The organism is Salinimicrobium gaetbulicola (assembly GCF_042676025.1).
Classification (GTDB): domain Bacteria; phylum Bacteroidota; class Bacteroidia; order Flavobacteriales; family Flavobacteriaceae; genus Salinimicrobium; species Salinimicrobium gaetbulicola.
The window spans coordinates 1,072,262-1,187,604 of record NZ_JBHTJP010000032.1; the positions used below are offsets into that span (position 1 = coordinate 1,072,262).

The 115,343-nt window shown below is 41.3% G+C and carries 87 protein-coding genes and 1 tRNA gene (1 of these 88 cut by a window edge); 31 read left to right on the forward strand and 57 right to left on the reverse strand.

Annotation, left to right across the window (positions count from 1 at the left end):
* The first annotated feature begins 25 nt into the window (after positions 1 to 25).
* Both ACFQ1G_RS06400 and ACFQ1G_RS06405 read left to right on the forward strand, forming a co-directional pair.
* On the forward strand, positions 26 to 5,752 hold the full coding sequence (locus ACFQ1G_RS06400) for a LamG-like jellyroll fold domain-containing protein (protein WP_380737717.1): 5,727 nt from the start codon (positions 26 to 28) through the stop codon (positions 5,750 to 5,752).
* 247 nt (positions 5,753 to 5,999) lie between these two features.
* A complete protein-coding gene (locus ACFQ1G_RS06405) occupies positions 6,000 to 13,019 on the forward strand; it encodes a LamG-like jellyroll fold domain-containing protein (protein WP_380737719.1) in 7,020 nt (2,339 codons plus the stop codon).
* 46 nt (positions 13,020 to 13,065) lie between these two features.
* Here ACFQ1G_RS06405 and rsmG read toward each other — a convergent pair whose 3' ends face one another.
* A complete protein-coding gene (rsmG, locus tag ACFQ1G_RS06410; RefSeq protein ID WP_380737721.1) occupies positions 13,066 to 13,695 on the reverse strand; it encodes a 16S rRNA (guanine(527)-N(7))-methyltransferase RsmG in 630 nt (209 codons plus the stop codon).
* Between the two features lie 112 nt (positions 13,696 to 13,807).
* Between rsmG and ACFQ1G_RS06415 the strand changes: the two genes are divergently transcribed.
* Both ACFQ1G_RS06415 and ACFQ1G_RS06420 read left to right on the forward strand, forming a co-directional pair.
* The gene (locus ACFQ1G_RS06415; RefSeq protein ID WP_380737723.1) at positions 13,808 to 14,908 is read left to right on the forward strand and encodes a fatty acid desaturase family protein; all 1,101 of its coding nucleotides are present in this window, start codon (positions 13,808 to 13,810) and stop codon (positions 14,906 to 14,908) included.
* A 25-nt stretch (positions 14,909 to 14,933) separates the two neighbouring features.
* Positions 14,934 to 16,124 (forward strand): pyridoxal phosphate-dependent aminotransferase, encoded by a 1,191-nt coding sequence (locus ACFQ1G_RS06420; RefSeq protein WP_380737725.1) that lies wholly within the window; start codon positions 14,934 to 14,936, stop codon positions 16,122 to 16,124.
* A gap of 67 nt (positions 16,125 to 16,191) precedes the next feature.
* Here the strand turns inward: ACFQ1G_RS06420 and ACFQ1G_RS06425 are convergent, their stop codons facing one another.
* The gene (locus ACFQ1G_RS06425) at positions 16,192 to 17,688 is read right to left on the reverse strand and encodes a TrkH family potassium uptake protein (RefSeq protein WP_380737727.1); all 1,497 of its coding nucleotides are present in this window, start codon (positions 17,686 to 17,688) and stop codon (positions 16,192 to 16,194) included.
* Positions 17,688 to 19,037: a Trk system potassium transporter TrkA gene (gene trkA / locus ACFQ1G_RS06430; RefSeq protein WP_380737729.1), complete on the reverse strand. Its 1,350-nt coding sequence runs from the start codon at positions 19,035 to 19,037 to the stop codon at positions 17,688 to 17,690. The genes ACFQ1G_RS06425 and trkA overlap by 1 nt, the downstream gene beginning before the upstream one ends.
* Before the next feature lie 130 nt (positions 19,038 to 19,167).
* Between trkA and ubiE the strand changes: the two genes are divergently transcribed.
* Together ubiE and porT are read left to right on the forward strand one after the other, a co-directional pair.
* On the forward strand, positions 19,168 to 19,896 hold the full coding sequence (ubiE, locus tag ACFQ1G_RS06435; RefSeq protein ID WP_380737731.1) for a bifunctional demethylmenaquinone methyltransferase/2-methoxy-6-polyprenyl-1,4-benzoquinol methylase UbiE: 729 nt from the start codon (positions 19,168 to 19,170) through the stop codon (positions 19,894 to 19,896).
* Between the two features lie 4 nt (positions 19,897 to 19,900).
* A complete protein-coding gene (porT, locus tag ACFQ1G_RS06440) occupies positions 19,901 to 20,611 on the forward strand; it encodes a type IX secretion/gliding motility protein PorT/SprT (RefSeq protein WP_380737733.1) in 711 nt (236 codons plus the stop codon).
* Here porT and ACFQ1G_RS06445 read toward each other — a convergent pair.
* Positions 20,598 to 21,338 (reverse strand): TrmH family RNA methyltransferase, encoded by a 741-nt coding sequence (locus ACFQ1G_RS06445; RefSeq protein ID WP_380737735.1) that lies wholly within the window; start codon positions 21,336 to 21,338, stop codon positions 20,598 to 20,600. The two genes, porT and ACFQ1G_RS06445, sit on opposite strands and share 14 nt — an antisense overlap.
* 37 nt (positions 21,339 to 21,375) lie before the next feature.
* Here ACFQ1G_RS06445 and tamL point away from each other — a divergent pair, with 37 nt between their 5' ends.
* The 8 genes from tamL (at position 21,376) to ACFQ1G_RS06485 (ending at position 31,825) form a co-directional block, all read left to right on the forward strand.
* Entirely contained in the window at positions 21,376 to 23,940 is a 2,565-nt protein-coding gene (gene tamL, locus ACFQ1G_RS06450) for a translocation and assembly module lipoprotein TamL (RefSeq protein ID WP_380737737.1), read from the forward strand.
* A 42-nt stretch (positions 23,941 to 23,982) separates the two neighbouring features.
* The gene (gene fbaA / locus ACFQ1G_RS06455) at positions 23,983 to 25,050 is read left to right on the forward strand and encodes a class II fructose-bisphosphate aldolase (RefSeq protein ID WP_380737739.1); all 1,068 of its coding nucleotides are present in this window, start codon (positions 23,983 to 23,985) and stop codon (positions 25,048 to 25,050) included.
* 50 nt (positions 25,051 to 25,100) lie between these two features.
* Positions 25,101 to 25,958, forward strand: a complete 858-nt coding sequence (gene accD / locus ACFQ1G_RS06460) for an acetyl-CoA carboxylase, carboxyltransferase subunit beta (RefSeq protein ID WP_380737741.1) — start codon at positions 25,101 to 25,103, stop codon at positions 25,956 to 25,958.
* 138 nt (positions 25,959 to 26,096) lie between these two features.
* On the forward strand, positions 26,097 to 26,366 hold the full coding sequence (rpsO, locus tag ACFQ1G_RS06465; protein WP_380737743.1) for a 30S ribosomal protein S15: 270 nt from the start codon (positions 26,097 to 26,099) through the stop codon (positions 26,364 to 26,366).
* Positions 26,367 to 26,676: 310 nt separating this feature from the next.
* The gene (locus ACFQ1G_RS06470; RefSeq protein ID WP_380737745.1) at positions 26,677 to 28,911 is read left to right on the forward strand and encodes a polyribonucleotide nucleotidyltransferase; all 2,235 of its coding nucleotides are present in this window, start codon (positions 26,677 to 26,679) and stop codon (positions 28,909 to 28,911) included.
* Between the two features lie 227 nt (positions 28,912 to 29,138).
* Entirely contained in the window at positions 29,139 to 30,002 is an 864-nt protein-coding gene (locus tag ACFQ1G_RS06475) for a sigma-70 family RNA polymerase sigma factor (RefSeq protein WP_029035204.1), read from the forward strand.
* A gap of 187 nt (positions 30,003 to 30,189) precedes the next feature.
* Positions 30,190 to 30,852, forward strand: a complete 663-nt coding sequence (rpe, locus tag ACFQ1G_RS06480; RefSeq protein ID WP_380737747.1) for a ribulose-phosphate 3-epimerase — start codon at positions 30,190 to 30,192, stop codon at positions 30,850 to 30,852.
* Positions 30,845 to 31,825, forward strand: coding sequence for a YpdA family putative bacillithiol disulfide reductase (locus tag ACFQ1G_RS06485; RefSeq protein ID WP_380738474.1), 981 nt, complete (start codon positions 30,845 to 30,847; stop codon positions 31,823 to 31,825). Before rpe ends, ACFQ1G_RS06485 begins: the two co-directional genes overlap by 8 nt.
* A gap of 34 nt (positions 31,826 to 31,859) precedes the next feature.
* Here ACFQ1G_RS06485 and ACFQ1G_RS06490 read toward each other — a convergent pair whose 3' ends face one another.
* Both ACFQ1G_RS06490 and ACFQ1G_RS06495 read right to left on the reverse strand, forming a co-directional pair.
* Complete coding sequence (locus tag ACFQ1G_RS06490; protein ID WP_380737750.1) at positions 31,860 to 33,986, reverse strand: Tex family protein; 2,127 nt, start codon at positions 33,984 to 33,986, stop codon at positions 31,860 to 31,862.
* 147 nt (positions 33,987 to 34,133) lie between these two features.
* Positions 34,134 to 34,496: a hypothetical protein gene (locus ACFQ1G_RS06495; protein WP_380737752.1), complete on the reverse strand. Its 363-nt coding sequence runs from the start codon at positions 34,494 to 34,496 to the stop codon at positions 34,134 to 34,136.
* A gap of 306 nt (positions 34,497 to 34,802) precedes the next feature.
* Between ACFQ1G_RS06495 and ACFQ1G_RS06500 the strand changes: the two genes are divergently transcribed.
* Complete coding sequence (locus ACFQ1G_RS06500; RefSeq protein ID WP_380737754.1) at positions 34,803 to 36,353, forward strand: protein adenylyltransferase SelO; 1,551 nt, start codon at positions 34,803 to 34,805, stop codon at positions 36,351 to 36,353.
* On the opposite strand, the gene ACFQ1G_RS06505 is transcribed toward ACFQ1G_RS06500, so the two are convergent.
* Positions 36,350 to 37,417 carry a helix-turn-helix transcriptional regulator gene (locus ACFQ1G_RS06505; RefSeq protein ID WP_380737756.1) on the reverse strand — a complete coding sequence of 356 codons (1,068 nt, stop codon included), beginning with the start codon at positions 37,415 to 37,417 and terminating at the stop codon, positions 36,350 to 36,352. The two genes, ACFQ1G_RS06500 and ACFQ1G_RS06505, sit on opposite strands and share 4 nt — an antisense overlap.
* Positions 37,418 to 38,099: 682 nt before the next feature.
* Between ACFQ1G_RS06505 and ACFQ1G_RS06510 the strand changes: the two genes are divergently transcribed.
* From ACFQ1G_RS06510 to ACFQ1G_RS06525, 4 genes are all read left to right on the forward strand, one after another.
* Positions 38,100 to 38,462, forward strand: a complete 363-nt coding sequence (locus ACFQ1G_RS06510; RefSeq protein ID WP_380737758.1) for a response regulator — start codon at positions 38,100 to 38,102, stop codon at positions 38,460 to 38,462.
* 10 nt (positions 38,463 to 38,472) lie between these two features.
* Entirely contained in the window at positions 38,473 to 39,690 is a 1,218-nt protein-coding gene (locus tag ACFQ1G_RS06515) for a YaiO family outer membrane beta-barrel protein (protein ID WP_380737760.1), read from the forward strand.
* Positions 39,690 to 40,511 carry a hypothetical protein gene (locus ACFQ1G_RS06520; protein WP_380737762.1) on the forward strand — a complete coding sequence of 274 codons (822 nt, stop codon included), beginning with the start codon at positions 39,690 to 39,692 and terminating at the stop codon, positions 40,509 to 40,511. Before ACFQ1G_RS06515 ends, ACFQ1G_RS06520 begins: the two co-directional genes overlap by 1 nt.
* Before the next feature lie 143 nt (positions 40,512 to 40,654).
* Positions 40,655 to 42,133 (forward strand): glycosyltransferase family 2 protein, encoded by a 1,479-nt coding sequence (locus tag ACFQ1G_RS06525; protein WP_380737764.1) that lies wholly within the window; start codon positions 40,655 to 40,657, stop codon positions 42,131 to 42,133.
* A gap of 117 nt (positions 42,134 to 42,250) precedes the next feature.
* Here the strand turns inward: ACFQ1G_RS06525 and ACFQ1G_RS06530 are convergent, their stop codons facing one another.
* The 3 genes from ACFQ1G_RS06530 to ACFQ1G_RS06540 form a co-directional block, all read right to left on the reverse strand.
* Positions 42,251 to 44,935: a phosphoenolpyruvate carboxylase gene (locus tag ACFQ1G_RS06530; protein WP_380737766.1), complete on the reverse strand. Its 2,685-nt coding sequence runs from the start codon at positions 44,933 to 44,935 to the stop codon at positions 42,251 to 42,253.
* Between the two features lie 551 nt (positions 44,936 to 45,486).
* Complete coding sequence (locus tag ACFQ1G_RS06535; protein ID WP_380737768.1) at positions 45,487 to 45,654, reverse strand: hypothetical protein; 168 nt, start codon at positions 45,652 to 45,654, stop codon at positions 45,487 to 45,489.
* Positions 45,655 to 45,911: 257 nt separating this feature from the next.
* Positions 45,912 to 51,848 carry a HAMP domain-containing protein gene (locus ACFQ1G_RS06540; protein WP_380737770.1) on the reverse strand — a complete coding sequence of 1,979 codons (5,937 nt, stop codon included), beginning with the start codon at positions 51,846 to 51,848 and terminating at the stop codon, positions 45,912 to 45,914.
* A gap of 447 nt (positions 51,849 to 52,295) precedes the next feature.
* Here ACFQ1G_RS06540 and ACFQ1G_RS06545 point away from each other — a divergent pair, with 447 nt between their 5' ends.
* Positions 52,296 to 52,676 (forward strand): response regulator, encoded by a 381-nt coding sequence (locus tag ACFQ1G_RS06545; protein WP_380737772.1) that lies wholly within the window; start codon positions 52,296 to 52,298, stop codon positions 52,674 to 52,676.
* A gap of 539 nt (positions 52,677 to 53,215) precedes the next feature.
* Here ACFQ1G_RS06545 and ACFQ1G_RS06550 read toward each other — a convergent pair.
* The 15 genes from ACFQ1G_RS06550 to mraZ all read right to left on the reverse strand — a co-directional run bounded on the left by ACFQ1G_RS06550 (position 53,216) and on the right by mraZ (position 69,476).
* Positions 53,216 to 53,289: transfer RNA gene (locus ACFQ1G_RS06550), tRNA-Arg, on the reverse strand.
* Positions 53,290 to 53,356: 67 nt separating this feature from the next.
* The gene (locus tag ACFQ1G_RS06555; RefSeq protein ID WP_380737774.1) at positions 53,357 to 53,806 is read right to left on the reverse strand and encodes a GatB/YqeY domain-containing protein; all 450 of its coding nucleotides are present in this window, start codon (positions 53,804 to 53,806) and stop codon (positions 53,357 to 53,359) included.
* A gap of 89 nt (positions 53,807 to 53,895) precedes the next feature.
* Positions 53,896 to 55,869: a cell division protein FtsZ gene (ftsZ, locus tag ACFQ1G_RS06560; protein ID WP_380737776.1), complete on the reverse strand. Its 1,974-nt coding sequence runs from the start codon at positions 55,867 to 55,869 to the stop codon at positions 53,896 to 53,898.
* A gap of 69 nt (positions 55,870 to 55,938) precedes the next feature.
* Complete coding sequence (gene ftsA / locus ACFQ1G_RS06565; protein WP_380737778.1) at positions 55,939 to 57,285, reverse strand: cell division protein FtsA; 1,347 nt, start codon at positions 57,283 to 57,285, stop codon at positions 55,939 to 55,941.
* A gap of 3 nt (positions 57,286 to 57,288) precedes the next feature.
* Positions 57,289 to 58,005, reverse strand: a complete 717-nt coding sequence (locus ACFQ1G_RS06570; protein WP_380737780.1) for a cell division protein FtsQ/DivIB — start codon at positions 58,003 to 58,005, stop codon at positions 57,289 to 57,291.
* Positions 57,995 to 59,350: a UDP-N-acetylmuramate--L-alanine ligase gene (gene murC, locus ACFQ1G_RS06575; RefSeq protein WP_380737782.1), complete on the reverse strand. Its 1,356-nt coding sequence runs from the start codon at positions 59,348 to 59,350 to the stop codon at positions 57,995 to 57,997. Before murC ends, ACFQ1G_RS06570 begins: the two co-directional genes overlap by 11 nt.
* Positions 59,350 to 60,453, reverse strand: a complete 1,104-nt coding sequence (gene murG / locus ACFQ1G_RS06580; RefSeq protein WP_380737784.1) for an undecaprenyldiphospho-muramoylpentapeptide beta-N-acetylglucosaminyltransferase — start codon at positions 60,451 to 60,453, stop codon at positions 59,350 to 59,352. Before murG ends, murC begins: the two co-directional genes overlap by 1 nt.
* Positions 60,450 to 61,658: an FtsW/RodA/SpoVE family cell cycle protein gene (locus ACFQ1G_RS06585; protein ID WP_380737786.1), complete on the reverse strand. Its 1,209-nt coding sequence runs from the start codon at positions 61,656 to 61,658 to the stop codon at positions 60,450 to 60,452. The genes murG and ACFQ1G_RS06585 overlap by 4 nt, the downstream gene beginning before the upstream one ends.
* 29 nt (positions 61,659 to 61,687) lie before the next feature.
* A complete protein-coding gene (murD, locus tag ACFQ1G_RS06590) occupies positions 61,688 to 63,052 on the reverse strand; it encodes a UDP-N-acetylmuramoyl-L-alanine--D-glutamate ligase (protein WP_380737788.1) in 1,365 nt (454 codons plus the stop codon).
* A 2-nt stretch (positions 63,053 to 63,054) separates the two neighbouring features.
* Complete coding sequence (mraY, locus tag ACFQ1G_RS06595) at positions 63,055 to 64,299, reverse strand: phospho-N-acetylmuramoyl-pentapeptide-transferase (protein WP_380737790.1); 1,245 nt, start codon at positions 64,297 to 64,299, stop codon at positions 63,055 to 63,057.
* A 27-nt stretch (positions 64,300 to 64,326) separates the two neighbouring features.
* On the reverse strand, positions 64,327 to 65,790 hold the full coding sequence (locus ACFQ1G_RS06600) for a UDP-N-acetylmuramoyl-L-alanyl-D-glutamate--2,6-diaminopimelate ligase (protein ID WP_380737791.1): 1,464 nt from the start codon (positions 65,788 to 65,790) through the stop codon (positions 64,327 to 64,329).
* Positions 65,787 to 67,793 carry a penicillin-binding protein gene (locus tag ACFQ1G_RS06605; RefSeq protein ID WP_380737793.1) on the reverse strand — a complete coding sequence of 669 codons (2,007 nt, stop codon included), beginning with the start codon at positions 67,791 to 67,793 and terminating at the stop codon, positions 65,787 to 65,789. The genes ACFQ1G_RS06600 and ACFQ1G_RS06605 overlap by 4 nt, the downstream gene beginning before the upstream one ends.
* A 7-nt stretch (positions 67,794 to 67,800) precedes the next feature.
* On the reverse strand, positions 67,801 to 68,118 hold the full coding sequence (locus tag ACFQ1G_RS06610; protein WP_380737795.1) for an FtsL-like putative cell division protein: 318 nt from the start codon (positions 68,116 to 68,118) through the stop codon (positions 67,801 to 67,803).
* Positions 68,119 to 68,128: 10 nt separating this feature from the next.
* Positions 68,129 to 69,025 carry a 16S rRNA (cytosine(1402)-N(4))-methyltransferase RsmH gene (rsmH, locus tag ACFQ1G_RS06615; protein WP_380737796.1) on the reverse strand — a complete coding sequence of 299 codons (897 nt, stop codon included), beginning with the start codon at positions 69,023 to 69,025 and terminating at the stop codon, positions 68,129 to 68,131.
* Positions 69,012 to 69,476 (reverse strand): division/cell wall cluster transcriptional repressor MraZ, encoded by a 465-nt coding sequence (gene mraZ / locus ACFQ1G_RS06620; protein WP_380737797.1) that lies wholly within the window; start codon positions 69,474 to 69,476, stop codon positions 69,012 to 69,014. The genes rsmH and mraZ overlap by 14 nt, the downstream gene beginning before the upstream one ends.
* A 286-nt stretch (positions 69,477 to 69,762) precedes the next feature.
* On the opposite strand from mraZ, the gene ACFQ1G_RS06625 reads away from it, so the two are divergent.
* Both ACFQ1G_RS06625 and yihA read left to right on the forward strand, forming a co-directional pair.
* The gene (locus tag ACFQ1G_RS06625) at positions 69,763 to 70,527 is read left to right on the forward strand and encodes an alpha/beta fold hydrolase (protein ID WP_380737798.1); all 765 of its coding nucleotides are present in this window, start codon (positions 69,763 to 69,765) and stop codon (positions 70,525 to 70,527) included.
* A 9-nt stretch (positions 70,528 to 70,536) separates the two neighbouring features.
* Entirely contained in the window at positions 70,537 to 71,139 is a 603-nt protein-coding gene (gene yihA, locus ACFQ1G_RS06630) for a ribosome biogenesis GTP-binding protein YihA/YsxC (RefSeq protein ID WP_380737800.1), read from the forward strand.
* Positions 71,140 to 71,174: 35 nt separating this feature from the next.
* On the opposite strand, the gene gldC is transcribed toward yihA, so the two are convergent.
* Both gldC and gldB read right to left on the reverse strand, forming a co-directional pair.
* Positions 71,175 to 71,507: a gliding motility protein GldC gene (gldC, locus tag ACFQ1G_RS06635; RefSeq protein ID WP_380737802.1), complete on the reverse strand. Its 333-nt coding sequence runs from the start codon at positions 71,505 to 71,507 to the stop codon at positions 71,175 to 71,177.
* Entirely contained in the window at positions 71,507 to 72,466 is a 960-nt protein-coding gene (gene gldB, locus ACFQ1G_RS06640) for a gliding motility lipoprotein GldB (protein ID WP_380737804.1), read from the reverse strand. Before gldB ends, gldC begins: the two co-directional genes overlap by 1 nt.
* 104 nt (positions 72,467 to 72,570) lie before the next feature.
* On the opposite strand from gldB, the gene nadE reads away from it, so the two are divergent.
* Complete coding sequence (nadE, locus tag ACFQ1G_RS06645; protein WP_380737806.1) at positions 72,571 to 73,362, forward strand: NAD(+) synthase; 792 nt, start codon at positions 72,571 to 72,573, stop codon at positions 73,360 to 73,362.
* Positions 73,363 to 73,499: 137 nt separating this feature from the next.
* The gene (locus tag ACFQ1G_RS06650) at positions 73,500 to 74,138 is read left to right on the forward strand and encodes a response regulator transcription factor (RefSeq protein WP_380737808.1); all 639 of its coding nucleotides are present in this window, start codon (positions 73,500 to 73,502) and stop codon (positions 74,136 to 74,138) included.
* On the opposite strand, the gene dnaG is transcribed toward ACFQ1G_RS06650, so the two are convergent.
* The 18 genes from dnaG to ACFQ1G_RS06740 all read right to left on the reverse strand — a co-directional run bounded on the left by dnaG (position 74,131) and on the right by ACFQ1G_RS06740 (position 93,300).
* On the reverse strand, positions 74,131 to 76,086 hold the full coding sequence (gene dnaG, locus ACFQ1G_RS06655) for a DNA primase (protein WP_380737809.1): 1,956 nt from the start codon (positions 76,084 to 76,086) through the stop codon (positions 74,131 to 74,133). The genes ACFQ1G_RS06650 and dnaG overlap by 8 nt on opposite strands.
* A gap of 101 nt (positions 76,087 to 76,187) precedes the next feature.
* Positions 76,188 to 77,204, reverse strand: coding sequence for a hypothetical protein (locus ACFQ1G_RS06660; protein ID WP_380737811.1), 1,017 nt, complete (start codon positions 77,202 to 77,204; stop codon positions 76,188 to 76,190).
* 73 nt (positions 77,205 to 77,277) lie between these two features.
* Positions 77,278 to 77,976, reverse strand: a complete 699-nt coding sequence (locus tag ACFQ1G_RS06665; RefSeq protein WP_380737813.1) for a hypothetical protein — start codon at positions 77,974 to 77,976, stop codon at positions 77,278 to 77,280.
* Positions 77,957 to 78,520 (reverse strand): RNA polymerase sigma factor, encoded by a 564-nt coding sequence (locus ACFQ1G_RS06670; RefSeq protein ID WP_380737815.1) that lies wholly within the window; start codon positions 78,518 to 78,520, stop codon positions 77,957 to 77,959. The genes ACFQ1G_RS06665 and ACFQ1G_RS06670 overlap by 20 nt, the downstream gene beginning before the upstream one ends.
* Positions 78,521 to 78,686: 166 nt before the next feature.
* Entirely contained in the window at positions 78,687 to 79,664 is a 978-nt protein-coding gene (locus ACFQ1G_RS06675) for a polyprenyl synthetase family protein (RefSeq protein ID WP_380737817.1), read from the reverse strand.
* A 63-nt stretch (positions 79,665 to 79,727) separates the two neighbouring features.
* Positions 79,728 to 80,768 (reverse strand): 23S rRNA (adenine(2503)-C(2))-methyltransferase RlmN, encoded by a 1,041-nt coding sequence (rlmN, locus tag ACFQ1G_RS06680; RefSeq protein WP_380737819.1) that lies wholly within the window; start codon positions 80,766 to 80,768, stop codon positions 79,728 to 79,730.
* A gap of 154 nt (positions 80,769 to 80,922) precedes the next feature.
* Positions 80,923 to 81,972, reverse strand: a complete 1,050-nt coding sequence (gene queA, locus ACFQ1G_RS06685) for a tRNA preQ1(34) S-adenosylmethionine ribosyltransferase-isomerase QueA (protein WP_380738476.1) — start codon at positions 81,970 to 81,972, stop codon at positions 80,923 to 80,925.
* 131 nt (positions 81,973 to 82,103) lie between these two features.
* Positions 82,104 to 83,336 (reverse strand): 3-phosphoshikimate 1-carboxyvinyltransferase, encoded by a 1,233-nt coding sequence (locus ACFQ1G_RS06690; protein WP_380737821.1) that lies wholly within the window; start codon positions 83,334 to 83,336, stop codon positions 82,104 to 82,106.
* A 5-nt stretch (positions 83,337 to 83,341) separates the two neighbouring features.
* On the reverse strand, positions 83,342 to 83,602 hold the full coding sequence (locus tag ACFQ1G_RS06695) for a hypothetical protein (protein ID WP_380737823.1): 261 nt from the start codon (positions 83,600 to 83,602) through the stop codon (positions 83,342 to 83,344).
* Between the two features lie 2 nt (positions 83,603 to 83,604).
* Positions 83,605 to 83,931, reverse strand: a complete 327-nt coding sequence (locus ACFQ1G_RS06700) for a nucleotide pyrophosphohydrolase (RefSeq protein WP_380737825.1) — start codon at positions 83,929 to 83,931, stop codon at positions 83,605 to 83,607.
* Between the two features lie 3 nt (positions 83,932 to 83,934).
* Positions 83,935 to 85,956 (reverse strand): DUF3857 domain-containing protein, encoded by a 2,022-nt coding sequence (locus tag ACFQ1G_RS06705; protein WP_380737827.1) that lies wholly within the window; start codon positions 85,954 to 85,956, stop codon positions 83,935 to 83,937.
* Between the two features lie 11 nt (positions 85,957 to 85,967).
* A complete protein-coding gene (locus tag ACFQ1G_RS06710; protein WP_380737829.1) occupies positions 85,968 to 87,734 on the reverse strand; it encodes a DUF3857 domain-containing protein in 1,767 nt (588 codons plus the stop codon).
* Positions 87,735 to 87,966: 232 nt separating this feature from the next.
* Positions 87,967 to 88,419 carry a D-aminoacyl-tRNA deacylase gene (dtd, locus tag ACFQ1G_RS06715; RefSeq protein WP_380737831.1) on the reverse strand — a complete coding sequence of 151 codons (453 nt, stop codon included), beginning with the start codon at positions 88,417 to 88,419 and terminating at the stop codon, positions 87,967 to 87,969.
* Positions 88,416 to 89,372 carry a ribosome small subunit-dependent GTPase A gene (rsgA, locus tag ACFQ1G_RS06720; protein WP_380737833.1) on the reverse strand — a complete coding sequence of 319 codons (957 nt, stop codon included), beginning with the start codon at positions 89,370 to 89,372 and terminating at the stop codon, positions 88,416 to 88,418. Before rsgA ends, dtd begins: the two co-directional genes overlap by 4 nt.
* Positions 89,373 to 89,389: 17 nt before the next feature.
* Positions 89,390 to 90,472: a chorismate mutase gene (locus ACFQ1G_RS06725; RefSeq protein ID WP_380737835.1), complete on the reverse strand. Its 1,083-nt coding sequence runs from the start codon at positions 90,470 to 90,472 to the stop codon at positions 89,390 to 89,392.
* A gap of 10 nt (positions 90,473 to 90,482) precedes the next feature.
* Positions 90,483 to 91,331: a prephenate dehydrogenase gene (locus tag ACFQ1G_RS06730; protein WP_380737837.1), complete on the reverse strand. Its 849-nt coding sequence runs from the start codon at positions 91,329 to 91,331 to the stop codon at positions 90,483 to 90,485.
* Positions 91,328 to 92,476 (reverse strand): pyridoxal phosphate-dependent aminotransferase, encoded by a 1,149-nt coding sequence (locus ACFQ1G_RS06735; RefSeq protein ID WP_380737839.1) that lies wholly within the window; start codon positions 92,474 to 92,476, stop codon positions 91,328 to 91,330. The genes ACFQ1G_RS06730 and ACFQ1G_RS06735 overlap by 4 nt, the downstream gene beginning before the upstream one ends.
* Positions 92,473 to 93,300 carry a prephenate dehydratase gene (locus ACFQ1G_RS06740; RefSeq protein ID WP_380737841.1) on the reverse strand — a complete coding sequence of 276 codons (828 nt, stop codon included), beginning with the start codon at positions 93,298 to 93,300 and terminating at the stop codon, positions 92,473 to 92,475. The genes ACFQ1G_RS06735 and ACFQ1G_RS06740 overlap by 4 nt, the downstream gene beginning before the upstream one ends.
* A gap of 264 nt (positions 93,301 to 93,564) precedes the next feature.
* On the opposite strand from ACFQ1G_RS06740, the gene gldA reads away from it, so the two are divergent.
* Positions 93,565 to 94,467: a gliding motility-associated ABC transporter ATP-binding subunit GldA gene (gene gldA, locus ACFQ1G_RS06745; RefSeq protein ID WP_380737843.1), complete on the forward strand. Its 903-nt coding sequence runs from the start codon at positions 93,565 to 93,567 to the stop codon at positions 94,465 to 94,467.
* 3 nt (positions 94,468 to 94,470) lie between these two features.
* Here gldA and ACFQ1G_RS06750 read toward each other — a convergent pair whose 3' ends face one another.
* From ACFQ1G_RS06750 to ACFQ1G_RS06775, 6 genes are read right to left on the reverse strand one after another with little or no spacing between them, the layout of a single operon-like run.
* On the reverse strand, positions 94,471 to 95,232 hold the full coding sequence (locus tag ACFQ1G_RS06750; RefSeq protein WP_380737845.1) for a head GIN domain-containing protein: 762 nt from the start codon (positions 95,230 to 95,232) through the stop codon (positions 94,471 to 94,473).
* On the reverse strand, positions 95,229 to 96,323 hold the full coding sequence (locus ACFQ1G_RS06755; RefSeq protein ID WP_380737847.1) for an acyloxyacyl hydrolase: 1,095 nt from the start codon (positions 96,321 to 96,323) through the stop codon (positions 95,229 to 95,231). The genes ACFQ1G_RS06750 and ACFQ1G_RS06755 overlap by 4 nt, the downstream gene beginning before the upstream one ends.
* Before the next feature lie 19 nt (positions 96,324 to 96,342).
* Positions 96,343 to 96,768, reverse strand: a complete 426-nt coding sequence (locus tag ACFQ1G_RS06760; protein WP_380737849.1) for an OsmC family protein — start codon at positions 96,766 to 96,768, stop codon at positions 96,343 to 96,345.
* 1 nt (position 96,769) lies between these two features.
* Positions 96,770 to 97,843 (reverse strand): aspartate kinase, encoded by a 1,074-nt coding sequence (locus ACFQ1G_RS06765; protein ID WP_380737851.1) that lies wholly within the window; start codon positions 97,841 to 97,843, stop codon positions 96,770 to 96,772.
* Positions 97,806 to 98,819, reverse strand: a complete 1,014-nt coding sequence (locus ACFQ1G_RS06770; protein ID WP_380737853.1) for an alpha/beta fold hydrolase — start codon at positions 98,817 to 98,819, stop codon at positions 97,806 to 97,808. Before ACFQ1G_RS06770 ends, ACFQ1G_RS06765 begins: the two co-directional genes overlap by 38 nt.
* Positions 98,820 to 98,842: 23 nt before the next feature.
* Positions 98,843 to 100,147 (reverse strand): O-acetylhomoserine aminocarboxypropyltransferase/cysteine synthase family protein, encoded by a 1,305-nt coding sequence (locus ACFQ1G_RS06775; RefSeq protein WP_380737855.1) that lies wholly within the window; start codon positions 100,145 to 100,147, stop codon positions 98,843 to 98,845.
* Positions 100,148 to 100,960: 813 nt separating this feature from the next.
* Here ACFQ1G_RS06775 and metK point away from each other — a divergent pair.
* The 5 genes from metK to ACFQ1G_RS06800 all read left to right on the forward strand — a co-directional run bounded on the left by metK (position 100,961) and on the right by ACFQ1G_RS06800 (position 107,980).
* On the forward strand, positions 100,961 to 102,217 hold the full coding sequence (gene metK, locus ACFQ1G_RS06780; protein WP_380737857.1) for a methionine adenosyltransferase: 1,257 nt from the start codon (positions 100,961 to 100,963) through the stop codon (positions 102,215 to 102,217).
* A gap of 157 nt (positions 102,218 to 102,374) precedes the next feature.
* The gene (locus ACFQ1G_RS06785) at positions 102,375 to 104,975 is read left to right on the forward strand and encodes a DUF3857 domain-containing protein (protein ID WP_380737859.1); all 2,601 of its coding nucleotides are present in this window, start codon (positions 102,375 to 102,377) and stop codon (positions 104,973 to 104,975) included.
* 77 nt (positions 104,976 to 105,052) lie between these two features.
* Positions 105,053 to 106,417, forward strand: coding sequence for an acyl-CoA dehydrogenase family protein (locus tag ACFQ1G_RS06790; RefSeq protein WP_380737861.1), 1,365 nt, complete (start codon positions 105,053 to 105,055; stop codon positions 106,415 to 106,417).
* A 178-nt stretch (positions 106,418 to 106,595) separates the two neighbouring features.
* Positions 106,596 to 107,516 (forward strand): 2-hydroxyacid dehydrogenase, encoded by a 921-nt coding sequence (locus tag ACFQ1G_RS06795; RefSeq protein WP_380737862.1) that lies wholly within the window; start codon positions 106,596 to 106,598, stop codon positions 107,514 to 107,516.
* A gap of 17 nt (positions 107,517 to 107,533) precedes the next feature.
* The gene (locus ACFQ1G_RS06800; RefSeq protein ID WP_380737864.1) at positions 107,534 to 107,980 is read left to right on the forward strand and encodes a universal stress protein; all 447 of its coding nucleotides are present in this window, start codon (positions 107,534 to 107,536) and stop codon (positions 107,978 to 107,980) included.
* Position 107,981: 1 nt separating this feature from the next.
* Here ACFQ1G_RS06800 and ACFQ1G_RS06805 read toward each other — a convergent pair whose 3' ends face one another.
* Complete coding sequence (locus tag ACFQ1G_RS06805; RefSeq protein WP_380737865.1) at positions 107,982 to 108,506, reverse strand: hypothetical protein; 525 nt, start codon at positions 108,504 to 108,506, stop codon at positions 107,982 to 107,984.
* Between the two features lie 204 nt (positions 108,507 to 108,710).
* Here ACFQ1G_RS06805 and ACFQ1G_RS06810 point away from each other — a divergent pair, with 204 nt between their 5' ends.
* Complete coding sequence (locus tag ACFQ1G_RS06810) at positions 108,711 to 109,586, forward strand: DUF808 domain-containing protein (RefSeq protein ID WP_380737867.1); 876 nt, start codon at positions 108,711 to 108,713, stop codon at positions 109,584 to 109,586.
* A 47-nt stretch (positions 109,587 to 109,633) separates the two neighbouring features.
* On the opposite strand, the gene ACFQ1G_RS06815 is transcribed toward ACFQ1G_RS06810, so the two are convergent.
* The 5 genes from ACFQ1G_RS06815 to ACFQ1G_RS06835 form a co-directional block, all read right to left on the reverse strand.
* Entirely contained in the window at positions 109,634 to 110,053 is a 420-nt protein-coding gene (locus tag ACFQ1G_RS06815; RefSeq protein ID WP_380737868.1) for a hypothetical protein, read from the reverse strand.
* A gap of 96 nt (positions 110,054 to 110,149) precedes the next feature.
* The gene (locus ACFQ1G_RS06820) at positions 110,150 to 112,069 is read right to left on the reverse strand and encodes a two-component system sensor histidine kinase NtrB (RefSeq protein ID WP_380737870.1); all 1,920 of its coding nucleotides are present in this window, start codon (positions 112,067 to 112,069) and stop codon (positions 110,150 to 110,152) included.
* A gap of 255 nt (positions 112,070 to 112,324) precedes the next feature.
* Positions 112,325 to 113,032, reverse strand: coding sequence for a hypothetical protein (locus tag ACFQ1G_RS06825; protein ID WP_380737872.1), 708 nt, complete (start codon positions 113,030 to 113,032; stop codon positions 112,325 to 112,327).
* 144 nt (positions 113,033 to 113,176) lie between these two features.
* Positions 113,177 to 114,406, reverse strand: coding sequence for a radical SAM/SPASM domain-containing protein (locus tag ACFQ1G_RS06830; RefSeq protein ID WP_380737874.1), 1,230 nt, complete (start codon positions 114,404 to 114,406; stop codon positions 113,177 to 113,179).
* Positions 114,396 to 115,343 carry the 3' portion of a hypothetical protein gene (locus ACFQ1G_RS06835; protein ID WP_380737876.1) on the reverse strand. The gene runs 732 nt beyond the window's last position, so 948 of the gene's 1,680 nt are visible here — the last part of the coding sequence; its start codon lies off the right edge, out of view — the gene reads right to left on this strand; it ends in the stop codon at positions 114,396 to 114,398. Before ACFQ1G_RS06835 ends, ACFQ1G_RS06830 begins: the two co-directional genes overlap by 11 nt.

Consider the following 115,343-nt stretch of genomic DNA (forward strand, 5'->3'; position numbering starts at 1 on the left):
AGCCGATAATTGTTCTGTAGCAATTGTGAGCAATAATGCACCTTCCACATTTCCTACCGGTACTACGACCGTTACATGGACGGTTACTGATGATGCAGGAAATACAGCTTCAGGCACCCAAATTGTGACTGTCACAGATAACGAAGATCCAGGCATTACAGCACCTTCACAGGTTTCAGTAAACACAGATTCCGGGGAATGTTTTGCCTCCAGTGTAAACCTGGGAACCCCTGACACCGCCGATAATTGCTCTGTAGCAAGTGTGAGCAATAATGCACCTTCCACATTTCCTACCGGTACCACGACCGTTACGTGGACGGTTACTGATGATGCAGGAAATACAGCTTCAGGCACCCAAATTGTGACTGTCACAGATAACGAAGATCCAGGCATTACAGCACCTTCTGATGTTTCAATAAACACAGATCCCGGGAAATGTTTTGCTTCCAGTGTAAACCTTGGAACCCCTGACACCGCCGATAATTGTTCTGTAGCAAGTGTGACCAATGACGCTCCCTCCACATTTCCTACCGGTACCTCGACCGTCACCTGGACGGTTACCGATAATGCTGGAAATACAGCTTTCGACACCCAAAGCGTGACTGTCACAGATAACGAAGATCCAAGTATTACAGCACCTTCTGATGTTTCAATAAACACAGATCCCGGGAAATGTTTTGCTTCCAGTGTAAACCTTGGAAACCCTGACACCGCCGATAATTGTTCTGTAGCAAGTGTGACCAATAACGCACCTTCCACATTTTCTACCGGTACCACGACCGTTACCTGGACGGTTACCGATAATGCAGGAAATACAGAAACAGCTACTCAGGATGTAATTGTAATGGATAATGAAAATCCTACCATTACAGCTCCTGCAGATGTTACCGCTAAAACTTCAGATGACGGACAAGGGAATTGCTCCTCAACGGCAATTCTGGGAACTCCGTTGGTAGGAGATAATTGTGGTATTGCTTCGATAAAAGCATATGTTGGAGGTTCAGAAATAACTCCAGCGAATTACATTTTTTCCTTAGGCTCTACGAAGGTTCTATGGGAGGTCACAGATCATTCAGGGAACACAAACAGTGCAGAGCAGAATGTCACCATTGAGGATGATGAAGCTCCAATCCCTCCAAACCTCAACAATATAATTTGGGGTTGTACCTATACGGTCAATCCTCCCACCTCAACAGACAATTGTGATCCAAATGTCACCGTTACTGCCAACAGGTCAACAACTTTTTCAACCTCTGGTACAGTCGTATGGACTTTTGAGGATGATGCCGGGAATACATCCAATGTTTCCCAAACTATTACAATTAATCCTTTAACAGCTTCGACATCCAATACCCGAACTTCTGTGTATGAAATAAATGATGGTACTGCGACTGCGAATCCTTCCGGCGGAATCTCGCCTTACAATTATGAATGGAGGGCAGCAGGATCTAATGCTGTTATATCCACTTCGCGCCAGGCGACCGGTTTGGCGGCAGGGGATTATGAAGTTAAAATTAGTGATGCCAATGGGTGCTTCATTAATAAATCGGTAACTGTTATACCTGCCGTCAGACCTGATATTCTGGCCACCTCTGAATGTGAAAGTGTTCATGACTATATCCGCACCTCTACTTTTCAAGTTGACCTCAATAATATCACCGGAGGAATAGGAGATCCACAAAACTTTGTTTATCAATGGAATTTTGGCCCGGGAGCGACGCCAAGCTCCGGAACCGGAATGCAGGAGTTTACTGTTAACTGGGATTCAGATGGGGATAAAATTATACAATTGACCATTAAAGACGAAAGTAATTATACCCAGACCTTTGAGATCCCCCATTATGTTGGAGGCTGTTTCGAGGGTTGCGGAACTTCTGTGAACTTTGATCTGAACACAGATAATTTTTTCATCGGGGACAAGGATGGAAACAGGTTAACAGGGGCAAATTGCGAACAGACCACAGAAAAATACATGTGGATAGAAATAACTAAGAATGCCAATGGCTATGGATTAAGTTCTGAATTATATTATGCCACAAATAATGGCACTGAAACGGTGTCCCGAAAAGCTATTGGTTGTTTTGAAGAAATTGAAGATCCTTCCGTTCCAACATATAAACCCATACCCTTAGGTTTATTCCGTCTATTCCAGGTACAGGACACCAATACTTCAGGAGACAAGATAACCTGGAAATGTGGGGAAACCTTTAAAGTTTTACAATTGAATATTCGTTGGACCAACGAAAGAACCTGGGGATGTAATAAAGGAACTAAACCCATGTGTTATGGTCCTTCCGAAGAAGTGATCGTTCACACTCCTCTCATGGCCGAAGCAACACCAACAAATATCCTGTGTAAAGGAGAGTCTTCCGGCTCAATCAGCATAAGGGCCTCCGGGGGGCAATCTCCCTATATGTATAGCATTTCAGGGCCCGAAAACCGAACGTATCAAACCTCCAACAAATTTTTCAACCTGCCTGTTGGCACATATACTTATAATGTAAAAGATTCCGAGAATTTTGTTACCACCGGAAGTGTAACGATAACCGAGCCCGGCTCAAGTTTAAATGCTGACATAAGCATTACCCAACTGGTTGAATGCTACGGAGGAACAGGCGCTGCAAAAGTGACAGCGACCGGAGGAACATCTCCATATTCTTATCTATGGAGTTCGGGTGCAACTACAGAGAATGCTATAAGCTTATTAGCCGAAATAAATTATACGGTAACTATTACTGATGCTAACGGTTGTACCATCACCAAACCAATTACCCTGACTGCACCGGCTCAACTGACTACCGCCAACGCCGGAATCACGCAAAACTTAGGATGCGGAATTACCTCCACTACACTTAATGCCAATAATCCTGCCGCGGGAGAAATGGGAGAATGGAGAATTGTTTCAGGTTCCGGAGGTTTGCTTTCAGATCCAGATAAAAATAACCCTCAGGCTTCATTTTCAGGATCTCCTGGTGAAACCTACATTTTAGAGTGGACGATCTCTAATGCAGATGATGGCTCCTGTCCTAACAGTGACCAGGTATCCATTACCTTTGCTGAAGAATGCAGCACTCTTGATTTTGATGGTATCGACGACCATGTCGTAGTTGGCGACCATTATGATTTTCCAGGTTCCAATTTCTCACTGGAAGCCTGGATCAGACCAAAATCCATAAGTGGCACCAAAACTATTATTTCCAAAAGGAACACCGCAGATTTTACATCGGGAGGCTATGATTTAAGTATCATTAATGGAGCTCTTAGTTTTCGGTGGAATGGAAATCAGGTTCTCACAAATGATAAAATCAGTACAGACCGTTGGTATCATGTTGCCGTGGTTTTCAATGGCACCTTGCCTCAATTGTTTGTTGACGGAATAAATCTACCGGTTCAAACCAGTATACCTAACAATTCCAATCCTAAGGATATCACCTATCCTTTTCTTATAGGAGCAGCTTATTACGCCAATACCCCTCAAAAACCTAAGAATTATTTTTATGGCTGGATCGAAGAAGTAAGGATATGGCAGACTGCCATTTCGCAAGAACAGCTGCAATTTATGATGAATCAGCGTCTTGAACAGGGAATTAGTTCCTCCGGGAATACAGTCGTAAAAGGCGAAATCCTTCCTATGAATGTTCCGAATGACCTACCCTGGTCCAGTCTAAATGGTTATTACCGTTTAATAGTTTCAGAAATAGACGCTGCCCTTGGAACAACTCCAGATATAGCAACAATACAGGCTCCCGGTTACTTAAAGAATATCCAAAATTCCCAGGAAAACTCAGCCCCCTTACCATACATTTCATTAAATGGAGGAAGTTGGTGGAACAAAAATTCCTGGGTTGAACCAACTTATTGGGATCCACCCAACAGTACGGGAATTGATGGTACAAAGATCGACTGGAACATTGCATACGTTTCTGACGATCTGAATTCCGCAAACCAAAATATAACCTTATTAGGGTTACTTCTAAAAGGCGGAAAACTGGACATGTTAGGAACTAATCCAACTTCGGTCAATCAACCGGGTACCGGAAATGCGCTGACCATAACAGATTACCTCGAACTGGACGGATTCATTGATCTCAATGGAGAATCACAATTAGTCCAGACAGAGGGTAGTATTTTGGCCGGTTCCGGAAGGCTTGACCGAGATCAACAGGGAACAGCCAGCAGTTTTAATTATAATTATTTCTCCTCGCCGGTGAGCACTTTAGGAAATTCTCAAAATTCGGGATATACCATCGCAGGGGTCTTAAGGTCGGGCACCGATCCTGCTACCCCAAAAACGATCAATTTCAATTATCAATATCATTATGCCGATGGCGCCTTGAGCGATCCTGTAAAGCTTAGTACTTACTGGATGTATAAATTTCATGGGGACGCAGGTCTATACAACGAATGGCATTGGATTGGGCAAAACGGATATATAAATGCTGCGGAAGGCTTCACTATGAAAGGAAGTTCTGGGCATAGAAGTATTCTCGATCTTCAAAACTATGTTTTCACAGGAATGCCAAATAACGGTGCTGTTTCGGTAAATATAAGTGCGGGTCAAAATCGCCTTATAGGAAATCCATATCCTTCAGCCATAGATGCCGATGAATTTATAAAGGATAACCTTGAAGACCGAAGAGGTCAAAATGTGTTTAACGGGACTCTTTATTTCTGGTCACATTTTTCAGGTCAAACCCATTACCTCCAAAGATACGTGGGAGGTTATGCCACGTATAATCTAGCCGGGGGAGTAAAAGCAGTTTCCAATGACGCCAGGATTAATGCTACCGGGGAGATTGGAGGAATGGAACCGAAACAATATATACCTCCGGGACAGGCATTTTTCATTAATACAGTAGTCGATGACAATGTGAAAAACTGGGCCTCAAAACTACCTCAGCCGGTAGGTATTACCGGTGGGGAGGTAAAGTTTAATAACAGTCAGCGGGTATTCCAAAAAGAGGATCCGTCAAAAGCCGTTTTTCACACCACAGAAAAACCGAGAGTCACCGGCTCCTCCAAAATATCAGCTACTACTCAGCCCGAGGAAAAACATGATACCAGAAAACGGATATGGATCAAGGCTAAAACGCCATTAGGCTACCACAGGCAATTGCTGGTAACAGAGGACGAATCCTGTACTTTGGATTTTGACCTGGGATACGATGCTCCGTTATATGATGAATTTGAGGAGGATATGTTTTGGCAAATGGACAGAATTGAACTTGTCATCCAGGGAGTTCCGGGTTTCAATAAAGAAACAGAGCTTCCGCTGACCTTAAAAATTGCAGAAAAAGGAGAATTCACTATTTCAATCGATCAATTAGAGAATATTCCCGAAAATTTTGCGATCCATCTGAAAGATAGTTTATTGGAAGAAACTTTTGACCTCAGGAAAGAGAACTTTAGATTCGAAGCCGAGAAAGGACTGATCAAGAATCGATTTTCTATCGTCTTTCTGAATGACAAAATGAGCCTGGATGAAGAGAATCTGGAAGAATTGGATTCTATCGAAGTGGAACTTTTCTACTCAAATCAAAAGAACCTGATCACGATTCTAAATCCTGAACTTATTCCGGTTAACAAGGCTTATATCTATACTTTAAGCGGCCAGTTCGTAAGAATGTACGATTATATACCGCTCGAAACTAAAACCGACCTGATAGTTCCATTAAAAACGAACGGGGTTTACATCCTTCAGCTGGAAACGGCGCATGGCAAAAAGTCCATGAAATTTGTGATTAAAAAATAAAGTAATACCACTTGAATCATGAAAAACCACTCAATTTCTGGGTGGTTTTTTAATGTTAGCGCACAAGTAAAATTTAAGAATTTTCTTACATTTATTAAATATTTAACATTCTCCGGCATCAGTTAGAGTACATACCCTTAGAAGATTTTGCAACCTGAATTTTAACGTTTTAGACTAATAATTTATAGTTAAAAACGATAAAATCTCGTTAAAATGTTTAATTTTGACGTTTAAATGCACGGTGCCTATGAAAAAAATTACTCTCCCTGTTAAAATCTGGAGTTTAATCACAGGTTTTTTCCTCTTTACGATAATTTTTTCAACCGCTTCTACCTCCGGGATATCCGGCCATGTCATAACAGTAGAGGATCAGGTGAATGTTCTTTGCCCGGCACACAACGATGGTTCGATCACCGTTAGTGTTACCGGAGGAACCATTTATACTTACCAATGGACAAAAAATGGTTCAATTTATCCCACAGTTGAAACCACGACTCTTAATAATTTAACGACCGGAATATACCAGGTTACAGTTACAGATGTTGGAGATAACTCTACTACTACATCCGTACCTATTGAAATAATAGCTACAGATTCAGAAGCCCCGGTAATTTCAGTTTCAGATATTATAGCATCTGCAGATTCTGGTGTATGTTCTGCTAACTTCTCCTCACCTCCAGCCGCTACCGCCAGTGATAATTGTTCTGTAGTGGTTCCAACAGGAAGCCGAAGTGATAATCTTCCTCTAACCGACCCTTATCCTGTCGGAATCACAACCATAACGTGGGAAGCAATAGATGCTAACGGAAACATTGGTACTGCTGAACAGGCGATCACTATCACAGACGATGAATTGCCGGTAATTACCACCCAGGATATTAACCTGGAATGTGCGGCTGCAATTGATTTTTCGGATGCTGCCTATGCTCCTGCCGCAACCGATAACTGTTCAGTTGGTCAACCGGTTGGTACCCGTGACGATGGTTTAGATCTTACTGAACCTTTCCCTTATGGAAGCACCACTATCACTTGGGAAGTTACAGACGTGAACGGTAACGCTGCAGTTCCGGTAGATCAGGTAGTAACTATTACTGACGATCAGGCTCCGAATGTGGCAACTCAGAATATCACTGTCGAATTAGATGCTTCAGGTGTTGCCAGCATTACTCCTTCCGAAGTAGATAACGGAACCACCGATAACTGCTCATTCACCTTGACTCTTGACAAAGATACTTTTGACTGTTCTGAGATCGGGATACAGACAGTAGTTTTGACCGCCACCGACGGAAATGGGAATACAGCTTCAGCACCTGCTCAAGTGACAGTCGAAGACACATCTGGCCCAATCGTTCTCACAAAAAACATTACGATGCAACTGGATGAAAACGGACTAGCTTCTATCTCCACCTCAGACATAGACAATGGCTCTACAGATAATTGCCAGCTGGACCAATTCGCTCTTGATTTTACAGATTTTGATTGTTCAAATATTGGAGACAACACTGTAACCCTAACTGTTTCAGATGTGAATGGCAATACCAATTTTGCAACTGCTACAGTCACTATTGAAGATAGCACAGTTCCCGTGATCGACTTTGCCCCTAGTATTACCCAGGGTACAGATGCGGGAAGTTGTGAAGCCACGGTTACAATTACTGAACCTGCCACCTCCGACAATTGCTCTGTTGGTAATCCTGTTGGAACAAGGGATGACGGTAATGCAATTTCAGACCCTTACCCTATAGGGACAACTATAATCACCTGGAACGTTAATGATGTAAATGGAAATCCGGCTGAGGCTGTGAGACAGGTTATCACCATTCAAGATGATGAATTACCGCAAGTGCCTGTGCTTCCAGAAATCAGTACAAGTTGTGAGATCACTCTTACCCCCCCACAAACTACAGATAACTGTAGCACCGCGGCTATCACCGGAACAACTGACGATCCCACCACTTATTTACCGCAAAACAACCTGAGTGAACATATCATCAACTGGAGATTTGAGGATAACGCGGGTAATGTGGTATTCGCGGAACAGAAACTCATAATAGATCCAATCATCACTACTATCACTACCTCTGCAGTTACCTGTAACGGTGGAAATGACGGAAGTATACAGGTGGATGCTATTGGAGGGCAGGCACCTTACACTTATGCTCTTAACAATGGAAGCTTCAGCAGCAGTTCTACTTTTACAGATATTTCCGCAGGAACATATTTTGTTAAGGTAAAAGATGCTACCGGTTGTATTAGAGAAGATGAAATCACTATTACTGAACCGGGAGCTTTACAATATACTCCACCCGCCTCGGGAAGTTCTACCACAACTACGCCAGAGTCCTGTTTTGAAGCTTTCGATGGAGCCATTCAGGTAAATGGAACAATTACGGGAGGGACCGGAATTTATGAATATTCTGTTGACAACATCACATTTACCAGCAATCCAATAACCGGTTTAGCATCGGGCGATTACGAAGTTTTCATCCAGGATTCCAATGGGTGTCGTCTTTCCCAAGTTTTAAACGCGACCGTAGCCGGTCCTGATGAACTTGCAGCAGATATAGATTACGAAGACGCCAGTTGCTACCAAACTCATTCAGGAAGTATTACTATTTCAAATCCTTCCGGAGGAAACAGCACTCCATACAGTTTCAGGCTTAATGGTGGAACCTGGCAAACTAATTCTACCCCAACAGGTTACCAGTTTACGGGACTGGCTGCTGGAACCTACGTGGTAGAGATGAAAGATAACAGTGGTTGTTCAAAAGAATTAACCACCATTAGCATTACTGAACCTGATGCTCTGATCCCGAATATTACCACTACCCGAACTACCACCTATGGCTCAACTACAGGAACCGCGACAGCAGATCCAACGGGTGGTAACGGAGGATATAATTACCAATGGAAGGATCCTTCGGGAAATGTGTTTGCTTCCACTAAAACTGTCACCGGATTAAGAGGAGGAACCTACGAACTTACTGTCCGGGATGCTGAAGGTTGTACTGTTTCAGAAAACTTCACCATTTTTGATGCGGTTACAGCTGAAATTAGTGCTATCTCTGTTTGTATGGAGACCGACGATACTATTCGTACCTCCACATTCCAGGTGGACCTGGAACAAACCCAGGGAGGAGATGGAGAACCTTACACTTTTAACTATTCCTGGGATTTTGGCGAAGGTGCCTCTTTACCTCCTGGAACCACAGGGATAGGACCTTTTGAAGTGAGTTATTCAACTATAGGGGATAAAACTATCACCCTTACTGTTACAGACCAAAGCGGGACCGTTACAGTCCATACCTTTCAACACTATGTTGGAGAGTGTTTTGAAACCTGTGATTCCTCTAAAAACTTTGAAGCTTACAATGACAGTTTTTACATAGGAGATATAAACGGGGTAAAAATGAAGACTGATGAATGCGATGATAATACCCCTATGTATATTTGGTTTATCGTTAGTAAGAGCTCCAACGTCTATAGATTATATTCTGAATTCATATATACCATTTCAACAGCCACTTCCACCAAACAGTACAAGGCAACCAATTGTTTTGAGAAGCTTGATAGTAATGGTGTTCCACTACAGGTAATGCCTGGAGACAAAGTACGTCTGAACCAAATTGGAACAGGAGATAACCAGATCAACTGGAAATGCGATGAGGTATTGAACTTAATTCACATTACCTATAAATGGACCAATAACAATACAAAGGCTTGTGGAGATACTGAAAGAAACATGTGTGCTTCTTCAAACCAAACTATAGCCGTAGCCACTCCTATCAGAGCTTATGCTGAAGCCAGCAGTACCTGTAAGGACACTTCGAACGGATCCATTATAATATATGCATTTGGAGGTACCGGAGAATTCGACTTTGAAGCTCATAATAACGACACAGGAGTTACTTACACCTCTTCGATAAATGTATTTAACGACCTGCCGGCTGGAAATTACACAGTTACCGTAACCGACAAAAAAGAAGTCGCAGAGGAACTGGGACAGGAGAAAAACACGCACATCATTAATGATGTTATAGTCAATGAACCGGACGAAGCACTTTTAGTAGAACTTGACTCTCAAAACATTTCCTGTTTCGGGGAACAAAACGGTTGGGCTGAAGTGAAGTCTACTTCAGGAGGAGTAGCTCCATATACTTATTTATGGAATGATGCCAGGTCTCAAACCACTATGCGTGCAGAAAACTTAAGTCCGGGTAATTATACCGTTACCATAACAGATTCCTGGGGTTGTACAGTAGTGAAAAGCGTAGATATCACTCAGCCACCTGCCTTAACAGTCGCAAATGCCGGGGCCGATCAAACCCGCTGTGGATTCACTTCAACAAACCTGGAAGCTAATACTGCGACCTCAGGTACCGGAAGATGGGAGATCGTTTATCAACCGGCCGGTTCGACTCCAATTATCGATGACCCTTCAAATCCAACTACTCAATTTACAGGAACTGACGGCAAGTACGAACTGACGTGGACGATCTCTAACGCAGACGGAAGTTGTTATTCTGAAGATAAAGTAGTGATCAACATTATAGAGGATTGTAACTATCTTGATTTTGATGGATTGGATGACTACATTGATTTTGGGCCTGAAGCCTATAATTTTGATACCGGATCTTATTCCATGGAAGCATGGGTAAAATTAAAATCCACTTCAGGAACCAGAACAATACTATCTAAAAAAGATTATTCCAGCACCCTGGGTGAAGGCTATGAATTAGCTATTACGTCAGGTGGAGTTCCAACTTTCAAAGTTGGTGGCGTTAGTATATTTCCAAACTCCTCTGTCCCGTTAAATACTCAAAGATGGTATCACATTGCCGTTACTTATGACGGAACTGTTGCAAAATTATTTGTAGATGGATTACAGGTAAATAGCCTGACCGTTAATAATCCTAAAACTTCCTCTGCACCTTTCTTTATTGGGGCCACTTATGACAGTAGTTCGAATCGTTCGACCAGAGCTCCAAGTCATTTCAACGGCTGGATAGAAGAGGTGAGATTATGGAAGAAAGCCTTAACGGCTGAACAATTAAGGTTCATGATGAACCAAAGACTTGAAAAAGGTGCTTTAGGAGCCGACGGTATGGCTATGGTTAAAGGTACCGAATTGCCTATGGAAGTTCCCGGCCCTCTTTCCTGGAATGACCTGGACGGTTATTACCAATTGCTAGCCCTGGAAGCGGCAGACGGAAACGGAACAACATTAGACCTTTCCAATAATGCGGTTCCCGGAGTATTAAAGAACATTACGACCTTCCAGGAAAATACAGCTCCCCTACCATACGTTTCTAAGCGAGACGGGAACTGGAGGGATATCGAACCATCGACCTCACCCTGGAAATATGCCAGAGGCCGTTGGGATGCCCCGAACAGTTTGGGGATCAACCAAAAATCCATCGACTGGAATATTGTAAGAACATCTCATAACCTGATTTCGGGCAACAAGAATATCACTGTACTGGCTTTACTTTCCGAAGAAAACCTGGCAGCTGATGGAAGTTTACAGAGTAAAATTTCGGTTTACAACCCTAACCAGGCTTTCACAGAGTACAATGGCGGACATAGCTTACGGGTAACCCATTATCTAAAACTGAATGGCGCTATTGACCTGGTAGGAGAATCTCAGCTTTTACAGGATGAAGGAAGTATCCTGGAAGAAACCAGTTCCGGATATATTGAAAGAGATCAGCAGGGAACTGCCAGCAGCTTTAACTATAACTACTGGTCCTCCCCGGTTAGTCCAAGAGGTGGTGCCAACAATGCAGATTATACCGTAGCTTCAGTTTTAAGAGATGGTACCGACCATACTAATCCGGGACCTATTGATTTTAATTATCAGTATCACTATGCTGATTGGGGTTATACAGGACCAAAAAGGATAAGCACTTATTGGCTCTATAAATACACCAATTTCAAGAGCAATACCTACGCCGAATGGTTACATGTAGGTCAAAATGGAAACATTAAGGCAGGGGAAGGTTTTACAATGAAAGGAACTTCAGGTTCAGCTTCTATTCAAGACCGTCAGAATTTAACTTTTATAGGTAAACCAAATAATGGAACCATCAAACATGTGGTAAATGTCGGGAATGACTACCTGGTTGGAAACCCTTATCCGTCGGCAATAGACAGCCATAAATTCATTTCAGATAACATCAAAGATGCAGGAGGTAATAACTCCCAAAATGTGTTTAATGGAACCCTTTATTTCTGGGATCATTTTGCAGGTAAAACGCATTATCTCCAGAGATACATTGGAGGTTACGCAACTCTTAACCTTTCCGGAGGGATCGAGGCTATTGCTAATGATGAAAGGATCAACGCAACGGGAGATCGAGCTGACGCCAGCTTGAATCCAAAACGATACATCCCCGTAGGACAGGCCTTTTATGTAAGCACTCAACTGAACGGAGCCCTGGCAGGATTAACAACGGTTGAGGGTGGAGAAATCATTTTCAAAAACAGTCAGCGTGTATTTGAAACCGAACATCAAATTGATGATGAGTCGATCTTCAAATCCAAAAAAGAGAAAGAGGAAGCCCAGAAACAAGCCAATGAAGATAAGCGCGCCAAGATCTACCTAAGATATATTTCTCCGGAAGGTTTCCAGCGCCAGATCTTAGTGACCAGAGACTCGATTACCTCGACAGGATTCGATCTGGGTTATGACGCACCACTTATTGAGAATATCGATGAGGACATGTACTGGGCGATCCATGATGTTGGATTCGTGATTCAGGCGGTACCTGATTTTAATACGGATCGAGAACTTCCTTTGATCGTGAAGGTTCATCAGGAAGGAGAATTTAGTATTAAAATAGATAAGCTGGAAAATATTCCTGCAGATCTTGAAATCCATTTAAAGGATAGTCTTTCTGAAACTACCTATGACCTTAGAAAATCTGATTTTAAAACGGTTGAACCGGAAGGCTCCATTAAAGGCAGATTTAGCCTGGTATTCCCACAAACTGAAATAGCAAAAGAAGTAACGGAAGAAAACAATTCTGAATCGATCAATTCTTATTACTCAAGTAAGGAAACCAAAGTTACAATTGAAAACCCTTATTTGATCCCAATTCAAAGTGCCATTCTTTATAATATCAATGGTCAGAAATTATCTGAATATGGCGAAGTTCCCGTCCAGCAGCTTTATGAAATCCCAATTGGAGAGAGAGCATCAGGAGTTTATATTTTAAAACTTCAAATGGAGGAAGAAAGCAAATCAGTCAAATTTGTAGTAGACTAAAAAATCAGAAAAGACGTCAAAAAAATAAAGCCCGGGATTCCGGGCTTTATTTTTTATACTTAAGAGGTAAGTGAACTACTTTTTTGGTTTCATAAAAGTCCTCTTTAAAGTAATCACTCAAATTATAAATAGTAGCTTTTGGATAGTCCTGCAATTCTTCGGTTAGATCACCACCCTTGAGATATAAAATTCCGTTTTTCAGCTCATGCTTACTTTCTTTGGCGATCTTTCCTTTCACCCAATGCACAAAAGTAGGCATAGCAGCTACCGCTCTGCTCACTATAAAATCGAAATTTCCATCGATCTCCTCTACTCTAGAATTTGTGGTCACCACATTTTGAAGGCCTAGACCTTCAGAAACCTCATTTACCACCTTTATTTTTTTTCCGATGCTGTCCACCAGCCTGAAATTGGTTTCAGGAAAGAGGATCGCTAAAGGAATTCCAGGGAAACCTCCCCCGGTTCCCACATCCAGGATTTTTGCGCCCGGTAGGAATTGCTGAACCTTAGCAATACCAAGGGAATGTAAAACATGCCTCAGGTAAAGTTCATCTACATCCTTTCTCGAAACCACATTGATCTTACTGTTCCAATCCTTGTATAGTTCCTGTAAAGCGGCAAATTTTTCTCGTTGATCCGGAGTAATTTCCGGGAAATATTGTTCGATTAATTCCAAAATTTTACAATTTTTAGCAAAAGTAGTTAATTTAAGGCAGTTAATTGTGAGCTTAAATACCGGGAAAGGATTTTTATATTTTACATTTGTAGTTCAATTTTTAAAAAATTAAATGAATAATTCAAGCGTACGTTTTTCCCGAACAGATTCGGCAAAGTTTTTCCGAACTCTGAACAAACGGGTTAATTTATATTTCAAAGAGAATAATCTTTCTAAAACAGGGAACTGGAAATTGCATTTAAAGGCAGTTGTAATGTTCTCAATTTTCCTTACCCCCTACTTTCTTATTCTTAGTCTGGACATCTCTCAATGGTGGATGTTATTACTTACAGTAGTAATGGGCGTGGGTATGGCCGGGGTAGGTATGAATATAATGCACGATGGTAATCACGGGTCCTATTCCAAATTAAACTGGGTGAACAAATTTATGGGTGGAACCATTTATATTCTTGCCGGAAACGTTTATAACTGGCAGGTGCAACACAATGTTTTGCACCATACTTATACCAACATACACGGCCACGATGAAGATCTGGATGCCGGAAGGATAATTAGATTTTCTAAGCATTCCAAATGGCATAGCTTCCATAGATTCCAGCAGTATTATTCCATTTTCCTGTATGGACTCCTGACATTTAACTGGGCGCTTACAACCGATTTTAAACAGACGAAAAACTATTTAAAAAGGAAGCTTTCTTACGGGAAAATGCCTAGTCCGGTGAAACAATGGAGTATAATAGCAATAACCAAATTGATCTACGTTGCCATCTGGATCGTAATTCCCATGCTATTTGTACCGGTGTCATGGTGGAAGATCCTGATTGGATTTTTCGTTATGCACTACACCGCAGGTCTAATTCTTTCGGTGGTATTCCAATTGGCACACGTGGTTGAAAAAACTGAAATGCCTCTACCGGATGAAACCGGTTCTATGAAAAACACCTGGGCGATCCATCAGTTATTCACTACGGTGAATTTTTCAACGAAGAATAAGATCGTGAACTGGTTTACCGGTGGTCTTAATCACCAGGTGGAACATCATATTTTCCCGAACATCAGCCATATTCATTACACCAAACTTTCCAAGATCGTAAGGGAAACTGCTAAGGAATGCCAGTTGCCTTATAACGAATACAAAACCACCAGGGCTGCCATTGCCGCACACTTCAAACATTTAAAAGAAATGGGTGCGAAACCTGCAATTTCAGCATAAATCATAACTAACTAAACTTAATTGCATGTACAATCTATCTGATCGAATTAAGAGTATGTCTACATCGCAAACTTTAGCCATGGCTGCCAAGGCTAGAGAATTGCGTGAAGAAGGTAAAGACATTATTGGGCTAAGCCTTGGCGAACCCGATTTTAATACTCCTGATTTCATTAAGGAAGCTGCCATCAAAGCAATAACTGAGAATTACAACTCTTACACCCCGGTTGACGGTTACCTGGAGCTCAAAGATGCGATCATCACAAAGTTCAAGAGGGACAATAAATTGACGTATGACCGATCACAAATTGTAGTTTCCACTGGGGCAAAGCAATCTTTGGCAAACATTGCCATGGTGATGCTTAATCCAGGGGATGAAGTTATCCTCCCATGTCCTTATTGGGTTAGTTATGCCGAAATTGTTAAGCTCGCAGAAGGAGTACCTGTAGAAGTGCCTACCACTGTTGAAACTAATTTCAAAATGACTCCGGAGCAACTGGAAAAAGCGATCACCCCTAAGACAAAAATGCTATGGTACAGCTCCCCTTGTAACCCAAGTGGGATGGTATACAGCAAAGAAGAGCTTAGAGGTTTAGCCGATGTGCTTCAAAAATATCCGGATATTATCGTGGTGAGTGATGAAATTTATGAACACATCAACTTTGTTGGAGATCATTTTTCCATGGCACAGTTCGATGATATGTACAACAGGGTTGTCACCGTGAACGGGGTTTCTAAAGCCTTTGCCATGACCGGCTGGAGGATTGGTTATATAGGCGGACCTACCGAGATTGCCCGTGCCTGCAATAAAATGCAGGGTCAAATTACAAGCGGGGCCAACTGTATTGCTCAAAGAGCGGTAATTACAGCATTGGAAGCACCAGTGAGTGAGATCCAGTATATGATCGACCGCTTTAAAACACGCAGGAAATTGATCATCGATCTTCTTAATGACATGCCCGGATTTGTCATTACAGAGCCGGAAGGAGCATTTTATGTTTTCCCGGATGTTTCCTATTTCTTCGGAAAAACCCTGAAAAGCCACAAGATCAATGACGCAACAGACTTTTCTATGTTCTTATTGGAAGAGGCACTGGTCGCTACCGTAACAGGTGATGCCTTCGGAAGCCCTAACTGCATCAGATTTTCTTATGCAGCCAGTGAAAAGGACATCGAAGAAGCGATGAAACGAATCAAAAAAGCTATTTCAGAAGCCTAATTTCTGAAGTATCCTGAAATAAAAATCCCCGCACTTTTTAAGTTCGGGGATTTTTTTATCTGAAGTTTTATCGGTTACGCCAGAAGAATGGAGTAAGCAGTATCAAAACGGTGAATAATTCAAGCCTTCCGATGAGCATTAAAAAGGCGCACCACCATTTTCCCATTATCGGGAGAATATCATAATTATTTACAGGGCCCAAAAAGCCTAAAGCCGGACCAATATTTCCGAGGGAAGACGCAGCACCTCCAATGGCGGTCTCAAAATCTAATCCCATGGAAGCAAGAACTACTGCGCCAATAATAAAGGACAACATATAGAGTATGAAAAATCCAAGGATGTTGAAAACGATCTTTTTATTAATGCTTTTTCCATTATAATGCACCGGTAAAACAGCATTTGGATGCAAGGTTCTTTTAAATTCGATGATTCCATTCCTGATCATGATAACATGTCGCATCACTTTAACACCCCCCGCAGTAGACCCGGCAGAACCTCCCAAAAAGAACATTCCGAAGAAGAAAACCGTAAGGAATGGTGTCCACATGGTAAAATCGGCAGTTACAAACCCTGTAGTGGTAACCACTGTCAACACCTGGAACAAGGCATGCCGAAAAGCACTTTCAGCCTCCCCAAAAACCATAGGGTGATCTATTGAAGAGAGACCGGGGTCTGACTTGAAATAAATCACAAGTGCGGCCACCAATGTAAAACCAATAATAAAATAGCTGTACCATTTAAATTCTTCATCCCTGGCCACTTTTAGGAATTTACCTTTGAACCCAAAGTAACTTATCACAAAGTTAGTTCCTGCAAGGAACATGAATAACGCGACGATATACTGGATAAGAGGGTTGTCATTCCAGTACGCTAAACTCGCGTTCTTGGTTGAAAATCCTCCGGTAGACATGGTGCTCAAGGCATGATTCGCAGCGTCAAAAAGCCCCATCCCCGCCAGGTGAAGCAAAACTGTTTCGGCGAAAGTGAGCCCCACGTAAATGAACCAAAGTCTTTTGGCAGTATCGGTAATTCGGGGTTTCAATTTATCTGCGCTAGGGCCGGGTGCTTCTGCAGCAAATAACTGCATCCCTCCAATTCCAAGTAGCGGTAAAATAGCAATGGCTAAAACGATTATCCCCATACCTCCTATCCAGTGGGTAAGACTCCTCCAGAAAAGAATTCCTTTTGGAATGGATTCGATATCATTTAATATGGTCGCACCCGTAGTGGTGTAACCGGACATGGTTTCAAAAAAGGCATTTGTAAATGATGGTATACTTTCACTTAGCACATATGGCAAAGTTCCGCTTAGAGCCATTAAAACCCACCCGAAAGTAACGATCAAATATCCATCCCGTTTTTTAATTTCCCTGCGGTGACCCCTGGTAAAGAACATCAATAACATTCCCGAGACCATGGTAACTAAAGAAGCCGTGAAAATCTCAAGAGCTACCCCGTCTTCATAATAGGTACTCACCGCTGCAGCCGATAACATGAACCCACCGTTGCACACCAACAGCAGCCCCATAATATGACTAATAATAGGCTTATTAAGTCTTGGCATTACAGGAACATTTTTTCAACCTTATTTATAGAATGCGGCAAACAGCAAATTACGGCTCTGTCTCCCGGAAGTATTTTGAAATTACCCAGCACGATCTGCCCCTCTCCATCGCGAATAATTCCACCGATAATTGCAGACCTTGGGAAATCAAGATCTATGATTTTCTTATTAGCGACTCTGGATGATGGCTTTACAATGAACTCCAATAACTCAGCATCCATATTATTCAGCCTTGTCATGGCAACTACCTCTCCTTTTCTTATGTACCGGAAAATGTTGTTTGCTGCTAATAGCTTTTTATTGATCAATGTATCGATCCCAATAGAATGACTTAACTGAAAGTAGTCCATATTCTCAACGAGAGCGATCGTTCTTTTTACATTTTTAGACTTGGCAACGAGGCAGGTCATAATGTTAGTTTCAGAATTTCCGGAAACCGCGATGAAGGCATCCATATCCTGGATACTCTCTTCTTCCAGCAGCTCTACATTCCTCCCGTCGCCATGAATGATCAAAGCTTTTGGAAGCTCATCGGCAAGATCAAAAGCAGTATTCTTGTCACTTTCGATCAATTTCACGTTCAGCTTCTTCTTACAAAGGTCATAACTGGTTTTCCTTCCAATTTTACTTCCACCAAGGATCATTACATTTTTAATATCATGCCTTGTCTTTCCTGTAAGTTTATACAGGTCATTTACCCCACCTTTTGTGGTTATGAAGTAAACCTGATCTCCATCCCTGAAATATGTGTTCCCTCTTGGAATGATAGTATCCTGGCTTCCTTTTCGCTGCATGGCGATAGGCATGAAGTGAATACCCGGAAATATTTTAGCAGTTTCTTTTACCGTTTTTCCAATAAACGCAGCAGAACCCGACAGGCTTAATCCTACCATGGTAAGTGCCCCGTCTTCAAATTCATAACTATCGTTAAACGCAGACTGGTTTAATAATAGCTCGATCTCTCGTGCAGCAAGGGCTTCGGGAGAAATTAGTTCATCGATCCCAAATTTCACGAAACCTATCTCTTCTTTATTATCAAGGAATTCAGTGTTCGCAATTCGGGCGATAGTACGCTTAGCTCCCAGTTGCTTTGCCAGCACACAAACGGTAATATTCGTGGTCTCACTACTGGTTACTCCAATCACGAGGTCAACTTCATTTACCTGGGCATCCTTTAAAACCGCTATTGAAGTAGCATCGCCACGCATGGTACGAATGTCGAGGTGTGTATCTGCATACAAAAGGTTATCCCTGTTAATATCAATAAGAGTGATGTCCTGGGATTCGTAAGACAGTAATTTCGCTAAATGAAATCCGACCTCGCCGGCACCGGCAATAATAATTTTCATACAGGGATTTATATATTCAAGAAAAACAAAGTTAAGGTATTTACCTCAACCAAAACAAAGTACCTTTTAAGTATTTATTTTCTGGCAGAAAATTGCCCCATAAACTTGTATCTTTGGCAAAAATTAAAAAATGTCCAAAAAGATTACCCCATATAAAGATTCTGAACTGAACAAAAAAAAGCAGGTGGAACAGATGTTCGACAACATTTCTACTAATTATGACGGTTTGAACCGGGTCATTTCTTTCGGAATTGATGTCAAATGGCGTAAAAAAGTAGTGAAACTGGTAGCCGACACCCAACCCGATTCAGTTTTAGATATCGCGACAGGAACGGGAGACCTGGCTATCAACATGACCAAAACCGGAGCGACCCGCATTGTAGGTTTAGACCTTTCAGAAGGAATGCTTTCAGTAGGCAGAAAAAAGATCAGTGAAAAGGGGCTTAGCGATAAGATCGAAATGATCCAGGGAGATTCAGAAGCGCTGCCTTTTGAAGACGATACTTTTGATGCTATTACTGTAGCTTTCGGAGTTAGGAATTTTGAAGATCTTGAAAAAGGACTGGCAGAGATTCACAGGGTCTTAAAACCCGGAGGTATTTTTGTTATTCTGGAAACCTCTGTTCCTACCAAATTCCCTTATAAACAAGGCTATCACTTCTATAGCAAAAACCTTCTTCCTATAATTGGGAAACTTTTTTCTAAAGACAAAGTTGCATACTCGTATCTTAGTGAAAGTGCTGCGGCCTTCCCATATGGTGAAAGGCTCAACAATATTTTGCGGAAAATCGGGTTTAATAATGTAGAAGACAAGCCTCAAACTATGGGTGTTGCCACTATTTACACTGCATCAAAATAAGAATATGAAGAAACATCTGATTATTGCGTTCGTACTCATTAGCGTACTACCGGCGCATGCTCAGATTTTCACCAATAATGAAAAGGTCAAGAACAACCCCAATTTTGACAAGCAACGCTGGTCATGGGGTTACTTTTTAGGATTCAATTCATACGATTTTAACTTCGATTACATTGACTATATTCCTAGTGATGCCACAGGAAAAGATTTTTCTTCAGACAGGACAATAGGGTTCAATGTGGGGTTGATAGGGAACCTCCGACTGAATGAACATTTAGATCTTCGTCTTGAGCCGGGAGTTGCCTTTAGCCGGATAAATTTCCAGTTCTACAAAGGAGAAGTACACGCCTTCAGAGAGATCAACTCTACCTATGTTCATGTGCCATTACTTCTGAAATTCTCAACTACAAGGATCAACAATTTCAAGCCTTTCGTAATTGGCGGTCTATCAACCTCCATCAATTTATCAAGTAACCAGAATAACCCAGATGATAATAAAGACGGGCAATTCAGGATGAAGACCAATGCCTTCTACTACGAGGTCGGTTTCGGGATAGACCTGTATATGTATTATTTCAAGTTCACTCCTTCTATTAGGGGAATCTTCGGATTTACCGATGAGATCGTTAGGGACGATGACCCCTTCAGTACTTACACCCGAAATATCGACAAAATGTCTTCCAGAGGTGTTTTTATCAATTTTACTTTCCAGTAAATTCCGTTCTTCGGAACTCACTTAAAAAAATAGCAGTAGCCGTTGCAACATTCAGGCTTTCGGTTTCCTGGATTTTCCCAAATTGCGGGATCAGCAGTTTTTTAGTTATAAGGGTTTCTATTTCCGAAGAAATGCCGTTTGCCTCATTTCCCATCACGATGATCCCATCCTTGAGATCCTGGGAATAAATAATATCTCCTTCTAAAAATGCTCCGTAGACAGAAATGTTCTTGTTCGCCGCTTTAAGCGCTTCAGGAAGTGACACATAATTAATGTTCACTCTAGAAATAGACCCCATTGTAGCCTGCACCACTTTAGGGTTATAACAATCCACGGTTCCTTCGGAGCACAGTAACTGTTCTACGCCAAACCAGTCACACATTCTAATGATGGTTCCCAGGTTCCCTGGATCCTGCACCCCGTCGAGGGCAACCACTAGTCCTGATAGATCAGGTTCTTGGGTTTCGGGAATGTGAAAAATCGCTAGGGCGGTTTGCGGAGTGGTCAAATTGCTGATCTTTTTAAGATCGGGCTCGTCAATGAAAAAAGTTTTGTTTCTTTCGGCATTAAAAATATCCTCAGTGGTATAAATGGAATGCAGCTGCAGTGAAGAATTAAGAAGCTCGAAAATGGCTTTTTTGCCTTCTACTACAAACAGCTTTTGCTTAAGCCTGTATTTTTTTTGAGTAAGACTCTTTATTAGTTTGAATTGGCTTTTGCTAAACATACCAAAGTTGTATTTTTGAACACTTTAAAATCACTACTTGAAACACTTTTGGGCAAAAATATCATTAATTCTTTTAACCTTTAGTCTACTTTCCTCCTGTAATGCAGTTAAAAGAGTTGAGAGTGATGAGCGTTTACTAATGAAGAACACCATTTTTGCCGATGGTGAAAAAGTGAAAGAGAAACGTATTTACAACCAACTGTACGAGGAACCCAATAGCCGTTTTATTGGTATTCCCCTCCAACTCTACTTTTACAACCTTGCAAAACCGGAAGCAGATTCTGTTTTTCAACGCTGGTTATATAAGAAACCGCAACGAAAAGAAAGACTTGTCGATCTACTTTCTGAAAAACAGGTGGTAAGACTTGGAAACATATATGTCAATATCAACGAATGGATCAAGGAAACAGGTGAACCACCTGCCATTATCGATTCCAGTCTCACAAGTAAATCTGCAGACCGCCTTAAGGCCTGGTACTGGAACAAAGGATGGTTCAACGCCGAAACATCTTACGAGATCCTTCCTACTAGAAAGAAACGCGGGAAAGTAAATTACTTTGTCACCCCTAAGGAGCCTTATATTGTAGATTCTATTACCACCCGTATCGCATCTATAGTGGCAGATTCGATCTATCAGGCGCACGCTGCCGATTCGCGGATCGTACCCGGAAAACAATATAACACCGAAGATTTTGGCGCTGAACGGGAACGCCTGACCTCTCTTTTTAGGAATAATGGTCTTTATCATTTTGAAGAAGAATACCTGAGTTTTGAAGCTGACACCATCAACACAGACCACAAGGTCAATACAGCCGTGATCATTCAAAACAGGCAGGCTACCGTGGATGGTATTAATACAAGAGTTCCTTTTAAAGTTCATAAGATCAGCAGGGTCAATATTTTTCCCGATTATACCTTTGAGAATAGAAATGAACCAATTACTGATACCGCATCTCATGAAGGCTTTCACATTTATAGTTTTGACAAGCTAAAGTATAGACCGCAAGCACTTACCAATGCGATTTTCATCAACCCCGATAACATCTATACAGATCAACAACGCAGTCTGACCTATAACCGCCTTAATCAGCTAAGGATCTTTAAGTATCCGAACATTCAGTACATGACAGATCCGGCGGACAGTACTCAGACAGATCTTATTGCCAACATCTTTTTAACTGCCAGGCCAAAATATTCGCTGGGCTTTGATTTTGACATTTCCCAAAGCAACATTCAGAAGTTCGGAATTGGATTTGGTGGCTCCCTTCTTATTCGAAACGTTTTCAGAGGAGCCGAAATTCTTGAGGTTTCTGCCCGCGGAAGCATAGGTTCTTCTAAAGATGCCGCTAATGATTCAGATAAATTTTTTGATATCACTGAAGTTGGCGCAGACGCTAATCTTTCACTACCCAGGATTCTATTTCCTGTTTCCACAGAAAGATTCATCCCGAAATACATGTACCCTTTTACTAATCTCAGTTTAGGTATAAGTACACAGACCAATATTGGACTTGACAAACAAAGTCTCACAGCCATCATGAATTATCGATGGCTACCTTCAGAAACACGCACCAACCTGCTGGATCTAATTAATGTTCAATATGTGCGAAACCTGAACACCAACAACTACTTTAATGTATACAGGAACTCGTTTGAGGAATTAAACGACATCGCTACTTCTGAGAATGTAGTTGCCAATGAAAGCTACTTTACGATTAATGAAAATGGCACAAAAAATCTGATCATTCCCGAGGGAGCCAACTCTTTTTTAAGAGATGCAAGACTTGGAGATGTGGACAACCTCTCCTCCCCTCAAACTCAAATTCTTAATGACATCAGGGAGCGTAAAAACAGGTTAACCGAGGACAATTTGATCTTTGCATCAAACTTTACATACATCCTTAATAAAAAGGAGAATATCTATGATGAAGATTTTTCTCGTTTAAGGATCAAACTGGAGAGCGCAGGTAATTTCTTATCGATAGCTGCTGAAGCGGCTAACATAGATAAAAATGCGGAAGGAAGATATAGTATCTTCGGGGTGAATTTTTCACAATATGTCAAAACAGAGATTGATTATATCAAACACTGGGACCTGGGAAGAAAAAATGTATTTGCAGTAAGAACTTTCGGAGGTATCGCAATTCCTTATGGAAACTCTAACAGCATCCCGTTTATAAGAAGCTTTTTTGCCGGCGGACCCAATGACAACAGAGCCTGGCAACCATATTCCCTGGGTCCGGGAAGCAGTGGTGGCCGAAATGAGTTCAATGAAGCAAACCTCAAGATCGCATTGAGTGCTGAGTATCGCTATAACCTGTTTGGAGATCTTAACAGTGCGATTTTCATAGATGCCGGGAACATCTGGAATGTTTTAGATGTAGTAGAAGAAGAGGCCTCGACATTTACCTCTTTTTCAGACCTCAAAGAAATGGCAATTGGTACCGGAATTGGATTGCGTTATGATTTTGATTTTTTCGTCCTGCGTTTTGATATAGGGTTCAAAACATATGACCCGGCAAGACCTGAGGGAGAAAGATGGTTTAAAGATTATGATATTCGTCATGCTGTGTACAATGTGGGGATCAATTATCCTTTCTAAGCCGACAAATTTTGTTATTTTTGTTAACCAAAATTTAATAACATGAGTCATAACATAAAACCCGGTGTTGCCACCGGAAAAGAAGTTCAAGAAATATTCCAATACGCAAAAGAAAATAAATTCGCCCTTCCGGCTGTAAACGTAATAGGATCAAGCACAATTAATGCGGTTTTAGAAACCGCTGCAGAGCTGAATGCACCTGTAATAATACAGTTTTCAAACGGAGGCGCTCAGTTCAATGCAGGTAAAGGCCTTTCTAACGAAGGGGAACGCGCTGCTATTGCAGGAGCCGTTGCTGGTGCCAAACATGTGCACGAATTGGCAGAATTATACGGTGTACCCGTAATTATGCATACAGATCATTGTGCTAAAAAATTATTGCCATGGATCGATGGCCTTTTGGATGCCAGTGAAAAGCATTTTGAACAATTCGGGAAACCACTTTACAGTTCTCACATGATAGATCTTTCAGAAGAATCTCTGGAGGAAAACATGGAAATCTGCAAGAAATATCTTGAGAGAATGTCAAAAATGGGAATGACTTTGGAGATCGAATTAGGGATAACCGGTGGTGAAGAAGATGGTGTAGACAACTCTGATGTTGATGTTTCAAAACTTTACACCCAACCAGAAGAAGTGGCCTATGCCTATGAAGAGTTAAGCAAAGTAAGTGATCAATTTACAATTGCAGCTGCTTTTGGTAACGTACATGGTGTTTATAAGCCAGGAAATGTAAAATTGACTCCTAAGATCCTTAAAAATTCTCAAGAATATATTACAGAGAAATACAAGGTTGAAGAAAATCATATTGATTTTGTTTTCCACGGCGGAAGTGGATCTACTCTTGAAGAAATTAGAGAAGCGATTGGATATGGAGTTATCAAAATGAATATTGATACAGACCTTCAATTTGCATATACTGAAGGGATCAGAGATTACATGGGAGAAAAATCTGACTACTTAAAATCTCAGATCGGTAACCCGGAAGGACCTGAATCTCCAAACAAAAAATATTATGACCCAAGAAAATGGGTTCGTGAAGGAGAGCTTACTTTTAAAGCCCGCTTAAAAAAGGCTTTTGAAGATCTAAATAATGTGAATACACTTTAATCTAGAACAATTTATTTCAGACTAATCTGAAGTATTAAATCCAACATTCAATGGCTTGGTTTAGAAGAACGCAAAAAGGAATACAAACAGCTACCGAAGACAAAAAAGATGTACCAAAAGGTTTATGGTATAAGTCACCAACCGGTAAGATCGTTGATGCAGAGCAACTGGAGAAGAATTTCTACGTGAGTCCTGAGGACGGTTACCACGTTAGAATTGGAAGTAATGAGTATTTCAAGATTCTTTTTGATGATAATAAATTTACCGAACTGGATAAAAATCTCACTTCAAAGGATCCCTTGAATTTTGAGGACACCAAAAAGTATACAGATCGTTTAGCTTCGGCCCAGGATAAAACAGGACTAAAAGATGCTGTTCGTACTGCGGTTGGAAAATCAAAAGGTAAAGAGATTGTTATCGCCTGTATGGATTTCAAATTTATTGGAGGTTCTATGGGTGCAGTTGTTGGAGAGAAGATCTCAAGAGCTGCAGACTACGCTTTGAAGCACAAGCTTCCGTTAATGGTTATTTCAAAATCCGGAGGAGCAAGAATGATGGAAGCTGCCTATTCTCTTATGCAATTGGCAAAAACTTCCGCGAAATTAGCTCAGCTGGCCGATGCTAAGATCCCGTATATTTCATTATGTACAGATCCAACCACTGGAGGAACCACGGCTTCTTTCGCCATGCTTGGAGATATTAATATCGCAGAGCCGGGTGCATTGATCGGGTTCGCAGGACCAAGAGTCGTGAAAGACACTACCGGAAAAGATCTTCCGGAAGACTTCCAAACGGCAGAATTCCTTAAAGAACATGGATTTTTGGATTTTATCACCAAACGATCAGAGCTAAAGAATAAAGTAAACCAGTATATTGATCTAATTCTAAATCAGCCGATAAGAGCTTAATTGGGCACTTACTCCTGATCCTAAGAATCTTAGAAAAATTAAAATTCATTAGAATAGGTAATATAACAGAAAGTAGTATATTTGCCGCCTGACAGAAGAGCTGTCATATACATAAAAATCATTAAAATTAATATTGGAATGTATTTAACTAAAGAAGCAAAACAGGATCTGTTTGCAAAACACGGTAAAGGAAAGAATGACACTGGATCTGCTGAAGGGCAAATCGCATTGTTCACTCACCGAATTGAGCACTTGACACAACATCTTAAGAACAATCGTAAAGATTATAACACTGAGAGGTCACTTGTAAAATTAGTAGGTAAAAGAAGAAGCCTGCTGGATTATTTAATGAAGAAGGATATCTTGAGATATCGTGCAATCGTTAAGGAATTAGGATTAAGAAAATAATATTAAGGGGCTTCGCGCCCCTTTTTTTTATCTGTTTATTTCTTCTAAAAAATTGAGTACTAGTAAATTTTAATGGTTTTTTCTCCTTTCCTTAGAAAATTCTATGTAATTTTTTATCCTGAAAATTTTTTCAGGAAACTAAAACTCAGAATTATTACCTGGCTTTTTTGATCTAGGTCAAAAAACAAAAGGCAGTTTTTCATTGGTCTTACAACAACCCACAACAACAACACAACACGTTCCGTCGAAAAGACGGGAGACCATTGTTTAACAAAGCCTGCTTAGGCAGGAGTAGAACTAAAATTTATTTATGATTCCAAAGACATTTAAAGAGGTTATCGAACTGGAAGGTGGCAGAACCATTTCCATCGAAACCGGAAAATTGGCAAAACAGGCCCATGGGTCGGTTGTTGTTCAAATGGGGAATGCCATGATGCTATGTACCGTAGTCTCATCGTACACTCCAAGCACAATGGATTTCTTTCCATTAACTGTAGATTACCGCGAAAAATTTGCTGCAGCAGGACGTTACCCTGGAGGTTTTTTCAAGCGTGAAGCACGACCAAGTAACGAAGAAATTTTGGTGATGAGATTGGTGGATCGTGTACTGCGCCCACTTTTCCCGGCAGATTACAGATTCGAAACTCAGGTGATGATCCAACTTATGTCGCATGACGAAGAGGTGATGCCTGATGCTCTGGCAGGACTAGCCGCATCTGCAGCTATCCAATTAAGTGACATCCCATTCGAGGCTCCAATCTCTGAAGCCCGTGTAGCAAGGATCAATGGAGAATTTGTTATCAACCCAAGCCGTTCTCAATTGGAGCAGGCAGACATCGACATTATGGTTGGTGCTTCTGAAGATTCTGTGATGATGGTAGAAGGTGAAATGGATGAATGCTCTGAGGAAGAAATGGCTGAAGCGATCAAGTTCGCACATGAAGCTATCAAAGACCAGTGTAAAGCACAGGTTCGTTTAGCTGAAGCCTTCGGTAAAAAAGAAACTCGTGAATATGAAGTTTCAAAGACCGATGAAAGCATTAAAGAAAAAATTCACCAGGCTGCTTATCAAAAGATCTATGATATCGCAAAGCAAGCTCTTGGGAAACACGAGAGAAGTGCTGGTTTCGGTGAAGTTAAAGAAGAAGTAAAAGCCCTATTTTCAGAAGAAGAATTGGAAGAAAATGGTGGTTTGATCTCAAAATATTTTAAGGAAGTTCACAAAACAGCTGTTAGAGATCTTACCTTAAAAGAAGGAATCCGTCTTGACGGTAGAAAAACAAACGAAATTCGCCCAATCTGGTGTGAGGTAGATTACCTGCCATCAACACATGGTTCAGCGATCTTCACAAGAGGAGAAACTCAAGCATTAGCGACGGTAACACTGGGAACTTCAAGAGAAGCCAACCAGGTTGACCTCCCTACTTACCAGGGTGAGGAAACCTTCTATTTACATTACAACTTCCCTCCTTTCTCAACGGGAGAAGCTTACCCAATTCGCGGTACTTCCCGTCGTGAAATAGGACACGGAAACCTGGCGCAAAGAGCCCTTAAAGGAATGGTGCCAGACGATTCACCATATACCATTCGTGTTGTTTCTGAAGTATTGGAATCTAACGGATCTTCTTCTATGGCAACTGTTTGCGCGGGAACCATGGCATTAATGGACGCAGGTGTTCAACTTACTAAGCCAGTTTCAGGAATCGCAATGGGATTGATCTCTCAGGGAGATGATTTCGCTGTACTTTCTGATATTTTAGGAGATGAAGATGCATTAGGAGACATGGACTTTAAAGTTACAGGTACTGCTGATGGTATTACTGCCTGTCAAATGGATATCAAGATCAAAGGACTTTCATATGAGATCCTTGTAAAAGCCTTGAAACAAGCCAGAGACGGTAGACTTCACATTCTTGATAAGATCACTGAGACTATCGACAAACCTGCTTCTGATGTTAAACCACACGCCCCTAAGATGGTGAAAGTGGAAATTCCAGGTGAATTCATTGGTGCTGTAATTGGACCTGGTGGAAAAGTTATTCAGGAAATGCAAAAAGAAACCGGTTGTACTATTGTGATCGAAGAGGTTGACGAAATGGGTGTGATCGAGATCCTTGGGGTTGACCAGAACGCTATCGACGAAGTTAAGAAAAGGATTAAAGCCATTACTTTCAAACCTGAAGTAGGTAGCGTATACGAAGTAAAAGTGGTAAAGGTCCTTGATTTTGGAGCCGTAGTAGAATATATGGAAGCCAAAGGAAATGAGGTTCTTCTTCACATTTCTGAACTTGCCTGGGAAAGAACAGACAACGTTACAGACATCGTGAACGTTGGTGATGTGATCGATGTGAAATACTTCGGAATTGATCCAAAAACAAGAAAACCAAAAGTTTCCAGAAAGGCATTATTGAAAAAGCCTGAAGGCTTTACTTCAAGACCACCTAGAGATAATCGTGAAGGCGGAAACCGCGACAACCGCGGAAACCGTGACGATAGATCTAGAGGAAACAGAGACAATAGAGATAGTAGAGATAAAAAGGAATAAACCCTGAATCTTTCAATTTAAAATTAACGCCCTGATTTTCAGGGCGTTTTTTTATATAAGGCATGCTATTTGCATTTCTAATTGTGATAAGAAAGACCTAAAAGAAGTATGAAAAAGAGGGCGAAGGAAAAAAATTTTTTCTTATCTTTATTTCTTGTAACATTTTCTTCCCTCTCTACGTATAACTATTACAAGAGTTATTTACAATTAATCCAAGGAGACGATAGATGAGACAACTTAAGATTACGAAGCAGGTAACAAACCGTGAAACTGCTTCGCTGGATAAGTATTTGCAAGAAATTGGTAAAGTTGACCTGATTACTGCCGATGAAGAGGTAGAATTGGCACAGCGAATTAAAGCGGGTGATGACCGTGCTCTGGAGAAACTTACAAAAGCGAACCTTCGTTTTGTGGTCTCTGTGGCAAAACAATATCAAAACCAGGGATTGACCCTTCCCGACCTTATCAATGAAGGAAATTTAGGATTAATTAAAGCAGCTAAAAGATTTGATGAAACCCGTGGTTTCAAATTCATATCCTACGCAGTTTGGTGGATTCGCCAGTCTATTCTTCAGGCATTGGCAGAACAATCACGTATTGTACGTTTACCTTTAAACAAGATCGGATCGATCAACAAGATCAATAAGACCTTTGCTTTTTTAGAGCAATCCCATGAACGCCCGCCAAGTGCTGAAGAGATCGCTAAGGAACTGGACATGACCATTAACGATGTTAAGGAGTCTATGAAGAACTCCGGTCGTCACGTATCCATGGATGCTCCTTTAGTAGAGGGTGAAGATTCAAACCTATACGATGTACTTCGTTCAGGAGAATCACCAAACCCTGACAGGGAATTACTGCACGAGTCTTTGCGCACAGAGATTGAAAGAGCTTTAGAAACTCTTACTCCGCGTGAAGCTGATGTGATCCGTTTATATTTCGGACTTGGAGACCAGCATCCAATGACATTAGAAGAAATTGGCGAGACTTTTGATCTTACCAGAGAACGAGTTAGACAAATTAAAGAAAAAGCTATCAGAAGGCTAAAACACACCTCCCGAAGCAAGATCTTAAAAACATACTTAGGATAATCTCCTATTGAAGATGACAACAGTTTTAAATGAACTGTTCGTTTTTTGATTGATTGATGAGAACCCCGGCTGATTACCGGGGTTCATTTTTTTACCCTTTTTCAGGATAGAAAATCCTGATCTTTATCCCACCCGGGATTTGCATAATTCTTGCTATTTTTGGACAAACAATCACGACACAACTCTAATGACTAAAACTTTAATTGCCCCCTCTGTTCTTGCTGCCGATTTCGGAAATCTCCAGCGAGATATTGAAATGATCAATAACAGTGAAGCTGACTGGTTCCACATTGATATTATGGACGGTGTCTTTGTTCCGAATATCTCTTATGGAATGCCAGTTCTCGCAACAATTGCAAAACATGCAAAAAAGACCCTAGATGTACATTTGATGATCGTTGACCCTGATCGTTACATCAAAACTTTTGCAGATCTAGGATCGAATATCCTAACAGTGCATTACGAAGCCTGTACCCATTTACATCGAACGCTTCAGGCCATCAAGGCTGAAGGTATGAAAGCAGGGGTGGCGATAAATCCGCACACAAGTGTGGAATTACTGGCCGATGTGATCAATGATATAGACCTGGTGCTGGTAATGAGCGTGAATCCTGGTTTTGGAGGACAAAGTTTTATAGAAAATACTTACAAAAAAGTACGCCGCCTGAAGGAGATCATTGAGGAAAATGACGCTTCTACCATGATAGAAGTAGATGGCGGGGTGACTGATAAAAATGCCGCCCAATTAGTAGAAGCTGGTGCAGATGCTTTAGTGGCCGGTAGTTTTGTGTTCAAATCTGAAGATCCTGAAAAGACAATCCAAGAACTAAAATCCTTAGCAAATCAATAATCCTGAAGAAATATATGATGTTTTAATTGTTGGCGGGGGTCCTATTGGTCTCGCCTGCGGACTCGAAGCTAAGAAAAAAGGTCTTTCTTACGTGATCATCGAAAAAGGCTGTTTGGTGAACTCGTTGTACAACTACCCCACCAACATGACCTTCTTCTCTACTTCGGAAAAACTTGAAATTGATGACATTCCCTTTATTAGCAATAAACCGAAACCGGGAAAACAGGAGGCGCTGGAGTATTACCGAAGGATAGCCACCTCAAACCACCTCAATATTCACCTTTTTGAAAAGGTTGAAAATGTTGACTCTTCCAAAGAAGAGTCTCATGAAATCACCACCAACAAAAGAAAATACACTGCCAAAAATGTCATTATAGCCACCGGCTTTTATGATATTCCAAATTATATAGATGTTCCGGGCGAAACCCTTCCCAAAGTCGCACATTATTACGGAGACCCACATTTTTATGCTACTCAAAAGACTATCGTGGCAGGAGCAAGCAATTCTGCAGTAGACGCCGCTCTTGAGATCTATCGCAAAGGTGGTGATGTAACCATGATCGTTCGTGGGCCGGCCATTGGGGAAAGAGTGAAATATTGGGTAAAGCCTGATATTGACAACCGGATCGACGAAGGCAGCATTAAAGCGGTTTTTAATGCTGAAATTAAAGAGATCAGGGAGAATGATGTGATTATCACCTCAAAAGAAGGAGAGCAGGTTATTGAAAATGATTTTGTGCTCTTATTAACCGGTTATCGCCCCAATTTTGAGTTTCTGAAAAGTATTGGTATCACAACATCTGATGACGGCAGAAGAATTCCGAATTACAATCCCGAAACCATGGAAACCAATGTTCCTGGAATTTACCTTGCAGGAGTAATTTGCGGAGGAGTTGAAACTCATAAATGGTTCATTGAAAATTCACGGGTTCACGCCAAACAAATTGTAGAGGATATTATTTCAAAAAACTAGTTTAAAAAGCCCTTTTTGAAAGACTTTTTAAGTTTTAATCGATCATAGAAAGCTGCACTCTTTTCCTTGATTCATCTACTTCAAGTACGGTCACCTGCACATGTTGATGTAACTTGACAACCGAATTTACGTCACTTATAAACTCATTGGCAAGCTTGGAGATATGAACCAATCCACTTTCCTTTATTCCTATATCGACAAAGCAACCAAAATTCGTAATGTTATTTACAATTCCGGGTAGTTTCATTCCAGATCTGAGATCGGCAATGGTTTTTACATTGGGGTCAAATTCAAATACCTTAGCTGATTTTCGCGGATCGACTCCGGGTTTTTCCAATTCTGAAATGATATCCTTCAAAGTAAATATTCCGGTTTGTTCAGAAATGTAATTTTCAGGGTCAATTCTATTTAAAAGATCCTTATTTCCTATAAGCTCTTTTACCTTCACTCCCAGATCCCGAGCCATCTTCTCTACCACTTTATAACTTTCAGGATGTACAGAAGAATTATCTAAGGGATTTTTCGGATCTGATATTCGTAGAAAACCGGCTGCCTGTTCAAAAGCCTTGGCTCCTAACCTGGGTACTTTTAAAAGTTCATCTCTAGATCCAATACCTCCGGCCTCACTTCTATAAGCTATGATATTTTCGGCCAGGGAAGGACCAACTCCCGAAACATAACTAAGCAAGGCCCCACTGGCAGTATTTACATTCACCCCAATCTTATTCACGCAACTTTCAACAACACGATCCAGTTCTTTTTTCATTTTCACCTGGTCCACATCATGCTGATATTGCCCAACCCCAATAGATTTAGGATCGATCTTAACCAGCTCGGCTAAAGGATCGGCCAGCCGTCTTCCAATAGAAACCGCACCTCTCACAGTCACATCAAAATTCGGAAATTCAGCACGGGCGATCTTAGAAGCCGAATAAACAGAGGCTCCCGCTTCATTCACCACAAAAACCTGAACATCCCTGTCAAAAGGGATCTTTTTCACAAAGAATTCTGTTTCCCTGGAAGCTGTTCCGTTTCCTATAGCAATAGCCTCAATATTATAAGCATTGACAAGCGATTTAATTTTCTTTGACGCTATGGCTTGCTCCCTTTGTGGCGGATGAGGATAAATCGTCTCATTATGTTTAAGATCCCCGTGATCGTCAAGACAAACCACCTTGCAGCCCGACTTAAATCCGGGATCGATCGCCAGGATGCGTTTACCTCCTAAGGGTGGCGCCATTAGTAGTTGCCTCAGGTTTTCAGCGAACACCCTAATTGCCTCTTCATCTGCTTTCTCTTTGGCTTCTGAAAGTGCTTCGTTGGAAAGAGCCGGAAGAAGTAATCTTTTCAAGGAATCTTCAATCGCCTCCTGAACGAACGGTGTGCATGAATTCTGTTGATCCTTCAAAATTATCCCGCTAGTCAGGTCGAAAGCTTTCTCCTTATCAACATCTACCTTTAATCGTACAAATCCTTCCTTATGGGCTCGCATAATAGCCATAAGGCGATGGGATGCAATATTCCTTATACCTTCATCCCAATCAAAATAGCTCTTATATTTTTGAGCCTCGTCAACCTCAGATTTCTTTTTAATGACTTTGGAGGTAATAATTCCTTTTAACTGAAATAATCTTCTCAGTTTACTTCTAACAAGCTGATGCTCATTGATCCATTCTGCGGCGATATCTTTAGCTCCTGAAATCGCTTCTTCAACAGAAGTGACCTTACTTCCAACATACCTCTCAGCTACTTTGGAAATATTTGGAGAATTCTGAGCCATTAAGATCCTGGCAAGAGGCTCAAGTCCCAGCTCTTTTGCCACATCGGCCCTGGTTTTTCGGGTTTTCTTATAAGGAAGGTAAAGGTCTTCAAGCCTGGAAAGTTCCATGGCCTCTTTGATCTTTTGTTCCAGTTCTGGAGTTAACGCTCCTTCTTCCTCAATTAATTTTAAAATGGACTTTCTACGTTTTTCCAGCTCGTCAAACTCATCTTTTAACCGGGATATTTTTTCGATCTGTAACTCATCTAAATTCCCGGTCATTTCTTTTCGGTAACGGGCAATGAAAGGAATAGTCCCACCCTCATCGATCAATTTTAGCGTATTCGAAACACTCTTATTGGGAAGTCCTGTCCTGGAAAGTATAAATGCTGTTAAATCCATAATTAATTTCAAGAAATTGAAGAACCAAAGATAAGGTTATCAAGCTACCTGATAAATTTGTCAGAAATTATTTCAAATAAAAAAAGCCTTCAAAACTTTAATTCTGAAGGCCTCTTCCTATAACAAAATGGTTTACTAAACTTAATTTCACACAAGAACCACTTCGTCAATTCTTTTATGAGATCCTGTCGCGGCAAGCAACTTTCCATAAAACTTTAAGTCCTGATCTGTCGTCTTTAAAGTTTTATTTAACCGGGTAACAGCCTCTTCAAGACTAAACTTATGAACTGTAATATTAGGGTAACTGTTCAATTCTTCCTGATCTTCCACTCCTACTTCAATTGTGTTGGTTTTCTTGTCATAACACACGAAAGTAGCTTGAAAATTATGTTTAATTAATTGTTCCAGAGCAAGAGGAAGTTCATCACATTCTTTACACTCTTTAATTTGATATGGCAACATCCTATGCAGCTCATGTTGGATTTGGTTACGGCTTTGGTAAGAGATCATAGCATTCTTTTTTGAAGTTTTTATTAAATGTAACTTACTTCACTAAACCCCAAAAACTATTTAATTGATGTTTAACTTTTAGGGTATCAAAGCATTAAGCTCTTGTTAATTTTCTAAAGAAAAATCCCACAAATGTGGTCTACAAAATGCATTTTTTTCTGACCAAGGGAAGAATTTCGTCTCTACTATACTTTTTTGAAAGTAAAAGCTTACATCTCAGAAATCCATTCTTTCCTACGCCGTTTTATATTCATTATATTCCGGAAAATTGGTATTATACTTGCCCTTTTAATTTAAAAGAAAGATATGGCGGCTCTGCACGATAAAATTTTCAAATCAGACTTCACCACTTCCTTTAAAGGGGAAGAAAGCGGAGATCGAACCCCACGACAAACGCCGGGTGTACTGTACAGTCTTGCCGCTCCCACCCCGGTAAGCTCACCTCAATTAATAGGTTGGTCCTCAGAAATGGCCTCAGAAATGGACCTGTCCTATCCTGATCGGCACGACCTGGAAATACTGGCAGGCAATAAAGTTACCCCTATCATGAAACCATATGCCGCCTGTTATGCAGGTCATCAATTTGGACAGTGGGCTGGCCAACTGGGAGATGGGAGAGCAATTACCCTTGGGGAATTAGATTCGAAAAAAGGCATATTAGAAGTTCAATTGAAAGGAGCCGGCCCCACAGTCTATTCACGCCGGGCAGATGGAAGAGCCGTGCTTCGTTCTTCGGTACGTGAGTATCTCATGAGTGAAGCCATGTATCACCTCAATGTTCCAACCACACGAGCATTAAGCCTTGTAACCACCGGTGAGAAAGTTCTTCGAGATATGTTTTATGATGGCAACCCCGCCTATGAACCGGGAGCAATAGTTACCCGGATAGCACCCTCTTTTTTGCGGTTTGGGAATTTTGAGATTTTGGCCGCGCAAAAAGACAGGAGTCAAATGCAGGAACTCATTGACTGGTCCATTCAAAGGTTTTCTCCTCATATTGAAGGGGAGAATAAAGTTCTGGACTGGTTTAAAGAAATTGTCACAAAAACTGCCCATTTGATGGTAGAATGGCATCGGGTAGGATTCGTTCACGGGGTAATGAACACAGATAATATGTCAATATTAGGACTCACTATTGATTACGGACCCTTTTCGTTTTTGGATAATTATGATCCCGAATTTACACCAAACACTACAGATCTACCCGGAAGAAGATATGCCTTCGGGAATCAGGCCTCTGTAGCCTACTGGAACCTGGGAAGACTGGCTAATGCCATTTCAATCCTATTACCGGATACCGAAGAACTTGAAGAAGCCCTCGGCTCTTATGAGGATGAGTTCTGGAATTCATATTTCTCTATGATGGGTAAAAAACTGGGACTGGATACCGTAAATAAAGAGGACAAAGAATTAATTACCCGATTTGAAAAGACCTTGACTTCCGTGCAACCAGACATGACCTTGTTCTACAGGTCACTGATCTCTGTTCCAGATCTTGCTGATACAGATCCGGTAAGCCATTTCGAAGCATGCTTTTACAACAAGCTCGATCCTTCCGAAGAAAAGGAATTCAGAGATCTCATAAGGGATTATCTTACCCGCATGCGGAAAAATTCCATTCCCGGAAATATTTCCGAGGAGATAATGAAGAGAAATAATCCGAGAATAATTTTAAGAAACTACCTTTTACATGAGGCAGCAGAAAAACTGGAAAAAGGAGATGACAGTTTATTTTTAAGCTTACAGGAAGCCTTGAAAGTCCCCTACTCTGACAAAGGCTTTGAGGAACTTACCGGAAAAAGACCGGCATGGGCTGAAAAGAAGGCCGGATGCTCCATGTTATCCTGCAGTTCTTAATTAACCTCTTTTTTTTTGCTTTTCTTTTGCTCATTCAGGTGCTCAGGAATGAAACCAGATTCATGATGAAGGATCTGGCGTGGCAATACCCCGTATTTCTCCTTGAAGATCTTTGAGAAATAGCTGCGGCTGTTCAACCCGACTTCCTGCACGATCTCCCCAATTTGAATGTCCCCTCTCGAAAGTAAAGACAATGCTTTTGACAACCTCACATCTCGAATGTACTCATTCACCGTTTGTCCAAACACCGATTGAAAAATTGCCTGGAGCTTATTCACATTTACCCCTACACGTAGGGCGAGTTCAGGTATGGTTTCCAGGTTCGCCAGGTTATTATTAATATATTCGGTTACCTTCTCAACTGCTTTGTATTCCCTTCCGGTCACATTTATAAGGCCTTTTCCGGTCACTTCTTTTCGGTATCTGGAAAGCATATAAGAGAGTATTTCGAGAGATTTTGCCCCCATAAAATTAATTCGGGGAAAACCGGTCTCTTTACAATTATAGATCTCGTGAATAATATCAGAAACCTTTAAGCTGAACATTCCGGTATGATATTTACCCTGCAAGGCATTGACATCACCAAAAAGTGAGTAAAAGACAGGTTCAATCTCGGTTAGTTCAAAGGGTAAGTATTTTTTAAATTTTGCCCGGTCGATTTCCAGACAGCAAAGTGAGACCGTATTTTCCTTTGGGAATTTAAGCGTATGGGAATCTCCTTTTTTAGGGGCTATAAAAAAATGTTCATGATTAGTGATCTTTATCTCTTCAGGAATCTCCTCGTTCAGGTTAAAAACATCACCCTGAATACAGTGCACCAACCTGATAGGATTAAAAACCAGGTTTTTGTGAACGATCTCTGTCTCTTCGTGGAAATAACACCTATAAGTATATAAGCCCAAACCATTAGGGAAATTGACACCCGTAATTTTCCCCTTCCCCAAGTCTGAAGGAATTAGAACAGTGTATTCAGTGAGGTCTGCCTTGAAACCAATCTTAAAAAGAGAAGCAAGCTTTGGAATGGTATCATTGACATCCTGAATTTCAATTAAAAATCTCGACATAGCCATCTGCAATATGAAACACCAAAGCAATCAAAAATTTCTAAAAGGAGGACATTTTTAATTTTCGAACATTTGAAATTATACTAAGATACCCAAAGAATCTCGGAATAATGTTAACATTATGTTGAATAGAGCGCTTTGCAAGGCTCTTAACATGTTGTTAAGCATTACTTTTCTTTATTTATCTGTACTAAAAATTTATTCTCCTTTAAGTGCAGGATTAAACAGATGAATATCTGAATTTTAGAAAGAGATATTTTAGGAAAACATTAAATTTTATTAAATTGGAGGAAATAGTTTTTTTGATAATATTAAGAAAATTCACCCCTAAAATCTTAAGTTATGAGCACCTACAAAAAACATTTTTGTCGAAAAAGAACTTTCAAAAACAAGAAATCTGATTGGAGGGAGAATCTTTTCGTGATTCTTTTCTTTCTGTTCCTCGTTTCACTAAGCTTCCTTACTGAATTTAATTGACATTTTATTTTTTCTCTTGTGACTTTAGTAAATCTTATATATTTAAATAATTTTATTAATGGTCGTTTCTAAAAATCATCTTAATTAAAAAGGTAAATTCATTGTGTAATCAAAATGAACCGTTTATTTTTGAAAACTTTAAGGTAAAGCCCTGTGTAAAAGAATTTTATGTAAGAATTTTACTCCAAAAAAAGCCCCCTACTTTATGAATATCCTACTTGCAGAAGATGATGTACTTACCCAGAAATCTCTCACTTATTTTCTGGAATCAAAAAAATATGATATCACCCATGTGAATGATGGCGAAGCTGCATTTTCTCTTTTAAAAGATCAATCTTTTGACCTCATTATTACTGACCTGAATATGCCGAAAATTGGTGGAATGGAATTAATTCACCTTATACGAAATGACTTGAATCTAAAAACCCCCGTGATTGTTTTAACAGCTTCCGGTATTGAACAAACCGAACTGGATGCCTTTTCTATTGGGGCAAGCGAATTTATTTCAAAACCATTTAGTCCTTCGGTTCTTGATATGCGAATTAAAAGATTAGTTCCTACCACCTAGCATATCTTAAATGAAGACATTTTTACTTATGGTTTTGGTCATTATTATGACCACACAAATTTCCGAAGCCCAGACAAATGAAGACCTTTTCCTTGAAGCTCGTGAAAAAGCATTCTCTGAAGATTATGAGGGTTCCATCAATCTTTTAAGAACTTTACAAAAATCAGAACCTGGGAATACCGATTATGGAATTTTCCTGGCACGGGTTTACAGTTGGAATAAAAATTACCAGGCCGCTTTTGACATTCTGGAAAACCTTCTTCAAAAAGGCCCTTTACTAAAAGAAGCATTGGAAGTGATGACCACCACCCAACTTTGGGCTGGCAATCATTCAGAAGCGTTAAGGTATTCCAATCAGGGAATAGAAGCCTTTGGGGATCTTAATTTTAAAATCCAGAAAGCCAGGGCTCTTTTCTATCTCGAAAGAAGGAAAGAAGCACAAATTATTCTTTCCGAAATTCTCAAGACAGATCCTGATAATGATACTGCGCTGGAATTATATACCGAGATCGTTCAGAAAAAGAAACATGTGATCTCAGCCTCTTATACAAATACCAGCTTCAGTTCTCCTGCAATTTCACCTTGGCATTCTGCATGGTTGTTCTATAAGACTGATCTTGGAAAGTTACCGGTTCTGGTAAAATATAACTTCGGAAGTATCTATGATCGCAAAGGAAGCCAACTCGAGGCTGAAGCCTACCCTAAGATTGGAAAATCAGGGTATATTCAGCTCAATGCGGGGATCGGGCTTAACAAACAAGTCTTTCCTGAGTTTAAGGCCGGGGCCGAATATTATCATACGCTTAATGAAAGATTTGAAATTTCAGGAGGAGGGAGAATACTGGGATTTGAAACACGGAATGTATTTTTGTTTACAGGACAGGTCAGTTATAACATGGGCAAGAATTTCAATCTAACCTATCGGCCTTATGCTGCGCTTGCGGACGACAGTTGGAGTCTAACCCATAGTTTATCTTTTGCTTTATCAAACCCACTGAAAGAAAATATCTGGAAGCTGGATCTACAATATGGGTCTGTCCCTTATGAATACATCACCGAAACTGCTTTTTCAAGCCTGGAAACCTTCAGAATAGGATTACAACATCAATGGCGAGTATCAGGACAAGTATTGCTACGTCCTGTTTTAATGTATGAAAATGAGGAATACCTTCCTTCCGAATATCGAAATCGCTTTAATGTGCAGCTTATAACTACCGTGAGATTTTAATGGAATATTTAAAGGAACTCATATCATCGTTCTCGAGGCTTGAATTGATCGTACTGGCTTGCATTACCCTGTTCCTAATATCTATTATTGTATTTCTTGCACTCACAATTTTCAGCAGAAGAAGAAAAAATAGACGGGAGAGGATAGCAAAAATGTTTATAAAGCATATTGAGAAAACCCTCTTTATGGTCGCTTTTGACGGGCTAACCTTTAATGATCTCAAGCAGAGGCCGGTCTTCCAGAAAAAATGGAAAAAAAAACTCTACCGTGATCAATTTCTTAAAGAACTCATCAAATTGAGAAGGGTATATGATGGCGAGATCGGCAAAAAATTGCAGGAATTCTACAGAGCTTCCGGTTTATTAAAGTTGTCATATGAAAAATTAAGAAGCTCTAAATGGTATATGAAGTGTGAAGGCATACAGGAGTTGAGTGAAATGGAAATTAAAAAGGCTGCGCCTATCATCCAGGAACAAACTAAATCCAGTAATGACACTTTAAAGATGGTCGCTTTAATTGAAGTGATCCATCTAAAAGGGATCAAAGGCCTGAATCTTTTAAAGGATTACGACGAACCTTTGAATGACTGGATCCAATTGAACCTGTTAGACTCCATAAAAGAATCTGAAGACCAGGAAGAAATTCCAGATTTCGGATATCTTTTAGAGGCCAATAATGATAGTCTCATAGTTTTTGGGATGAGACTAATTACCTTTTTCAGACAACGACAACATCTTGAAACCATAGAAAATTTAATGGGCTCTCCTTCCCGAAAGATCAGGATGCAAGCTGACATAAGCTTTGAGAAATTATCAATATGAGACCAGATCTCTTTTCACACAACCACCTCTACAACAGGAAATTATTATCGTTAAACTGCATCATTTCTTCCACAAACCCAGATTTTAATAATATTTTTGTACTTTAAATACTACGCATTTCCATTTTAAGAAGAGTAGAATTAATGCCCCTCACGAAAATAAACATACCTGTAGATCCTGCCGTCATAGCATTTCTTTCAGAATACAATGTCTGGATGCTTTTTTTCGCATTCAGCATAATGTTGTCATATATTCTATTGAGCATGATCTCGGTATTCTCAATGCGTAATTACCTAAGGAGCAATAGCTTTGTCGATTACCAGGTGATATTAAATTCTAACCTGGCACCTAAATTATCCCTGATCGCCCCGGCTTACAATGAAGGTCTCACCATTGAGGAAAATGTTCAATCCCTACTTTCCCTCAATTACAACAATTATGAGGTGATCGTCATTAATGACGGAAGTAAAGATGAGACCCTTCAATTGCTTATAAAAGCCTATGACCTTAAACCCGTGGAAGCTTCTGTTGAGGGGGAATTGGTCACCAAACCCGTAAAAGGCGTTTACAAATCCTCCAATAAGGCATTTCGTAAACTTACCGTAATTGATAAGATAAATGGAGGAAAGGCAGATGCGCTGAATGTTGGGATCAATTATTCAGAAAACCCTTATGTGGTATGCATCGATGTGGATTGCATCCTGGAAAAAGATGCTCTCCTAAAACTTGCCAAACCTTATTTAGAACTTTCAGAGAAACGAGTGATAGCTACCGGTGGGGTTCTAAGGATCGCGAATTCATGTATTTCGGAAGGTGGAAGATTAGTAGAGATCAATGCCCCACAAAATATGTTGCCCAGGATCCAGGTCCTGGAATATTTAAGAGCTTTTCTATTGGGCCGAATGGCCTGGAGTAAATTAGATGGTCTATTATTGATTAGTGGAGCTTTCGGAATGTTTGACAAGGAGATCGCCATTAAAGCTGGCGGTTACAATCCTGAAACAGTTGGTGAGGATATGGAGCTCGTGGTGAGAATGCGCCGTTATATGATCGAAAATGATTTTGATTACAGCGTTTTTTATATTCCCGATCCTATTTGCTGGACCGAAGCACCTGAAGACTTTAAGATCTTCAAAAAGCAACGCAGCCGTTGGACCAGAGGCACCATGGAGACCTTATGGATACATCGTAAAATGTTCCTGAATCCAAAATATAAAGTTTTGGGCGTGTTGAGTATTCCTTACTGGACCTTCTTTGAATATCTCGCTCCCTTATTAGAATTTACCGGAGTGGCGGTAACAGTTTTTCTAATAACTCAAAACCTGATAGACTGGAATTTATTCCTGTTGTTTTTAATTATGGTTTATGTATTCGCTTTATCTGTATCAACTCTGGCTCTACTCACAGATGAATACACTTACACCCAGTACTCAAAATCGAGGGATTTTTTAAAACTGCTTTTAGCCGCGGCTATTGAGCCGTTTTACTTTCATCCGGTAACCGTATACGCGGCCTTAAAAGGGAACTGGGAAAAAATAAGGGGAAAGAACAGCTGGGGAGAAATGACCCGGAAAGGATTTAATTCCAAACCTATTTCTCCTATGACTGATAGTGCAAAATAAAAAAAGGCAAAAAGATGTCAATCAGCCAGACAATGTCTAATAAAGATTAATTGAAAATAAAAAAGCATACGTTTTAAGATCGTATGCTTTTTTTATAAACTGAATTCTACCTAAGTATCAACCGGTATTTTTTAGCCCACTTGCAAGGGCCGTGGTGATTTGAAGCAGGTGAGTGACTAAATTGTCATCTTCTGTACGGTCCTGAGATTTTCTCCATTCCTCAAGATATTTGATCTGTAACCTGTGCAGGGAGTTCAATACATCCTTTCTCCGGTCAAGATTATCAAGTAAACTTTGTCTTCTTTCCTCACGCTCCATTTCAAACATGTCTGCGACCTCTTCAAGTCCTTTTTCATGTTCGGTTTGAATAAAGGAAGTTAATTCAGTTCTTACTTCAGGATCCTGGACGAGAGAAGCGTAGGCTTCCATCACATCAGGTTCCGCATTCATTAAGTTTGTTTCCACCTGGATCAAAACATACCTGAAAAAAGGCCATTCCTGGGAAACGTTTTTCAGTTGTTGATAATGTTCAGGATTTTCAGATTTTAATCTCTGTAAGGCGGAGCCTAATCCATACCAACCGGTAATATTAAAGCGGGATTGATTCCAGCTGAACACCCACGGTATAGCTCTTAAATCATTAAGTGTCCTGGTGCCGGTACGTCTTGCCGGACGGGAACCGATCTTACTCAATTCCAGAACGTCTATCGGGGTGGCTTCTCCATAAAAAGTAAGGAAAGAAGGGTGCGCTATTAATTCCTGGTATTTCTCTCTGGAGTATTCTGCCAATTGTCTAAGCGCTTCTATAGGAAAATTTTCTTTAGTGGACGGATACAGGCGGTTTCCGGTTTGTAACGCAGTTCCTGAAAGCAACATTTCAAGATTATAAGTAGCGGTAAGCATATTGGCAAATTGCTGAGCAATAGTTTCGCCCTGTACAGTTAGTTTGATCTCTCCGCTCATGCTTCCAGAAGGCATACTTTCAAGAAAACGGTGGTACTTACCACCACCTCTACTAATGGTTCCCCCAATTCCGTGGAAAAAACATAGTTCTACTCCATGTTTGTCTGCAGTCTCTGTAAGTGCTTTCTCAGCCCGATAAATATTCCATCGACTGGCAAGTATTCCGCCGTCTTTATTACTGTCGCTGTAACCTAGCATGACCTCCTGAGTTCTTTTCTCTTTCCCGGGATAGGAAGGATGGCTAAGGAAAGATTCCAAAATTTCTCCCGATACTAAAAGGTCATCAATGGTCTCAAATAATGGAACCACCTGAAAGGTCTCCCTGTCAATACCCACTTCTCTAAAAAACAGATAAACTACAAGAAGATCGCTCAGCTGTCTCGTCATACTTACAATGAAGGATCCTACTCCCTGGGGACCGAATTTGTCTGTATGCTTTTTCACTACCTTATAACTTTCAAGCACCTTGTCGGCTTCTGGCCCAAAAGACTTTCCAGCAATGGCAAAAGGCCGCGGATTTTTTAATTCTTCAGAAATAAATTTCACCCGCTCCTCTTCGCTCCAGGTTCTGTATTCGGGAAGCTCAGGCAAGGTATGGCTAAGGATCTGCTCCAGGGCTTTATCGTGAAACTCACTATTTTGTCTAATATCCAAGCGGGCCAGGTGAAATCCAAAACATTGAACCATACGTTCAACTGGAAAAAGGAGATCTTCTGCGATTTTTTTAGCTCCTATCTCCAAAAGGCTTTCCCTTAATAAATTTAGGTCCTCAGTAAGATCCTGAGGTCTGTTGTAAATAAATTTATCCGGAGAAGGTCCCTCCATGGTGTGTTCCAGCTGAAGAAGAAGAAGACTTACAAATTGTCTCCAGGGCTCATATGGATTTCGAGAAAGAACGTGCTGTCCAGCTTCTCCCAGTTCCTTAGTTTTATCATTTATGGCTTCCTGCAAACCGGCTGTGACCTTATTACGTATTCCGGAAAAACTTATTGCCGCAGCCAGTCGCTCCAGTTCACCATGCACCAGATCTAGCGCAGTCTTTCTATGTTCGATCAAAGTCGATTTGGTGACAGAGGCGGTCACATAGGGATGACCATCGCGATCTCCACCCACCCAGGTACCGAATTCAAGAGTCGGAAAGCAAAGATTCTCAGGAGTAAAGCCCATGTCAAGCCAACTCTGCTTCAATTGGATATCACTTTTCCTCAACGCCTGAGGAAAAACTTTACTATAATAGTGAACTACGTTGCGCCTCTCCATCTCCACGGTTGGCTTTTTAAGATATACCTCTCCCGTACGCCACCATCTTTCAAGCAGCGTCTTAATATCGTCGGCAACTACTTTTCGCTCAATAAAAGAGTAGGAGGTATTCTCGAGCTTTATCAGGTTTAAGTAGATTTCCCTATGAAGTTCAAGTATTGAAATCCTCTTTGTTTCTGTCGGGTGTGCAGTTAGTACAGGGATCAACTTTACTTTTTTGATGATCTCCTGCATTTGCTCTTCGCTTAGTCCCTTATCTTTCCAGCGGTGAAAAGTTTCACTCCAGGAACCCCTTATAGCTTTCATGCCGGTACTGTCTGTAAGTTTTCGGCGGTATTGCACTGCTCCATTTTCTTCAACCAGATTCATAAGCTGGAGATAAATACTCAACACCTGGGTTTGTTTTTTTTCCAGGGCAATATTTGTTGAAATCGTATCTTTAAGGTCATCATACCTGGTTAGTATATTGGCCAGTTCATGCTCACCAAGGTCATTCAGGACTTCCTGGAAGCAATCGGTGAGAAATTGCATATCCCTGTCTATTTTTTGAAATGCCTTATTTTGTGTGTTTTCTGCCATTTTTCAAATAAGTTTATTCCTACAATTTACTGAATGGCTTGACGAATAAAAAGAAGAAGAGCCTATAATCACTCAAAAATCTAAGGAAACGTTTTCGTGATTTTTAACATCTTCAGAAATTTATCACACACATAAATATCTAATACTCTGATGTTTACTTTTGGTTATTTATTCTCGCGTTAGTATAAATCGCTAAAAAAACTGCATTAGGTTGAATAAATTTCGTTTTGAAGTTTAAGAAAAATGATGTTATTAGAAGAGATGATTCGCAATATGTAACTACATATTATGAACCTTTGTACTTTTTTGGCACTTGATTTTATAGATAAAACGCAAAGAAGACATTTTCAGAGTTACCTTTATGCTTCCTTCGATTGCAAATGGAGAATTTATAGCAGCCCTTGTCCAACCAATAAATCTCTAACTCCATATGGTATATTCATTGGAAAATAAAACACAGGAAATTAGAAATATCTCAGGAAAGGATTAATACCAAAGCCTATATCCCAATGCCTGATAGTACAAAATAAAACGCTATATAAAAGTGCTTGTTAAACCTTATTCACTTCTAACTCTACAAAGAACTTGTCAATAGCGTAGAGTTCAGTTTTTTTAGAATTCTCATTACGGTTTTTCACTAATTTCCCTTCTTTAGAGATGATTTCCATTTGCTCATGATCGGGCAGGCTCAAGAATTCCTGTAGGGTTATTCGTTCCATTTCAATAAATTTTTAGAGTGTTGATTTTCAGATGATTCAAGTTACATCTTCTTATAATCCAGCCTCTTAAATTCAAGCTAAAAAAAAACTAAAATTTGGGAAGCTCTTTTCCAAAATCATAAAATGGAAAGGGTTTTCGTACTAAAGGTAGGATGCATCAAAAAATCATGGGCTATTATGAAAAAAGTTCGCATTCAAATGCGAACTTTTTTTCATTGGCCAAAAGGAATAAATTAACAAGAGTGTTTTTCCCTTTTTTATTGATGTAACCATAAACGCAACATGTCTAATAGTTTGTCAATATTTACAGGTTTAGTAAGATAGTCATTAGCCCCTGCCTCCAGACTTTTAGCTTTATCCTCAGGCATTGCTTTAGCAGTTAAAGAAATAATAGGCAAATCTTTATAGGCTTTATATTTCCTGATTTCTGTGGTGGCCTCATATCCATTCATGACCGGCATCATTACGTCCATCAAAACAATATCTATATCTTTTTCCTGTTCTAATTTCTCAATCGCTATTTTACCATTTTCAGCAACAATTATTTCCATACCAGAATCAGATAAAGACTTTGATAGTGCATAGGAATTGCGACTGTCATCATCTACTACCAGTATTTTCTTGTCTTTTAGAATCTGCTTAGGATGATGTAAATCGGTCAAAATCTTTTTTTGACGGGCTGTAAGCTTGTCCTCATCACTATGTAAAAATAACGAAACCTTATCCAGCAATTGTTTTGGAGAAGTAGCCCTGATAATTAAAAGATCTTCTGAAATTTTATCCAGGCTTTTCATTTCTGCTTTAGAAAATTCATTTTCAACATAAACAACTATAGGTCCACGGGTGGCATTTTTACCAGACCTTAGTTTTTTCAGCAATTCAAATGCGCTAATATCTGAAAGTTCGCGATGAAGCACAATACAATCGAAATCTTTGGACTTTAGAATTGCTATTGCATCCTTCCCGCTGGCAACAGAATAAATTTTCACTTCCTTATTATCCAGAACACTTTTGATTTCATTTAAAGAAGATTCATCGCCGGTAATAATTAGAAGTTCTTTTATACGTGAACTATGAAATTCATCCATTTTTCGGATGGCCTTCTCAATATCCTCGTTAAAAACCGGTTTTTGATTAAAGCCCCTTGCACCTTTTTTAAGAGCCTCAAGACTTTTGTCATCCTTAGATAATAAATGTACCGGAATTCGCCTGGTTTTTAAATTGAATTTTAAGTGATCCAGAACTATTAATCCATCCATATCTGTTAATTCCTCATCTACCAAAATTCCATTTGGCTGATACTCTGTAGCCAGTTTTATCCCCTCTTTTCCATCCTTCGCAAAAAGCAGCTTATAGCCATATCTTTGAACTATTTTCTTTACCATTGAAGCAAAGTTCTTGTCATCGCCGATTATCAATAATGAATAATCAGAGACTTTCAGATTTTCTCTATCATCAGGAATATAAACTTCAACCGCTTCCGCAGATTTACTATCTGCCAAAGATAAAGGCTCATTATTTAGAGATTTAACGTTCTGTGATTCACGATATGAAGAAATAGCGCCATCCTTTTCTTTAATAGGGGCACTGGTTAGATCCAATGGAACATATACCTTAAAGATACTCCCTTTCCCTTCGGTGCTTTCAATATGGATCTCCCCTCCCAGTAACCTTGAAAGCTCTCGGGAAATGGTTAACCCAAGCCCTGTACCTCCAAATTGGCGACTGGTTCCTCCTTCAGCCTGTTGAAAAGCCTCGAATATCATCATACGTTTTGCTTCAGGAATACCTATACCGGTATCTTTTACTGAAATTTCCATAACTTCTGGTTTGGGAAGGGTAATATCCCTGAAAGAAACGTCAGCTACAGGTTTATCAATTGAAACTTCCACCGATCCTTTTTCAGTAAATTTAATGGCATTTGAAATGAGGTTTTTGACGATCTGCTCAAGGCGCTGGCCATCGGTAATTATTTTGTCAGGAGCATTTTTCCCACATTCAATCGTAAACTTTAATTTTTTGGATTTAGCCAGCGGTTCAAACTGATTTTGCAAATTCTTTACAAGATTGTCAATAAGAACTTCTTCTGGATGAATCTGAAGTTTTCCTGCTTCAACTTTAGAAAGGTCTAAAATATCATTAATCAGGTTTAGGAGATTCAGCCCACCTTCATAAATAATACTGGCAGATTTTTGCTGATCTTTAAAAAGGTTTCCTTTTCTATTATCACTTAGGTCTTTAGAAAGTATAAGCAGACTGTTTAACGGTGTCCTCAATTCGTGAGACATATTCGCCAGAAATTCTGATTTATACTTACTGGCTTGCTCCAGTTCTTTTGCTTTTCGTTCTACTTCAACCCGGCTGAATTGCAAATCTTCCTTCTGCATCTCCAGATCCTTGGTTTTAGACTCAAGATCATCATTGGCCATTTGTAGTTCCTTACTCTGGATCTTTAACTTTTCCTGTTGTTTCAGCAACTCTTCAGATTGACGCTGGGACTCTTCCAGAAGATCTTTCATTTTTTCCCTATCCAGGGAAACGTTTGTAGTAATGGCAATGTTTTCTCCTACTGATCGTACCAATTCTAAATGGTTATCATTAAAGGCTGTAAAGGAGCCTATTTCGATAACGCCTTTTACCTCGCCATCTATAATAAAAGGCTGGACCAGAATATGTCTGGGTTCCCTTTTTCCAAGACCGGACGATACACTTATATAATCGCCTGGTATACCAGAAAGAATAATCGCTTCTTTCTCTAGGGCAGCCTGCCCCACCAGACCTTCACCAAAATCAAATGTTGTTTTAAGGGATTTTCGGTGAGTGAAAGCATAAGAACCGGTCATTCGTAGGCGCTTCTTTTCCTTGTGTTCTTCAGCCAGGTAAATCACCCCCACTTGAGCATCCAAATATTTGGTAAGATAGGAGATGATATTTTTTGACAAGGTCAACAAGTCCTGTTCTCCACGCATCCTGTCGTTAAGACCTGCCTGCCCGGTCTTAATCCATGCTTCATTCTCATTCTCTTCTGAAATGCGTTTCAGGTTCTCGGTCATGGAGTTCAAGGCGATCCCCAATTGATCAGCCTCACTACGCAGTGGCATCTCAATCGAGAAGTTTCCTTCGGCAATAGTATTGGCCGCCTTTACAATGGTAGTGAAACTGTCTACCATCGCATTGATGTTATTCTTAAGCTCCTGTACCTCTCCTTTAACCTCAACATCAATTTTTCTGGAAAAATCTCCTCTTGCAAGTGCCGTAGAAACTCCCGCAATATCCCGTACCTGGGAGGTCAGGTTACTCGCCATCTGGTTCACATTGTCAGTAAGATCTTTCCAGGATCCTGCCACGTTTGGCACTTCTGCCTGGCCCCCAAGAATACCTTCGGTTCCCACTTCCCGAGCCACATTAGTTACCTCATCAGCAAATATGTTCAGGGCGTCTACCATGATATTGATGGTGGTAGAAAGTTCCAGTACCTCGCCTCCTTTTCCTTGTTCGGAAATTTTTTGTGAAAGATCCCCATGTGCTACAGCTGTGGTCACCGATGCGATCTCCCGTACCTGTGTAGTAAGGTTGGATGCCATCGTGTTTACATTATCTGTCAGCCCTTTCCAGGTACCTGCTACATTAGGAACTTTTGCTTGTCCCCCAAGTTTACCTTCGGTTCCCACTTCCCTTGCCACACGAGTTACCTCGGCCGCGAAAATGTTCAGCGAGTCCACCATCTGGTTAATCGTGTCTTTCAATTCGGCTATCTCACCTTTAACATCGATCGAAATCTTTCGGGAAAGATCTCCATTCGCTACCGCCGTTGCAACATTGGCAATTTCCCTTACCTGACTGGTAAGGTTACTTGCCATGGTATTCACATTACCGGTAAGGTCCAACCATGCACCCGCGACATTAGGAACTTCTGCCTGCCCTCCCAGCATTCCTTCAGTACCAACTTCACGTGCCACACGGGTTACCTCATTGGAAAGAATATTCAGAGAGTCCACCATGGTATTGATAATGGTAGAGAGCTCAAGTACTTCTCCTCCTTTTTCTTCTTCGGAAATTTTCTTTGATAGATCCCCGTTCGCAACCGCTTTAGTTACCGATGCAATTTCCCTTACCTGAGTAGTAAGGTTGGACGCCATTGTGTTTACGTTCTCTGTTAATTCCAGCCAGGCACCACCTACGTTGGGAACTTCAGCCTGACCACCCAGGATACCTTCAGTTCCTACCTCACGCGCCACACGGGTTACCTCATCAGAGAAAATGTTTAGCGAGTCCACCATCGTGTTGATGGTTTCTTTTAGTTCTGCGATCTCTCCTTTGGCTTCAATGGCAATCTTTTGTGCCAGATCACCTTTTGCCACTGCCGTTGCAACATTCGCGATCTCCCTTACCTGAGTGGTAAGATTAGAGGCCATATAGTTCACATTATCGGTGAGGTCTTTCCAGGTACCGGCCACATCGGGCACTTTCGCCTGACCTCCAAGAATTCCCTCGGTTCCTACCTCACGTGCCACACGGGTTACCTCATCAGAGAAGATGTTTAGCGAGTCCACCATCTGGTTAATGGTATCCTTAAGTTCGGCGATCTCTCCTTTTACATCAATTGTAATCTTTTGTGAAAGATCCCCGTCTGCTACCGCGGTAGCTACATTAGCAATTTCCCTTACCTGAGTGGTCAGGTTACTGGCCATAATATTAACGTTATCGGTAAGATCTTTCCAAGTACCGGCTGCACTTGGTACAGTTGCCTGCCCTCCCAGTTTTCCTTCGGTACCTACTTCTCGTGCAACACGAGTTACTTCCGCAGCAAATAAAGTTAACGAATCAACCATGCTGTTGATCGTATTAGAAAGTATCAATACCTCCCCTCCTTTTCCTTCTTCTGTAATTTTTTGAGATAGATCTCCCTGAGCAACAGCAGTTGTAACCGATGCAATTTCACGTACCTGGTTGGTTAGGTTACTCGCCATCGTATTCACATTGTCTGTAAGGTCCTTCCATGTACCAGCCACATCGGGAACTTCAGCCTGTCCTCCCAGTTTTCCTTCAGTACCCACTTCACGTGCTACACGGGTTACCTCATCAGAGAAGATGTTAAGCGAGTCCACCATCTGGTTGATGGTATCCTTAAGCTCAGCAATTTCTCCTTTTACATTAATCGTAATTTTCTTTGAAAGATCACCATTTGCTACCGATGTTGCCACTCCCGCGATCTCCCGTACCTGAGCTGTAAGGTTGGATGCCATCGTGTTCACATTTACCGTAAGGTCTTTCCAGGTTCCTGCAACGTCAGGTACATCTGCCTGTCCTCCCAACTTTCCTTCTACCCCCACTTCCCGGGCCACGTTGGTAACCTCAGCGGCAAATATGTTCAGGGAATCCACCATCCGGTTAATAGTAGTGGATAGGCCAAGTACCTCTCCCCCTTTTCCTTCTTCCGTAATTTTTCTGGAAAGGTCTCCATCGGCAACCGCTGTGGTCACCCCGGCAATTTCCCGTACTTGTTCTGTCAGGTTACTTGCCATTTGGTTTACATTATCGGTAAGGTCCTTCCAGGTTCCTGATACATTTGGCACACTTGCCTGTCCACCCAGTTTTCCTTCAACACCCACCTCACGGGCCACCTGGGTCACCTGTTCCGCAAAAATGTTCAAACTTCCCAGGGTACGGTTGATCACATCGGCCATCGCCCGGAAGTCACCGGTAACCGTCAGGCTAAATTTGTCTTCCAGCTTTCCTGCCGCTATACTATTTAGGATACGGCTTACTTCAAGTACTGGTTTCGCAATAGCTTCAATAAGGATATTAATATTGTCGATCATATCCTTCCATACTCCACTGGAAGCTTTAAATTCTGCACGGGCATCAAGGTTTCCTTCAATACCCCCTACACGAGAGATTCGGGATACTTCGGTACTTACCCCTCCAATCATTTCAACCATCGTATTATAGGCTTCAGCAAGATCTGCGAACTTATCGTTACGTTCCTTCGAAAGGCGAACTGAAATATCACCTTCCCTAAATGCCTCAAGGGCGAATATTAATCTATCTAACTGTTCATGTACATAGTCGCTATCCTTGAACATTTCTTCATGCGGAACTCTTTTGGATTTTTTAACCATGTGGCGTTTTGCAGGAGTAATTTTTTTAGAAGAGCTTTTACTACTTGTTGTAGAGGAGGATTTTTTCGCCATTTTTTCAGGGATTTCTTATCAATATTTTAAAGTTAATACGTCGTATAAAAATTAAAAGATTGTAAAAAACGGACTTTCTACCCCATGACAATGTGAAAATAATGTGAAAAATGTGTGAAAAATTTGTAAAATTTTTGAAAGACTCGAGATCCAAATATTGTATGCAATTCGAAATAAAATCGGCTATAATTTTGATTCTTAGGTAGAAATAAAAATTCACAGCCCTATTTTACTTTATAAAAGCAGCAACTTTTTGTTAAAAAAATTAAGTTGAATTAAGTGACAGGATGTTTTTCAACTCTTGAGTCTCTATTTAATTCCTATTTTTGACAGGTTTTTTAAAGGAAGGAAAACTCCAATTTATTTTGAAAATCTAACTGATCACACCTGTAAACTGTTTATACTGAAGGTTGACAAAAATTATCAATTCGATCAAAAAATATCACAATGAATAAAATTTTATTAGTTGAGGATGATTTTACCCTGGGTTCAATTCTAAAAGACCAACTTGAGGTAAATGGATATGAAGTAAACCACCTGATGATTCCCTCGAAAACGGTAGAATATCTTACCGAAGATGAATTCGATCTGGTAATATTGGATAAATTATTGAGTGGTATTGATGGAACTCATATTTGCACTAAAATTCGAAATACCGAAAACATTTCAAATATACCTATTCTTATGATGTCTGGATTTGATGGGGCCGGTGAAATTTGCCTGACAGCCGGAGCCAACAGTTTCATTGCCAAGCCATTTGAAGTCAACAGCTTTCTGAAAAGTATTGAAGAAACATTAGGCAAAGTAAAGGATTCCAAGGTTAACTAGACTGGCATCTCCACCTGGGTTCCTCTGGGCTCTCACGTGAAAATAAAAGTTCATCCCGGGCCTTTGGCTTCCCGTCTGAAAATATAAAGTCCATCCCGCCTTTCGGCGGTCTGCTTTTTTTATTCTCTACAAAACCTCGAGCAAGCTCGGCTTTTTCTAAAGGATGATTTTTCCTTTGGATTCCCGTATGAAAATATAAAGTCCATCCCGCCTTTCGGCGGTCTGCTTTTTTTATTCTCTACAAAACCTCGAGCAAGCTCGGCTTTTTCTATAGGATGATTTTTTCTTTGGGTTCCCTTCTGAAAATATAAGGTCCATCCCGCCTTTTGGCGGTCTGCTTTTTTTATTCTCTACAAAACCTCGAGCAAGCTCGGCTTTTTCTATAGGATGATTTTTCCTTTGGGTTCACGTCTGAAAATATAAAGTCCATCCCGCCTTTTGGCGGTCTGCTTTTTTTATTCTCTACAAAACCTCGAGCAAGCTCGGCTTTTTTGAGAATAAAAAAAGTCTCCACTTTCGTGAAGACTTTCTGCTTTAAGTGACCCCGGCAGGATTCAAACCTGCAACCCTCAGAGCCGAAATCTGATGCGCTATTCAGTTGCGCCACGGGGCCTCAATTCAGCTGCAAATCTACATAAAAAGTTTTTTCAAACCCAAGTAAAACTGCAGCTATTATCGTCTTAAGCCAGCTTTCTTTTAACGATCGCAGAGATCGTTTTTCCGTCTGCTTTTCCTGCAAGATTCTTTGAAGCCATTCCCATCACTTTCCCCATGTCCTGCATTCCGTTGGCTCCGGTTTGAGCGATAATCGCATCCACTTCTTTTTCGATCTCTTCCTCACTTAGTTGTTCCGGAAGAAAACCTTCAATAACAGCAGCCTGATCCAATTCGGGTTGAGCAAGATCTTCTCTTCCCTGCTCTTTATAGATCGCTGCACTGTCCTTTCGCTGTTTAACCAGCTTCTGCAACAGTTTTAATTCTTCATCTTCACTTAGGCCATCTTTTCCTGCAGCATCTGTCTGCGCAAGGAGAATTGCACCCTTAACCGCTCTTAATGCCTCCAGCTTAACGCTGTCTTTCGCTCTCATAGCGGCTTTCATTTCGGTCATTACATTTTCCTGTAAACTCATCTCGAAAAAATTTATTAGCTGCGAAGATAAAAAATAAAACCCGAATCATTGGGGGTGATTCGGGTTTATAGGGGAGCTAATATTAGCTGCTAATCTACATTGTCGTGAAGAAATGAGTTGTTACTTCTGAATCTTATCTCATTATCATCTCCGGTTCCCAAAGTGGTCCTGGAAATTCTTTCTTCTCCCGGTTTAGATGTATCAAGATCTATTCCCGCTCTTTTATAGGCCGGTTGTTTCTCGATATCCTCTAATCGGGACACATTATTTCTAAACTTATAATTGAATTCCTTCATTTTAGCCCTTCTTTCTGCAGCTCTTTTAACCAGGCTTTCATTGATGGGACTGTTGAAAGGATCAATTTCTTCCTCCGGTGCAGTTTTCTTTTCTTCCGGTTTAGGAGTACTTTTCACAGGTTCCGGTTGTGGTAAACTTGCTTTTTTGATCTCAGGTTGATTTTCCGGCTTTTGTTTAGCCTTCGGAGACGAATTTTTAAGCATTTGCTCCACTTCCATATAATCATCTAAAGAGTAACGTGTAACTCCATTATGTTGTTTCGCAACAGGGGAAGCCTCTTTAGGACTGTTCACTTCCATATCGGCAGCGTCATCCTCAGTTAGCCTATGGATCACACGTTCCTGAGGAGCTTGTTTTGGCTTTTCTTCAGAATAATCCTGAGTCTGCTGTTTCGGTTCTTCCTCTTCATTCTTTGGCATATCAAAGGTGAACATGAATTGCTCGGGAGCTTCTTCAGACTCAACCATTTCAGGGTCTGTAACCTCAATATCTCTGGCGGCCTCGGTAATGATAAATTCTTCTTCGGTTGGTGTAACCTCTTCATGATCGATCACATCAAAGTTTCGGATTGCTTCCGAAGAGAAGCTACTCTCCGGCTCTTCATCGATCTCATCCTCCTCCTCTTCCAAAGACAAAGTGTGAACAATCTTTTGTTCCTCCTTTTTTGGTGCGGGCTCATAAGTTGAAGCCGTTTTCTTAGGCGAAAGTTCGTGCTCAGCTCTCTGCTCATCCTCTAAGGTGTGGATGATCTTCTTAGCTTCAGTATTTACGATCTCATTTTGTTGTTCTACATCAAAACCGGTTGCAATGATGGTAACAGAAATTGATTCATCTAAGCTTTCGTCTTCACCCACACCCATGATGATATTCGCGCTGTGACCGGCTTCTGCCTGAATGTGATCACTGATCTCTCCAATCTCATCGATGGTGATCTCTTCGGAACCGGAAATGATGAGCAGCAACACATTTTTGGCACCGGTGATCTTATTATCGTTAAGCAGCGGAGAATCCAGGGCCTTCGAGATGGCATCTGTAGCCCTATTAGCTCCTGAAGCCTGGGCAGAACCCATAATAGCGGTTCCGCTGTTGCTCAATACGGTCTTGGCATCCCGCAAGTCAATGTTTTGCGTGTAGTGATGGGTAATTACTTCGGCAATACCACGTGAAGCGGTAGCCAATACCTCATCTGCTTTAGAGAAACCGGCCTTGAAGCCAAGATTCCCATACACCTCTCTAAGTTTATTGTTATTGATGACAATTAATGAGTCAACATGTTTTCTAAGGTTTTCAACCCCAACCTGCGCCTGTTCATTACGGGTTCTACCCTCGAACTGAAAAGGAATGGTTACTATACCAACGGTAAGGATTCCCATATCCTTAGCCTGCTTGGCGATGATAGGAGCCGCACCAGTTCCGGTTCCTCCACCCATTCCGGCAGTGATAAATACCATTTTGGTATTTGAATTGAGCATGCCTTTGATGTCATCAAAGCTCTCCACAGCAGCTTTTTCCCCTACTGAAGGATCAGCCCCGGCACCAAGTCCCTCGGTAGTGCTCACTCCGAGCTGGATCTTGTTGGGAACGGTACTGTTCTCAAGAGCCTGAGCATCTGTATTACAAATGACAAAATCTACCCCTTTTATCCCCTGTTGGAACATGTGGTTGATCGCGTTGCTTCCACCTCCACCAACACCAATAACTTTAATTACGTTCGATTGATTCTTTGGGAGATCGAATGAAATGTTTCCGAATTCTGTGCTGCTCATAAATTCTGTTTTACTGGTTTTGTACTTCTGTTTTTTCTCTTTCTCATAGATTATTCTTTGCCTATCCTACTATTCGGCGTTGTCTAAAAAATCCTTGAATTTTTCAAACCATTTTTCAAATATTGTCTTTCGCGGCTGGCTGATAGTCGGTTTTTCTTCCTGCTGCTCCTCTTCTTCCTCCATTGGCTCCTCATGAACCCCGATCATTTCTTCCTCAGCGATCTCTTCAACCACCTCTTCGTGTGGCTGTTTTTTTACGATCTCAAGACTGTTCAAAACAAGTCCTACCGCAGTCGCGTATACCGGACTGGTAGTTTCTGAATCACTGTCACCTGCCAGGTGCTCGTTTGGATAACCAATTCTGGTATCCATGCCGGTTATGTATTCTACCAGCTGCTTAATGTGTTTTAACTGTGCCCCACCACCGGTTAAAACAATCCCGGCGATCAATTTTTTCTTTTGCTCCTCGTGACCGTAATTTTTGATCTCAAGGAAAACCTGCTCAATGATCTCTACCACTCTCGCGTGAATGATCTTTGAAAGGTTCTTTAAAGTGATCTCTTTTGGTTCTCTGCCCCTTAATCCGGGAATGGAAACGATCTCGTTATCCTTATTCTCGCCCGGCCATGCCGAACCGAATTTCACTTTTAATAATTCCGCTTGTTTTTCGATAATGGAACATCCTTCTTTGATGTCTTCGGTGATCACTCCGCCGCCAAAAGGAATTACAGCGGTATGCCTGATGATCCCGTCCTTGAAAATGGCAAGATCTGTAGTACCTCCTCCTATATCAACAAGAGCGACTCCCGCTTCCTTTTCCTCCTGACTTAATACCGCGTTGGCAGATGCCAGTGGTTCTAGGGTCACTGCGGAAAGCTCAAGACCTGCACTCTTCACACAACGCCCGATATTTCTAATGGAAGAAACCTGACCTACCACCACATGGAAATTGGCTTCCAGCCTGCCTCCATACATCCCGATAGGTTCTTTGATCTCGGCCTGGCCGTCAACCTTAAATTCCTGAGGAAGCACATGAATGATCTCTTCCCCCGGAAGCATTACGAGTTTATGAACCTGGTTGCAAAGGGTCTCAATATCTGTTGCGTCTATCACTTCATCCGGATTTGGGCGGGTGATGTAATCGCTGTGCTGCAGACTTCGAATGTGCTGGCCGGCTATACCTACCACCACATCTTTGATCTTCATGGCCGAGTCGGCTTCTGCCTCCTGGATAGCCTGTTGGATAGACTGAATTGTTTGGGTGATATTATTCACCACCCCTCTGTGTACCCCAAGACTTTTTGCCTTTCCAATCCCAATGATCTCCATTTTACCGTACTCATTCTTACGGCCTATCATGGCAACGATCTTGGTCGTCCCGATATCTAAACCTACTGCGATGTCGTTCTGTTCCATATTTTACTTTTTAGTGCATACAACCTGATCCCCAAATTGTAGATCCACTTTTTTATAAGCGTTCAGCTTTTTATCTTTCATGGCTTTCTGATAAAAAGCCTTAAAATTCATAAACTTTGTTTCAATCTCACTAACGGCCCCAAACAAGACTACAAAGTCGAGTTGCCGCAGGCGTATTACGTACTTCCCGTTTGAAAGACGGTTCAGTTCGGTTACATGCTTGGTCAGGAATTCATCATTTCTAATGTATGAAACCAAGGGGTGAACCTCCGGTAATAGATCTTCAGAAACACCTGTTACAATAGGCACTCTTGCCGAATAATACTGCGAAAGTGGCATTTTCAGGCCGTTTCGATCCATATAGTACGGTGCACGCCCCATCACCCTGGCAAGGGGTTTACGCTGTGTGATCGCAGCCCCCATTTTTCCGTCAACCGTCATGAAAACCTCTGCATTCTCGATCATGTCATGCGCCTCCAGGAGAGTCTCCACCCTATTCAAATCTAAAGTTTCTTTCCCTATGCTACTGACCTTCACTTCATTTTGTATCAACAACTTATTAACCGCTTCTTCAGTAAGATAGAGGTTTTCGCTATTGGTAAAATGCAGATTTACTTCGGAAAGTACACGATTATGATTGCGTTTTTCAGCGAATGCAAATAAAAAGAACACTACGCCAATGAGCAAGAATGTTTTTATGTAATTCCAATTAATTTTCACCTGCCAAATTTTTTCTTACTTTTTCCACTACCTCGCCAATATCGCCGGCTCCCATAAGAACCACGACCTCAGGATTTTTACTTTTTATCACTTCGGAAAGCTCCTCTTTCGCAACCAGTTGCTTCTCCTTATTTACTATTTTTTCCATTAACCATTCAGAAGTGATTCCCTCAATTGGTTTCTCTCTCGCCGGATAGATATCCAACACCAACACTTCATCAAATTTGCTGAGGCTTGTAGCAAAGTCATCAGCAAAATCACGGGTGCGGCTGAATAGGTGCGGCTGAAACACCGCAAGCACTTTTTTGCCCGGATGCATTTCCCTTACTGCCTGGTGTACCGCGGCTATTTCTGCAGGATGGTGAGCGTAGTCATCGATCAAGACCAACTCCTCAGTTTTGATCCTATATGAAAACCTTCGCTGCACCCCTTTAAAGGATTCCAACGCTTTTGCCAATAATTTGGCATCTACCCCATATTCCAATGCCATCGCCAAAGCTGTCACGGCATTCTGTAAATTATGTTTTCCCGGAAGGCTTAATGAGAATCCATTAAAGACCCCGGATTTAGTTCTAAGGTCAAACTGATAACTTCCATTCTCAACTTTTACGTTTATCGCGCTAACATCAGCATCATCTTCAATTCCTATACTTACTCCCTTTAAAGGAAGCCCGTTAGCGATGAATAATTTTCCGTCCTCAGGCACTAACTGAGCGAATGCCCTGAAGCTTTCCTTGATCTGTTCATCTTCTCCATAGATATCCAAATGGTCTGCATCCATTGAAGTGATGGCAGCCAGGTTTGGAGCCAGTTTCAAAAATGATCTGTCAAATTCATCAGCTTCCACAACCATGACTTCGTCTCCGGAAAGAATAAGATTAGAATTATAGTTTTCACTTATTCCGCCAAGAAATGCAGTAACCTTAGCATCTGACTCTTTCAACAGGTGAGCCAGGATAGTACTGGTAGTTGTTTTACCATGTGTTCCGGCAACTGCCAAGGTAAAATGCCCTTTTGTAAGATTTCCAAGAACCGCCGCTCTTTTCTCCATCTGGTAACTATCGGCTACAAAATGTAAATATTGCGGATGATCACTTGGGATCGCAGGCGTATAAACGATCAATGATTCTTTTTCTTCCAGGATCTCCCTGGGAAGGTCTTCAACTTCCATCGAAGTGATCACTTGAATTCCTTCTGCTATTAATTGACCTACCAATTCAGAAGTACTGCGATCATAACCCGAAACATTTTTTCCCTGAGCATTGAAATAGCGGGCAAGGGCACTCATTCCTATACCGCCGATCCCGATAAAATAAATGTTCTGTATGTTATCGTATACGCTCATTAACTTTCTTTACTGATTAACAGGTCGATCTCATCTACTATGTTCGCCGTAGCGAAAGGCTTTGCCAACCTGTTTATATTTCGACCGAGGCTTTGCATTTTCTCTTCAGATTGGACCAATGGGAAAAAGAGGGATTTGAATCCCTGTTCCAGGTGACTTTCTGAAAGCACTACGGCTGCATCTTGTTCAGCGACCGACATTGCGTTCTTGGTTTGATGATCTTCAGCCACATTAGGTGACGGAATGAACATTACCGGTTTTCCCACTATACACAACTCAGATACTGTACCTGCACCTGCCCTGGAAATGATAATATCTGCCGCCGCATATGCCAGATCCATTCGCTTCAAAAACGCGAAGGTCTGCACATAATCTTTTTCGTTATACTTTTTATATTCTTCGTAATAAAGGCTTCCGGTCTGCCAGATCAATTGAAGGCTCTCCCTTCCGAATTCACGAATGTGCTCTTCGATAAGTTCATTGATCTTCCTGGCGCCCAGGCTTCCGCCCAGAATTAAAACGGTCTTCTTTTCGGTATCCAATCCGAAGAACTCTAAAGCTTCCTGCCGCTTGGCATGAACATCAAGCAGATCCTGTCTAACAGGATTACCTGTCATAATGATCTTTTCAACAGGGAAGAATTGATCCATCCCAGGATAAGCCGTACAGATCACATCAGCCCCTTTAGCCAATAATTTATTCGTAATTCCCGGGTAAGAATTCTGCTCCTGGATAAGCGTAGGAATTCCTTCGCGATTTGCCATTTGCAACAATGGTCCGCTGGCAAAGCCACCGGTTCCAATCACCACATCTGGTTTGAACTTCTTAATGATATCTCTTGCTTTCCAAAGGCTCTTAACAAGCTTGACAGGAAAAAGCAAATTCTTAGCAGTCAACCTGCGCTGCAATCCACTTATCCAAAGTCCTTCAATAGGGTAACCTGCTTCCGGTACCTTTTGCATTTCCATGCGGTCCTGAGCCCCCACGAAAAGTATATCTGAATCTGGGTAGCGAAGCTTGATCTCATTAGCAATAGAGATCGCCGGGAAAATATGTCCCCCTGTTCCGCCTCCAGAAATAATGACCCTTAATGCTTTTTTCATATCGCCTCACTTAAAATTTCGAGCGGATTCTCCTCGTCCAACTCCCGTTCCTCTTCCTGTTTTTGTATCTCTTCCTGGCGTTTAGCGCTTACGCTCAAGATCATTCCCAGCGCAAGACATGTCATCCAGATCGAAGATCCACCACTACTAATTAATGGTAAGGTTTGACCGGTCACCGGGAACAATTCCACCGCGACCGCCATATTTACCAAAGCCTGAAAAATGATGGGCAGGCCCACCCCTATTACCAGTAACTTCCCAAAGACCGAATCGGCTTTAGTTGCCACAATTATTATTCTAAAGAACATCATGAGATACGCGAGCATTACTCCGAATGCTCCCAATAATCCCATTTCCTCGACAATGATCGCGTAGATAAAATCTGAAGAAGACTGCGGAAGAAAGTTTCTTTGTACACTTTTCCCGATCCCTTTTCCGGTTACGCCACCGCTGGCGATCGCGATCTTAGCTTTTTCAATTTGATAATCAGCTTCAGTGTCTTCATCATTCGCGAAATTTTCCACCCGGCTTATCCAGGTATCTACCCTGTTAGGGAACAAGCCCGGAAATGCCTTCGCGGTCAACACGAATAAAGCCAGTGCCACAATCCCGGTTCCGATCACTATTCCTAAATATTTCAAAGGATAACCTCCAATAAAAACAACCAATAATACCATCGAAAAAAGTATGGCGGTGGTTGAAAAGTTTGCGGGCAGGATCAATCCCAACACTAATGCTACAGGTACCCATAACGGAAGAATAGACTGCTGAAAGGTGAAGGTCGTATCCTTCATTTTCGCCATGTATCGCGCTACATAGGTCAACAATACAACTGAAGCCAACGTAGAGGTCTGGAAAGTCTTATTTATAAAAGGTATTGAGATCCATCTACTGGCATTCGCACCGTCTATAACAATTCCCTGAGACACCGTGTACACTAAAAGTAAAATAAGCACCGGCAACATAAGGATCGAAATCCCAATAAAATATCTGTAAGGAACTTTATGTACAAAGAACATGATCACAAAGCCCAGGAACAGGTAAATGAAGTGATTCACCAAATACTGGAAAGTACTTCCATCCCCATACAAATAGGCAAGATTACTACTCGCGCTGTACACCGGCAAAAATGAAAATATCGCCAACAGTCCGGCAGACGCCCAAATAGCTTTATCACCCTTTATTCTGGAAAAAAAGTTACTCATTAAAAATGCTCTTTTTACTGCTTTTTAAACTATAGATTTCTTACTGCGTCTTTAAATTGTCTTCCTCTGTCCTCGTAATTCTTGAACAGATCAAAGCTCGCGCAAGCCGGAGAAAGAAGAACTGTATCTCCTTTTTCGGCAAGCCTGTATGCCTCATTCACTGCCTCTTCCATAGAACGGGTTTCAACCATCACATCTACACAGTTCCCAAAAGCATTGATGATAGGCCGGTTATCCACACCCAGACAGATAATGGCTTTTACCTTTTCATTTACCAACGGTAAAAGTTCGGCGTATTCATTTCCTTTATCCACACCACCAACTATCCAGATAGTTTCGCTCTCCATGCTCTCAAGAGCATAATATGTGGCATTTACATTAGTAGCCTTGGAATCGTTTATATACTGAACGTTGTTAATCTTCAGTACTTTTTCAAGCCTGTGCTCAACGCCCTGAAAATTAGAAAGACTCGCTCTAATCGTTTCTTTTCTTATGCGCAATAATTGTGCTACCGTAGCAGCTGCCATAGCGTTCTTGGCATTGTGTTTCCCCTCAAGGGTTAGGTTAGATGTTGGCATGGTTAAGTGGTTATTATCTATAGTAATAATGATTTGTTCATCTTTGATGTAAGCACCATTTTCCACTTCCTTTTGAAGTGAAAAAGGCAATTTCCGGGCTCTTATCGGGTTTTCCGAAAGCCATTTAGCAATTACTTCGTCATCTGCGTCGTATATAAAAAAATCTTCCTCTGTCTGGTTCATGGTGATCCTGAACTTTGAAGCGATATATTCCTGGAAATTGTTTCTGTACCTGTCCAGGTGATCTGGTGTGATATTGGTAAGCACTGATATATTTGGCCTGAACTCTTCGATCCCGTCCAATTGAAAACTGCTTAGCTCCAAAACGTAGTGATCAACTTTAGTCTCTGCCACCTGCCTGGCAAAACTCTGCCCTACATTTCCGGCCATCCCAACGTTCAATCCGCCATTCTTAAGAATAAAATGAGTGAATTTAGTGGTTGTGGTCTTCCCGTTACTTCCGGTGATACCAATGATATTAGCAGTAGTGAACTTAGCAGCAAACTCGATCTCAGAAATGATCTTGATCCCTTTCCCTCTCAAAAGATTAACTAAAGGTGCATCTTCTGGGATCCCCGGACTTTTCATCACAAGGTTAGCTTTTAATATTCTTTCTACGGAATGATTCTCCTCTTCCCACTCTATCTGGTATTCCTCAAGGATCTGCTTATAATGATCGGCTATTTTGCCTTTATCGGAAACAAATACATGATAACCTTCCTTCTTTCCAAGGATAGCCGTACCCACACCGCTCTCACCTCCGCCGAGAACGACTAGGAAATTATTGTGGTCGCTATGTATATTTTCCGTACTCACTATTATCTGATTTTTAAGGTCACTATGGTTACGATAGCCAAAAAGATCCCGATGATCCAGAATCTCACTACGATCTTGCTCTCATGAAATCCGGCTTTTTGAAAATGGTGGTGTAAAGGAGACATCAAAAAGATCCTTCTTCCTTCCCCGAATTTCTTTCGGGTATATTTAAACCAGCCCACCTGCATCACTACCGATAAATTCTCGATCAAAAACACTCCGCATAAAAGGGGAATAAGCAACTCCTTTCGGGTTGCCAGCGCCAGTACAGCGATGATCCCACCTATGGTAAGACTTCCTGTATCACCCATAAAAACCTGGGCTGGGAAGGTATTATACCAAAGGAATCCAACCAATGCCCCTGCAAAAGCCGAAATATAAATGGTCATTTCTCCCGTCCTGGGGATGTACATCACGTTGAGATAATCTGAAAATATTATGTTACCCGAAACCCACGCAAAAAGCCCAAGCGTAAGGACAATTATCGCCGAGGACCCTGCTGCGAGTCCGTCTATACCATCGGTAAGGTTGGCGCCGTTTGAAACAGCGGTAACAATGAAAATAACGATAGGAATAAAGATCATCCAGGCATATTTTGACCATTCAGGATTGATCCATGTGATAAGACTGGCGTAATCGAACTCGTTATTCTTCACGAACGGAATAGTCGTCTTGGTAGATTTCTCTTCAGGAGTAACCTCTACCTTTTCAGCTTCCGCAGAAGAGATCAATTCCACAGCACTCGCTGAAAGTGGTACCTGCGGATTCTCTTTTATGGTAATATCTGGGTGAAAATAAATGGTGGCTCCCACAATAATTCCGAGGCCCACCTGCCCTATCACTTTAAAAATGCCTTTTAGACCTTCTTTATCTTTTCTGAAGGTTTTGATATAATCATCTAAAAACCCGATCGCTCCCATCCATAGGGTGGTCACGATCAAAAGGATGACGTAAATATTATTAAGCTTTGCAAAAAGCAAAACCGGAATTAGTGTAGCGATAATAATGATCACCCCTCCCATGGTTGGAGTTCCCGCTTTTTCTGTCTGTCCTTCCAGTCCCAGGTCACGAACACTCTCCCCAATTTGTTTCTTAGTAAGGTAATTTATGATACGCTTTCCGTAGATCGTAGAAATACCCAGCGAAAAGATGATCGCCATCGCAGACCTGAAGGAGATAAACTGGTATAATTGCTCCCCGGGAAAAGTGTATGTTTTTTCTAAGTATTCAAATAAATGGTACAACATAGTGGTATCCTTCTTCTCCTGAGAGATTTATTTCTTCAATTCTTTTAAAAATTCGGTTACGATCTTCAGGTCATCAAAATCCTTTCGAACCCCGTTCACTTCCTGATAGGTTTCATGCCCTTTCCCGGCAATCAAAATAATATCCTTTGGACCCGCCATCTGGCAGGCCGTTCTAATTGCCTGCTTCCTGTTGGTAACCGACATGATCTTTTTAAAATTCTGTGGCTCGACACCTTTTTCGATCTCCTCTATGATCGCATCGGGATCTTCAGTTCGCGGATTATCGCTGGTGAAGATCACTTTAGTACTTAAAGCCGAGGCGATGTGACCCATTTTCGGTCTTTTGGTACGGTCGCGGTCTCCTCCACACCCAACAACGGTGATCAATTCCTCATTTTTGGTCCTGATACTGTTAATAGTCTCCAGAACATTTTGCAATGCATCCGGCGTATGAGCATAATCAACGATCGCGGTGATCTTTCCTTCGGAAATGACATACTGAAATCTTCCGCTTACGGCATCAAGCTCACTTATCAGCTTAAGGCTTTCTAATGTTGATAAGCCCAATAATTCCGAAGCAGCATAGATGGCCAGCACATTATAGGCATTGAAATGTCCTATTAGTTTGGTCCAGACTTCCTGGTCGTTCACTTTCAGAAGTAACCCTCCAAAATCATTTTCCAGGATCTGCGCTTTATAATCGGCAACAGATTTAAGGGCGTAAGTGACCTTTTTTGCCTTGGTGTTCTGAAGCATCACCCTGCCGTTCTTATCGTCAACATTCACAAGAGCAAAAGCCGAAGCAGGGAGCTCATCAAAAAACCTCTTTTTGACATCCCTGTATTCAGCGAAGGAATTGTGGTAATCTAAATGTTCATGCGTTAGGTTGGTAAAGATCCCGCCCGCAAAATTTAATGCTGTAGTACGATGCTGGGCGATCCCATGGCTGCTCACTTCCATAAAACAATACTCCACTCCTGCGTCATTCATCTTCTTCAGGTAGCTGTTTATGGTAAGGGAATCTGGGGTCGTATGGGTTGCTTTGAAACTTTCTTTATCAACGATGATCTGAACTGTGGACAATAATCCCACTTTAAAACCGGCCTTTGTAAACAATTGATACAACAAGGAAGCAATGGTCGTTTTACCATTTGTCCCTGTTACTCCAACCAGTTTCAGATTTTCTGAGGGATTATCGTAATAATTGGCAGCCATAAAGGCCAAGGCTTGCTGTGAGTCATTAACCTTCACATAAGTGATCCCGTTTATTACATTTTCGGGCATCTCTTCACAAACCACAGCCAAAGCGCCATTTTCAACCGCTTTCTCTATGTATTCATGTCCGTCTGAAATGGTTCCTCTAATAGCGACAAAAACATCGTTGAATTCCACTTTTCGGGAATCAAAATGAATTGCATTGACAGTGATATCGGTGCTTCCGGTCACTGCTTCCAGAGAAACTTTATATAATATGTCTTTTAATTTGATCAACCTAACTTCAATTTTATTACCTGATTTTCAGAAATCTTGCTCCCCGCCTTGACCGACTGAGCTTTCACTTCCCCCGATCCTGAAACCTGAACTTTCAATCCCATATTTTCCAAAACCGATAAAGCATCCATTGCAGGCATTCCTCTCAGGTTCGGCATAATGGTCTTATAGTTCCTGGCCGTGGTGAAATATTTATTGTAATTCTTCTCTATTACAGGGCTCAGCGTATCCAGCTTATTGAACTCGTCTAAAACAGGAGTATCTGTAAATATCTTTTGAGCGATCCTTTTGAAAACAGGACCACTTACATCTGCACCGTAATAACCTACCCGGTTATTGGGTTTATGGATCACAACTATGCAGGAGTATTTAGGGTTTTCTACCGGAAAGAAGCCTACGAAAGAAGAAATGTATCTTGGGTTTTTAGGCCAGTCCTTCATCCAGTATTCTGTCTGCGCGGTCCCTGTTTTTCCTGCCATTGAAAAATGCGGTTCATAGAGACTTTCTCCGGTCCCTCTTTCCACAACATTTTTCATCATCTCAGTCACCTTTGCGATGGTCTCCTTACTACAAATTGCAGGATCTATTACTTTTTTATCAAATTTTTCAATGGTGCGGTCCCACTCTTTAACCTCCTTGATAAATCGAGGCTTCACCATCTCTCCTCCATTGGCTATAGCATTATAGAAGGTAAGGGTTTGAAGCGGTGTAAGCTGAATACTACCGTAGCCATAAGCCATCCACGGTAAAGAAAGACCCGACCAGGTCTTGTCACCGGGAGTCGGAATGTAGGGAATCCCCTCTCCTTTTATAGCTAATCCTAATTCTTCATTCAAATGCATTCTTTTAAGACCATCCACGAATTTTTGCGGACTGTCCTTATAATTATCATATACCAATTTCACTACCCCAACATTCGAAGAAACTTCAAAAGCTCTTGCTGCCGAGATCTTTCCGTAGCCTCCCCTTTTAGAATCCCTCACTTTCCTTCCGTAGATCGTCATGATCCCATCATCAGTGTCCACCACCGTACTGGTATCTATTTTCTTGTCTTCAAGCGCCACGATCATAGCCATCAACTTAAAGGTAGAACCCGGTTCATGAGTTTCCCCTACGGCGTAATTCAGTTTTTCGAAATAGGTACCTTCTGAAGTTCTTCCCAGATTGGAAATGGCTTTTATCTCCCCGGTAGCAGTTTCCATAACCACCACAGAGCCGTGATCGGCTTCATATTTTTCTAATTGTCTTAATAAGGCGTGGTGTGCGATATCCTGGATCTTGACATCTATAGTAGAAATAAGGTCATAGCCGTCTTTAGGCTCCACCTCGTTATTATCGCTGATCGGTTTCCACTGGCCTTTTGCGATCTTTTGTTTTAACCTGTGACCTTCTTTCCCTCTCAAATAAGGACCAAAGGCTCCTTCCAAACCAACTCTTGTGTAATATCCGCTATCATCCTTACGCTCATATCCAACGGTTCGCTCCCCCATTTTTCCGAGAGGATGCTCTCTTACCGTACGTTGCTCAACTATAATACCGCCTCGGTTTGAGCCCAAATTGAACATTGGGAAATTTTTCACCCTGACGTATTCAGAATACCCGAGGTTTCTGGCGATCAAAAAATACCGGTGCTTATTGGCTCTTGCAGTACGAAGGGTTTTCGCGTAGTAAGAGCTTGGTTTGCCAAACATCTTTGACATCTCCTTCGAAAGCGGAATAAGATATTGCTCAAAGTTCGCGTCAGAAACAGTGACCGCATCAAACCTGATATCGTATTTAGGAACCGAAGTAGCCAGTAAGTTCCCGCCGGCGTCATAAAGATTCCCACGGTTTGCAGGAATTACAAAATTCTTATACGTATTTTGCTGAGCGATCTCCTGGTATTTTTCACCTTCCAGAAACTGTATATCCAGCAACTTTACCCCTACGGCGATAGCAAGGAGAAACATGCATGCTGCCACAAAGTAGATACGGTTCAATATGTTCTTTTCGGTAGTAGCCATTCAGCAGTTACTCTTTTTCTTTAATTATGATCTTGGTTGGCGGCACTTCGGAAGGTTTAATTCCTCGTCCGGCCATTTTACGACTGATGGTAGATTCCATCTTAAGTCGCATGAGGTTCGATCTTCTGTCAACAAATTCACTTCTCAATTCCCTCACCTGGTCATTCATTTTAGCGATCTCGTGCACCTTTCTTTCGGCACTGTGAGAACTCCCAATCATAATGATTGCCAGCACGGTGCAAAACAAAATGAAGCGCCAGTTATTGAACGCGTCATTACTGACTAAAAATTTCCCTTTCAGTATGTCGTAAAGACTCTCCTTCATATGCCGTTTTCTACAGTTTCTCTGCTACCCTTAACTTAGCACTGCGGGCCCTGTTATTCTTTTTGATCTCTTCAAAAGAGGGAACGATCAGCTTCCCCACCTTTTTAAAAGGAACAGAAATATTTCCGTAGAAATCCTTTTCCGGCTCCCCTTCAAACATTCCGCTTCTTATATACCTTTTCACCAGCCTGTCTTCAAGCGAGTGATAAGAGATGAGACTTATTCTTCCTCCCGAATTCAAAAGACCTTCGGTTTGAAGCAAAAATTCCTTCAAGGCTTCGATTTCCTGATTCACTTCAATTCGGATCGCCTGATAGATCTGCGCGAGGATCTTATGCTCCTTACCTGCAGGCAAAAATGGCTGCAAAACTTCTTTCAGGCGCTCACTGGTAGCGATCTCTTCATCCTTCCTTGCCGAAACAACCACTCTGGCTATCTTTGCAGCGTTGCGCAATTCACCATAGTTGAAAAGCACATCACGAAGTTGTTTTTCTTCATATTTATTGACCACCTCAAAAGCGCTCAAATTGCTATCCTGGTTCATTCGCATATCAAGTTTAGACTCAAACCTGGTTGAGAATCCCCTTTCCGCGACATCAAACTGATGTGATGAAACCCCAAAATCTCCCAAAATACCATCCACTTTTCGCACTCCGTAAAATCTCAAAAAACGCTTGATGAACCTGAAGTTCTCATTGATAAGCGTAAACCGCTCATCATCTATTTTATTCTCTAAAGCATCCTTGTCCTGGTCAAAGGCGAACAATTTCCCCTTCGGCCCCAGCCTGCTCAATATCTCCCGGCTGTGCCCACCGCCACCAAAAGTGACATCCACATAAACCCCGTCAGGCTTTATGTCAAGGCCATCCACGGTTTCCTTCAGCAATACCGGATTATGATAATTCATTTCCATTAATATTTCCCATTACTTCTTCTGCGAGATCAGCAAAGTCCTCACCACCATTAACGGCATTTTCATACTTATCCTTATCCCAGATCTCGATAATATCTATAGCCGAAGAGAGAACGATCTCTTTTTCGATACCTGCAAATCCAACAAGATCTTTTGGAATCAATAAACGGCCATTGGTATCCACCTCCACGGTCTTCACCCCAGCGGTAAACTTCCTGATAAAGTCATTATTCTTCTTGACAAACCTGTTTAGTTTCGCCATATTGTTCATTACCTCGTTCCACTGCTGCATAGGATACAACTCTAAACAAGGCTGAAAAACCGATCTCTTCAAGACGAAACCATCCTGAAGCACAGGCATCAACTGCTTCTTAATAGCTGCCGGGACCATGAGTCGGCCCTTGGCATCTACCTTGCATTCGTATGTTCCTATTAGATTTACCACCTGATCAGTTTACGATTCAAATATATTGAAATTTAAACCACATTTTACCACTTTTTACCACTTTGTTAATAAATTTTCACACCAAATCAAGGGGAGACATAGAGAAACCAACTACTTGAAGCAGTTTTAGTTGGGAATTTATTTTGTTAAAAAAATATTAAACGAGCTGAATTCAGATGTTCATAAAATTTTGAAAAACCTATCTCAAAAAATAAGAGAATAACCTAAAATCTTTATACTTGTATTGAAATCGCTATATTTGCGAAGCTAACAGCAAAGGCAACCAATGAAAAATAATTTACGGGAAGAAGGAAAATTCAGCTATGTTGAAGAAGGAGAGGGAACCCCTTTAATCATCCTCCACGGACTAATGGGCGGTTTGAGTAATTTTGAGGGTGTTTTCAATTTTTTCCCTGACAAAGGATACAAGGTTATTATCCTAAAACTTCCACTATACAGCTTGTCACTTCTAAAGACCAGCGTTGCAAATTTCGCTAAATATCTCAAGGAGTTTATCGACATGAAAGGCTATGAAGAATCCATCCTCGTAGGAAATTCTTTAGGAGGCCACATCGCACTTCTTGCCACCAAGATGTACCCCGAACTAGTGAAAGCCCTGGTGATCACAGGAAGTTCAGGACTTTACGAAAGCGCCATGGGTGAAAGTTATCCCAAGCGAGGTGATTATGAATACATCCGCAAGAAAGCAGAAAATGTATTTTACGATCCTAAGATCGCAACTAAGGAAATCGTTGACGACGTTTTTGAGACCGTTAACGACCGAAATAAATTGATCAAGACCCTGGCTATTGCTAAAAGTGCAATTCGTCACAACATGTCCAAAGATCTTCCGAAAATGCAGACTCCAACCTGTATTATCTGGGGAAGAAATGACAATGTCACTCCGCCGGAAGTGGCTGAAGATTTCTACAGACTTCTTCCTGACGCAGACCTTTTCTGGATAGAAAAATGTGGTCATGCGGCAATGATGGAACATCCTGAGGCTTTTAATGAGATCCTCTATAAATGGTTGACCGACCGGAAACTTTAAATTCTGGTTATGAAAATAAAATCTGCCGAGTTCGTTGTAAGTAATTCTGAAGTTTCAAAATGCCCTGACAGCAAACTTCCGGAATATGCCTTTATTGGCCGAAGTAATGTGGGAAAATCCTCCCTCATAAACATGCTTACCGAAAGGAAGAATTTAGCAAAGACTTCAGGTCGCCCGGGAAAAACCCAGCTTATTAATCATTTCCTGATCAATCAAAGCTGGCATTTGGTCGATCTTCCGGGATATGGATATGCACGGGTATCAAAATCTGCCAAGAAAACTTTTCAGAAATTCATTACCGCTTACTTTGAAAAGAGGGAGCAAATGATCTGCGCGTTTGTTTTGATCGACAGCCGCCATAAACCTCAGCCTATAGACCTTGAGTTCATGCAGTGGTTGGGAGAGCACCAGGTTCCGTTCTGCATCATTTTCACAAAGGCAGATAAAATGAAACCGAAGGCATTGGAGAGAAATATCAATGATTACCAGGCAGAAATGTTACAAACCTGGACTGAAATGCCACAGTATTTTATTTCTTCCTCTTCTAACGGGATGGGAAGGGATGAGATCCTCGATTATATAGACAGTATTAATGAGCAATTCGCTCAATAAAAAAAGGCGGGAAAATTTCCCGCCTTTTTTATGATCTACTTTTTCTTCAGGTCCATTTTATCTGCGAAATACTCGCAAAAATCTTTCATGGTATCTCTCATTTTGTCATCCTGAGTAGCCCTGTAAAAAGTGTCGCTCATGGTAACCAGCGTTTGATGAAAGAACATTTTCATATCATCCAGCGGCATATCTTTGGTCCACAGGTCTATCTTTAAAGTCTCTTTTTGTTGAGCATCCCACATGGAAAGCATCATAGCCTTGGCTTCCTGGTTTTCCACTCCCCCGTCTTCTGCACTCCATTTCAACTCTTCAGGAACACGATTGTCATCCAGGGTCACATTGATGTTGATATTTGATTTTTTAGCCATTACTTACTTGGTTTATAATTTGAATTTTTAAAAAGGGTTTCCGCATCGGTCTTCATCATTTCCTGTACAGAAACTTCATTACGTTCCATATATTGTCTTACGATCTGCCAGCCTATATATTGCCCAAGTCTGTCCGGAGCCTCATTATCAAGTTCCAGGTAGAACTTTGAAAAAGGAGCCGGAAACAGGAATCGGGGGCCTAATTGGGTATCTGTTGAATATAGCAATTCTTTTTCAACAAAATACCGCCAGATCTGATCTTCATTCGCTTTCGCCCATTTTATCTCTTCAGAAGAATATCCCATTTTTTGAGCGTCTGAATTAAACGGAATAAGAATATCCTTTAGATAAAGAATCTTTCCGAAGTAGATCATATTATTTAAGAAGGTCCTTGAATTCGGACTTTCCAATTTTGTTTCAGCGAAAGCTCCTGCCACATCCGAAATAATTTGGTCTTTCCGGAAGTTCTTCCTTATGAAATCCTGCACTCCTATATACAGCGGATTTTCAGGCCCCAAATAGGTGTCCAGGGAAATTAACAAGATTTCATCGGTCCACACTATCTTATTTCTGTAATCCACATCTGAAGTTAAGGTCACAACCTTCGGAAGGGAAGCATCGGGGAAATAATAAGCGATGTGTTGATAAAGCCTTTCCAGGCCTTCTTTCGTATCTTCCAGTTCTGGAAATTCTGCAGACACAGCCTCGTTTAATTCCAACTGTATGGTATCATTCATTTTTTGCACCCAGACAGAATCAGGGAATTGCTTCGGAAATAAATAGGAAAAATCTGCTTTTAGGGTCGGCAAACTGTCGGCAGTTGCATGAGCAAACCGTTGATCAAAACGTTCCATCTCTACCTCCACCGGGATCTTTGAGATCTCTTCCTCTCTTTTATCTTCCTCAGAACATCCCAAAGTCAATAAAAAAAGGCAGCAAACAATAATTTTTCTTAGCATTAACTCAAATTATGAAGGGTTTAACGAAGGAGGCTTTAAATAATCAGACTGAAAGTCTATTTTTGTTAACAAAGATATTATTTCCAGCTTAAAAAGCCCAACTTATGCAAACCGAAAAAGTCAGAGCTCACATCGTGAACTGGTTAAAAGATTATGTGACAAATTCCAGAACGAAAGGCTTTGTTGTAGGTGTTAGTGGCGGAGTGGATTCTGCAGTAGTTTCCACACTTTGCGCCCAAACCGGCTTACCTACTCTATGTGTTGAAATGCCAATCCACCAATCACAAGATCAGGTTGCCAGGGCCCAGAAACATATAAAAGCCCTAAAAAAGACACATGCTAACGTAACCGATATACAAGTAGATCTCACTCAGGTATTTGAACAATTTAGAAGTGCAGTTCCACATGTAAAAGAAGACAGCCCTACACTTCACCTTTCACTAGCTAATACCAGAGCCAGGTTTCGCATGTCTACCCTTTATTATTTTGCCGGGATGCACAATTTTCTTGTGGCAGGCACAGGGAACAAAGTCGAGGATTTTGGCGTGGGGTTCTATACAAAATATGGAGATGGAGGTGTTGACCTTAGCCCGATTGCCGATCTTATGAAGAGTGAGGTTTACAACCTGGCAAGAGAAATGGATGTTATAGACGAGATCGTTCAGGCTGCCCCAACAGACGGCTTATTTGGCGACAGTCGAAGTGATGAAGACCAGATTGGAGCATCCTATGATGAACTGGAATGGGCAATGAAACAAGTTGAAAAAGGAAAAACAGAAGAGGACTTTGAAGGCCGTGACAAAGAGGTTTTCAGGATCTACACCAGCAGGCACAAGGCGAACAAACATAAAATGGTTCCTATTCCTGTTTGCGAGATTCCTCTTCATCTAAAATAACGGTACTTTATCGAATAAATTGGTGGGTGAAAAAATAAGGGTTTAACTTAGATTGACCTCCAGTTTATTCTTTTGATACTAATAATCAGAATTTTACAAGACTAACACAATGTAACTTTTGTGCTAAAATTCAAACAATGACAAAAATTCTAATTGCAGACCACCACCCTATTACCAGAATGGGAATTTCTTCACTACTGGAGAAAGAAGGGATTTATGAGGTTGTAGGAAAAGTGACGAATGGAAAAGATCTTTTCAAATCATTGAGGGCAAAAAGTCCGGATGTATTGATTATGGAGATTGACCTTCCTGAAATAAATGGAATTACCGCTTTACGAACTATAAAATCTGAACACCCGGGAACAAAGATCCTTATCTTGAGTTGCCATCCTGAAGAAATGTATGCCCTGAACGCCATTAAGGCTGGAGCAGCAGCTTATCTTTCTAAAACAGCATCTACAGACACTTTACGTGACGCTGTTCACCAGGTAGCTCGTGGGGGAATTTATCTTAATAAAGAGATAAGCGATAAGATCAATACCGGTTCTTCCAGGTCTAATAACCTCGTATCGCGTTACAAAAAGCTTTCTACCAGAGAAATTGAAGTTCTTAACCTGCTTTCTACCGGGAAAAGAAACAAAGATATCGCTGAAGCTCTTGATATCAATGAGAAGACGGTTAGCACCTATAAAACACGCCTTCTTAAAAAACTTAGGGTAGACAACCTGGCAGACCTAATTAATCAAAGTCGCTTACTGCAACTTAGGTCTACATAACCCGGTTAAGCTTATTTGAAAGTACTTTTTTAAGAGTCAGGTAATCCATGATATCCTGAAGGATTTCTTGTGAATCTTCAGGACTGGCTTCTTTTACCTGGTTATTAAGCTCGTTGATCTTTTGGTTGACCAGGTAGCGCCTTAGAGAAAGAATGGTTTCACTTACCAGCCTGGCAATACCTTCTTTTTTCTGCTTGACAAAGATCTCCATTCGTTCCCAATCGTGTAGAACATACTGCTCCTCTTCCATGAGAATATTGGTCACTTCGGAAGCGTTTTCCACCGGCATCTCATTGATGAAGGTTTCTAAAGAGAATTTTTCATTCTCTGTATATTTGCTGATCACCTGTTGATATATCTTCTGAAAGTTCTCATTTGCAAAAGCAACTTCGTCCTCCTGAAGATCCAAAAATACCTTTTCATACACCTTTGCACGCTGCATTTCCGGTTCCAGCTCCATCTCCCCCTTATCGTCCACTTTAAGAACAAGGTCTTCAAAATCTTCTTCTACAGAACCATATAGCAACAACAAGCTTATAATGGTCTTCTCCAGAACATAGAGTTCATTTACCCTCTTTTTAGGAGTCTCCTCATCTCTTACAACTTCAAAAGATTTGTTTTTTTGCGGAGCCTGTTTAGAGGTTTTTCCACCTCCAGAAAGCTGCGCCAGGGTTCTGAAGATCACATCTTCAGAAATATCCATGATCCTGGATGTTTCCTGAACATAAACCTCCTGCTGAATGGAATCTGGTATCTTGGAGATACTGCTTACCATGTCACGAATAAGGGAGGCTTTCTTAACAGGATCATTCTGGGCTTCCTCCATGAGAAGGGAAGCCTTATAATTTATAAAGTCCTTGGAATTATCCTTCAGATACTGCCTGATCTCTTCTTCAGTATTCTTTTTAGCGAAACTATCCGGATCTTCTCCTTCCGGAAACGCGCAAACCTTCACGTTCATGCCCTGTTCCAGGATAAGGTCCACTCCTCGCATAGAAGCCCTTTGCCCGGCCGCATCGCTGTCAAACAGCACCGTAATATTTTTGGTCAACCTGTTGATCAACCTAATTTGTTCAGGTGTCAATGCCGTTCCCGAAGAAGAAACCACATTCTCGATCCCCGACTGGTTGAACTGGATCACATCTGTATAACCTTCCACAAGGAAACAATTGTCTTCCTTGGCTATGGCCTGTTTGGCATGATAAATTCCGTAAAGGACCTTACTTTTATGATAGATCTCACTTTCAGGGCTGTTCAGGTATTTGGCCGCTTTCTTGTCATTGGTAAGTATCCTTCCTCCGAAACCCAACACCCTTCCGGACATGGACTGGATAGGGAACATTACCCTTCCCTTAAAACGGTCGAACTGTTTTTCACCTTTTACAATGGTGAGTCCGGTCTTTTCAAGATAATCGAGTTTATATCCTTTACGAATGGCTTCCGAAGTGAAAGCATCCCATTCATCCAGGCAATAACCTAATCCGAATTTTTCGATGGTCTCATCTGTAAAGCCTCTTTCTTTAAAATAGCTTAACCCGATGGCCTTCCCCAGCTCTGTCTTTAAAAGGTTATTCTGAAAGTATTTCGCGGCAAATTCAGAGACCAGGTACATGCTCTCACGCTCATCTGCCTGCTCCTTCTGCTCCTGACTCTGCTCGGTTTCCTCTACCTCGATATTGTATTTTTTAGCCAGGTATTTTATGGCTTCAGGATAGGTGAAATGTTCATGCTCCATCAAAAAAGCAACCACATTCCCGCCCTTTCCGCTGGAAAAATCCTTCCAGATCTGTTTTACCGGCGAGACCATAAAACTGGGCGTGCGCTCATCACTAAAAGGACTTAAACCTTTGTAGTTACTACCCGATTTTTTAAGATTTACGAAATCACCCAACACTTCCTCTACTCGGGAAGCTTCAAAAACTCGGTCTATGGTACTTTTTGAGATCAAAATTAAGTCTGCGGAAATTTTTTCAAATGTAAGTATATAAAATAAAAGAAAAAGGCTTCCAACATAGGAAACCTTTCTTATAACTAATTCAAATTAAACTGCTAATTCATATCAAATCGTAAACCCACAGATATATTTCGAAGTTCTGGATTTGGATCTTTAAAAATTGGATTGAGGTCATACTTCACATACAGGGCGGTTGCCCCCCAACCCAGGTATCCGCTTAATCCATAAACAAAATCATTGGTATTGAAATCATTTTTCAATTTCCGCTTCACCTTTTCACCATCTTCCTCATACTTTAGCTTCTGGCGCTCCCCAATGTTGAATCCGGCAAAACCACCAAGTCCTACTTTGAGTTTTTTACGAGTTGAATACCAAACGCTCCTTTCAGACTCGATCTTAGTAGATGGTCCGAATTCAAAATGAAACGGGAATACCAGATTATCCACTCTAAACTTCGATTTATCAAGCTCCAGCGGGTACACTTCCAACTCGGTAAGATCGCCGTTCTCGACAAAATACCTGTTATCGGTTGGTTTTAATCCGTTAAACTGGAAAGAGAAACCATACCGCACTCTCAGCCAGTTGGAGTTCTCAAAAACCCGTGTTCTCCAGGCCACTCCCAGTTCAAAGAACCGGCTTCCTCCCACTTTAAAATCAGAGTCATTCAAGCCCTGCCCTTCTAAAAGGGCATTATTGAACCCTACTGCCATTACCAGGTGCGTACTGGTCCGGCTGTATCTGTATTTATGGAACCACCTGTCATGATCTTCATCCATCTCTTCCTCGTCCCAGCCCATGTCGTCATTTTCCCTCTTCAAAAGCGCGATTTGGTTGTCAATGATCCCAACACGGTTTCGAATGTTCAAAGCATGTTTCTTTGCAGCTTCACTTTTCAGTTCTTCGGCTTCCTCCCAATCGATCTCTTTATTTTCAAGGCGGGCATTGATCTTTTCCACTTCTCGCTTCAGGGCTTCTTTTTCTTCGGAAATGATCTCCTCTTTTTGCTTTTCAAGCTGTTTGATCTTTTCGGAAGTATCCTGCTCTTGGGCACTTACCGGGTTAACCGTAAATCCTATTAGCAGGAGCGTCAAATAAAAAGTAACTTTTTTCATGATAAATTGTTTTTAGAACATCCCGGCCCCTCCCGAAAGAGGAGTTGAATGCATTTTGATGATTGATGATATATTAATTTCGATTTGCCACGGCAGTCTTCGCTTTTGAATAACCGTCTTTTAGCACTTCAAAAACTTTCTGCCTGAAATTCAATTCCAACTCATGTTCAACCTCATTAAGAAGCTCCCCGGCAGACACGGTTTGCACCTCATAAGCCGGATCGTTTTCAATCTCTGAACTGGCCACCAGCAATAAGGCTTCCACTTCAGAATCGATGGAATATTGAGAAGAAGCGTCCATAAAGCTAGCTTCTTCATCTGCAGAAACAACGGGAACTTCAATTTTCACATCCTGTAATTCAGTTACTGAAGCTATTCTTTCAGAAGGTTTTATGAAAGATTCCTGGATGTTAGATTTCATTTTCTTCGGATGCTCATCCTTTTCATTATTTTTGACAAGAGCCGAAGTTTCGGTTAGTGATTTCGTAAGTTCTTTTTGAGTTTCTTCAGAAGCATTCTCTTTTAGAATTGTAGGCTTCTGAGAATCTACCACTTCGGGAGTTATTTCTACCGGGGAGTTAAATAGCGTTCCCAGCATAAAGAATACTACTGCAACGGCGGCTACTAAAGTTACCCACCAGATCTTCGACCGGGATGGTTCCTCCCGGTGATTCAGTCGTCCCTGGAGTTTTTCCCAGCTGCCTTCAGAAGGTTTGATCTCCCTCTTTTGCAACTGCTCTTTAATATGTTCTTCAAATTTTACCGGTTCCATAACCTGTATTTTCTTGTTTTAATTTTTCCTGCAACATCTTCCTGGCTTTAAAAAGCTGGGATTTTGAAGTCCCTTCAGAAATGTTGAGCATCTGGGATATTTCTGAATGTTTATACCCGTCAACGCAATACATCAAAAAGACCATTTTATACCCTTCAGGAAGGCTGTCGATCATGCTCTGTATGTGAGCCACGTTCAAATCCGAAGTTATAGAATCAACACTTTCAGTATCTTCAAGATCTTCTTGCGTGAATTCAATCTTTTTAAGTGTTCTCAAAAATGAGATCGACTCGCGTATCATGATCCTACGCATCCAGCCTTCAAAGCTCCCTTCATTTTTAAAATCGCATAAATGAGTGAATACCTTGAAAAAGCCATTTAGCATCACTTCTTCGGCATGATGAAGGTCCTTTACATATTGCCGGCAAATACTAAGCATCTTCCCTGAATGCCGCTCAAAGATCTTCTGCTGTGCTTCCCGGTTGCCCCTGGCTGCACGCTTAATGATTTGAGATTGGTTATTAAAGAGTTGAATTACTTTCACCCGCAATAATTTAGATGGTCTTCTATTTACATAGACGACTTTAAATTACAAAAGGTTGCCTGACTTCAATTTCTTTTTGAAAAAAATATTGAAAAGCTATGGAAAGTGGACAGACGTTGGTGGACGGTGGACGGTAAACGGAGAACTGAAAAATTGGAACCGAATTCTATTTCTTTCTTTCTATCACGTAATTCACCATTAAGATCAGTGAATCTTTGAAAGGGGATTCGGGATAATCCTCGAGCAATTCAAGCGCCCGCTGCTGAAAATCTTTCATTTTTGCGACCGCATATTCCAAACCTCCTTGATCTTTCACAAAAGCGATCACTTCGTTGACCCTTTTCTTGTCCTTGTTGTGGTTTTTCACAGAGTTGATCACCCAGGCTTTCTCCTTGTCAGATACTTTGTTCAGGACATAGATCAACGGCAGGGTCATTTTTTGTTCCTTGATATCGATCCCGGTAGGTTTACCGATACTTTCATTTCCGTAATCGAAAAGGTCATCCTTGATCTGGAAAGCCATCCCGATCAACTCTCCAAAAAGTCTCATTTTCTCAACTTCTTTAGAATCAGGGCGAACAGATGCAGCACCAAGACTACAACAGGCTGCAATAAGGGTAGCAGTTTTTTGCCTGATGATCTCGTAATAAACTTCTTCGGTGATATCAAGGCGGCGGGCTTTTTCAATCTGTAATAGCTCTCCTTCGCTCATTTCGCGAACAGCCACTGAGATGATCTTCAAAAGATCAAAATCATTGTTATCAATTGAAAGAAGCAAGCCTTTTGACAGAAGGTAATCCCCTACCAATACTGCGATCTTATTCTTCCAAAGGGCATTGATGGAGAAGAAGCCACGACGGCGGTTGGAATCATCCACCACGTCATCGTGAACCAGTGTAGCCGTATGAATAAGCTCAATTACTGAAGCTCCTCGATACGTACGCTCGTTCACTTTTCCATCAGATACCATTTTAGCAACAAGAAAAACGAACATAGGCCGCATCTGCTTCCCTTTTCGGTTAACGATAAAATGCGTGATTCGGTTTAAGAGAGCAACCTGTGAAGACATGGATTGCGTGAACTTCTTTTCAAAAAGTTCCATCTCTTGCTCTACCGGAAGTTTTATTTTCGAGATTATCTTCATTCGGGGAGCTAAGATAGTTAAATCATGTGGGATTTAACAGTTCACTTTTCCTGAAAATAAGGGCTATGATTTATTGGCCAATTGTCCGCAGGCTGCATCGATATCCTTACCACGAGAGCGGCGTACGGTAACGGTTATTCCGTTTCGCTCCAACTCTCTCACATACAAATCTGTAGTTTCTGCAGGCGCTTGTTTGAAATGATCATCTCCAATTGGATTGTATTCAATCAAATTGACCTTACACGGCACATATTTAGCGAATCTCACAAGGGCTTCAACATCCTTTCTGCGATCATTAATGCCTTTCCAAACCACATATTCATACGTGATACGACTTTTGGTCTTAGCATACCAGTATTCTAAAGCTTCCCGAAGATCTTCTAATGGGAAGGTCGCGTTAAATGGCATTATGGAAGTTCTTACTTCGTCAATGGCTGAATGCAGAGAGACGGCAAGTTTGAATTTCACCTCCTCATCGGCCATCCTTTTTATCATTTTAGGCACCCCCGACGTGGAAACAGTAATTCGCTTCGGAGACATTCCCAGTCCCTCCTTGGAAGTGATCTTTTCAATGGCTTTCAAAACATTGTTGTAGTTCATGAGGGGCTCACCCATTCCCATGAATACAATATTTGAAAGTGGTTTATCAAAATACAGACGGCTTTCATTATCAATAGCCACGACCTGGTCATAGATCTCATCAGGATTCAGATTACGCATACGCTTCAGCTTCGCGGTAGCGCAAAACTTACAATCCAGACTGCATCCTACCTGCGAGGAAACACATGCGGTAGTACGCTTAGGTGTTGGAATTAAAACCGATTCCACAGTAAGATCATCATGCAGTTTTACCGCATTCTTGATTGTTCCGTCACTACTACGTTGCATCTGATCGACCCGGATATGGTTGATCACAAAATTATCATCCAGCATTTGACGGGTCTCTTTTGAAATATTGGTCATATCCTCAAAAGAATGCGCTCCTTTTCCCCATAACCATTCATAAACCTGAGTTCCACGGAAGGATTTATCCCCGTTTTTCACGAAGAATTCCTGAAGTTGCTCTTTAGTTAATGCCCGTATGTCTTTCTTTCCGTTTTTCACGCTGCAAAAGTAGTAAAGTAAATCTGATCTAAAATAGAAGTATTAAATAGTTTTTTGAAAATCAATCGGTTAAGTGACTTTCAAAAATTTAGCCACGAATCCATAAATAGATTATTTACGGCCCCGTGGCTAAAAAAAAGTATAATCTGTTCAATTACAGGATCAACATTGCATCCCCGTAAGTATAGAACTTGTATTTCTCTTTAACAGCTTCGGCATACGCCTTCTTCATGAAATCATGTCCTGCAAATGCAGAAACCATCATCAATAAAGTAGATTTTGGAGTATGGAAGTTAGTGATCATACAGTTCGCTATACTGAAATCGTAAGGAGGAAAGATGAATTTGTTCGTCCATCCGCTGAATTCATTCAAGGTTTTATTTGAAGAAACAGAACTTTCAAGAGACCTCATCACGGTGGTACCTACGGCACACACTTTTCTCTTTTCAGAGATTGCTTTATTGATCGTATCAACAGCCGGCTTTTCAATAAAGGCTTCTTCACTGTCCATTTTATGCTTGGAAAGGTCTTCCACCTCAACAGGGCTAAAAGTTCCCAATCCTACGTGAAGTGTCACTTCAGCGAAATCAATTCCTTTGATCTCCAGTCTCTTCAAAAGGTGTTTTGAAAAGTGAAGTCCGGCAGTAGGTGCTGCTACAGCGCCTTCCTGCTTTGCATAGATGGTTTGGTATCTCTCCTGATCTTCAGGCTGAACCTCTCTTTTTATATACTTCGGAAGCGGAGTTTCCCCAAGCTCAGTAAGCTTGTTTCTGAATTCTTCGTAAGAACCATCATAAAGGAAACGCAATGTTCTTCCTCTTGAAGTCGTGTTATCGATCACTTCGGCCACCAAACTTTCGTCATCTCCAAAGTAAAGTTTGTTACCGATTCTTATTTTTCTGGCAGGATCGACCAGTACATCCCATAAACGGGTTTCGGCATTTAATTCTCTCAACAAGAACACTTCGATACGAGCACCTGTCTTTTCCTTATTTCCGAAGAGACGGGCAGGAAAAACCTTGGTATTGTTCAACACCATCACATCATGCGGTTCAAAATAATCGATAAGGTCTTTGAATTGCTTATGCTCAATAGTTTGATCTTTCCGGTTCAACACCATTAAACGAGCTTCGTCGCGGTGTTCTGATGGATATTCAGCCAACAGTTCTGGCGGAAGATCAAAGTTGAAGTGTGATAATTTCATTCCCATATGTAAGATAAATTTTAAGAGCTGCAAATATACAACCTGGAGATAGGGGTTGTCAAGTAATTACAGCTTTATTTAAAAAAACTATTAATCCACGCAGGTTTTAGCGCTTAAATATTAGAAGATTTTCAGCCTTTTGAAATATTTATTACAGAAAAGCCCAGGTTTTCGAGATCATTCCAGAACCCCGGAAATGATTTCGATACCACTTCTGCTTCTTCTATTTCCAAAGGTACTTTTAAAGCCAGTGGAGCAAAAGCAAGCGCCATGCGGTGGTCTTTATAAGTCGCAATTTTTATACCAGCTTTGAGATTTTCAACTGGTATCAAATGAAGAGAATCTGCGGTAATATCAACTTGTCCTCCCAGTTTTTCTATTTCTGTCTTAAGGGCCTGCAATCGGTCAGTTTCCTTGATCCTTAAGGTATGCAAACCGGTAAGGTCACATTTTATCCCCAACCCTAGACAGGTAACCGCTATAGTCTGGGCAAGATCTGGCGAATTGGAAAGATCGAGTACCAGGTTACGAGGTCTTTTAAAATCACATTTTTTGAGGTGAAGTATGTCATTCTCATAAATGGTCTGCACTCCCAACTGCTTGTAGATCCCGGCAACCACCTGGTCGCCCTGATAACTATCTTCCTTATAACTACTAATGGTGACGGTGGCCTCTTCACTCAAAGCAACCAGACTGTAGAAATAAGAAGCCGAACTCCAGTCAGATTCTATCAGGACCTCTTTCTGCGGAATATTTCCGGCAGGCTCAATAACGATCCTGTCATTTTCAAAGCTGCCATTAATACCACAATCTGAAAGAAACCTCAAGGTCATTTCAATATAAGGCACCGAAGTCACCTTCCCGTCAAGATTGATCTGAAGGCCATGTGGTAAAGATGGAGCGATCAACATCAAGGCAGAAATATACTGACTGCTGATATTGGACTGAACCGTAACTTCGCTTTTCTGAAGTTTTTGTCCGACTATTTTTAGCGGTGGAAAACCTTCATTTTTCAAATACTGAATGTCAGCTCCCAACTGTCTTAAAGCCTCTACCAGGATCTTCACAGGGCGTTCCTGCATACGCTCACTTCCGGTAAGTACCACTTCCCTACCTTCTTTGGTGGCGAAATATGCCGTAAGAAAACGCATAGCCGTACCCGCGTGATGAATGTCAATGACCTCTTCCTTTGAAGCCAGCGCACTTTGTAGTACCCTGGTATCATCACTATTGGAAAGATTAGCCAGCTTTATCTGCGGAAAAAGCGCCTGCAAGATCAGCAGCCGATTAGATTCACTTTTGGAGCCGGTAACCTTAACTGCTCCTGAAAAAGCTTCCGAAGAAAAAGACAGTTGAACGTTCATGAAAATTATTGAGTTTTAAAGTTCTTCCTGCGACTGGTCATGTAAATAGCATATACCAAACTGATCGCCGCTTTGATCAAAAAGTAGTTTACCCATTTCCCGTTTGCAAATTCATCGTCGTAGATAACCGAAAAATCACCAGAAATGATCTGACTAAAGTGTGAAATAAGCAGTGAGATCCCCACGAATATTACAAAGAAAACGAGGGCTAATTGTAGAACCTTTACCCAGAAATCGGGGTTTTTAAAATTGTCGAAAATGCGCATTCTTATTGTAATTTTTCATTGTTTTTATGTCTGTCCTTATCTCTTTTCGTCTTAAGGTCCAGTTTTTTATCAAAAGCTTCCTGTAGATTTATCCCGGTCTGGTTTGCCAGGCAAAGCACCACAAATATCACATCTGCCAGCTCTTCCCCAAGGTCTTTCGTCTTATCGCTTTCCTTCTCGCTTTGCTCTCCATAGCGGCGGGCAATGATCCTGGCCACCTCCCCTACTTCTTCGGTAAGCTGGGCCATGTTGGTGAGCTCGTTGAAATAACGAACGCCGTGTTCCTTGATCCAATCGTCAACTGCAACCTGAGCGTCTTGTATGTTCATGATTTAAATTTTCTTCAAAACTATAGTTTCTGATTGTTTTTCAAGCATCATAGAATAAAATTCCTTTAAATTTTGATAATCCTGAGGTGTAAAAACCGTTTGAGTCATATCAAATTGTGATTCTATTCTCAAAAAATTCCCATTTTGGCTCGGCAGATATTTATATATCAAGGCACCATCTTTAAAATTCAAAATTTTTGGTTCTGGTAAAAATTCCACTTCATACCCATTTGGAATCAAAATATTAATAGTATTACTTTCTATTTTAGGAAAGTTAAAAAATATGGGGTGCTCCCTTTTACTAGATTTAAAAGGATTTTCCTTTAATGCAGTAAATAATAAAGGTTGAAAATAAATTTTTTCATTAATTCTGTCTACAGCATTTTTAAGCTCAAAAGAAAAAGCTTCTTTTATTTCTTCTCCAATAAGTTCCTCATTTTGTTTTTTAAGGTCTGAAATGACAATGTTCCCTTTATCTTTTTCTAGGATTTTTATGTATTCTTCAATATTTAAGGGGGAAAAATTATCTCTAAACGATTTTGCCTCTAAACCACTATATACTTTCACGCTCTTACCCGCTAAACTTAAATCCTCATTAAATTTAAAATTCACAGTTCCAAGGTTTTGAGCTTTATAACGAGGCATCAGGTTAACCCAATCAGAACTCCCATCTTTTCTTATAAGTCTTCCCTGCCAGTTTCGAGCCCTGTATGGGATTTCTCCAAATCCCAGATTTGGATCTGATCCGTCCAAAAGAACGATCTCTCCATTTAGGTGAGCAGCGACTATTAAATAATTATAACCTGTACGTGTCGGGAATAATGGGATTCCGTTATCTACTGTGCTTACTAACACAGGCTCTGCTGTAATTCCAGCATAATTCAACATTGAAGTTAAAATTAGGTTTATATCTCCAATATTACCACGTTCCTCTTTATATGCTTTTTTTACGCCATGCTCTGAGATAAATCCTAAGTAATTGTTCCATTTTACCTTATTTCGAACAAAATTATAAATCGTTTCCGCCTTTGCAGAATTACCACCTACTCCGCTCAATAAATCATCAATATCTTTTTCAAAAAAACCAGTACTATTTAATTCCTTCTCTAATCCTGCATCCTTATATATATTTTTTGCTACTTCCTCCCAAGTACCGGCGTAATTTTCATAGAGCGAATTGGGGAACTTTGTGTAAATAAGCTCCCACATTATAAATGCAGCATAATTATTTATATAATCTACAAATTCTTCCTTATTTAAGGCCGGAACATCTTGAGTGTAAATAGAATATAAATTTTCTGAATATTCCAATTTTGTAGTTCTGGCAGTGGTTTGAACTACATGCCACCCTGAACCAGTGCTTCGAACCTGTTTAGTAAAAGTATGACTCTTCAGATCTTTTTCTGTTTTAACCGAGAACATTAAAGGAGATCTAGGATTAAAATGATATTTAAATCCAAAATATTCAGGTATTTTAAATTCAACCTCCAGCTTATTAATGGGAATAGTGTATTGCAGTGGGGAATAATCTATAGATGTAATAAAGGGAGATCTCAACTCATAAGAATATTCTATCACACAACCTTCGGTAATCGAAGGCATAGTAAACTTTGTTTTTAACTTAAAAAAGGAAGTTTCTTCTTCAAATATCCCATTTTTACGAAGTTTATCTTCTTTCACCTTTCCATCAATTAGGTTATAGGTGTAACCTTTTAAATTAGAGATTGATTCGCGGTCCTGATTATTCTTATAGTATGATATTTCTTTTGTTGCCCAATCAAATCCATTCTTATTATAAATCTTAATCCTTTCATGGACTTGTGTAACTACCGTAAAGCCTAATTTATCGCTAAATTCGTAACTTGTCTTCTGGCTCCTATACAACACTACGGCATCAACCTCTTTATTTAATGGGTGTTCGGTTTCCTCGAGTTCTTCTATAGAAACTTTTCCAAACTTAAAATTTTGAGCCTCGATAATAGAACTCATAAAAACTGTTAGAATTAAAAGGTAGAATTTTGACATTGGAGGGAGTTTTAATTAATATTATCAATCACTATTTTAGGGTTGCATTGAGATTTCACCTTATTAATAAAATCTCTAAACTCTTTATATTTAACTGCAGGCCATAAACCTGGATTCAATTTAAAGTTTCGTTTAACAATTATAGCTAGAGCCTCACCCTTTTCCTCCAAACTCACTTCAATCTGAAAGAAACCATATTCATTCTTTAGATCAACATTGTCAGGAAGAGTCTCAATAGGTGTCGTTATAGGCAAGAAAAAAGTAAATTGATCTTGTATGTTTATTCCTCTTTCGAGTTCAAATGGAAATTTTCTATCCGAAGAACGTGGTAGATCAAGAATTGGTAATTTTGTAAATCCTAATGGAAGAATGAAACTATTGCCAATTTTGGTCGTATATCTTTCTCCTTTAAGATATAATGTTTCTGAAAATTTCGGGGTTCTTCTATCATTCACATGGATCATCTCATCCACCTGTAGCCCTCTCAAATGAGCAAATTCCTCCTTATAATACAGTTCCTTCTCATCTTCATCAAGGCTTTCAATCTGATAAATCTTTCCATATTGAGCTCCAAATCTCTCTCTTTCAAGTTGGGCCTTAAACCCACCTATTTCATCAATATAAATTACTGCTTTAGTTCCTCTTAAATTATTAGCTACTCCATATTCTTTAGTTTTCACTATCTCCCCACCTTCCTGACTAATAATTAAAACCTTTCTATTATCTGTAAAGCCCGCTATATAATTAATTGGTGTGGACTGACTGGTGCACTCCAGCCAAATATTTTCATCTTCCAAAGGAACCTGTAGGATCACATGATTCCCTTCCATAGACGCAAAATTTTCATCAATATCTTTCATGTGATTACCCCCATAAACTACGGCATAATTTGACGGTATATTCTGACTGTTTAACAGGGCTCGTGTATAATTGGTCAAAGCTTTACAATCTCCATACTTTACTTGATCCACCTCCATCGCAGACATAGGTTCCCAGCCTCCAATCCCTAACTGCACACTCACATAACGGGTGTTCTCCTGAACATAGTTATATATCAGCTGAATTTTTTCACGAATATCAGAGCTTTTAGAAGTTAGATTTGCAACCTCATTTTTTGTGCTTTCAGGTAATTCCAATTTATTTTTCAGCAGATTATCATATTGCCATTTTCCCAACTCCTTCCAATTGGCCGCTTCTCCGACAACTCCTACCAAAGAAAATTGATTCAAGGCGACCTTTACCCATGGAACAAAATTTTTAAGATCTGGACCGAGTTTTTCGAACTTATAGGCTGGTAAATTTTTGATCACATATTCAAGTTCATGTTTTGATGTGACCTTTTTGATATTATGAGAAGAAAAGTTCCTTTCTGAAAATCGAATTGGGATTTGGGATGGATTTTTCAATATATATGATGACCTCTCGACACTCATAGAATAAGATTTTACAGGCCTCCAATCTCTCACAAAAATAGTGCTCCCTTCCCTCACTTCACTTTCATATTGTATAGTATAAGGATAGTCTTTGGGGGAATATTCAATAAAACTTATCCGGGCATCAGAAATTAAGGTACCTTCAGTAACATAACTTCTATCTTGAAAATCACTTTTCTTAAAACGCTTGATTTCTTTCCCGAAGCTGTCAAATATTATGGCGTGTTGCTTTTTTACCTTGCTATCCTCATCATAAATTTCCCCCGCCCAAATTAATTTTTCACCCAATTCATTTAGAACAGTTATCGTTCGAGATTTTTTAATAACCATTTTATCAATAGCCAAAACCTCAATTTCAATATCTTCATTTCGCACTACCGCGTTCGCATTTTCTAGAAGAGAATAATCTATTGAGGAAACAGGATAAGAAATCTCCTGGGCGGTTAGTAGGGAAGTATAGAACCCAAGGAGAACGAAGGAGAAAAATTTCCGCATCGTTCAAGATGAAAAGGTTAAGGTTATAAATTTAGAAAATTTTAACCATATTTTTCTGACAATCAGAAAAATATTTTACTTTTTACTCCCTGTTCTTAGAATCAACCAGAATGGTCACAGGCCCGTCATTTAAAAGGGCCACTTTCATATCGGCTCCAAATTCTCCCGTGCCTACCGGCTTTCCAAGTTCCTTTTCGAGCCTTTCCACGAATTTTTCATATAACGGAACGGCTTTATCGGGTCCCGCAGCTTTGATGTAACTTGGGCGGTTGCCCTTTTTGGTGCTTGCGTGCAAGGTAAACTGACTAACTACCAGGGCTTCGCCATCGACCTGCAATAAGGATTCATTCATTACTCCGTTAGCATCGTTGAAAATGCGCATTTTGGAGATCTTTCCGCAGAGCCAGTCAATGTCTTCCTGGGAATCTTCGGCCTCAATACCTAAGAGTATCAATATGCCGCGACCTATTCGTGATTTTACATTTCCGTTTATTGTTACAGATGCTTCAGAAACTCTTTGCAACACTACTCTCATTCCTGTTCGTAATTATCTATTCGGTAATGTTGATCTTCTTCTCCTTTCAGGATCTGCAAATAACTTTTATATCTGGACCAGGGAATTTCACCTGCTTCCAGGGCATCTTTCACAGCACACTGAGGCTCATCGACATGCAGACAATTATTGAACTTGCAATCCTGCTTGCGCGCGAAGAACTCCGGAAAATAATCTCCCAGTTCCTCTTTTTCGATATCCACCACTCCAAATCCTTTGATACCGGGAGTATCAATGATCCTGGCACCGAAATCAAGATCATACATTTCAGCGAAGGTAGTAGTATGCTGACCCTGCTTGTGTTGTTCAGAAATTTTCTTGGTCTTAAGATCAAGAGTCGGCTCGATGGCATTTATAAGGGTTGATTTCCCGGTACCGCTATGACCGGAGATCATGCTGGTCTTATTTTTCATAAGATCCATCACTTTATCTATATTTTTCCCGGTTTTGGCAGAGATCCCTAAACATTCGTATCCAATCCCCCGGTACATGGCAGCCATGTACTTAATCTCGGTAAGCTCATCGTCGTTATATGTATCGATCTTGTTGAACAAAAGAATGGCTTTGATCCCGTATGCTTCCGCAGTGACCAAAAAACGATCTATAAAAGTGGTGAACGTAGGCGGATTATTCAAAGTGACCAGCAAAAATGCCTGGTCAATATTGGAGGCGATAATGTGCGTTTGCTTGGACAGGTTCACCGATTTACGGATGATGTAATTCTCGCGATCCTTGATCCCGGTGATCACTCCTGTTTCCTCTTCTTCGGAAGCATTCTCCAGTTTAAATTCCACCCGGTCGCCAACAGCAACAGGATTGGTACTTTTAATGCCCTTTATCCTGAACTTACCCTTGATGCGGCACTGGTAAAATTTTCCTTCATCAGATTTTACCTGATACCAACTCCCGGTAGATTTATAAACTGTTCCTGTCATATTACAAAAATGCGAAATTATTCGCTAATTACTTTTTTCTGATGATTGATCGACTCCTGGTGGATCGCCTTGAAAATGCGAAGAATAAATTCTTCACTTAAGCCGTTCTGTTCTCCTTCCAGGATCATCTTCCCCAGAATTTCGCTCCATCGTTGATTCTGCAAAATTGCGACATTCTGCGATTTTTTAGCCTTCCCTATTTCATCTGAGATCTTCATCCTTCGAGATAACACATCCAACAATTGTGTATCAGCAATATCGATCATAGCCCTTAGACTTTGTAGCTTTGTCCTGAATTCCTCACTTTCTGACACTTCTTTTCTTATCTTAAGGTCGTTCATGAATTGAACTAAAGTAGCAGGAGTAATTTGCTGTTGAGCATCACTCCATGCATTGTCAGGATCATAATGAGTTTCTACCATTAGCCCGTCATAATTAAGGTCCAAAGCAGTCTGGCATAGGTCAAAAATATTCTCCCTGTTACCTGCAATATGCGAAGGATCCAGGATCAAAGGGAGATCGGGGAACTTTGTTTGAAGGTCTATAGGTATTTGCCATTCAGGGTTATTTCTATACTTAGATTTTTCATAAGATGAGAAACCACGGTGAATCACACCCAGGTTTTTGATGTCGCTTGAGTACAATCTTTCAACGGCTCCCAGCCATAATGAAAGATCTGGATTCACTGGATTCTTCACTAAAACAACCTTATCAGTACCTTTTAAAGCATCTGCGATCTCCTGAACTATGAATGGAGAAACGGTAGTTCTCGCTCCTATCCAAAGAATATCAACATCGTGCTTAAGAGCCAGTTCCACGTGGTTAGGATTAGCAACCTCGGTAGTGGTCAACATCCCGGTTTCCTCTTTTGCCTTTTGAAGCCATTTCAAACCAAGAGCGCCTACGCCTTCAAAATTTCCCGGTCTCGTTCTGGGTTTCCAAATCCCGGCACGCAATACGGTCGCATCTGTATCCTTCAGTTGATGCGCTATTTTCAAAACCTGTTCTTCTGTTTCAGCACTACATGGCCCGGCGATCACTAGAGGGTGATCCAATTTAAAGGCATCAAGCCAGCTTCTTAATTCTTTTTTATTTTCCATCACTGCAAATTTATCGTATTCCGTTTAATATTGTCTTTATATAATTGATCCTTTCCATTTCCTTGAAGACAGCGTCAAAATCATCATTTTGAAGCAGGTCTCTAAAGTTCAAAAGGTTTTCGATGTACCCATTAAGAATTTCAAGCACATTCTCTTTGTTTTGTCTAAAAATTGGTGTCCACATGTGGGGAGAACTCTTTGCTAACCTTACGGTAGAAGCGAAACCACTTCCCGCAAGGTCAAAAATATCCCTCTCATCCTTTTCTTTTTCTAACACTGTTTTTCCCAGCATAAAAGAGCTGATATGTGAAAGGTGTGAAACATAGGCAATATGCCTATCGTGAGCCGCAGGGTCCATATACCTTATCCTCATTGCTAACTTCTGAAAGATCTCTAGCGCCCTTTCTTGCAATCTAAAAGCAGTTTTTTCTACCTCGCAAAGAATGTTAGTTTTATTGCTGAACAGATCTGAAACAGCCGCCTCGGGACCAGAAAACTCGGTACCTGCGATTGGATGTGCCGCCAGGTAATTTCGTCGGTTAGGATGAGTAGCCACTGCCTTACAAATACCTGCTTTAGTGGAACCTGTATCAAATACAAGGGTATTTTCAGAAACCTGGTCCAGCACTTCTACAAGGATTTTTGGCGCTACATCTACGGGTACAGCAATGATCACCACATCTGCCTTAGAAATACTCTTCTGTGTTTCTGCACTATCTATCAAGCCCAGACGTTTTGCGTTTGCGAGGTTTTCAGAATTCGCATCACTAGCGGTGATCTCAACCCATTGAAAAGCTTTTCTTATCCCGGCAGCAAAAGATCCACCTATAAGCCCAATTCCTATAATATGTACTTTCATGATTTTACACGTGTTAAAGCTTCTTCAATTTTCTCATGTGATGCGCAGAGGGAGAAGCGTACATAACCTTCACCTTGACTTCCAAAAATAAATCCAGGAGCTATAAAGATATCGCTTTCATACAGCAGACGATCAACCACCTCAAGCGAAGTAGTATTTTGGGGCACTTTGGCCCAAATGAACATCCCTGCCTGATCTTCGGAAAAAGAACATCCTAAAGCTTTTACCAATTCAAACATTTTTTTCCTTCGCTGCGTATAAATTTCATTTAACTGGCTGAACCATTCCGAAGAAAGTCTCAAAGCCGCAGCCGCTCCTGCCTGCAACGGAAAAAACATTCCGCTGTCCATATTTGTTTTTACTTTTAGCACTGTATCCAGATTGGTTTTACTTCCGCAGAGCATCCCAATGCGCCAGCCTGCCATATTGAAGGTTTTACTTAATGAGTTCAATTCCAGCACAACCTCCATAGCGCCTTCTTCCTGAAGTATACTACGCGGTTCTTTATTCAGAATAAAGCTATAAGGATTATCATTTACAATAAGAATATGGTTTCTTTTTGCGAAAGCGATCAGTTCTTTGAACCGATCGGCTCCTGCTATCGCCCCTGTCGGCATATGGGGATAATTGATCCACATTAATTTCACCTTACTCAAGTCTCGTTTTTCAAGCTCCTGCAAATCTGGAAACCAGTTATGTTCCTCTTTAAGATCATAAGGAACAGAAGCGGCACCCACCAGTTGCGTTACCGAAGTATAAGTAGGGTAGCCGGGATTTGGTATTAAAACTTCATCTCCGTCATTTAGGAATGCCATAGAAATGTGCATGATTCCTTCTTTACTCCCCATAAGAGGCAGCACCTGTGTTTCATGATCCAATTCTACATTGTAGTGGGTGAGATAAAATTCCCTGATGGCCTGTCTAAAGTCTGAGGTTCCTCTATAAGGCTGATACTGGTGCGCTACAGGATCAGTAAAGGCAGTGTTAAAACCTGCCAGTACCTGTGAAGGTGGTGGCAGGTCTGGGCTGCCTATACCCAGATTGATGATTGGTCGACCTGAAGCCTGTAACTCACGGACCTCCTGCAGTTTTTTGGAGAAATAATATTCTTCCACCTGGTTTAATCTTATTGCCTGTGCTATCATAGCCATTTATTTTTATAAGTTCCGAGCACAGTTAGTCGGTCGGTTTTTTTCATTAGTAAAGCCAAAGCCTCTTCAAAATCTCCGGGCATATTAAATAAGACATCGACAAAAAATGCGTATTTCCAGGGGGTATTTCCAACCGGAACACTCTGAATCTTGCTCATGTCTAATTTATGATCGCTTATGATCTCCAGTACTTCCGCCAGACTCCCTCTTCTGCTCTCCAGAATGAATTTCATAGAAGCTTTATCTGAAATGTTCTCTTTCAAGTCCTCATTATTCTTTTGAAGAACAAGAAAACGAGTTGAATTACTTTTTAAGGTATGGACATTTTCCGCAAGGATCTCAAGATCAAAAAGGTTTGCAGCAGCTCTGCTTGCCAGAGCGGCAACGTGTTTTTTCCCGTTTTCTGAAATACGCTTTGCTACAGAGGCCGTATCTTCATCCTCAACGAGTTTGATATGCGGATAATTCTTAAAAAACTCCTTACACTGAAGCAGCGCCATGGGATGGGAATACACCTTTTTAATATCTTCAATTTTCTGGCCGGGAACAGCCATCATGTTCATCTGGATGGGTATGTAATGTTCCCCGGTAATCCTAAGGTTATTATCGTCTATAAGGGCGTAATTCGGAAGGATCGAACCTACGATGGAATTTTCGATTGCCATCACCGCCTTGCCTGATCTCCCCGCTAATAAATTGGCAACCACCTCCTGAAATGACATACATTCCTCAACCTCCACATCGTTTCCAAAGTACTCCCTCGCCACCTGGTGATGGAATGATCCCGCTATCCCCTGAATTGCAACTTTCTCTTTCATATTATCTCAAAAAAAATCCCGATGAGTACATCGGGATTTTGAATTATAATTAATCTTTTAATTACATGGCACTCCCGATCCTATCTCTATAAAAGAAATAAAAGTAATAGAAAGCGTTCCAGGTATTTAAATTTAGATTCTTCATTGTGCTAAAAGGCTAAAATAGAATTTAAATCTCTAAGACGGAATTTTTTTCTGATATTTTTCACTATAACCTTTGCGTACAAACGTTGTAAAAGTTGTTACTTTTGACAAAAAGCAACTATGTCTATAAAGGTTACCAAAATCACGAAATTCTATGAGCAGCAAAAAGCGCTGGATGAAATTTCATTCTCCATTGAAAAAGGAGAAATAGTTGGTTTTTTGGGACCTAACGGCGCGGGAAAATCCACTTTAATGAAGATCCTCACCGGCTATCTTTCTCCTAGCTCGGGGACGGCTACCGTGAACGGATTTTCGCTGGAAACTGAAAAACTTCAGGCTCAAAAAAGCATTGGCTACCTGCCAGAACACAATTCTTTATATACGGAAATGTATGTACGGGAGTACCTGGAATTCAATGCATCCATATATGAAGTTTCGAAAAGCAGGATCGAAGAGATTATTCAACAAACCGGATTACTTCCGGAAGCCAATAAAAAGATAGAACAACTTTCAAAAGGTTACCGCCAACGCGTGGGGCTTGCTGCAGCCATGCTGCACGCTCCTGAAGTACTGATCCTTGATGAACCCACCACCGGGCTGGACCCAAATCAGTTGGTCGAGATCAGAGACCTTATCAGGTCGGCGGGAAAAGAAAAAACCATTTTTCTTTCCACGCACATCATGCGGGAAGTGGAAGCGCTTTGCGACCGGGTCATTATCATTAATAAAGGAGAGATAGTAGCCGATAAAAAACTGGCAGAACTTCGCGAAGAACAGACCCAGATCATCGAGGTGGAATTCGACTATCGTATTGAAGACAGGGCTTTAAGGAAATTACCTCACCTGCTGGAAATTAGAAACACGGGTGGATTTGTATATGAACTGGTTTTTGAGACCACCAAGGACATGCGCCCGGCTATCTTTGATTTCGCCCACGACAACGGACTCAAGACCCTGCAATTGAACCGAAAGAACAAGAACCTGGAAAACCTTTTTTCAGAGCTTACCCTGGATTCAAAATAAACTTTATTCGAAGATCAGTTTGCCGGTATAGAAAGATTGTACTACCACCACCGGAGGTCGGTTTACGGATATCACATCTCCGGTACTTCTTATTTCGCCTCGCAAAGCATTTTGCGGGTTCAGGATCATTTTATTAGTTCCGCGGTGAAAGATCTGGATACTGTCAGCTACCAGTTCCCTTGCTTCCAATCGGCCGTCACCTGCCCAGAATTGAGCCACAAAATATCCTGTTTTTCCCGAAAGATAGAAGTTGGAAAAATCATCTCCGCTTACCCGAATGGTTTTTGATTCCAAATCAAATTTAAAGTCTCCATTGGTATACACTTCCGGGTTCTTAGCGTAATTATTAGATATTAATGTTACGGAAGGAAAGTTTAAAATTCCCACGCCTTCGATCATTCGGTTTCCCGAGTTCTCTATATAGTTAAGGTTTGGCACCTTGAGGTGAATTACATGCTCGTAGGTAGTTTGAAAAAAAGTACAGTCATTGAGATCTTTCAGGATCAACTTTCCATCTTCCACTTTGGTGGAAACCGCATCGATCAGGTTTTCACCGGCCTGCACGATCACCTGTTGCTCATCACTCTGCTCTATATAGACCTTGATCTTTCCGAAGACAGCCACCTGCGAAAAAGGTTCCAAAACGATCTCTTTCTGAACGATCTTCCCGGGAGAGGTAGTACATTCGGGAGCATCTGTGATATCACAGGCAGTAAACAGCAGACTGCAAACAGCGATCATGTTAAAAAACATCAACTTTTTCATAACCTGTAACCTATTGAGAATTCAACTGCCTCGGCGTTCGCACCGTGTGAACGAACGGTCACCGATGCGAAAAGGTCTTTATATATCTCCCTTTGCAAACCGACCCTGTTATAAACCTGGTCCACAAAACGCTCATATGGATAGTAAACATAATACCCGAGCTGTGTGATCAGGGACGTTTTATGGAAGGTAAGCTGGTGACCCAAAAAGAGACCTACCCGCTTCGCATCCTCATCTCCTGAAGTTCCACCCTCAGGAAATGCGACGGAGTGGTAATGAATGTACTCTTCCATAGCTCTTGAAAAAAAGAGCTCAGCTCCTCCCTGAAAAGTGCTTTTCTGGTTGATCCTTTTATCTGCATACGCCGAAAGGGTCAAAAATGGCAAAGAACCGGTACCAATGATCCGCGCAGAATTCACCCCGCTGCGCAACACCAGATTGTAGTGAAAAGGCTCAGAATATTCTCCCTCGTCTTCCTTAGGCATATATTGGATCTCCTGATCGTGATCGAAAAGGTAATTCAGCCCCACGTTCACCGCCATGGTATTGGTACTGCTGTTCGGCGATTTGAAATCGGCATTGGAGTAATGAATCAAAGTTATCCCGGTTTGAAAACCAATCCCGGCCCAGATATTTTCCATTTGAAAGTTTCCGCTTAAAAAAGTGGAGCTCAAAATGGGGGTTCCAAAAGCATTGTTCTGGTAATTAGTATCGGGATCATATGGGTTGGTCGCGTAGGCGATCCCCTGTCCGGCCTTTATGGCTAGATGTCGGTTGAACATGTAAAACCCCATGTGAGCATATATGCCATAATTTTCACCCAAATAGGTGTTTTTCAGATCCTGATAAGAGAAGGTCACTCCAAGATCGGGGTAATTGTAGCGTCGCTCCCAGGCTTGTTTTCCATAGGTCTTCTTATTAAAACTAAGCAGGAGGCCTTCCGGATAATCTGTAATGAGATGGGAAATGCCGGGATTGTGCTCCACGATATTTCCGTAGAAATAATTGGCTTCTACAGAATAATCGGGTCCATCCTGGGCGAACAACCAACTACCGGAAAACAAAAATAACGAAAACAGGAACTTTTTCATGGGGAGGCAAAAGCCTGTTTTAGGCTGGCACCATTGCGCCGTTTAAAATTACTTCTGTAGTGATCTCTGCGGTCTTTTCAAGCATTTTAGCTACCGAACAATATTTTTCAAGAGAAAGGTCTACCGCCCGTTTAGCTTTATTGGCAGGAATATCACCGTCAATATAAATTTTCAAATGTATCTTCCTGAAGACATTCGGAATTTCGCCATCCACGCGCATCCCTTCCACTTCCATTTGAAAATTGGTCATTTCAAGTTGCTGTTTTTTCAGGATCATAACAATGTCGATCCCACTGCAACCGGCGATCCCCATAAGCACCAGTTCCATAGGACTGGCCCCTTGTGGATTAGGCTCGCTCTTATTATCCATGTGTACAATATCACCGCGCTCATTGACGGTTTCGAAATGGTAGTCGTTATTGAGCCTTTTGAAGTTGATTTTCATTTTAATGTAGTTTTTCGGCTAATTTAACTAAATCTGTTAGAACTCCGCGTGCCGTAACAGCAGCTCCTGCGCCGGCTCCTTTTATTACCAGCGGCTGCTTTCCGTAAGATTCGGTAAATATCTCAAAAGAAGAATCGGCATTTTGAAGGCTGCCGAAGGCCGAAGTTCGCGATTCCTTTACAAGTTTAACATCCAGAGCCCCCGTTTGAAGGTCCAGTTCCCCCACATGTCTTATCACCTCATCCTGTTTAAGATCTTTCTTAAGTTTGAGAAAAATCGGGTCGAGATCCTTTTTATTTCTGTGAAAATTCTTCAGGGTAGATTGTCCGTTAAGATGCTTAGGGACCAGATCCTGAATGCTTATTTCTTCAAACTCCTTTTTCAAGCCCAGTTCCCTTCCCAGGATCAACAATTTTCGTGCAACATCTTTCCCTGAAAGATCCACCCTGGGATCAGGTTCTGTAAAACCCTTATCACCGGCTTCGGTAAGAACTTCAGAGAAGGTTTTTTCCTCCTCACAATAAGTATTGAAAATATAGCTGAGGGATCCGGAGAAAACACCTCTCACCCGGGTCACCCGCTCATTGGTACGATGGAAATTCCTAAGAGTCTCCACAATGGGTAAACCCGCTCCTACATTGGTTTCATAAAGAAAGTACTTGTTGTGTTCCAGCAGCGTTTCCCGAAGCCTGGCGTAGAACTGAGATGAACGGGTGTTCGCTACTTTATTGGCCGCGACTATATGAAAACCGGCATGAATGAGTTCATTATAATTATCCACAAACTGCTCACTGGCCGTGGCATCTACGGCAATTAGATTTTCATACCCCTCATTGTGCACATACTCCAGGATATCCTCCAGTCTGTAAGGAAAGCCAAAATTGGTAAGGTCAGCTTCCCAGGATGCCTGCTGATTTTCCTTCTGAAAAAAGGCCGTGGAAGAATTGGCGATGACCGGTAGATTTATCTCCAGGCCTTCTTTTTGCCGCAGGATTTCACGTGCCTCCAGGATCTGATTGATCAGTTTGCTTCCCACGTTACCGGTTCCAAAGAGAACTATATTTATCTTTTTCATTTTTGGTTGTTTTTAGATTAAAAATTGGTGCTAAAATTTGTTTTAGCTGTTCGTATTCTATGAGAAAAGCATCGTGCCCGTGAATGGACCTGATCTCATAATAGCTGACGTTTGATTTTACTTTTGATAGCTGCCGGTGTGTTTCCCTGATCTCCTCAGCAAGAAAGAACAGGTCAGAATCTATCCCGATAAGATGAATCTTCCCGCTGATCTTTTTCGCTGCAGCTAAATCTTCTCCGTTCCCTCCTGAAATATCTATGGTAGTAAGCAGGTGGTTCATCAATTTATAAGCTGCAAGTTCAAAGCGGCCTTCCAGTTTCCTGCCGTGATGGCTCAGCCAGTTGGCTACCTCGAATTGATAATTCAGTTCATTCCTTTTTCTTCGGAATTTTGCTGAAAAGGACGCCGGAGTGCGGTAGAAGGTCATGGCGTGCATTCGCGCGTCATGAATGGGATCTGCCGAATTATTCAGGATCTGCTCCTGTACTTTGCACTGCCCCAGCACCCAGTCTGTCGCCTTCAGGTCGGTGGCTATAGGGATCAGGTTCTCGATGAGATCGGGTTTTAGTGCCGCCAGATGCCAGGCCACCGCTCCGCCTATAGAACCCCCAATGGCCCCGAAGAGTTTATCTATCTTCAGCTCTTCCAGTATCCGCGCAAAAATTAGGGCGATATCATACAGGGTAAATTCGGTGTAATTGTTCAGCAGGTGCTCCTGTTTACCGCCGGCACCATTACCCGGAAGATTGATCGCCAGGATCGTGAACTTTTCCGTATCTATACATTTCTCCGGACCTATAAGCTCTTTCCACCAGCCGTTCTCTCCCGTGACATCGGCATTTCCGGTAAGGGCATGGTTAACCAGCACCACAGGCGCGGTCCCGGGTTCCCTTCCGAAAAAGCGATAAAACACATGAATTTCCTGAAGGCTTCCGCCGGAATTCTTAAAATGTGGAAGAATGATCTCCTGTAGCATAGTTTAAAGTTTTCAAAATTGAATTAAGCAGATTTAACCGCGTGTTTACTCCGGATCTTCGCCAACGCCTGTTCCAGATCGGCCTTGAGATCTTCAGGATCCTCAAGCCCTATTGATAACCTTACCAGGTCTTTGGTCACCCCGGTGGATTCCTGCTGTTCATCACTGAGCTGCTGATGCGTTGTGCTCGCAGGGTGAATGATCAGGGACTTGGTATCTCCTATGTTGGCAAGAAGTGAGAAGAGCCTGGTCTCATCTACCAAAACCTTTGCTCCTGCATAGCCGCCTTTTACGCCGAAAGTAACTACCCCGCTTTGGCCTTCAGGAAGATATTTTTGAGCCAGGTCATGATACGGACTTGTCTCCAGTCCGGGATAATTCACCCAGCTTACCTCCTCTTTTTGCTGCAGCCACTTCGCGATGGCCAGCGCATTTTCACTGTGCTTTTTGATCCTGATCTCAAGGGTTTCCAGTCCCTGTAAAATTTGAAACGCGTTGAACGGGCTCAGCGCCGCGCCAAGGTCCCGCAGACCTTCTATTCTAACTTTAGCTATGAAAGCCGCTTCTTTTAGAACATCGTGATAAACGAGTCCGTGGTAACCGGGAGACGGTTCTGTGAATTCAGGAAATTTACCGTTGGCCCAATCAAATTTTCCGGCATCGATTATGACTCCGCCAAGAGAGGTTCCGTTACCGGCGATATATTTAGTAAGCGAATGTATCACCAGGTCGGCCCCGTGTTCTATTGGCTTCACCAATGCAGAAGTAGCCACCGTATTGTCAACGATTAAGGGCACTTTGTGCTCTTTGGTCACTTTGGAGATCGCCTGCAGGTCGAGCACGTCAAGCCTCGGATTGCCTAGGGATTCCACAAATACCGCACGGGTGTTTTCCTTTACCGCGTCTGAAAAATTCTGTGCCTTGGAAGGATCCACAAAAGTAGTGGTGATCCCTAATCGCGGTAAAGTCACACTCAGCAGGTTGTAGGTGCCGCCGTAAAGGCTGCTGGAAGCGACGATGTGGTCTCCTGCCTTAAGCAGCGTAAGTAAAGTGGTGCTGATGGCCGCTGTTCCCGAAGCTGTCACTACTGCCGCGATCCCGCCTTCTAGCGCTGCCAGTCTTTGTTCCAGCACATCATTTGTTGGGTTGTTAAGCCGGGTGTAAATGAAACCGGGCTCTGCCAGGGAAAACAGGTTGGCCGCGTGATCTGAATCTCTGAAGACGTATGAGGTTGTCTGGTAAATGGGAACCGCTCTGGTTCCGCCGGTAGCTGTTACGTCATGCCCTGCATGGAGAGCGCTGGTCGAAAATCTTTGTTGTGTACTCATTTTTTGAATGTTTAAGGATTATTGATTAAGGTTGAGTTGTTTATTGCTTAGGGTTTGATCATTGGTTATCGAACAAAAAAAATCCCTCCGGCCTGACTGCCGAAGGGATCTTTTACATTGAACACAAACACAAACAGATCACATTTTCAGGCAGCAGAATAGGTGGCGCATCATGCGCATCATATTGATCATCATTACTACTGCTGAAGTTGTCTTCATCCTTTTATTTTATGCCGGGATTTCTACTTCCCGGATTTTATTTGAATATTTTTTATTTCTGTCCCCAAAAAAAGGGCATAAAAAAAGCCGCTGCGGTGGCAGCGGCTTTATGAATGTATCTTTTTTCAGACTCATGCAATAGGACGCGCTGCGGACTTTTTCCACATCATGCACATCATATTGTAAATCACCTGATTCATTTCCTGTTTTGTAATGAAGCAAAGTTAACGACAGAAAATTTTAAGGAACAAATAAAATTCAGATTAATTTCATTTTTCCTGAAAAGACGGGGCTTTACGGCTTTGCGCTAAGGATTGAGCGGTTGTTGGAGCTCTCCCGATCGCGGAAGCGTTCGGGAAGCGACCCGCGAAAGCCTGCCGTTACGGCCGCAGCCGGGGCGTAACGGAGCGCCCAAATTATTCTTAAAAAGAAGAATATGCAGTGAGTTTAAAACTATTTTAATACATTTGCTGCTGACAAATTACAGGGAAAGATTTGACTGATTGCAACCCTTATAAAATGCTAAAGCAGTGAAAACTCCTCTAGCGCTTGCACGTCAATTTCTTTCTGAAATTAATTTAAATTTTAGAAGCAATGCCATATTTATTTACTTCAGAAAGTGTTTCTGAAGGCCACCCCGATAAAGTCGCAGATCAAATCAGTGACACCCTTTTAGATAACTTTTTAGCATTCGATCCTGAATCTAAGGTAGCTTGTGAAACTCTTGTTACTACCGGACAGGTCGTGTTGGCCGGAGAGGTAAAAAGCGACACCTACCTGGATGTTCAAACCATAGCCCGTGATGTGATCAATGATATTGGTTACACTAAGGGTGCCTACAAGTTCAGCGGGGATTCCTGCGGGGTTATTTCTTTGATCCATGAACAATCCCAGGATATCAACCAGGGAGTTGACCGCGGCTCAAAAGAAGAGCAAGGTGCGGGAGACCAGGGAATGATGTTTGGTTACGCCACGAAGGAGACGGAGAATTACATGCCTTTGGCGCTTGATATCTCTCACAAGATCCTGATTGAACTGGCTAAACTACGCAGAGAAGGAACAGAGATCACATATCTGCGCCCAGATTCCAAGAGCCAGGTGACCATTGAATACAGTGATGATAATGTACCTCAACGTATCGTTTCAATTGTAGTCTCCACCCAGCATGACGATTTTGACGGGGATGATCAAAAAATGCTTGCTAAGATCAAGAAAGACATTATCGAGATCCTGATCCCGAGAGTGAAATCTCAGCTTCCGGAATATGTACAGAATCTTTTCAATGACGATATAGAATACCACATCAACCCAACCGGAAAGTTCGTAATTGGTGGGCCTCACGGTGACACCGGACTTACAGGAAGAAAGATCATCGTGGATACCTACGGCGGAAAAGGAGCTCACGGCGGGGGTGCTTTTTCAGGAAAAGATCCGAGCAAGGTAGACCGTTCGGCAGCCTATGCTGCACGACACATTGCCAAGAACCTGGTAGCCGCGGGAGTGGCCGATGAGATCCTGGTACAGGTATCCTACGCCATTGGGGTGGTAAAACCTACCTCTTTGCTGATCGAAACATACGGTTCTAAACACGTGGATTTCACCAATGGGGAGATCGCGCAAAAAGTATTCGAGATATTCGATATGCGCCCGGCAGCCATCGAAGAACGATTGGGACTTAGAAATCCGATCTACCGAGAAACATCGGCTTACGGTCACTTCGGAAAAGAGCCTCGCAAGGAAACCAAAGTCTTCGAAAGTCCTTACAACGGAAAGATCACCCGCGAAGTTGAATTATTTACCTGGGAAAAACTGGATAAAGTGGACGAGGTAAAGGAAGCTTTCGGCTTGTAATTATAAAACTTCAGAATTTATGTTAAAACGCTTCCCATTCGGGAGGCGTTTTTTTTTGAATTAAAGTGACCAATCCTTGCGAACAATTCGAAAATTGTCAATAAGTTGCAGGTTGTGTTAAAAATAAGTTAAATTAGCTTAACTCAACTTTTACATCATGTTCTTATTACGCTCCTTCCTTTCAATTGGTTTACTATTCTTTTCTCTTACAATTCTAGGTCAAAACCACCCACAGGTTACTCAAGCACCAGAACCTGGTTGGACAGTTCCTTCCAATCTTCCTGTAGAGGCTGACATAAACAACGATCCAACGGCGGGGTTCTATTATCTGCTAGTTGACAACCAGGACAATTTAGCAACCGATCAGGAATACAGAAGACTCTCCTATAAAATTAAAAACTCGATGGGATCCCAGCAAATGAGTGATCTCGCGGTGAATTTTAATCCAACCTATCAACATGTAGAAATTCATTTCATAAATATAATTAGAGAAGGAAAAACAATTGACAAACTTGACCTGGATAAAATAAAAGTGGTTCAGCGAGAATCTGGAATGGAAGATAATATTTACAATGGCCAGTTGACAATAATTTCACACTTAACAGATATCAGAATAGATGATATTATTGATTTTTCTTATACAATTACCGGATCTAACCCATTATTCAAAGGGAAATATACTACCGCATTTGCCCTACAATATAATGTGCCGGTTGAGTTTCACAGGTATATTATTGTAGCGCCAAAAAAGGATGAAATTCATATTAAAAAATTACATGGAGCTGAGAAACCAAGGATCGAGGAATACGAAAATGAAATTCACTACTCCTGGACAGGACAAAAACTTGAGCAGAGTACAATAGAAGCAAACACTCCTGTATGGTTTGACGATACCCCTTCTGTCTTCGTAAGTCAATTCAGTTCGTGGCAGGAAGTGTCAGAGCTCTTACTTCCGTATTATACTATAAACGATCAGGAAAAAACCCAATTAAAAACAGAGGTAAATCAATTAATCAAAAACACCAAAGACCAGAAGGATTTTATAGAAAAATCAATTCGTTTTGTTCAGGATGAGGTAAGATATTTAGGCTTGGAGAATGGTTTAAATTCTTATGTTCCAAGAAAACCTCAAGAGGTATTGGAAAGGAGATTTGGAGACTGCAAGGATAAGTCATTTTTGTTAAGTGAAATTCTCCAAACCAGGGGAATAAAGGCAAAACCAATTCTTGTTCATTCATTTAATGGGAGAAATTTAAAATCTTATTTACCCTCTCCTCATTTATTTGACCATTGTGTTGTACAAATACAGCTCGAAAATCAGGAGACCTATTATATAGACCCTACCATAAGTGAACAAGGGGGGAATCTTGAAACGATTTACTTTCCTGATTACAGAATGGGTCTGCTATTAAGCCAAGATTCAAATGGCCTTTTAGATCTTCCTACACCAAAAGTTTATCCAATCTCTATTAATGAAACATTTGAATTATTAGAGATTGGCGGTGGAGCCAAACTTGATGTAGTTTCAGTATATGAAGGTAATGCAGCGGATCTAAGGAGACAGCAATTCTTAAACACTAATTTTCAGGCCTTACAACAGGATTATTCTAATTATTATACTTCACTCTATCCTTCTATTTATACAAAAGAAGCACTAAGCTTTGAAGATAATCGGGAGAAAAATACCTTTAAGGTAATTGAGAGTTACCAAATTGATGAATTTTGGTCACCATCTTCAGAAAATGTAAATATCATAGTCGCCAGATTCTATCCTTTGGCTCTTGAACCCCAATTATATCCTCAGCAATCAGGAAAAAGAAAATCTCCATATCATTTAGAAAAAGATTCTAATGTTCAACATAACACTATTGTATATTTTCCAAAAGCATGGAATATTCAGGATGACAAAAGAAGTTTTGGAGATCAATACTTTCAATATAACTCAGATGTAAGTTACAAGAATGCAACTCTAAAAATAACCCATGATTATACCACTCTTAGTGATCATGTAGCACCGGAAGATATCACGAGTTTCCTAACAGAACATTCCAAAATCCAGACACAACTTAATTACTGGCTGCAATACAACCCGGAAGCTTTAATTGCCTCTGAAAAAAATTCCATCAGCTGGATCGCCGTTATATTCCTATGGTTCATACTAATAGGAAGCGGAGTTATTTGTTATCTTATTTATAGTAAATATGACTTCCCTTCTAAAGTAAAACCAAAATATGAACGAAAAATTGGTGGTTGGCTCATTTTAATAGGCATTGGTCTTGCCCTCACTCCTTTAATATTACTTTTCAGAATTTCTACCTCCAATTACTTCGAAAGTTCTGTTTGGATCTCTTTATTTTCTAACACAGATACGATATCAATGGGATTGATACTAATTGCAGAAATGATTTTTAATTCGGTATACTTTGTCTTCTCAATCTTCGTAGTTATTCTGTTCTTTCAAAGGAGAACAATTGCTCCCCGAATGATTATAGCCCTGTATGCAGGAGTACTGATTCTATCGGCATTAATCACTTTTACAGCCCTTTATTTACATCCAAATTCATTCACAGGTTCACAAACCCAGGAATTGTATTCAGACCTTTCTATTATGGTAATTCGATGCCTAATTTTTATCCCCTATTTCCTTTACTCGGAAAGAGTGGAAGAAACTTTTACTAAAAGGAAAAAGGAGCCTACAGACCAAGATGAATATAGCAATGAAGAAATATTGGAGCACGAAGAGGTCTTAATTAATTAGATATTTTGTTTGAGAAACCTTTAACAGGCTGCCACTTCTTTAATCCCTAATTTTAAGAGAATCATAAACTCCATCTTATGTCTCTCTTCGGAAAAGTAAAGAATACGATCAATTTATTTAAGAACATTGATCTGGATCAGCTCGCCAAGATCAACCAGGCCATTGACCTGCCGGAAGCCATGCAGGCTCTTGGAAATCTTGATGAACGCCAGCTCAAGGGCTTGATGAGAATGCTCAAGACCAAACGCAGAAAAGGTCAGCACGACCTGCCTCCCATTGACGGAGATTTTTACAATCTCGATCTGAAGCTAACTCCGGAACAAAGGGAACTGCAGCTGAAGGTCCGGAATTTCATGGAAGACGAGGTCAGGCCTTTGATCAATGATCACTGGAACCGGGCGAAATTCCCATTTGAGATCATAGACAAGTTCAAAAAACTGAATATTGCCGGAGTTCCTTATGAAGGCTACGGTTGCCCGAATTTGCCTTTTTTGATGGAAGGCATCATCGCCCAGGAAATAGCCAGGGTGGACGTTTCAATTTCAACTTTCTTCGGAGTACACAGCGGACTAGCCATGGGTTCTATCTATTTATGCGGAAGCGAGGCCCAAAAGGAAGAATGGCTGCCCCAGATGCAAAGACTTGAAAAAATAGGCGCCTTCGGATTAACGGAACCCAACGTTGGAAGCGGGGTCGCCGGCGGACTCGAAACCACCTGTACCTATGACGGGGAGAACTGGGTGCTCAACGGGCAGAAAAAATGGATCGGGAATGCCACTTTTGCCGATGTGATCGTGATCTGGGCCCGTGATACCGCTACCAATGAAGTAAAAGGGTTTTTGGTGCGTAAGGAAAATCCCGGCTTTAAGGCTGAAAAAATGGAAGATAAGATGGCGCTGAGGATCGTTCAAAACGCGCTCATCACTTTGACCGATTGCAAGATCCCCGAAAAGGACCGACTCAAAAAGGCCGATTCTTTTAAAGACACCGCGAATGTGTTGCGTATGACAAGGGCCGGGGTAGCCTGGCAGGCAGTGGGCTGCGCCCGCGGCGCTTATGAAAGCGCGCTTAAGTACACCAAGAAAAGAGAACAGTTCGGAAGGCCTATTGCCTCCTACCAGTTGATACAGAATCACCTGGTGGAAATGATCTCCAACCTTACCGCTATGCAAACCCTTTGTTTCCGCCTTTCTGAACTGCAGGATGAAGGCTTACTTACAGATGAACACGCATCGCTCGCGAAGGTATACTGCAGCATGCGCATGCGCGATGTGGTGAGCCGCGCCCGCGAAGTTATGGGCGGTAACGGAATTTTGCTGGAATATGATGTCGCCCGCTTTGTGGCCGATGCTGAAGCTATTTATAGTTACGAAGGCACTAAAGAGATCAATTCCCTGATCGTGGGAAGGGCGATCACTGGTTACAGCGCGTTTGTGAGTTAGACAATTTGGGGATTGGAGATTGGAGAACGGGGATTGGAGATTGGAGATTTGGGATTGGAGATGGGAATTTAAAATCAGCTCTTACTCCTGGATCAAACTCGCAATTAATGTATCTGACTAACGCCTAAATATTTAAAATTCACACTTTCGGATTCCAAAAGACTAACGACTAAAAACTATGTCATTTTTGATCATTCTTCCGAAGAGAGATCCTAAAATATGGATCGAAGCTTTAAAGAGTTCTGACAAGACTCTTGAAGTGGAAACCTATCCCAATATTAAGGATCCTGAGGCGGTAGAATTTATCTTAAGCTGGAAGCATCCGCACGGAATCTTTAAAAAATTCCCGAACCTCAAGGTAATCGCTTCCGTAGGAGCGGGCATCGATCATATAATTTCTGATCCTGATATACCTGCCCATATTAAGATCACCCGGATGGTGGATACCCAGCTCACCCAGGACATGAGCAACTTTGTTCTTTCTCTGGTGCTGGATCGAATTCGGGATATCTCCTTTTATCATTGCCATCACAAATGGGAGCCTAAAATGTATCAACGTCCTGAAGAGTTGCAGGTCGGGATAATGGGTATGGGGGTGTTGGGCATTGCCGTTTCCCAACGTTTGATCAATAATGGTTTCCGGGTTAAGGGTTGGTCTAAGACCCCAAAAAAAATTCCTGGTCTAGACAGCTTTCACGACCAGGAACAGTTAGATAAATTCCTTAAAAAAACTGATATTCTGATCTGCCTGCTTCCGTTGACTTCAGAAACGGAAAATATTCTAAATAAAGACCTTTTCAAAAAACTTCCTAAAAATGCGTATCTTATTAACGTCGCTCGCGGAAGACACCTGGTGGAAAAAGACCTGACGGAAGCATTGAGATCGGGCCAGTTATCAGGTGCCAGTCTGGATGTTTTCCGGGAAGAACCCCTCCCCCCAGATCATGATTTCTGGAAAGAACCAAAGATCAGGATCACCCCCCATATTGCAAGTATCACCAATCCCTCCACGGTAGCTCCTAAAATTATCGAGAACTACCGTAACATGAAAAATGGAAAGCCCCTTAAAAATGTAGTCTCCCGGGAGACAGGATATTAAACTCTAAAGTTAAAGGTATGACAGAGCTGAAAAACATTTTAGTAGCGGTTGATTTCAATGATGCCGTCGGGGAATTACTGGGTTATGCTGAAGGACTGGCAGAAAAGTTCGGGGCCAAAGTATGGGTGCTCTATGTTGCGGAACCAGATCCGGAATTTGTGGGTTACACCACAGGGCCGCAATATATCAGGGATTTTAAAGCCGAAGATCTGAGAGAAGAGCACCGCACCCTGCAAAACATCTGCAAGACCTTCCTGGGAGATGAAATTGAGAAAGAAGCCCTGATGATACAAGGATCAACCGTGGAGACAGTACTGGAAGAAGCCAATAAACTTAAAACCGATCTGCTCATTGTAGGTACTCATAAACACAGTTTTCTTCACAATCTTTTAAATGAAAGTGTTTCCCTCGAACTGCTGAAAAAGGGAAATATACCTATCCTTGCAATACCCATTGAGGAGTGATCTAGAAGCGGTAGATCAAATTAAGCCCGGCAGCCGGGAGAACAGATCCTGTGAAGTCAAATTCGAAATTCCAGATAGATTCTGGAGAGTCCCTTTTCTCCTTTTCTTTCTCAGACAGGATCACAAAAATACCGGCTTCCAATGCTATCGCGAATCTTTCTGATATATTGAATTCCCTACCTACACGGGGAACGAGAAATAAATAAGATACTTCTTCCCATTCAGTTTCAGATTTTGAGTATTCCAGGCCTGCCTTGAAAAACCATGGGCGCAGATCAGTAAATTCTGAACTCCCGCCAAAATGGTAATAATAATCTGCAGCCAGACTATAAATGTCTTCTACCGGGTCGGGGAATGTCCCCACAGAAAAACCAAGCTGTGTTTGATTGAACTGTACCCGCAAACCAAGGTTAATTAGTTCCGGCAGCCCAATTCCTGCGGTTACGTTGATTCCTTGCTGAGGGTATGCCCTCGTTCCCGAAAAAAGGAAAACTAAAAATAGAATTCCTAAAAAGGCCTTTTTCATACCTAAAGGATTTGATTGATTAGTTACAACCTTCCGTTTAAGTTACTCATTAACAACCTTTAAACCTAATTTAAAATTTCGATCTGGATCAGGAAACATTGATTAGACTGGCTTGTACTATCGGCAGAAACCAACATTTCAGAAAACTTTTAAATTAAGTTTATCGAAACCACTTATCTTGCTGTCCTTAAATAATAATCAATTATGGCCTCAGGTATTTTTGCGCTACTGGATGATATTGCAACTTTAATGGACGATGTGGCGGTGATGGGAAAAGTCGCCGGAAAGAAAACCGCCGGGATATTGGGAGATGATCTCGCCGTAAATGCCGAAAAGGCTTCGGGCTTCATGTCTTCCCGCGAATTGCCGGTATTGTGGGCGATCACCAAGGGCTCATTTTTGAACAAACTTATCATTCTCCCGGCAGCTTTCCTGCTCAGCGCTTTCCTGCCGGCCGCCGTAACGGTCATTCTGATCATCGGTGGACTTTACCTGGCCTATGAAGGGGCTGAAAAGATCTATGAATTCTTCTTCCCTCATGCCCATGAAGAGGAAACCCCTAAACTCGAGAAACTTTCTAAAGAGGAAGTCCTGAGCCGGGAAAAGGAAAAGATCAAGTCGGCTATTCTTACAGATTTTATCCTTTCGGTAGAGATCGTCATTATTGCCCTGGGAACTGTGACAACAGCACCGCTGCTGAATCAGGTCCTCGTGGTTTCCCTGATCGCGTTAGTGGCCACAGTGGGTGTTTACGGACTTGTAGCGCTGATCGTACGGATGGACGAATTCGGCGCGAAGCTTATCGACCTCAACGACCGGGATGACAGCTTTTCAGATAAGATAGGTCAGTTTCTGGTAAACGCCTTGCCAAAGGTCATTAAAAGCCTGTCGGTCATTGGGACCATTGCGTTGTTATTGGTTTCAGGAGGCATATTTGTGCATAATATTCATTTCCTGCACGATTTGCTTCCCGGTATCCCGGCAATCATTACCGAGTTCTTAATCGGCCTGGTGGTTGGTTTTGTGGTACTGCTCATCATCAAGATGCTGAGCAAGTTGTGGAAGCAAATCAAGAGCTGAAATAGTTCCTTCAAATTGACTTTTCAGATCCTTTCATTTTCACGGTTTCAGTTCTCCTGTTCCTGCCTGTCCTTAAAAATGCCGTTGTAAATAAAATAACTGGCGAGCCCGGCAAGAAGAGTGGCGAGTATATCCCAGATGTCTATAGGCTTCCCCAGCAAAGGCTGGGCAAGCTCATACACCACCACGCTCAAAGTTCCCAGCTTAATGAGATAATTTCCTTTTTTGGTGTCATTGGACAGAATGGCAATGAGGAAAAAAATAGTGGGTAAAGTGCCAAAAGTATTCCCCAGGGTATCGGCTATATGAAAGTCATAGATCTGGTTCTCGTAAATGTAAGGCCGGTAAATTGGGCGGCCAATGAACTCATAGATGAGCAGGGCCGTGACCCCGATCGCGAAGTTGATCGCCTTATACCTGGTAAATTTCCAGTTCTTCAGTTCTGTTTTGAAGTCGTTGAAGGTCATAGTCTCGAGGATAGGAATAGTATAAATTTAGAAATTATTTATTCCTCCACCTCTTCCAGACCTTCTTAGAAAGAAAATTTACAAAAAAGAGAAATCCTAGGTATATTTTGGAAAGAAGATCCTGAATTGCGTTCCTTCATCGACCTTACTGTCGACCGTGATGCGCGCGTGATGCTCTTCAATGATGTTCTTTACTGAATTAAGTCCCACCCCCATTCCGGAATCTTTGTTAGTGTAGAAAGCGTCAAAGAGTTTTTCCATCTGTCCTTCCTCCAGGCCTTCCCCATTATCTGAGATGCTCAGCACCACTTCAGACTCCTCCTCGCAAATACTAACTTCGATAATACCTTCGTCAGGCATGGTCGCTTCGGAAGCATTTACTACAATATTGAGAATGGCGATCTCCAGTTTTTCCTTGTCGGCCAGAATATCATAGGAACCCGTGTAGTTTTTTGTAACCTCTACTCCCGAAAGATAAATGCGATCTGCTGCCTTTCGTAAACTGTTTTCTACAACTTCAGTAAGGTCCTGCTTAGAAAGTTCAGCAGCTTCATATTTCGAAGAATTCAGAAGATTGTCCACCAATTCTCTAAGGTTGTGGTTACTCCTATCGAGTATCTCCAAATATTTCTTCACTTTTTGTTTTTCAGCCTCCCCCAGTGCTTTGTCCAGCACTTCACTGGCCATGCCAATACTGGCAATAGGATTCCGTAACTCATGGGCCAGGGTACGGGCAATTTCTCCCTGAATGGAAAATCTTCGCGCCTTTAAAAGCTCCTTCTGGGTCTTCTTTTGATTGGTAATATTTCGTGCCAGAAGAATATATTCCTCCAGCCACTTACCCTCTGTGCGTTGAAATACTTTTGCCCTAAAACTAAACCACTCCCATGTATTTTTTTCCAGTTTAAGCCTTACTTCTACATCGTGAACTTCATTGTCTGAAGATCTTATCAGCTTTCTGTGGAGTTCGGTCAGTTTTTCACGGTCACGAGGGTGTAAGTATGGAAGTACGCTTAAAAGCGGCATTCCCTCTATACGCTCTTTTTTTAGCTCTTCCTGCGGAAAAAGATCCTGATTGAGATACTTAATACTGGCAGTCGAGAGATTAATGATAAAGATATATTCCGGCGTCGTGTTCACCAGTTTTTCCTTAAACCTGATATTTTTAGTGAGTTCTCTTTGAGAGAGCTGTAAAGAATGTTCCAGTCTTTTTCGCTCCATGTCTTCCCGGTTCAGCTTTTTTGAAATCCAGGAAGTATAGACCAAGCCCAGGAGGGCATAGGTTATGGTATAAAGCGCAATTCCTAATTCGGTATTAATAGATTTTGACCCTGCTATATATAACAGTAAAACACCCACCACCAGTGGCATCGTGGTCACAAAAGGCAATAGTTTTCTTGCCAGCTTGCTCCCTACTTTGACTCCCGAGAGGAAATCAACATAGCTATTACGAGGATTGACCAGGGACAATGCAAGCGAGAGCAAAAAAAAGCTGATAGCCGTATGAAAAGCCATGGTATTGAAAACCAGTACGCTCGTGGTGGTTACCCCTTGCAAAAAATAAGTAATAACTGCCATAACAGAAACAAGGGCTACAAAGCCAAGAGCATATTTATGTATCCTTGCATAAAGCAGCCGGGTAGATCTTGCTGTGATTAATGCGATCCCGAAGGAGGCGAAACAAAGTCCGGTTGTTCTGGCCATTCGCCCGGGGAAGCTGGTGGAATAGGGATCCTGTATAAACAGGTTATCAATGAACAGGTTCACTGACAGCAGGTATTCTAAAAAGCTGCCAAAACCGATCAATATTATCAGCCAACCTAAAAAGGTTCCCAATGAATTGAGGATCCTATCTTTTTTTACTACCGAGAGCAGCCCAATTCCGGAAAACAAAAACAGCAGGGCTGTGTTGAATTTCATTGTGGGAGCCCCTGAAAAAACACTGAGCACGGCCGGAACCTTTATGGACCATGCCAATAACACTGCCGAAGCAATGCAAATTACTGTTCCCGACATTAGAAATATCTGGGTTAACCGGCGGTTAATTTTTTCTGTTCCTACAGAATAATTACCTGATTCTAAAGCCGTTTTCTCTACCACACAATTTTATATAAACGCCAAAGATAGACTTTAATACCTCTGTATTATTTTTTATTAGGACATTTACAATTAAAATTGCAACTTCAGTTCGAACTGAAGGGTAAAGTCAGCCGGCACAGCCTATTACCCGATTGTTTTTTCACCGGGATATGAATAATTATTTCATTTATTTCAGCTTTTCGGGTTCCGTTCTCTGTAAAGTTTCTCCCCAATCTTGCCTTCATCTCCCAGCGCCCGCCCTTTAATGAGCCAAGCGGTTCCGAAGAAGAACAGTGCCAGGGCTTCCAGGATAAGCGTGGAATAGTCGAACCATTCAAATTTTGCCGCAACCGGAAGCAGAATGATTAAGACGAGGATCGCTCTTCCGCAAAACCTGTAAATATTGTTCTCATTAAGGGTACTTACGGGTATATTTTCAGCTTTACTCTGCCCTATGGTGAAGACATTAATTGCCAGCAGGGCGAAAATTCCAAAGAGCAAAGCCGCAAAGAGATAGTGCAGTTTGCTCAACCAGGAAAAATAATACGGGATCAGGCTATAGACTTCCTGGTGTTCCCCTCTCGGGGCATCGGGAATAAATGCCACCCCAATGGCCATAACCCCAGCGATATTGGTAAGCAGCTGGCCATTCTTCCACAATGAGGGATCGCGATGCCCCCGGTAAGAGATCATGAACAAGCCCACAGCGGCTAAAGTCCCGGTGAAAATGTCGCGCAGGTTGGTATAGTAATAAGCACTGATGGAAGGCTGGATCTCGGTTTTAAAAACAGGGATCAGTGAAAATCCCACCAGCAGAACCGGCAGGCCGATCCCAAGATATCCAATAGCCTGTCTAAGTCTGCGGTAGGTAAAAAAATGATTGGGGTCTGGTTTACTCAAATTCAGTTGTTTAGTTCTCACTAAGATAATCTTTCTTTACAACCTAAAAAGTCAGAACTATGACCGGGTATTTTTTCGAGGTGAGGCTTCGGCAAGCATATAAAAATAATCTTTTACCAATTGGCCCGGGGTACTCAGGCATCTTTATGAAAACCTCGAATAGTCCATGCATCCGCCTCTATTGAGAGAACTGAGAGTATCTTCCAGTTCGCCTTCCAAAAGATTTCCGGTTTTCTTTTGACAAAAGGGACAGGGATTAATATCACCATCTGTATCAACATAAAATCCTTTATAACCACCGCTAAAACATCCGTGCCGGCGCTGGTAGTATCCATGATAGGTGATGATGGGATAAGAAAGAAATTTGGACGAGAAATTAAATTCAGTGTAAATTTCTTCAATGAGCTCATGATGCTCCGGAAGTAAAAGCACATCTTTTCCGTAGAAATGACCTACGGCTTTAGGTTCCAGAAACTGAACAAAGGCGACGCCCATATTTTTGGCCATTTCCATATATTTCATAAGATTCTCACGGCTCGCAAATTCCCTGGTGATACAAACTGAAAGAGCAACCACAAAGCCCTGCTCCAGTGCATTCTTCACCGCGGTTTGTGCCCAGAAGAAAGCATCTTTAAACCCCCTGAACTTGTTGTGAAGTGCAGGCTCAAAATGGTCCAGGCTCACAAAAACGCCTGTAAGACCGGCCGTTTTCAAAAGCTTCGCGTTTTCCTTCGTAAACTTAAATCCTGAAGTGTCTATCCAGAATGAAGTAGATCTAATATCCGCGGCATTAAGGATCTCAAGGATCCGGTCCACCTTTAGAAGCGGCTCCCCACCTGAAAATTGTATTTCACTCACCCCCTGCTTTTGAAGCTTTTGTACAATTTCAATAAGCTGAGCAGTAGAGAGATTTTCCTTTTTATTGAGGCTTTCCCATTCAAAACAATGATCGCATTGAAGAGCGCATTTTTTCGTAATTGCAACAATTATGTTATTAAACCTATAGATTTCCTTATTTACAGGCTTAAAGTCATTTAACTGGCTTATCATGAATTTCTTATAAGTACTCCCCTTATAAGCAGGCCCATACAGGTATGGATAATAATCGCCATCTATCTGTGCTATTTTCTTTAGCTTGAAATCTCCAATAAATTTTTTTCTAAGTCTTAGCAGGTAATCAATTCCACGAAGCACATCCATAAGATTTCCATAGCATTCCCAGGCTATTTTAATGAGGCTGAAAATAATCCGGCTATGGATGTAGTTCTTTCGCCAGCCACTAATGATCCTGGAACGGGTGGTAGTACCTGCCTGAAGTTTTTCAGCGGTATCCTCTTCCCGGTGCGGAGCTTTTGTGATAGTTTCAGTTTCCATAAGTTAAGGCTAGGTCAAGCATTTCTTCATCAATGAACTTCTGGTATTGTTCTTCGGAAAACAGGCTGAACCTGCCCTTCTCCCTGAACTTTTCCAGTTTCGCGAAATTCGGTATTCCTTTATAGTCCCTTATATAGGTATAATAGCCTCTGTTCTTCAAAAAGGCAGTGGAACTCAGGTTATCGTTACCTCGCTCGTGTTTGAAAATGACCGTTACTTCATTTCCTATTTCAGGTTGGGTCAGGTATTTCCCATCTGTCTTCGTTAGCAGGTCTGTAACATCCTGCCCATTCTCATCTACCGCAAATGACGGCTCCAATACAACCTCTTTTAATGGAACATTTTCTGAAAAATCTATTCCGGCGCGATCAATTTCCCAGAACATAAAACCGGTTTCGAGTTTTAGAACAACATTTTCCTGCATGTCACCTGTCAGGTCTATTGGCACCACCATATCCCTGAAAGCGAGAGGTCCAACAGTGATCACCTGCTCAACCAGGTCCCAGCCGTCATTGGTCTTTAAATAGACGGAAAGCGGAATATTTTGATCTACCGCCCATTGTTTAGATTCCTCTCCGGGCATTTCCAATTGATCCTTCTGAAAAGTGTTGTAATAGTACCCGAACTGTTCATTGAATTTTCCGAAAGTATAATCCAGCCAGAAAGAATTTTTAGCAGTAAGAAAAAGTTTTGCCTGTTTTGCTCCTGCAGGTTTTGCAAATTCCAGGATCAAACTTCTGGAACCGTCTGCGGTTCCAGATCCTGAATCAAATAAAAATGACTTTGAATCCTGCTCAAGCAGTACCGGAAGAGCCTCGTTTAGATCATCATAGGTTGCCTTTTCCGGTGCCTGTATTTGGGAAAAACTATGGGGTTTCCCCTTCTTATCCAGAAGAACCTGTACATCTTCGGGATGCTCTAAAACGATCAGTTGCAG

Coding starts and splice junctions, on each gene's coding strand:
- ACFQ1G_RS06505 (WP_380737756.1), bottom strand. CDS start 37,417: ATGTCGAGATTTTTAATTGAAATTCAGGATGTCAATGATACCATTCCA.
- ACFQ1G_RS06705 (WP_380737827.1), bottom strand. CDS start 85,956: ATGTCAAAATTCTACCTTTTAATTCTAACAGTTTTTATGAGTTCTATT.
- porT (WP_380737733.1), top strand. CDS start 19,901: ATGAAGAAACATCTGATTATTGCGTTCGTACTCATTAGCGTACTACCG.
- ACFQ1G_RS06740 (WP_380737841.1), bottom strand. CDS start 93,300: ATGAAAGAGAAAGTTGCAATTCAGGGGATAGCGGGATCATTCCATCAC.
- ACFQ1G_RS06445 (WP_380737735.1), bottom strand. CDS start 21,338: ATGTTTAGCAAAAGCCAATTCAAACTAATAAAGAGTCTTACTCAAAAA.
- gldA (WP_380737843.1), top strand. CDS start 93,565: ATGTCTATAAAGGTTACCAAAATCACGAAATTCTATGAGCAGCAAAAA.
- ACFQ1G_RS06770 (WP_380737853.1), bottom strand. CDS start 98,819: ATGCTACAGGAGATCATTCTTCCACATTTTAAGAATTCCGGCGGAAGC.
- ACFQ1G_RS06690 (WP_380737821.1), bottom strand. CDS start 83,336: ATGAACGTTCAACTGTCTTTTTCTTCGGAAGCTTTTTCAGGAGCAGTT.
- fbaA (WP_380737739.1), top strand. CDS start 23,983: ATGAGTCATAACATAAAACCCGGTGTTGCCACCGGAAAAGAAGTTCAA.
- ACFQ1G_RS06800 (WP_380737864.1), top strand. CDS start 107,534: ATGACAGAGCTGAAAAACATTTTAGTAGCGGTTGATTTCAATGATGCC.
- ACFQ1G_RS06735 (WP_380737839.1), bottom strand. CDS start 92,476: ATGATAGCACAGGCAATAAGATTAAACCAGGTGGAAGAATATTATTTC.
- ACFQ1G_RS06405 (WP_380737719.1), top strand. CDS start 6,000: ATGAAAAAAATTACTCTCCCTGTTAAAATCTGGAGTTTAATCACAGGT.
- ACFQ1G_RS06765 (WP_380737851.1), bottom strand. CDS start 97,843: ATGAAAAAGATAAATATAGTTCTCTTTGGAACCGGTAACGTGGGAAGC.
- ACFQ1G_RS06520 (WP_380737762.1), top strand. CDS start 39,690: ATGGAATATTTAAAGGAACTCATATCATCGTTCTCGAGGCTTGAATTG.
- ACFQ1G_RS06725 (WP_380737835.1), bottom strand. CDS start 90,472: ATGGAAAATAAAAAAGAATTAAGAAGCTGGCTTGATGCCTTTAAATTG.
- rpsO (WP_380737743.1), top strand. CDS start 26,097: ATGTATTTAACTAAAGAAGCAAAACAGGATCTGTTTGCAAAACACGGT.
- ACFQ1G_RS06785 (WP_380737859.1), top strand. CDS start 102,375: ATGTTCTTATTACGCTCCTTCCTTTCAATTGGTTTACTATTCTTTTCT.
- ACFQ1G_RS06530 (WP_380737766.1), bottom strand. CDS start 44,935: ATGGCAGAAAACACACAAAATAAGGCATTTCAAAAAATAGACAGGGAT.
- ACFQ1G_RS06515 (WP_380737760.1), top strand. CDS start 38,473: ATGAAGACATTTTTACTTATGGTTTTGGTCATTATTATGACCACACAA.
- ACFQ1G_RS06760 (WP_380737849.1), bottom strand. CDS start 96,768: ATGAAAATCAACTTCAAAAGGCTCAATAACGACTACCATTTCGAAACC.
- ACFQ1G_RS06675 (WP_380737817.1), bottom strand. CDS start 79,664: ATGAAGATAATCTCGAAAATAAAACTTCCGGTAGAGCAAGAGATGGAA.
- ACFQ1G_RS06525 (WP_380737764.1), top strand. CDS start 40,655: ATGCCCCTCACGAAAATAAACATACCTGTAGATCCTGCCGTCATAGCA.
- ACFQ1G_RS06490 (WP_380737750.1), bottom strand. CDS start 33,986: ATGGATTTAACAGCATTTATACTTTCCAGGACAGGACTTCCCAATAAG.
- ACFQ1G_RS06535 (WP_380737768.1), bottom strand. CDS start 45,654: ATGGAACGAATAACCCTACAGGAATTCTTGAGCCTGCCCGATCATGAG.
- ubiE (WP_380737731.1), top strand. CDS start 19,168: ATGTCCAAAAAGATTACCCCATATAAAGATTCTGAACTGAACAAAAAA.
- murG (WP_380737784.1), bottom strand. CDS start 60,453: ATGAAAAAAGCATTAAGGGTCATTATTTCTGGAGGCGGAACAGGGGGA.
- ACFQ1G_RS06495 (WP_380737752.1), bottom strand. CDS start 34,496: ATGATCTCTTACCAAAGCCGTAACCAAATCCAACATGAGCTGCATAGG.
- ACFQ1G_RS06470 (WP_380737745.1), top strand. CDS start 26,677: ATGATTCCAAAGACATTTAAAGAGGTTATCGAACTGGAAGGTGGCAGA.
- ACFQ1G_RS06695 (WP_380737823.1), bottom strand. CDS start 83,602: ATGCGCATTTTCGACAATTTTAAAAACCCCGATTTCTGGGTAAAGGTT.
- ACFQ1G_RS06750 (WP_380737845.1), bottom strand. CDS start 95,232: ATGAAAAAGTTGATGTTTTTTAACATGATCGCTGTTTGCAGTCTGCTG.
- accD (WP_380737741.1), top strand. CDS start 25,101: ATGGCTTGGTTTAGAAGAACGCAAAAAGGAATACAAACAGCTACCGAA.
- mraY (WP_380737790.1), bottom strand. CDS start 64,299: ATGTTGTACCATTTATTTGAATACTTAGAAAAAACATACACTTTTCCC.
- murC (WP_380737782.1), bottom strand. CDS start 59,350: ATGAGCGTATACGATAACATACAGAACATTTATTTTATCGGGATCGGC.
- ACFQ1G_RS06605 (WP_380737793.1), bottom strand. CDS start 67,793: ATGGCTACTACCGAAAAGAACATATTGAACCGTATCTACTTTGTGGCA.
- ACFQ1G_RS06475 (WP_029035204.1), top strand. CDS start 29,139: ATGAGACAACTTAAGATTACGAAGCAGGTAACAAACCGTGAAACTGCT.
- ACFQ1G_RS06810 (WP_380737867.1), top strand. CDS start 108,711: ATGGCCTCAGGTATTTTTGCGCTACTGGATGATATTGCAACTTTAATG.
- ACFQ1G_RS06610 (WP_380737795.1), bottom strand. CDS start 68,118: ATGAAGGAGAGTCTTTACGACATACTGAAAGGGAAATTTTTAGTCAGT.
- ACFQ1G_RS06665 (WP_380737813.1), bottom strand. CDS start 77,976: ATGGAACCGGTAAAATTTGAAGAACATATTAAAGAGCAGTTGCAAAAG.
- dtd (WP_380737831.1), bottom strand. CDS start 88,419: ATGAGAGTAGTGTTGCAAAGAGTTTCTGAAGCATCTGTAACAATAAAC.
- ACFQ1G_RS06755 (WP_380737847.1), bottom strand. CDS start 96,323: ATGAAAAAGTTCCTGTTTTCGTTATTTTTGTTTTCCGGTAGTTGGTTG.
- ACFQ1G_RS06815 (WP_380737868.1), bottom strand. CDS start 110,053: ATGACCTTCAACGACTTCAAAACAGAACTGAAGAACTGGAAATTTACC.
- ACFQ1G_RS06420 (WP_380737725.1), top strand. CDS start 14,934: ATGTACAATCTATCTGATCGAATTAAGAGTATGTCTACATCGCAAACT.
- ACFQ1G_RS06830 (WP_380737874.1), bottom strand. CDS start 114,406: ATGGAAACTGAAACTATCACAAAAGCTCCGCACCGGGAAGAGGATACC.
- rsmH (WP_380737796.1), bottom strand. CDS start 69,025: ATGAATTATCATAATCCGGTATTGCTGAAGGAAACCGTGGATGGCCTT.
- ACFQ1G_RS06585 (WP_380737786.1), bottom strand. CDS start 61,658: ATGAGTAACTTTTTTTCCAGAATAAAGGGTGATAAAGCTATTTGGGCG.
- ACFQ1G_RS06545 (WP_380737772.1), top strand. CDS start 52,296: ATGAATAAAATTTTATTAGTTGAGGATGATTTTACCCTGGGTTCAATT.
- ACFQ1G_RS06820 (WP_380737870.1), bottom strand. CDS start 112,069: ATGTCGGGAACAGTAATTTGCATTGCTTCGGCAGTGTTATTGGCATGG.
- ACFQ1G_RS06415 (WP_380737723.1), top strand. CDS start 13,808: ATGAATAATTCAAGCGTACGTTTTTCCCGAACAGATTCGGCAAAGTTT.
- trkA (WP_380737729.1), bottom strand. CDS start 19,037: ATGAAAATTATTATTGCCGGTGCCGGCGAGGTCGGATTTCATTTAGCG.
- ACFQ1G_RS06625 (WP_380737798.1), top strand. CDS start 69,763: ATGAAAAATAATTTACGGGAAGAAGGAAAATTCAGCTATGTTGAAGAA.
- ACFQ1G_RS06650 (WP_380737808.1), top strand. CDS start 73,500: ATGACAAAAATTCTAATTGCAGACCACCACCCTATTACCAGAATGGGA.
- ACFQ1G_RS06775 (WP_380737855.1), bottom strand. CDS start 100,147: ATGAGTACACAACAAAGATTTTCGACCAGCGCTCTCCATGCAGGGCAT.
- ACFQ1G_RS06700 (WP_380737825.1), bottom strand. CDS start 83,931: ATGAACATACAAGACGCTCAGGTTGCAGTTGACGATTGGATCAAGGAA.
- nadE (WP_380737806.1), top strand. CDS start 72,571: ATGCAAACCGAAAAAGTCAGAGCTCACATCGTGAACTGGTTAAAAGAT.
- ACFQ1G_RS06790 (WP_380737861.1), top strand. CDS start 105,053: ATGTCTCTCTTCGGAAAAGTAAAGAATACGATCAATTTATTTAAGAAC.
- ACFQ1G_RS06500 (WP_380737754.1), top strand. CDS start 34,803: ATGGCGGCTCTGCACGATAAAATTTTCAAATCAGACTTCACCACTTCC.
- ftsA (WP_380737778.1), bottom strand. CDS start 57,285: ATGGAACAGAACGACATCGCAGTAGGTTTAGATATCGGGACGACCAAG.
- ACFQ1G_RS06805 (WP_380737865.1), bottom strand. CDS start 108,506: ATGAAAAAGGCCTTTTTAGGAATTCTATTTTTAGTTTTCCTTTTTTCG.
- ACFQ1G_RS06555 (WP_380737774.1), bottom strand. CDS start 53,806: ATGAGTTTACAGGAAAATGTAATGACCGAAATGAAAGCCGCTATGAGA.
- rpe (WP_380737747.1), top strand. CDS start 30,190: ATGACTAAAACTTTAATTGCCCCCTCTGTTCTTGCTGCCGATTTCGGA.
- gldC (WP_380737802.1), bottom strand. CDS start 71,507: ATGGCTAAAAAATCAAATATCAACATCAATGTGACCCTGGATGACAAT.
- ACFQ1G_RS06510 (WP_380737758.1), top strand. CDS start 38,100: ATGAATATCCTACTTGCAGAAGATGATGTACTTACCCAGAAATCTCTC.
- ftsZ (WP_380737776.1), bottom strand. CDS start 55,869: ATGAGCAGCACAGAATTCGGAAACATTTCATTCGATCTCCCAAAGAAT.
- gldB (WP_380737804.1), bottom strand. CDS start 72,466: ATGCTAAGAAAAATTATTGTTTGCTGCCTTTTTTTATTGACTTTGGGA.
- ACFQ1G_RS06730 (WP_380737837.1), bottom strand. CDS start 91,331: ATGAAAGTACATATTATAGGAATTGGGCTTATAGGTGGATCTTTTGCT.
- metK (WP_380737857.1), top strand. CDS start 100,961: ATGCCATATTTATTTACTTCAGAAAGTGTTTCTGAAGGCCACCCCGAT.
- ACFQ1G_RS06660 (WP_380737811.1), bottom strand. CDS start 77,204: ATGAAAAAAGTTACTTTTTATTTGACGCTCCTGCTAATAGGATTTACG.
- queA (WP_380738476.1), bottom strand. CDS start 81,972: ATGAAATTATCACACTTCAACTTTGATCTTCCGCCAGAACTGTTGGCT.
- rsgA (WP_380737833.1), bottom strand. CDS start 89,372: ATGACAGGAACAGTTTATAAATCTACCGGGAGTTGGTATCAGGTAAAA.
- ACFQ1G_RS06540 (WP_380737770.1), bottom strand. CDS start 51,848: ATGGCGAAAAAATCCTCCTCTACAACAAGTAGTAAAAGCTCTTCTAAA.
- yihA (WP_380737800.1), top strand. CDS start 70,537: ATGAAAATAAAATCTGCCGAGTTCGTTGTAAGTAATTCTGAAGTTTCA.
- ACFQ1G_RS06425 (WP_380737727.1), bottom strand. CDS start 17,688: ATGCCAAGACTTAATAAGCCTATTATTAGTCATATTATGGGGCTGCTG.
- ACFQ1G_RS06795 (WP_380737862.1), top strand. CDS start 106,596: ATGTCATTTTTGATCATTCTTCCGAAGAGAGATCCTAAAATATGGATC.